Raw genomic sequence first — 115,343 nt, forward strand, 5'->3', positions numbered from 1 at the left:
GCGCACTCGTCCTCCGTCACGTCGTCAGATCGGGCTCGGTGGAACCGGTTCAGGGCGCACGTGACCCGAACGGGACGTCCCGGACCTTCTGCACATTTCCCTCACGCCATGAGTACCCCCGGGTGCGCCGGGTCGCCACCGCTGGGCCGTTGCCGACGTCCGGATCGACTGGGACCTTGGTCCCATACGGTGGTCTCCGCCCGCGCCGGGCGGGCCGCGGTGCGACGATGTCGCCATGTCGCACCCGATCACCCCTGCCGAGGCCTGGACCACGCTGCGCACCGGGAACGAGCGGTTCGTCCGCGGCGAGATGGCGCACCCCTCGCAGGGGTTCGAGCGACGCGACGAGGTCCGCGCCGCGCAGCACCCGTTCGCCGTGGTGTTCGGCTGCTCGGACAGCCGCGTAGCGGCCGAGATCATCTTCGACCAGGGCCTCGGCGACGTGTTCGTGGTGCGCACCGCCGGGCACGTGCTCGACACGACGGTGATCGGCTCGATCGAGTACGGCGTCGAGGTGCTCGGCGCCTCGCTCGTGGTGGTGCTCGGCCACGACTCCTGCGGGGCCGTCGCCGCCGCCACCGCCGCGCTGACCACCGGCGAGCTGCCGCGCGGCTTCGTGCGCGCCGTGGTGGACCGGGTGATCCCGAGCATCGTGTCGCTGGTGCACGCCCCGGACGGCGGCACCCAGGACCTCGCCAGCGTGGACCCCGCGCGGCTCGGCCACGAGCACGTCAAGCACACCGTCGACATGCTGCGCTCGTACTCGGTGACCCTGGCCGAGGCCATCGACGAGGGCCGGTGCGCGGTGGTCGGCGTCGAGTACGACCTGGCCGACGGCCGGGTCAACCTCACCACCGCCGTCGGCGAGGTCGGCGAGCAGCCCGTCGCCGTGGTCTGAGGCGCGCGAGGCCGCGTCGAGGTTGCACGAAAGCAGGCTTCAGCCGCCGCGAAGGGTGCGTTCGTGCACTCTCGGTGCGAGGCGCGCCGCACGCAGGGCACGCGTGCGGGCGCGATGGCAGGATGACCAGCCATGAGCCTGCACGCCGACGACGCCGTCCAGTACCGCACCGAGCACGACACGATGGGCGAGGTGCGCGTCCCGGTCGACGCCCTGTACCGCGCGCAGACGCAGCGCGCCGTGGAGAACTTCCCGATCAGCGGCACCGGGCTCGAGCGCGCGCACATCGCCGCGCTCGCCCGGGTCAAGAAGGCCGCGGCGCTGGCGAACGCCGAGCTGGGCATCCTGGACGCCGACGTGGCCGGTGCGATCGCCGACGCGGCGGACGAGGTGGCGGACGGCCGGCACGACGCGCACTTCCCGGTGGACGTCTACCAGACCGGATCGGGCACCTCCTCGAACATGAACATGAACGAGGTGCTGGCGACGCTCGCCACCCGGGCGCTCGGCCGGGACGTGCACCCGAACGACCACGTCAACGCCTCGCAGTCCTCGAACGACGTCTTCCCGACCTCGGTGCACGTGGCCGCGACGGCCGGGCTGGTGCAGGACGTCGTCCCCGCGCTGGACCACCTGGCGAGCAGCCTGGAGCGGCTGGCCGCGCGGCACACGGACGACGTGAAGGCCGGGCGCACGCACCTGATGGACGCCACGCCGGTGACCTTCGGGCAGGAGTTCGGCGGCTACGCGGCGGCGGTGCGGCGCGGGATCGAGCGGCTGGAGGCGGCGCTGCCCCGGGTCGCGGAGGTCCCGCTCGGCGGCACGGCGGTCGGCACCGGGATCAACACCCCGGCGGGCTTCCCGCAGCGGGTGATCGCCCTGCTCGCCGCCGAGACCGGGCTGCCGCTGACCGAGGCCCGCGACCACTTCGAGGCGCAGGGCGCGCGGGACGGGCTGGTCGAGCTGTCCGGGGCGCTGCGCACGATCGCGGTCAGCCTCACCAAGATCTGCAACGACCTGCGCTGGATGGGCTCCGGCCCGAACACCGGCCTGGGCGAGATCCGGATCCCCGACCTCCAGCCCGGGTCGTCGATCATGCCCGGCAAGGTCAACCCGGTGATCCCGGAGGCGGTGCTCATGGTCGCCGCGCGGGTGGTCGGCAACGACGCCACGGTGGCGTGGTCGGGGGCCAGCGGGTCCTTCGAGCTCAACGTGCAGATCCCGGTGATGGGCCAGGCGGTGCTGGAGTCCGAGCGCCTGCTGACCGCTGCGTGCCGGGTGCTGGCCGACCGGACGATCGACGGCATCGAGGTCGACGTGGAGCGCGGGCGCGCCGACGCCGGGTCCTCGCCGTCGATCGTCACCCCGTTGAACCGGGTGATCGGCTACGAGGCCGCCGCGAAGATCGCCAAGCACGCGGTCGCGCACCAGATCACCGTGCGCGAGGCCGTGGTCGACCTCGGCTACGTCGCGCGCGGCGAGATCACCGAGCAGCAGCTGGACGCCGCGCTGGACCTGCTGCGGATGACCCGCCCGGCGGTCTGACGCCCGGTCAGCGGGCGCTGAGCGTGAACTCCTCCGCGCCCCGGGCCAGCTCGGCGGCCACGTCGCCGAGGTCGACCACGGCCTGCCGCACCTCGGCGGCGCCGTCGAAGGCCTGACCGGCGGCCTGCGCGACGTCGGAGGCGCTGCCCGCGATGTCCGCCGAGGACGCCGCGGCCACCGTGAGGTTCCGCTCGATCTCGGAGGTGGTGGCGGCCTGCTCCTCGACCACCGCGGAGACGGCACCCTGCAGCTCGTCGACCGTGGTGACGGAGTCGGAGATCCGCGCGACGGAGGCCTGCACGTCGGCGGCGTCCTGGGTGACGGCCTCCAGCACCGGGGCGATGGTGCCCAGCGCAGCGGAGGTCTGCTGCGCGAGGTCCTTCACCTCGCCGGCCACCACCGCGAAGCCGGCGCCGGCGGAACCCGCGCGGGCGGCCTCGATGCTGGCGTTCAGCGCGAGCAGGTGGGTCTGCCCGGCGATGGCGGTCACGGTGTCGAGCACGGCGGCGATCTGCGACGAGGACGCGGCGAGCCGGTCGGCGGCGGCCGCGGCCTCCCGGGTGACGCCGACGGCCTGGCTGGCCTCGCCTGAGGCGCTGGTGACGTCGTGCGCCACCGACTCGATCGAGGCGCGCATCTCGGTCATGGCGGCGGTGACGGTCTGCACCTCGGTGCTCACCACCGCGGCGCTGCCGGCGGCCCCCTCGGCGCGGGACGCGGTCTGCCCGGCGGCGCGCTCCAGCGTGCCGGAGGACCCGTCCAGCCGCCCCGCGGTGCTGCGGACCGCCTCGGCGCCGGACTGCATCCTGGCCAGAGCGGTGCGCATCGCGTCGATCGCGGCGCCCAGCGCGGAGCCCATCCGGCCGATCTCGTCCTGCCCCTCGCCGGTGACCTCGACGGACAGGTCCCGCTCGGCCACCCGGCCGAGGGCGCGGGTCAGCCGGCCGACGCGCGCCACGATCCGTCCGGAGATCCACACCACCAGCGCGCCGGCGGCCAGGGCGACCACCAGGCCGACCACGAGCAGGGTGATCATCAGCGTGCGCGAGCCCGCCTCCAGGTCGTCGGAGACCGCACGCAGGTCGGCGTCGAAGCCCCAGGCCGCGACGGTCCAGCCCCAGGGCGCGTAGCGGCCGATCTGCACGGTGGCGGCGCCCGCCTCGCCCAGGTCGACCCGCTCGGCGACGGTCTCGCCCTCGGCGGCGTCGGCGGCGGCGTCGACCAGCACGGGCGCGTAGGCGGTGCCCTCGGCGTCCACCGACCCGGCGGAGTCGCCCGCCTCGACGCCCGGCGGCGGCACCACCCAGCGGCCGTCCGCGTCGGCGACAGTGAGGTAGCCGTGCTCGCCGACGGTCACGTCCGCGAGCGCCTCGCGCAGCGGCGCGTCCGCATCGGTCTGCGGCACGCCGACGAACAGCGCGCCGACCACCTGCCCGTCGATGACCAGCGGGGCGTAGGCGGTGACGTAGGGCTGCCCGACCACCTGCGCGGTGCCGTGGTACGGCTGCTGCGCGAGCAGGGCGGCGACCACCGCGTTCGGGGTGCCGTCGGCAGCGGTGGCGGCGACGGCGGTGCCGATCGCACGCTGCCCCTCGGCGGTCTGCACGCTGGTGGCGACGCGGAGCATGTCGCCGGCTTCGTTCACCCGCTGGAACACGGTGACGGAGGCGCCGAGCAGGCTGCTGATGTCGTCGACCACCGGGACGGGCGTGCCCGGGTCGGTGGTGTGCCCGAGCCAGGTGCCGCCGATCTGCATCCGCGGCAGGTCGATCTCGCTGGTGGTGCCGTTCTGGTCGGTGACCGACCAGTGCTCGGTGCCGTCGAAGGTGATCGCGCCGGACTGCGCGAAGGTCTGCTCGGCGACGCGCAGGTCGCCGGCCATCCGCTCCGTCACCGTGGCGACCTGGGTGGTGACCAGGGTGATCGCCTGCTGGGTGGTCTGCTCCATGGAGTCACGGGTCAGCCGGTCGACGTCGGACCCCGCGTCGGAGGCCAGGCCGGCCACCTGCCAGCCGCCGACGGCGGTGAGCAGGGCGGCGGTGACGGCGACGGCACCGGCTCCGGTGGCGACGAGCTGGGCACGCAAACTGGTGCGCAGGCGGGTCAGGGGCACGCAGGACTCCTCGGAGCGGGTGTGGCGACGTCGCCCCCTGGCGCCGACGATGACGCCCTCACCATCGGCGGGACCGTGGTCCGGTGAGGGCGCGGTGCCCGTTTCACCCGGTTCGTCGGACGATCAGCCCCGCTCGTCGTCCAGGTGGCCGAGCACCCGGGACAGCAGCCCGGCCAGCGTCTCCCGGTCGCCGGCGCCCAGCCCGTCCAGCGCCCGGGACTCGCGGGCGAGGTGCTCCGGCATCAGCCGGTCCACGGTGGCACGCCCGGCGTCGGTCAGCGCGAGCAGCACGCCGCGCCGGTCGCGGTGCGGCACCGTGCGCCGCACCAGTCCTGCGCGGTCGAGGGTGTCGGAGCGCTTGGTGATCGCGGCGCCGGAGGCCGTGGTGATCGTGGAGACCTCGCTGGCCCGCAGCGGGCGGTCGGCGCGGCGCAGCGCGCACAGCAGGTCGAACTCGCCCCGGGTCAGCCCGGCCTCGGCGAGGGCGGCGTCGGCCTCGGCGCCCACCAGCGCGGCGATCCGAGTGATCCGCCCGATGATCTCGATCGGCTCGACGTCCAGGTCGGGGGCCACCTCGGCCCACTGGGCGCGCAGCCGGTCGACGTGGTCCACACGGCCACCCTAGTGCGCGCACTGTATCCTTCACGCGTAAAACACTCGTGAAACGAAAGGTGTCGTGTGCACCGGCTGCGCCTGCTGCTCGACCTCGCCCGCCCCGCCCAGCTGCGCGCCGCCCTGCGCGTGAACCGAGTCAGCGGCACCCTCGGCGGGGCGCTGCGCTGCGGGGCGTCGGTCGCGCTGGCGCTCGCCGTCGTCGCCGCCGCGGGGCACCGGGACCTCGCCGGGTACGCCGCGCTCGGCGCGCTGGCCTCGCTCTACGCTCGCGACGCGGGGCTGCGCTGGCGGGCGACGCTGATGGGGCTCGCCGGGGCCTCGCTGACCGCGGCGGTGACGGTGACCTCCGCGGTGGTGCTGCTCGGCGCGCCGGTCGCCGCCGAGGTGGCGGCGCTCGCCCTGCTCGCCGGGGTCGCCACCGCCGCGACCGCGCTGCTGCGCACCGGGCCGCCCGGCGGCACGATCCTGGTGTTCGCGGCCGGGGCCGGGGCGGTCGGGGCGATGCCGGCCGGGGTCGGCACGGGGGCCGAGATCGGGATGCGCGCGGCGGCGACCGTGGTGGGCGCGCTGGTCGCGGTGGCGGTGTGCTGCGCGGGACCGGTGCTCGCGCGGCTCCGCGGCGGGCACCCCGCCGACCCCGTCGCCGGCGAACCGGGGCACGACGCGACGGACCGCCTCGCCACGACCGAGGCCGCTGCCCGTCCGGCACGACGGCCCGACCCGCGCGGCGTGCGCGACGCCCTGCGCGCCGCTCCCCCGCTGCCCTCCGTGCTGGCGAGCGCCACCATGGTCGCCGTGGCCGGGGCGCTCGCCGCCTCGGTCGCCACGCTGGTCGGCCGCGGGCACCCCGCGTGGGCGGTGATGGGGGCGACCGCCGCGCTCCAGGGCGCGCACGTGCACCACATGGGGGTGCGGGCGCTCCAGCGTGCCGCCGGGACCGCCTGCGGCGTCGCGGTGGCGTGGCCGCTGCTCGGCGCCGGGCTCGGCTTCGTCGCCACCGCCACCGTCGTGGTGGCGCTCCAGGTGCTGACCGAGCTGGTGGTGGCCCGGCACTACGGGCTGGCGATGCTGACGATCACACCGATGGCGCTGCTGATGACCTCGCTGGGCGGCAGCCCCGACCCGACGCCGCTGGTGCTGGACCGGGCCGTGGACACCGCCGTGGGCGCGCTGGTCGGGGTGCTGGTCGCGGTGGCGGCGGCCCGGCCGGACGGGACGCACGCGTCGGCGAGCGGGACCGCGGGACCCGCGCGGACGGCGACGGCCGGCGCCGTCACGGGGACGGTCGCCGGCCGCTGACGCGCGGGCTCGAGCCTCAGGGCTCAATGCCCGTGGCTCGCCTCAGGGCTCGATGCCCTCCAGCATCTCGGTCACCAGCGCCGCGACGGGCGAGCGCTCGGAGCGGGTCAGGGTGACGTGGGCGAACAGCGGGTGGCCCTTGAGCGCCTCGATCACCGCGGCCACGCCGTCGTGCCGACCCACCCGCAGGTTGTCCCGCTGCGCGACGTCGTGCGTGAGCACCACCCGTGAGGACTGCCCGATCCGGGACAGCACCGTCAGCAGCACGTTGCGCTCCAGCGACTGCGCCTCGTCGACGATCACGAAGGCGTCGTGCAGGGAGCGTCCGCGGATGTGGGTCAGCGGCAGAACCTCGAGGATGTCGCGGTCCATGATCTCCTCGACCACCTCGCGACTGACCAGCGCGCCCAGGGTGTCGAACACCGCCTGCGCCCAGGGGTTCATCTTCTCGGCCTCGCTGCCCGGCAGGTAGCCGAGCTCCTGGCCGCCGACGGCGTACAGCGGGCGGAACACCATCACCTTGCGGTGCTGCCGACGCTCCAGCACCGCCTCCAGCCCCGCGCAGAGCGCCAGCGCCGACTTGCCGGTCCCGGCGCGCCCGCCGAGGGACACGATGCCGATCTCCTGGTCGAGCAGCAGGTCGATCGCCACCCGCTGCTCCGCGCTGCGCCCGTGCAGCCCGAAGACGTCCTGGTCGCCCCGGACCAGCTGCACGTGCTTGTCGGCGGTGACCCGGCCCAGGGCCGAGCCGCGCGGGCTGTGCAGCACCAGGCCGGTGTGCACCGGCAGGTCGGGGGCCGCCTCGACATCGGCCAGGGCGACCGACTCGTGCTCCCACAGGTCGGCCATCTGCTGCTCGGCCAGGTCGAGCTCGTCCATGCCGGTCCACCCGGAGTCGACGGCGAGCTCGTGCCGGTACTCCTCCGCGCGCAGACCGATCGCCGAGGCCTTGATCCGCATCGGCAGGTCCTTGGAGACCACGGTGACGTCGTGGCCCTCGGCGGCCAGGTTCGCGGCCACGGACAGGATGCGGGTGTCGTTGTCGCCGAGCCGGAACCCGGCGGGCAGCACGGTCGGGTCGGTGTGGTTGAGCTCGACCCGCAGGGTGCCGCCCTGGTCGCCGATCGGCAGCGGGGCGTCGAGGCGGCCGTGCCGGATGCGCAGGTCGTCCAGCATGCGCAGAGCGGCCCGGGCGAAGTAGCCGAGCTCGGCGTGGTGACGCTTGCCCTCGAGCTCGGTGATCACGACCACCGGCAGGACCACGTCGTGCTCGGCGAAGCGGTAGACCGCCCGCGGGTCGGACAGGAGGACGGAGGTGTCCAGGACGTGCGTGCGGCGGCCCTGCTCCGTCCGGTCGGACGGCTCGTGCGAGGCGGATCCCAGCTGCTTGCTGACCACGGCAGGCTCCCTCCGGCGCTGCGTCTAGCGCCGAGTCGGGCACCTCGTGCCTGGTGGCCGCCCCACGAGGGACGGGCACGTGCGGCACGTGGCGACGGGACGAGGGTGGCCGACCCACGAGGGTCGGGTCCGACCCTCCCCCCGGAGCGGATGCTCCATGGGCTGGCCTCCCGAGGACGACGGATGTCGTCCGTTGCGCAGGAAGGTACGTCCGGCCCGGGGGCTGTCCACGCACGCGCGCGGCGTGTCGTGTCCTGCGTCACACACTGTTCACCCGGGGCACCCGCGGCGTCGGCGCTCCGGGCGGACGGCCGCCACCGGGTGGCCGCGGGGTGTCGTCCGCCTGACCTGCGGCAGCGCCTAGCGGCCGTGCCGGCGCTCGCGCGCGGCGTAGTCACGCATGGCGCGCAGGAAGTCCACCCGCCGGAAGTCCGGCCAGTACGCCTCGCAGAAGTAGTACTCGCTGTGCACGCTCTGCCAGAGCAGGAACCCGCCGATCCGCTGCTCGCCGGAGGTCCGGATCACCAGGTCGGGATCGGGCTGACCCTTGGTGTAGAGGTGGTCGGCGATGTGCTCGACGTCGAAGGTCTCGGCGATCTCGTCCAGGCTGGTGCCGTCCTCGGCGCGCTCGCGCAGGTAGGAGCGCACCGCGTCGGCGATCTCCTTGCGCCCGCCGTAACCGATCGCCACGTTCACGTGCAGGCCCTGGACCTCGGCGGTGGCGCGCTCGGCGTCGCGCAGCGCCTGCGCGGTGCCCTCCGGCAGCAGGTCCAGCGAGCCCACGGCCTGGAGCCGCCAGCGCCGGGTGGCGGCGAGGTCGCGCACGGCGTCCTCGATGATCTCCAGCAGCGGGCCCAGCTCGTCGGCGGAGCGGGTGAGGTTGTCGGTGGAGAGCATCCAGAGGGTGACGACCTCGACGCCGACCTCCTCGCTCCACGCCAGCAGGTTCGCGATGTGGTCCGCGCCGCGCTGGTGGCCTTGGGCGGTGGACTCCCCCGCCTGACGGGCCCACCGGCGGTTGCCGTCGAGGATCACGCCGATGTGCCGGGGGACGCGGTCGCGCGGCAGGGAGGCGGCGAGCCGCCGTTCGTACAACCCGTAGAGCGGGTGGGGCAGGCGCACCGGGGCGGCTCCGTTCGGACGAGTGCTTCGGGTGCTCACGCTACCGGCCCGCTCCCCGCGCATCCGGGCGCGCGCGTACCGTGGACGAGGAGGATTCGTGCAGGTACGCGCGCCTCTCCACCTACGCCTGCGTAACCTACGGTCTCGTAGGTTACGCTCGGCCCGTCCCACCGCAGCACCCCGAGAGGCAGGCACCGCCGTGAAGGTCGCCCCGAGCGTCGAGCAGGCCGCCGAGCAGGTCGCCGCCGCCGTGAAGCCCCGCCTGCGCGGCTGGATCCACGCCGGCATGTTCCCGCTGGTGACCGCCGCGTCGATCGTGCTGGTCGTGCTCGCGCCGACCACCGCCACCACCGTCGCCGCCGCCGTGTTCGGCGCCTCCGCGATGATGCTCTTCGGCACCAGCGCGGTCTACCACCGGGGCAACTGGTCGCCGAAGGTCACCGGTGTGCTGCGCCGGCTGGACCACACCAACATCTTCCTGGTGATCGCCGGCACGTACACCCCGCTCGCGGTCGCCCTGCTCGACCCTCCCACCGCGCGCACGCTGCTGATCATCGTGTGGGTCGGGGCGCTGGCCGGGCTGCTCGCGCGGGTGTTCTGGCTGTCCGCGCCGCGCTGGCTCTACGTGCCGATCTACGTCGCCCTCGGCTGGGTGGCCGTGTGGTTCCTGCCGACGTTCTGGCGCGCGGAGAACGGCGGTCCGGCGGTGGTGTGGCTGGTGATCTCCGGCGGGCTCGCCTACACCCTCGGCGCGGTGGTCTACGGGATCAAGAAGCCCAACCCGAGCCCTCGCTGGTTCGGCTTCCACGAGATCTTCCACTCGCTGACCGTGGTCGGCTACACCTGCCACTACATCGCCGCCGCCATGGCCATCCTCTGACCCAGCCCGCTCCCTCCTCTCGCTGCTCGAGCGGGTGCTGCACCTGCGCCACCGCGAGCAGCGCTGAGCCGCCGGGGCCGCGCGCCCCGGGTCCCGTTCCCGGCCCCTCAGCACGAGGTCGGTGGTTCGGGCGTGATCATCGGGTGCGCAACCACCGACCTGGTGCAGAACCACCGACCTCGTCGGGGGTGTGGGGGTGCGCTGGGGGGTCAGGCGGGGATGACTCGGTAGCGGCGGTGCGTCAGGGAGGGGTTGTGCTCGCGGACCTCGGCGAGCAGGGCGGGGTCGAGGTCGACGGTGCGGATCTCCGGCTCCTCGCCGAGCTCCAGGCCGACCGTGCCGTCCGGTCCGACGACCAGCGAGCGCCCGGTCACTCCCGGGCCCGCCTGACCGACGGCCACCACCACTGCGGTGTTCTCGATCGCCCGTGCGGTGGCCAGCGTGCGCCAGTGCATCGCCTTGAGCGGGCCCGCCGCCCACGCCGCCGGCACCACGAGCACCTGCGCGCCGGCGTCCACCAGTCGGCGCGCCGACTCCGGGAAGCGCAGGTCGTAGCAGGTCAGCACGCCGAGCCGCAGACCGGCCACGTCCACCACCACCGGCTCGGCGTCCGCGGGCCCGGGCTCCAGCCGGTCGGACTCGCGGTGGCCGAAGGCGTCGTACAGGTGCACCTTGCGGTACGTCCCTGCCAGCGTGCCCGCGCCGTCGACCACGACCACCGCGTTGACGGCGTGCTCGGGGTCGGACCCTGGCAGCGTCGTCCCGGCCACGACGGCGGTCCCGGTGCGGGCGGCCTCCTCGCGCAGCAGCGAGACGAACGGGCCGTCCAGCGGCTCCGCGTGCCGGGGGCCGGTGCCGCGCGGGTCGAAGCCGGAGGCGTACTCGGGCAGCACCAGCACGTCGGCGTGCGCGGTGGCGGCGGTGTCGATCGCCCGCCGCACCACCTCGCGGTTCGCGTCGTGGTCGTCGCTCACCCGCAGCTGGGCGACGGTCACCCGGACGGCAGGGCGCTCCGGGGGCTGCGGCCGGGCGGGGCTCACCGCTCGCCGTCCGCCGGGCGCTCGGTGGCGGGGTCGTCGGGGGTGGTCTCGGCGGCGGGCAGCACGCCCTCGTCGTCGGGGGCCAGCACGCCGGGCTCCTCCGCGGCGGGCGAGCCGGACTCGGCGGCGGCCAGGGCGGCGGCGGGATCGCCGGTCGGCGTCGGGTGGACGATCGGCGCGGCCGTACCGTCGACCGCGACCTCCGCGGACCCGGCACTCGCATCCCCGGCACCGTCCTGCTCCGCCTCGAGCCGGCGGGCGTTGTGCTCGGCCACCCGCAGGTGCCGCACCAGCGAGAACGCCAGCAGGATCACCACCACCGCCACCGCGAAGGTCACGATGAAGCCGAGGAAGCCGGGCGAGGTCTGGTCCTCCGCCGGGATCTCCAGCACGCTCGGCGACGGGGACGGCGAGGGCTCAGCGGCCCCCGCGAGCACCCCGGGCACCTGGAGCAGCGTGCCGTGCGCGACAGCCAGCGCGGCCACGGCGCTCATCCGAGGGCCTCGCGGACCCCGGCGAACAGGTCGGTCTCCGGCAGCGTGGTCGGCACCCGGGACTCGGCGAGCTCGTACTCCTCGGTGGTCCAGATCTCCCGCTCCAGCTCGCGCGGGATCGCGAAGAAGAACCCCTCGGGGTCGATCTGCGTGGCGTGGGCGCGCAGGGCGGCGTCGCGCTGGTCGAACCAGTCGGCGACCTCGATCGTCGTGGTGACCTCGCGCTCGGGGATCTCGCGTGCGGCGCGGGACTCCACCCACTCGCCGAACGGCGACTCGATCCCCCGCGCGACCAGCGCCTCGTGGGCGGCGCGGATCCGGGCCATCGAGAAGCCGTGGTTGTAGTACAGCTTGAGCGGGGTCCACGGCTCGCCGGCGTCGCGGTAGCGCTCGGGGTCGCCGGCGGCGGCGAAGGCCTCGGCGGCGACCCGGTGGCACATCACGTGGTCGGGGTGCGGGTAGCCACCGGTGGGGTCGTAGGTGGTGATCACGTGCGGCCGGAACTCGCGCACCAGCGCGACCAGCGGAGCGGACGCCTCCTCCAGCGGGACCAGGCCGAACGCGCCCTCGGGCAGCGGCGGCAGCGGGTCGCCCTCCGGCAGCCCCGAGTCGACGAAGCCGAGCCAGTGCTGCCGGACGCCGAGCGCCTGCGCGGCGGCGGCCATCTCGACGCGGCGCACGGCACGCATCTCCTCGATGCCGCCCTCGACCGGCGGGTGGTGCGGGTTGAGGACGTCGCCGCGCTCCCCACCGGTGCAGGAGACGATCAGCACGTCCACGCCCTCGGCGGCGTAGCGCGCGGTGGTCGCGGCCCCCTTGCTGGACTCGTCGTCCGGGTGGGCGTGCACGGCCATGAGGCGCAGCTGCTCGGCCACGACTCCCCTTTCGCTCGTCGCGTCGTCGGCGCCGGGGCACCCGACGCGAGACAATGATCGCTCACGCCGCCGACACCGGCGTGCACGCAGGTCCGCCCGGCGGTCCGCGCGCACCCGCCGGCCGGCCCGCACCGAACGACGGAGGACCCGTGACCGACGACGCCGCGCCCGCCCGGCCCGACGCCCCCACGACCCCGTCCCCGGCGCCGGGCGCACCGCCCGCCGACCGCTACGGCCGTCGGCCCTCGCCCGCCCGCCGTCGTGCCGCCCGGGTCGGTCTGGGCGTGCTCGCCGCCGCCGGCGTGGGCGTGGTGGTGTGGCTCGGCCTCGGCGCCGCGAGCACACCGGTGCGCTGGGACGAGGTCGGCTACCGGGTGGACGGGGCCACCGCCGTCGAGCTGACCTTCGACGTCACCAAGGACGAGGACGCCACGGCCGTCTGCCGGGTGCAGGCGCTGTCCGCCCGGCACGCGGAGGTCGGGGTGCAGACCGTGACGATCGGGCCCGCCGGCACCCGGACCCAGCGTGTGACCACCACGATCCCCACCGCCGAGGAGGCGGTGACCGCGGTGGTCCACTCCTGCGACCCGGCCTGACGCCCACCGCCCGCAGAGGCGTGTTCCCGCACCCCGTGGGCACCGGCGTTGCTATGATTGCCGATTCATACGCCGCCCCGGTCCGACGTGACCGCCGGTCGACGCGACCGCGAGGGGAACGGCGAGAACCCGTTCATGCACACCTCCGCGGGCGCGCACGTCCGAGAGGCGGAGGAGTTCTGCGCACGCCCGCCGGGTGTGCGAGACGCAGGGAAGGAGTGGACGTGACCGACACGACGCAGGCTGCCACCTGGCTGACCCAGGAGGCCTACGACCGGCTGAAGGCCGAGCTCACGCACCTCGAGACCGAGGGTCGTGCCGAGGTCACGGAGCGCATCGCCGCCGCCCGTGACGAGGGCGACCTCAAGGAGAACGGCGGCTACCACGCCGCGCGCGAGGAGCAGGCCAAGCAGGAGGCGCGCATCCGCGAGCTGAAGGCGAAGCTTGCCAACGTGCAGATCGGCACCCCGCCGGACGACGGCGTGGTCGAGCCGGGCATGGTGGTGACCGCGGTCGTCGCGGGCGACGAGATGACGTTCCTGCTGGGCTCGCGCGAGATCGCCGGCTCGGCCGACATCGAGGTCTTCTCCCCCACGTCCCCGCTCGGCGCCTCGATCAACGGGCACGCCGTCGGCGACTCGACGTCGTACACGGCGCCGAACGGCAAGGAGATCCCGGTGCAGATCACGGCCGCCAAGCCCTTCGAGGGCTGACCGCCGCACCACCGCGCACGCACGCAGGGCCCGTCTCCCCCTCGGGGTGGCGGGCCCTGCGTCGTGCCCGGGGGGATCGCCGGGGCTCAGTGCTCGGCGAGCCGGAAGCCGTCGTCGCGCAGCCGCTGGAGCAGCCGGTCGCAGTGCTCGGGGCCCTTGGTCTCGACCTGCACCTCGATCTCGACCTCGTCGATCTCCAGGTCGATCCCGGTGCGTACGTGCGAGACGTGCATGACGTTGCCGCCCGCGTCGGCCAGCTCGCGCAGCAGCGCGGCCAGCGCCCCGGGAGAGTCGGTCAGCCGGACCCGGAGCTGGAGGTAGCGGCCGGAGGACGCCAGGCCGTGCCGGACCACGCGCAGCAGCACCAGCGGGTCGATGTTGCCGCCGGAGAGCACCACGACCACCGGCCCGGTGAGCTCGCCCGGGGCGGCCATCACCGCGGCGACCCCGGCGGCGCCGGCCGGCTCCACCAGCAGCTTGGCGCGCTCGGCGACCAGCAGCAGCGCCCGGGACAGGTCCTCCTCGGTGACGGTGCGCACCTCGCAGCCGTTGTCCCGCAGCAGGTCGAAGGGCACCTGCCCCGGGGTGCCGACCGCGATCCCGTCGGCCATGGTGTGCAGCTCGGGGGCGGTCACCGGGTGCCCGGCGATCAGCGACGCGGGGTAGGCGGCGGCGCGGGAGGCCTGCACGCCGATCACCCGCACGTCCGGGCGCAGCTCCGCGACCACGGCCTGGATGCCCGCCGCGAGCCCGCCGCCGCCCACCGGCACCACGATCGTCGCCACGTCCGGCACCTGCTCGAGGATCTCCAGCGCGATCGTCCCCTGGCCCGCGACGATGTCGGTGTGGTCGAAGGGGTGGATCAGCACCGCGCCGGTGCGCTCGGCCTCGGCGCGGGCGGCGACCAGGGCCTCGTCCACGCTGCGACCGTGCAGCCGCACCTCGGCGCCGTACTCGCGGGTGGCGGCGATCTTCGGCAGCGCGGCGTCCAGCGGCATGTAGACCACCGCGTCGATGCCGAGCAGCCGGGAGGCGAGCGCGACGCCCTGGGCGTGGTTGCCGGCGCTGGCCGCGACCACGCCGCGGGCCTTCTCCTCCGCGGACAGGCGGGCCATCCGCACGTACGCGCCGCGCACCTTGAAGGAGCCGGCGCGCTGCAGGTTCTCGCACTTGAGCAGCACGTCCGTGCCGGCGATCTGGGACAGGGCCCGGGAGGACTCGACCGGGGTGCGGGTCGCCACGCCGTCGAGCAGGCGCGCGGCAGCCCGGACGTCATCGAGGAAGGTCACGGCCGCATCTTTCACCCGACGGTGGTGGCGCCGGACCCGGCGCGCCGGGTCCGCAGGGTGACGTGGTCGTCCGTGCCCAGGTGGGGGAACTTGTCGTGCCCGTGCAGGTACAGCACGACGGTGTTCAGCACCGCCGCGATCGGCACCGCGAACAGCGCCCCGACGATCCCGGCCGCCATCGAGCCCGCCGTCACCGCGAGCAGCACCGCCACCGGGTGCAGCGAGACCGCGTGACCCATGAGGAACGGCTGGAGCACGTGCCCCTCGAGCTGCTGCACCGCCAGCACCACGGCGAGCATCAGCAGCGCGACCACCGGCCCCTGCGCGACCAGCGCCACCAGCACCGCCACGGCGCCGGTGGTGATCGCCCCGACGATCGGGATGAACGACCCGACGAACACCAGCGTGCCCAGCGGCACGGCCAGCGGCACCTGGAGGATCGCGGCGCCGACGCCGATGCCGACCGCGTCGACCAGCGCCACCAGGATCTGCGTGCGGGTGTAGCCGCTCAGCGTGACCAGCCCGCGCCGACCCGCCTGGTGCACGCGCTCACGCACCCGCAGCGGCAGCAGCCCGACCAGCCAGGACCACACGGTCCGCCCGTCGAGCAGGAAGAAGAACGTGCAGAACAGCGCGATCAGCGCGCCGGCGCTGACGTGGCCGACCGTGGTGCCGACGGACAGCGCCCCGGACAGCAGCGTGCTGGCGTTGTCGCTGAGCGAGGAGGTGCCCTGGTCGACCCACTGGTCGATCTGGTCCGAGCTGATGTGCAGCGGGCCGGTCGAGAGCCAGTCCAGCGCCTCGTTGAAGCCCTGCACCGCCTGGTCGCGCAGGTCGCCGAAGCCGTTGACGATCGACCGCCCGGCCAGCACCACGAGTCCGGCGACCACGACCAGCAGCAGCAGGACCGCGGTGATCGACGCCAGCGCGCGGGGGAACCGGGCGACCCGGCGCAGCCAGGCGGCGACCGGGGTGAGCAGCACGGTCAGCAGCAGGGCGATCGCGACGGACACCACGATCACCTTGAAGAAGCCGATCAGCCAGAACAGCAGCGCGGCCGCGCCGGCGATCAGCAGGAACCGCCACGACCACGCGGCCGCGGCGCGCACGGCGGGCGTCACCGACTGCTCGGCGGTCCATCCGCGCGGGGTCGCGCCGGAGGTCAGGTCGCCCTCGTGCAGCACCGGCGGGGTCGGCGGCTCGGGCGCCCGCCGGAACCACCTCATGCCAGCGCCCGGGTGAGGTCGGTGATCAGGTCCGCCTCGTCCTCGATGCCGACCGACAGCCGCACCAGGTCGTCCGGGACCTCCAGCGCCGTGCCGACCACCGAGCCGTGGGTCATCCGCGCCGGCAGCTCGATCAGCGACTCGACACCGCCCAGCGACTCGGCGAGCGTGAAGACCCGGGTGCGGGCGCAGACCTCGGCGGCCCGCTCCGCGCTGCCGGCCCGGAACGACACCATGCCGCCGAAGCCGGACATCTGCCGGGCGGCGACCTCGTGGTCCGGGTGCGAGTCCAGGCCGGGGTAGATCACCGCGGGCACGTCGTCGCGGGCGTCGAGGAACGCGGCCACCGCGGCGGCGTTCCGGCTGTGCCGGTCCATCCGCACCGCCAGCGTCTTGAGCCCGCGCAGGGTCAGCCAGGAGTCGAAGGGCCCCGCGACCGCGCCGGAGGCGTTCTGGTGGAAGCCCACCGCGTCCGCGAGCGCCGTCCCCCCGGTCGGGCTCTCCAGCCCCACCGGCAGCTGCGCGCCGTCCGCCACCACCAGCGCACCGCCGACCACGTCCGAGTGCCCGCCGATGTACTTGGTGGTCGAGTGCACCACCACGTCCGCACCCAGCGCGATCGGCTGCTGGAGGTAGGGGGTGGCGAAGGTGTTGTCCACGACCAGCACCGCACCGGCGGCCCGGGCGTGCGCGGCCACCGCGGCGACGTCCGCGACGCCGAGCAGCGGGTTGGTCGGCGTCTCGACCCAGACGAGCTTGGTGCGACCGGGCTGGATCGCGGCGAGCACGGCGTCCGGGTCGGACAGGTCGACCGGCGTGTGCTCGATCCCCCACGGGCCGAACACCCGCGCGATCAGGCGGTAGGTGCCGCCGTAGGCGTCGTCCGGCACGACCACGTGGTCACCCGGTCGCAGCACCGCGCGCAGCAGCGTGTCCTCGGCGGCGAGCCCGGAGGCGAAGGCGAAGCCCGCACCGCCGCCCTCCGCCGCCCGCAGCGCCTCCTCCAGCGCCGCCCGGGTCGGGTTGCCGGAGCGCGAGTACTCGTAGCCGCCGCGCAGCCCGCCGACGCCGTCCTGCTTGTAGGTCGACACCTGGTAGATCGGCGTCACGACCGCGCCGGTGGCGCCGTCCGGCTCCTGCCCCGCGTGGATCGCGCGGGTCGCGAAGCCGGCGGAGGACCAGTCACCCTGGTCCAGGCCGTCGGCGGGGGTCTCGGGGGTGGCCGGCTGGGCCTGCTCGTCGCTCACCCCCACAGGCTAGGCGCTCACGCCGACATCCAGCCCGGGGAACATGCCGTGCGCTCCCTCGGTTGAGAGGGTCGACCCGAGGAAGGAGTCACCATGAGCTGGCTGTTCGGATCGGCCCTGTCGTCGACGATGGTCGCCCCGGAGCGCGCGCTGCGCGGCCGGGAGGGCTACCCCTACACCGTCCCCGAGACCCACACCGTGCTCGGCACCCCGCTGCGCGGCCCGTGGCCGGAGGGCACCCGCACGATCACGCTGGGCCTCGGCTGCTTCTGGGGCGCGGAGCGTGAGTTCTGGCAGCTGCCCGGCGTCGTGAGCACCGCCGTCGGCTACCAGGGCGGGTACACGCCGCACCCCACCTACGAGGAGGTGTGCACCGGCCAGACCGGGCACGCCGAGGTGGTGCAGGTCGCCTACGACCCGACCGTCCTGTCGGACGCCGACCTGCTGCGGGCGTTCTGGGAGGCGCACGACCCCACCCAGGGCTTCCGCCAGGGCAACGATCGCGGCACGCAGTACCGGTCGACGATCTACCCCACCACCCCGGAGCAGGCCCGGATCGCCGAGGAGACCCGCGCGACGTTCCAGGAGCGGCTGGCCCGCTCCGGCTACGGCGAGATCACCACCGAGATCCGCCCCGCCGAGGAGGCCGGGCCCTTCTACTACGCCGAGGACTACCACCAGCAGTACCTGGACAAGAACCCGGGCGGCTACTGCCCGGTGCACTCGACGGGGGTCGCCTGCCCCGTGCCGTCCGGGTCGTGAGCGCCGGGGTCAGCGAAAGGCTCCTGCTAGGCTGAGGAGAGCAGGAAAGGACAACCCCGCCGCGGACCTCGGCCCACGGCGGGGAGCCCTCACTGCATGAGCTCAGTCCACGAGCTCACGAATGAGGCGAAGTACTTCCACGACGACCGGCGCGAGCTGCTTGATGAGGGCTGTCACCCTCGCAGCTCGGCCGGTCGTTCGCTTGCCGGAAGGACTCGAAACGCCCCCGCGACCCTCGCCACCAGGCGTAACGTGCCGAGCGTGCCCCGACCGACCGCCGCCGACGCCCACCGCGAGGCCCTGCGCACCCTTCCCGCGGACGAGGCGTTCGCGTACCTGACTGCGGGGTCCGGACTGCCCGGCCCCCGGGGGAACCTCGAGCTGATGGGGGCCTTCGCGGACGTCGCCCCGGCGGCGCTGGTGCGGCAGGCCGCCGACGAGCCGGACGAGTACCTGCGCTGCTGCGGGACGGTCGGGCTGGGCCGTCTGCTGCTCGACGCCGAGCCCACGGCGACCGCCCCGGCGCCCGGGTCCGAGGCCGCCGGGTTGGAGGCGCTGCTGCACGCCCGCGCGGCCGACCGGTCCTGGCGGGTGCGGGAGGCGGCGGCGATGGCGCTGCAACGCGTCGGCGACCAGGACACCGCCCCGCTGCGCCGTCTGGTGGCGACCTGGGTGGCCGACGCCGACCCGCTGGTGCGTCGTGCGGCGGTGGCCGGGGTGTGCGAGCCGCGGCTGCTGCGCGACCCGGCGACCGCCCGCTCGGCGCTGGACGCCTGCGTGCGGGCGACCGCGTCGATCGAGGCGCTGCCCGCCGCCGCGCGACGCGACCCCGACGTGCGGACGCTGCGGCAGGCGCTCGGGTACTGCTGGTCGGTCGCGGTCGCGGGGGCGCCGGACGAGGGGCTGCCGCTGTTCCTGGCGCTCGGGACGTCGACCGATCCGGACGTGGCGTGGATCGACCGCAGCAACCGGGGCAAGGCCCGGCTGCGCCGCCTGCTCGACGTGCCGGCGACCGAGGCGTGAGGGCAGCGGTCCGCCCGCGCGGACGTGCTGCTGGACGGGCTGGAGACCAGCGGGGCGATCGAGATGTCCGCGGTGCCGTGACAGCCGCAAGGACGCGCGTCGCCGCGACACAGGCAGTGATGACCGGGACGGGAGGGGATCGCATGCCCAGGGGACCGCGCGCGACCGCGCTGCTGGCGACGACGATCGTGCTGCTGACGGCGGGGTGCGCGAGCGCACCGGCCGGCCCGACGGCGGAGGTGGCCGCGGACGGCCCGGACTGCCTCGCGGCGGACGTGCTGACCGACCTGGGCATGACGCCGCCCGCGGGCCACACGCGGACCGGCCCGGAGCCGGGCGGCGTGCCGGACGGGTTCACGCCGGTGTCGGTGGTGCGGTGCGGCGGCGCGTTCCTGCTGGGCGACGTCGCCCCGCCGATGCTGCTCACGCCCGCGCCGGAGACGGTCGAGGACCTCGAGGCCGGTGCGGTCGACGCGCTCGCGACCCCCGCAGCGCCCGCCGAGCCGACGCCGGAGCCCACTCCCGAGCCGATCACCGTGCAGGTCAGCGAGCTGCGCGGGGATCTCGGCCCGCTGCTCGACCAGCTCGGTCGCCCCTCGCAGGCGCCGCGCGAGGGCGAGGCGTGCATGGCGATGATGGAGTTCCGGCCGGTGATCTTCCTGGTGGACGCCGACGGGCGGGCGGTGCGGGCGCAGTGGCCGAGCACGTCCTGCGGGTTCCTGCTGGACGGTGCCACCGCCCCGCTGGACGCGCTGGAGGTCGTCAGCACCACGGAGCAGACGCTGGTCCTCGGCTGAACCTCTCCGGATGCGGCCCCGCCCGCGGCGTGCGACCGTCGAGCCCGACGGATCGACGGAGGTGTGACATGGGCTTCTTCGGATGGTTGTTGCTGGGCCTGATCGCGGGTGCGCTCGCGAAGGCGCTGCTGCCGGGACGCCAGGGCGGCGGGTGGTTCGCCACCCTGATCCTCGGCGTGATCGGCGCGCTCGTCGGCGGGTGGCTGGGCAGCGTGCTGTTCGACGCGCGGCTGGAGGAGTTCTTCTCCCTCCAGACCTGGCTGCTCGCGATCGGCGGCTCGGTGGTCGTGCTGCTGATCTACGGCGCGCTGACCGGGCGCAAGGGATCGCGCGCCTGACACGACCGACGGCCCGGCACCAGGGAAGATCCCCGGTGCCGGGCCGTCGTCGTGCGGCGACCTACTCGGCGGTCGCCAGGGCCGTCAGCGCGATCTGCACGGCGTGGTCGAACAGCTCCTCGCGCTGGGCGGCGGTGAGCTCGTCGGCCCGGAACGTCAGGTCGGAGATCGACATGATCGCCAGCGCCTTGCGCCGCTCGACGTCGGCCACCGCGTACAGCCCGGCGGCCTCCATCTCGACGGCGAGGGTGCCGTGCTCCACCAGCGCCTGAGTGACGTGCGGGCGGCTGGAGTAGAACGCGTCCGAGGTGAACACCGGGCCGGCGTGCACCCGGGCCCCCTCGGTGGCGCGCGCGGCGGTGACGGCTGCCGCCGCCAGGCCGAAGTCCGGGGCGTGCGAGTAGTGCACGCCCGGCAGGCGGCGCCGGCGCCACCCCTTGGCATCGCGCACCCGGTCGATCTATCATCGCCATCGAGCGATGACAGCATCGCTCATCGATCTATCGATGATCAGAACCGCTCTCACCCGACCGAGGAGGGGCCATGGGCCACGACCACGGCCATGCGCACGACGCGACCGACCACCGCGGACGGCTCGCCGTCGCCTTCGGGCTGACCTCGGTGGTGCTGGTCGCCCAGGCGGTCGGGGCGCTGGTCACCGGATCGCTGGCGCTGCTGGTCGACACCGCGCACATGCTGACCGACGCGGCCGGGCTGCTGATGGCCCTGCTCGCGGCGCAGCTCACCCGGCGTCCGGCGTCCTCCCGGCGCACCTGGGGCTTCCGCCGGGCGGAGGTGCTGGCCGCGCTGGCGCAGGCGGCGGTGCTGCTGGCGGTCGGCGTGTACGTGCTGGTCGAGGGCGTGCAGCGGCTGATGGACCCGCCCGAGGTGCCCGCGGCGGAGCTGGTGGTCTTCGGCGTGATCGGCCTGCTCGCCAACGTCGCGTCGCTGTGGGTGCTGTCCGGCGGGCGCGGGGCGAACCTCAACCTGCGCGCGGCGTTCCTCGAGGTGCTGAACGACGCGCTGGGCTCGGCGGGGGTGATCGTCGCGGCGGTGGTGATCGCCACGACCGGCTGGCAGCGGGCGGACGCGGTGGCCGGCCTGCTGATCGGCGCGCTGATCCTGCCCCGGGCGGTGCGCCTGCTGCGGGACGCCGCGGCGGTGCTGCTGGAGTCCACCCCGCCGGGGCTCGACCTGGACGCGGTGCGGGCGCACCTGCTCGTGGTGGAGCACGTGCGCGAGGTGCACGACCTACACGCCTCGCTGATCGCCACCGGCCTGCCGGTGATCACCGCGCACGTGGTGGTGGACGACGGCTGCTTCACCGACGGGCACTGCGCACGGATCCTGGACGAGCTGCAGGAGTGCGTCGGCACGCACTTCGACGTGCCGGTGGCGCACTCGACGTTCCAGATCGAGACCGCCACGCACCAGGGGCACGAGCACCCGCAGCACGCCTGAGCGGCTGGCGCCCCGGCGGGCGCACGGCGGCTCGCGTCAGGCGCCCTCCGCCACGCCGCACCGCGCCGCCAGCCACGGCCGCAGCTCGGCCACCGGCAGCGGGCGGGCGTGCAGGTAGCCCTGCGAGCGGTCGCAGCCGAGCCCGCGCAGCGCCTGCTCGGTGGCCGCGTCCTCGACGCCCTCGGCGGTGACCGTCAGGCCGAGCCGGTGCGCCAGGCCGATCGTGCCGGCGACGATCACCCGGGTGCGCTCGTCCTCCAGCAGCCGCGAGGTGAAGGCCCGGTCCAGCTTGAGCTCGTGCGCGGGCATCTGGTCCAGGTAGGCCAGCGAGGAGTACCCGGTGCCGTAGTCGTCGATGCTGATCCGCAGGCCCCGGCCGGCGGCGGCCACCACGGTCGCGACGGCCTGCGCGGGGTCCTGCATGATCGCGGTCTCGGTGACCTCGAGCACCAGCCGGTCGGTCGGCAGCCCGGCCCGGGCCAGCGCGGCGCCGACCTCCGGCAGCAGCTCGGCGCGGGCCAGGCTGCTCGCGGACAGGTTCACCGACACCGGCAGGTCCCAGCCGGCCGCGCGCCAGGCCGCGGCCTCGGCGGTGGCCTGCGCGAGCACCACCCGGGTCAGCAGCGGCATCAGCCGGTAGTCCTCGACCAGGTCGAGGAAGGCCGCCGGGCCGAGCAGCCCGTGCCGGGGGTGGTCCCAGCGCACCAGCGCCTCGACGCCGACCACCGCCCCGTCCGTGCACGACACCTGCGGCTGGTAGTGCAGCACCAGCGTGCCGACCGAGCCCGTGGGCCCGGCGGCACCCGCGCCGCCGCCGGCGTCCACCAGCAGCGTGCGCAGGTCGCTCAGCACGTCGCGCCGGCGCTCGGTCGCCGCGGCGGTCGCCTCGTCGTACACCTGCACGCCGCCGCCGGAGCGCTTGGCCGTGTACATGGCGGCATCCGCCCCGCGCAGCAGCGCGTGCAGCGTCGCGGCACCGAGCCGGGTGCTGGCCACACCGATGCTGGCGTCCACCCGCACCGCGTAGTCGTCGATCGTCACCGGGGCACGCACCGCTTCCAGCAGCCCCTCGGCCACCCGGCGGGCCTGCTCCGGGTCCGGGGAGTGCAGCGCGACGGCGAACTCGTCCCCGCCGAGCCGGGCGAGCAGGCCGGCGGCGCCGGTCTCCGCGGACAGCCGGGTCGCGATCACCCGGATCAGCTCGTCCCCGGCGGCGTGGCCCATGCCGTCGTTGATCCCCTTGAAGTCGTCCAGGTCGATCATCAGCAGCGCGGCCCGGTCGGTGCGGACCAGCATCTCCTCCAGGTGCTCCAGCAGCGCCCGCCGGTTCGGGATGCCGGTGAGGCCGTCGGTGCGCGCCTCGGTGCGTGCGGAGGCGAGCTCGGCCAGGTCGGTGGCGACGCGCAGCAGGCGCAGGCAGCCGATCAGCGTGCACGCCGCCGCGAGCACCGGCACCGCACGCTGACCGCTGGGGGCCAGCGCGTCGAGCACGATCAGGGCGCCGCCGCCGACCACGACGACCAGCGCGCCGACGGTGGACGCCCGGGACGACACGAAGGACGCGGTGTTCCGCACCCGGGGCGCCGCGCTGGCGACCCCGATCAGCAGCGCGAGCAGCACCCACACCAGCACCCCGGCCACGGTGAGCGCTCCCCCGGCGCGGTGACCGGTGGCCAGCAGCAGGTAGCGCGCGACGCCGAGCCCGGCGAGGGTGACGAGCAGGCCGACCAGGGTCCAGGACCGCCAGTCCGTCAGCAGGTGCGCGGTGAGCAGCATGACCATCGCGGTCAGCGCCATCACCACCAGTGCGGAGACCAGCAGGACCTCGACGGCCACCCGCCACGGCGGCCCGAGGTCCGGCGCCGCGGGCAGCAGCCGGTAGGTGAGGTAGACGGTGAGCGAGGTGGCGCCGACCAGCCCTGCGATCCCGGCCATCCACTCCCCCGGGTCCCAGTCCCCGACGCCGTAGCGGTTCCAGTACTGGGTGGCCTCGTAGAGCAGCACGCAGGCGGCGATCGTGCCGAGCGCGAGGCCGAGGCCGGTCAGCGGCAGGCGGGGGTGCAGCAGCTCGATCAGCGCTTCGACGGCGAACCCGACGGCGAGCACCCCGCCGACCGGGGTGAACCAGCGCCAGGCGCGCAGCTCGCGGAACGGGCGGGCGGCGACCCGGCGGCGCACCACGACCGCGGCGGCGCCGGTGGTCAGCCCGGCGAGCAGGGAGAACGCGGCGTTCGGCCCGACGATCAGGACCACCGCGAGCAGGACGAGCCACGCACTGCCGCCCACGGCGACGGTACGTCGGGTCCGTCCGTTCATGCACAGGACATCGGCGCGCGCGGCGCAGGCCTGAACGAGGGACCGAGCCGGATCGGGCGCAGATCCGGGTGAAATGGCGGTCCTGACCGGTATCGACGCAGGTCAGCGCGCTGCGAGCGCTCCGACGCCGACGACCCCGGCACGGAGGTCCGCGCCGGGGTCGTCGTGGTGGTGCAGCGAGCGGGGTCAGCCCTTGGCGACCTCGTCCACCGTCTGGTGCGTGGGGTGCGGGTGGCTGCGCTCCAGCGAGGCGCCTTCCACGTCCACGTCCGGCAGGATCTTGTCCAGCCACGCCGGGATCCACCAGGCCGACCTCCCGGCCAGGTGCATGATCGCGGGGATCAGCAGCATGCGGACCACGAAGGCGTCGGCCAGCACGCCGAACGCCAGGCCGAAGCCGAGCGGCCGGATGATCGTGGACTCCGAGAAGATGAACCCGGAGAACACCGCCGCCATGATGATCGCCGCGGCGGTGACCACGACCCGGCCCGCGTGCAGGCCGCGCCGGACCGCCACCCGGGCCTCGACGCCGTGGGCGTAGGCCTCGCGCATGCCGGACACCAGGAACAGCTGGTAGTCCATCGCCAGGCCGAACAGGATGCCGGTGACGATGATCGGCAGGAAGCTCAGCACCGGTGCGGGGTCGTGCACGCCGAAGACGTCGCCGAGCCAGCCCCACTGGTAGATCGCGGTGACGCCGCCGAGCGCGGCGAACAGCGACATGACGAACCCGAGGGTCGCGGTCACCGGCACCAGGATCGAGCGGAACACCACGATCAGGATGATCAGCGAGAGGCCGACCACGATCGCCAGGTAGCCGGGCAGGGCGTCGGCGAGCTTCTCGGAGACGTCGATCGCCGCGCTGGTCGAGCCGGCCACGCCGAGGCGGACATCGCCGTCGATCGGCGAGGAGTCGCGCAGGGTGTGCACCAGGGTCTCGGTGCTCTCGCTCTGCGGGCCCTCGGTCGGGATCACCTGGAACGCGAGCACGGTGCGGTCCTCGTTGGCGCCGATCGGCGCGACGGCGACCACGTCGTCCTGGTCGGCCAGGACACGGCCGATCCGGAGCTGCTCGCCGACCAGGTCGTCCTCGGCGACCGCCTCGGGAAGGTCGGCGACCACCAGCAGCGGGCCGTTCACGCCGGCGCCGAACTTCTCCGCGGTGATCGAGTACGACTGGTACTGCTCGGAGTCCTCCGCCTCGGAGGAGCCGTCCGGCAGGCCGAGCCGCATGGACATCGCCGGGATCGCGACGATCAGCAGCGCCACCACGCCGACCACCAGGGTCAGCCAGGCGCGGGAGGTGCGCATCGGGGTCGAGGGGACCGGCTCCGGCTCCTCGTGGCCGACGGTGGCCCGCTGCTTGCGCGGCAGCACCCGCAGACCGATCTTCGCCAGCATCGCCGGGGTGAGCGTGATCGCGATCAGCACCGCGATCAGGATGCACAGCGCGCCGACGGTGCCCATCAGGCCGAGGAAGGGGATGCCGGTGATGTTGAGCGCGAGCAGCGCGACCAGCACGGTCGACCCGGCGAAGACCACCGCGTTGCCGGCGGTGCCGTTGGCCAGCCCGATCGACTCGTGCAGCTCGACGCCGTCCCGCAGCTGCCGGCGGTGCCGGTTGAGGATGAACAGCGAGTAGTCGATGCCGACCGCGAGCCCGAGCATGATGCCGAGCACCGGGGTGACCGACATCATCTCGACCGAGCCGGACAGCGCCATGGCCGAGGCCGCGCCGACACCGACGCCGACCAGCGCGGAGAGGATCGGCAGCGCCGCGGCGACCAGCGTGCGCAGCATGACCATCAGCACGATCGCGGCCAGCAGCACGCCGACGACCTCGCCCGGGCCGAGCACGCTCGGGACGGTCTGGGTGATGTTGTTGGAGACCTCCGTGGCCACGCCCGGGATGTCGGCGTCGGCGAACGCGGCAACGACGGCGTCCTTGGTCTCGACCGGGACCTCGAACTGGGAGTCGTCGAAGCTGACGGTGGCGGTGGCCGCGGAGCCGTCCTCGGACACCAGGCGGATGCCGGAGGCGAGGTCGAGCAGACCCGCGCCCTGCTCGGCCTGGGTGCGCTGCGCGTCGAGCTCGGCCTGGCCGTCGGCGAGCTGCTGGGACTGCTCGTCGAGCTGCGCCTGGCTCGCGTCGATCTGCGCCTGCTGCGCGTCGAGCTGGGCGAGCGCCTCGGCGGGGGCGCCGGCGGCCTCGGCCTGCGCGCGGGCGGCGTCGAGCTGGGCCTGGCCCGCGTCGATCTGCGCCTGCGCGGCGGCGACCTGCTCGGTGCCCGCGTCGATCTGCGCCTGCGCGGTGGCGATCTGCTCGGTGCCCGCGGTGATCTGCGCCTGCTGGTCGGCGAGCTGGGCGGTGGTGGCGAAGGGGTCGGTGACCCCCGCGACGCCGTCGATGTCGGTGAGGCCGGCGAGCAGGTCGCTGATCGCGGTCTGCTGGTCGGCGGTGAAGGCCGCGCCGTCCTCGGTGTGGAAGAGCACCGAGCCGGAGCCACCGCTGGCGGCGGGGAACTCCTCCGCCAGGTGCTCGGTGACCTTCTCGGTCTCGGTGCCGGGGATGGTGACGGCTGAGGTGAGCGTGCCGCCGAACGCGAGGAAGGCGCCGACCGCGAGGCCGAGCACGAGGACCCAGGCCGTGACGACGGCCCAGGCGCGCCGGGCGGAGAAGCGCCCGATCCGGTAGAGGAGTCCTGCCATGTGCTGTGTCAGTTCCCTGTCTCGCAGTGGTGGGTGGGCGTGCGGGGCGTCACTGCTCCGGCATGAAACCGGCACGGACGCTGAGCAGCAGCCGATCGGTGAGGTGGTCCCAGGCCGCGACGGCGTCGGGGCCGGTGCGGTCGGTGGTGGCGATCCAGTGCTGGGCGATGACCCCGATCCCGTGCACCAGGGAGGTGACGAGCAGGTCGATGTCGACCCGGTCCACGCCGGGCCGGCGACGGGCGATCTCCTCGCTCAGGTGGGCGGCCACCCGGTCGAAGGTCTGCACGACGAGCTGCTTGCGGCGCGGGTCCTCCTGAGCGCCGCAGGCCGGGTCGCCGAGCACGCGGTACAACGAGGCGATCGTGCTGGGCAGGTCGACGATCCGCAACATCTCGCCGAGCTCGTCGAAGAGGTCGTCCCGGCTGCCGGCCCCGGTGGCGGTAGCGGCGTAGCGGGCGAAGAACTGGTCGATCACCTGCTCCAGCGACTCGCTGGCGATCGTCAGGACGATGTCGTCCAGGCTCGCGAAGTAGTTGAAGACGGTGCGCCGGGAGACGTCGGCCCGGGCCGCGAGCTCGTCCACGCCGAGGTCCGGCACCCCGCGCTCGGCGACCAGCGCGGCGGCGGCGTCGAGGATCGCCCGGCGGTGGCGCTCCTTGTGCGCCGCGCGGCGGTCGATCGGCTGCTCCGTCATGGGATGACCGTAGGCATGCCCGTGCACCGAGTGCAAGTCTGCACTCGGTGCACGTGCGTTTCTCACCCGGGCGGTCACGCCCGGGGGGCGGTGCTCAGCCGCGGCGGGTGCGGCGGCTCCCCCGGGCCCGGAGCAGCAGCGCGCCCAGGCCCAGCGCGGCCAGCGCCAGCCCCGCGAGCGCGGCGGCCTCGGTGCCGGTCACCGCGAGCACGTCGCTCACCGCCGAGACCTCCGAGCGGGTCACCGTCACCCCCAGCACCTCCTCGCGCGGCCCGGGCGGCGTGGTCCCGCCCGGGTCGGCGACGGGCTGCACGAACACGCCTGCCCGGTCGGGCTCCAGCGTCTCGTGCACCAGGCCGGCGGCGGCGACGCTCGCGGTGTGCACGACCATCGTGTTCCACGCCGGGGCGGTGGAGCCGGTGGCGTCACCCGCCGCCGGCGTCACCGAGCGGGTCCGGAACGCGACGGTGACCGTCTCGCCGGGCTGGAGGTTCGCCGCCGCCAGGTCGACGTCCACCCGCACGCCGCGCACCGTGGACAGGTCGGTCACCTGGTCGGCCGGGGTCCACACGTCCGCCGCGCAGCCCGTGCCGTAGGGGTCGGCCGAGCGCGGGTCGCCGGAGAACCGGCAGGTCTGCCCGTCCAGCAGGTAGGAGACCGTGGTCTTCCCGCCGGTCGGCACGCCCTGCACCGTCAGGTCGCCGAGGAACTCCGGCGCCCAGGCGGAGCCGCGCGAGCTGCTGCTCTGCGAGCGCGAGGTGCCGGTGTCGCCGTCGTGCGGCAGCACGTCGACCAGGCTGATCGCGGCGGTCGGCAGATTGTCGGTGTTGGCCACCCGCAGCCGCCAGGTCTCCGTGCCGCCGGGGGCGGTCCCCACCAGGCACGGGTTCCGGTAGAAGCCGTCCGCAGCCACGCAGTCGCCGCCGACCGTGCTGACCACCCCGGTCGGGGTGCCACCCGGGGCGACGTCCTCTGCCACGTCCTTGACCCGCAGGTAGGTCGCCATCGCCACCACGTCCACCGTGGCGGTGGCCTCCCGCACCATGTCGTCGGCGGCGGTGAGCACGAACCGGTTGGTCAGCACCGCGCCGGCCGGGGTGCCCGGGCGCACGGCCAGCGGCACGGTGACGACGACGCGCTCACCGGGCAGCAGGCGGGTGCCCGCCGGGAAGGTCACCCGGATCCGGTCGCCGTCGACGGCCACGGTCGGGTCGACCTGGGCGGCCTGGGCCGAGCTGGGCGTCACCTGCACCGCGGCCTCGCCGTAGGCGTCGGGGTCGTAGACCAGCAGCGCGCCGTCCGCGTCGGCGGGCAGCGCGCCCTGCACGTCCCGGCCGCTCACCGTCACCTGCGCGGAGCCGGTGCGCTGGCCCTGCACCGAGACGCCGTCCGCGACGATCTCGAAGGGCTCCGGGATCGAGTCGGCCATCACGGCGTCGACGCACATGGTCACGATCGACTCGCAGGTGACGTCGATCGTCCAGGTGACCCGGTCGCCGGGCTGCGCGGACGTCGCGGAGACCGACTTGAGCACGCTCAGCACGGCGCGCGGCTCGTCGGCACCCTGCGCGACGCCGGGGGCGCCCGCGAGCACCGCCACCAGCGCCAGGGTCGCGGCGACCAGCGCCGCCCAGCCCCGGCTCCACCGAGTCGTCCACGCCGTCGTGACGGCTCCTGATCCTCGCCTGCTGTCCACGTCGCCCCTCGTCGCTCTCTCGGGTCGGCGGGGCCCGGATCGGCTCCCACCGACACGCACGACCGAGGACGGAGCGGGTCATGACGCGGAAAGCGCTGCCCGATCTGCCGGATTCCTCCCTTCGGGTGAAGGTCGCGGCCAGATGGGCGTTTCCTGACGAGTTGTCTGCTTACGATCCCAGCGCGTCGGCGAGTCCCCGGCGCGATCCCAGGGAGGCGATCCACGTCGTGCTGCCCACGCCGACGACCTGGTGGCCGAGGCCTTCGCTCGGATCCTCGAGGCGCTCCGGGCGGGGCGCGGGCCCGACGGACCGTTCCGGCCGTACCTGTACACGACCCTCCAGCGGCTCGCGGCGACCTGGGGCACCCGTACCGCCCCCCACCGTGCCGATCGACGACGCCGACCACCCCGTCGAGCAGACCGACCACACCGCACGCCTCACCGAGGGCTCGCTGGTCGGCCGCGCCTACGCCTCGCTGCCGACCGCCTGGGCCGAGGTGCTCTGGTACACCGAGCTCGAGGAGCTCAGCCCCGCCGAGGTCGCGCCGATCCTCGGCCTGGCGCCCAACTCCGCCGCTGCCCTCGCCTACCGCGCGCGCGAGGGGCTGCGCCGGGCCTGGTTGCAGGCGCACGTGGCCCACCTGCCGGAGAAGCCCGCCTGCCGCTGGGTGGCCGAGCGGGTCGGCGACTACCACCGGGGCGCCCTGCCGGCCCGGGCGCTGCGCCGGTTCGAGGCGCACGTGGACGAGTGCGAGGACTGCCCGGTGCTGGTGGCCGAGGTCGGCGACGAGGCGGACATCCTGCTGCGCGCCCGGCTCGCCGGGGTGCTGTGGCCTGCGGTGCTCGGCGCGGGGCGCTGCTGCCGAGGGTGCTCGGGACACCCGGCGCCGCTGGGGCTGCGGGGACGTCCGGGGCTGCCGGGGCGGCGGGGCGCGGGCGGGTCGTCCGGCGGGTGCGTCGGGGCAGCGGGGCGGCGGCGGTCGCTGCGGTGATCGTCGCGGTGGTGGCGCTGGCCGCCGTCGCCGGGGTCACCGCCTGGGTGCGCTCCACGGATGCGGCCACGCCGACCGCGGTGAGCAGCGCGGAGGCGCAGGCCGAGAGCGCAGATCAGGCCGATCGGGCCGATCGCGGGGACGACGGCAGAGCGGGCGAAGGCACCGACGACAGGGCGGACGATCCCGCGGCGGCCGTCGAGGCGGGCACCCTCGCGGCACCGCCCGCGCCCGCGGCAGAGGACGCCCGCGGGCAGGCGCGCGCCGACCGCTCTGCCTCTGCCCGCAATGCCGCCGCCACCGACACCGCCGACGTGGTCGAGGTCGTGCCCGCGGTGCCGTCGCCGCCGGTGCTGCCGGTCGACCCCGGTCCGGTCGACCCCGTGGACCCGGTCGATCCCGTCGATCCCGTGGACCCGGTCGACCCGGTCGCCGCGCCCACGATCGTCTCGGTGGTGGACGACCCGCACTACCTGCCCCTGCTGGTCGGCCGCGCCGAGCCCGGCGCCGACGTCACCGTCCGCACCCCCGAGGGCACCGTCGCCGGCACCGTGCGCGCCGGGGCCGACGGGAACTGGCAGATCGCCGCCGACCTGCCCGCGCTCGCCGGGCAGGCGTTCACGCTGGTGGTGGAGCAGCAGGTCAACGGGGTCACCTCCCCCGCCTCCGACCCGCTCGGCCCGTTCACGCTCACCGCGCCCGAGGTCGTCTCCCCCACCGAGGGCGGCACGGTCACGCTCACCGACCAGGACGGCGACGGCCTGGCCGACGACCTGGAGGTGCGCTTCACCGGCACCGCCGGGCTGTCCGTGCATGCCGCCGTGGACGGCGTCACCACCGGCCGCACGCACGTGCTGGAGGCCCAGCCGCTGGTCCGCGTCGTCTACGACCTGGCGCCCGGCACGCACACCTTCGGCGTCCGCTACGCCGACCCGGCCCGCGGGCTGCTCGGCATCTGGAGCACCGTCACCTTCGTGGTGCCCTAGCCGCCCGCCGCAGCCCGGGCGTGCCGGCGCAGCAGCGCGGTCTTGTCGCCCAGCAGCAGGTGCGTGTCGACCCGGGTGCACACCCGGGCCCCGTCGACCTCCTCCCAGTCGCCGTGCTCGGCGCCCAGCGCGGTCCCGATCAGCGGCACCGAGTCGCCGAGCGACCAGACGGCGTCCACCTCGAGCCACTCGGGCAGCGGCAGCGTGACGAACCGGTCCCACAGCCAGGCGCCGAGGGTGCCGCAGGCGCGCAGGGTCTCCTCGATCTGTGCCACCGTCCAGGCGCAGGAGCGGTAGGTCTCCAGCGGGTACTCCCAGCGCGCGAGCCCGGGCGTGGAGCGCACGGCCTCGGCGGCGGCGGCATCGGTGTCGCGGTTGTACTCGGGCTGCCCGGTGCGCGAGCCGCCGACCCAGGCCAGGGTCAACCGTCCGGCGATCGACGGGTCCGCGCGCAGCGCCTCGGCGACGTTGGTCAGCGGTCCCCCGCACACGACGACCAGCGGCAACGGGTCCACGCGGTGCGCCTCGCGCACGATCGCGGCGGCGGCGTCGGACAGCCCGTCCCGCGCGACGTCGAACGGCAGGTCACCACCGGCGTGGACGGTCGGCCGGTGCTCCCCGCCGACCAGCGCGACCAGCTCCGCGGCCAGGTCGGCCCCGTGGGCGGCGCGCCCCTCCGGGGGACCGAACGTCGGCGGGATCAGCGAGCTCGTCACCGCGTCCACCCGGTGCCCGGGCGACAGCAGGTGGTGCGCGAGCGCCACGAGCCCGTCCGGGTCTCCGGCCCAGTCGTTGTCGACGACGACGCGGCAGCGCCGCGCGATCCGCAGCGTCGGTGCCACGGTGATCTCCTGTCTGCTCAGCGGGTCGATCAAAAACATGTTCGCCGACACATTTTCGATCGACCCGGGCCCCCTACGCTGGCCCCGTGCACGCCGAACCGGGCCCGGGGGTCCTGATCGCCCTCCTCGTCCTCGTCGCGCTCGCGGTCACCGCCTCGCTGGTCACCGGCCTGCGGCAGCACCGGACGATCCTGGTCGCCGCCGCCCGCGCCGTGGTCCAGCTCGCCGCCGTCGCGCTGATCCTCACCGCGGTGCTGCGCTCGCTCTGGCTGTCCGCCGCGTTCACGCTGGTCATGTTCACGATCGCCGTGCTCACCACCGCCCGCCGCGTCGGCGCCCCGCGTGCCTGGCTGTGGGCCGGTGCCGCGATGGCCGCCGGCGTGCTGCCGGTGCTCGCGATCATCTTCGGCGCCCGCGCCGTGCCGCTGAACGGCGCCTCGCTGGTCCCCTTCGCCGGCATCGTGATCGGCGGCACCATGACCGCGCACTCCCTGGCCGGCCGGCGGGTGTTCGCCGCCCTGCGCGAGCACCACGACCTGCTGGAGGCCGGGCTCGCGCTCGGCATGCGCCCCCGGCAGGCCGTCGACGTCGTCGCCCGGCACCTGCTGCCCGAGGCGCTGGTCCCCGGGCTGGACCAGACCCGCACCGTCGGCCTGGTCACCCTGCCCGGCGCGTTCGTCGGGGTGATCCTCGGTGGCGGCAGCCCGGTGCAGGCCGGCGTCGCGCAGGTGCTCGTGCTGGTGGGGCTGGTCGCGGCGCAGACCGTCACCGTGGCGGTCGGCTACCACCTGATCCGCAGCGGGCGACTGGTGCCGGACGACCTGGCGCACGCGGTGCGGGACCGCGGGGCGCACGCGGCGGCACCGGGGTAGCGGCGGGCGGTGCCCCCGGCGGGGGTCGAACCCGCACTCGACCGGGTTTAAGCCGGTTGCCTCTGCCGGTTGGGCTACGGGGGCGCGGGGCCATCCTGCCACCGCATCGCCCCGGACCGTGGGCACCCGGGCACGACGACGCCCGCCGACCCGGCGGTGCGGGTGGGCGGGCGTCGTGGTGCGTGGCTCAGGCCGTGGTGGCCGGGCGCGCGGTCTCGCTCGGCACGGCGGCGTGCTCCTCCGGCGTCGCCTCGACGCGCGGCTTCGGCGGCTCCGAGGCGGCGCGGAACTCCGCACGGGGGTCGTGCAGCGAGCCGAGCGGCACGACCTCACGACGCCACAGCAGGTTGCCGGTCCAGCCCGCCATGATGCGGATCTTGCGGTTCAGGGTCGGCATCGCGAACACGTGGTACGTGCGGTGCAGCACCCAGGCGAAGAAGCCGCGGACCTTGATGGTGCCGAACATCTGCGCGACGCCCTTGTACATGCCGAGGGACGCGACCGCACCGACGTTCTTGTGCTTGTAGTCGGTCGGCTCCGCCGAGCGCAGCACCTTGGCGAGGTTGTCGGCGAGGTGCTTGGCCTGGCGCAGCGCGTGCTGGGCGTTCGGCGGGCAGAACGCGCCGGGGTTGTACAGGTCCGGCACCGCGGCGCAGTCGCCGGCGGCGTAGGCGTCCGGGACGACGTTCCCCTCGGCGTCGACGATCTGGAGCGTCGGCAGGGTGGTGACGCGGCCGATCTTGTCCAGCGGCAGGTCGGAGTCCTGGAGCACCGGGTTGGCCTTGACGCCCGCGGTCCACACGATCGTCTCCGAGCCGAACTCGGTGCCGTCGGACAGCACGACGTCGCCGTTCACGCAGGAGTTGAGGAAGGTCGACAGGTAGACCTCGATGCCGCGCTTGCGCAGCTGCTCCAGGGTGTAGCCGCCGAGCTCCTCGGAGACCTCGGGCAGGATGCGCCGCGATCCCTCGACCAGCACGAACCGCAGGTCGGAGGCCTCGATCGTCTTGTACTGCTTGACCGCGTCACGGGCCATGTCCTCGACCTCGCCGATCGCCTCGACGCCGGCGAAGCCGCCGCCGACGAAGGTGAAGGTGAGCATCCGCCTGCGCAGGTCCTGGTCCCAGGTGGACGACGCCAGGTCGATCCGGCCGAGCACGTGGTTGCGGACGGCGATGGCCTCCTCGACGTTCTTGAAGCCGATCGCCTCCTCCGCCAGCCCGGGGATCGGCAGCGTACGCGCGACCGCGCCGAGGCCCACGACGAGGTGGTCGTAGGTGATCCAGTACGCCTCGCCCTCCTCGGGCGTGATCTGCACCGTGCGGTCGGCGTGCTTGATCGCGGAGACCTTGCCCTGGAGCACGTCGACGCCCTTGAGGGCCTTGCGGTGCGGGGCGACCACGTGGCGCGCGTCGATCGAGCCCGCCGCCGCCTCCGGGAGGAACGGCTGGTAGGTCATGTACGGGCGCGGATCCACCACGACGATGGCGGCCTCGCGGTTGCCGAGCCGGCGGCGCAGCCGCTGCGCGGAGTACAGCCCCACGGTGCCACCGCCGAGGATGACGATGCGGGGCACCTTGCGCGGCTTGGCCACAGGGGTCGGAGTCGAGTCAGGCATAGGAAATACGGTACGGCCACGTGACGTTTTTCAGCGACCCCGGGCCACGTGATTCTGGGCACAAAGTCCTAGATCATGCGTCAGGACGCGGGTGTCGCGCCCGGCTCGGTGGCCGTCGTCGCGTCGGGCGAGGGACCTTCGTCCCCGCTCGTCGCGGGCTCGTCCGCGGTGTCGGCGGTCGCCTCCGGCTGCGCCACCTCGACCAGCGAGGGCGCCTTCGCGAACGGGCGCGGCGGCAGCTTGGCCTCGACACCGTCCTTGAGCGGGGGGCTCAGCAGATCGGACTCGGTGGAGTTCCAGTCGAAGTCCTCGGACGGCGCGCCGCGCAGCGGGTAGACGTTCCACCGCCGCCGGCCGTCCTCGTCCGTCGCCGGCACGAAGTTCCACAGGTCGGGCACCCCGGGCAGCTCCCAGCTCTGCCAGCCGTCGCCGCCCGTGGTCCGCACGGCGCGCCCGCGGTCGTCGTAGATCTGCACGTCCTGGAGCGGATTGCCCTCGGCGTCGTAGACGAACAGGTTGCTCACCTGCATCCCGTCGACGTAGACGCCGTCCTGGGGCTGGGGAGTCGCCTGCACCGTGCCGGAGTCGCCGTAGACGTACTCGGTGCGCCAGCGGATCGCGTCGTTGTGCGCGGTGATCACCACCGGCAGCGCGAGGACGACCGCGGCCACGCTCACCGCGCCGGGGACCCAGCCGATCGCCCGGGGACGCCAGCGCCCACGCCCCCACTGGACGCTGATCAGCGCGAGCACCACGAACAGCACCAGGCGCCCGCCGTCGGTCGGCACCCAGCCCGTGCCGCCCGTCGTGAACACCAGCACCACCTGGTAGGCCACCCAGGCGCGGGCCAGCCACCAGATCGGCCGGCAGGCGAGCAGGAAGTCGCGGACCGTCGGCCACCACGCCTGCGTGCCGAGCCACGCGAGCACCCGCACCCGGGCGCGCCCCGCGGTCGACCGCAGCACCGCCACCGGACCGCGCCGCCGGCGAGGCGCGGAGACCGGCTCGGGCAGGCCGGCGGCCACCCGCAGCTCACGGGCGTAGTCGGCGGGCTCGCCGAACCGGGCGACCAGGTCCGGCGCGTCGTCGCCCGCACCGGGCGCGTCGGCCAGCGCGTCGGCGAGGTCGGCCTCCAGGCCGTCGGTCAGGTCGTCGACCTGGTCCGCGTCCATGCCGACGAGGTGCGCGCGCACCTGCGCGGCGTAGGCCGCGACATCCGTGACGCCCGTCGATCCCGCGGGCGTCGGAGCCGTGCCGTTCACGCTGCCCCCTCCAGGTCCAGCAGGCGCGACATCGTCGCGGCGAACTCGCGCCAGTCCGTGCGCTGGCTGGCGAGCATCGCCCGGCCCTGCGCGTTGATCCCGTAGTACTTGCGGTGCGGACCCTCGTCGCTCGGCACCACGTAGGAGGTCAGCGCCCCCGACGAGTACAGCCGCCGCAGCGTGCCGTACACCGACGCGTCGCCGACCTCGGTGAGCCCCGCCGCGCGGAGCCGGCGCACGACGTCGTAGCCGTAGCCGTCCTCCTCCGCGACGACGGCGAGCACCGCGACGTCGAGCACGCCCTTCAAGAGCTGGGTCGTGTCCACCGGACCTCCTGCACCAGCCGGCCGCGCGGGCCGGGCACCGACGGTGGCGCGGCGGGCCCCTCCGGACCGCCGCGCCACCGCTGCGTGGTGCGGGATGCCGACCCTCCTCGGCTCCCGCAGGACACACGGTAGTACAGATTGCGCAGTACCTGGCACAACTCGGTACCGGACGTCACGCGTGTCGCGCGGGGTCAGGCGGGGTGGCGCTCCGCGGCGCTCCAGGCGATGCCGTCGAGGATGTCGTGCTCGGAGGTGACGACCTCGGTCAGCGATCCCCCGGACGCCGCCACCTCGGCCTGCACGCGACGCACCACGGCGCGCCACACCAGGGCGCCGGCACCGATCACGTCCACCCGCCCCGGGTGCATGAAGCCGAGGCCAGCCCGTGCGTCACGGTCCCGGACCAGCAGGTCGTCGCAGGCGGCCACCACGGTCTCGACCGGCAGCACCGCCCCGTCGATCGCACGCGGGTCGTACGCCGGCAGCCGCAGGGCGTGCGCGGTCACCGTGGTCACCGACCCGGCGAGCCCCACCAGCGTGGCGGTCCGGCCCAGCGGCACGACGCCGGCGGCGACGTCCAGCGCGGCGGCCACGTCGGCCTCGGCGGCGGCGATCTCGTCCGCCGTCGGCGGGTCGGTGCGCAGGTGCCGCTCGGTGATCCGCACGCAGCCCACGTCCATCGAGTAGGCCGCCTCCGGCGCCGTCGTGCCCAGCACCACCTCCGTGGAGCCGCCGCCGAGGTCGACCACCAGGAACGGCCCCGGACGCGAGGTCCCCAGCACGCCGGTGGCCCCGCGGAACGACAGCGTGGCCTCCTCGACGCCCCCAATCACCTCGGGCACCACGCCCAGCGCGGCACGCACGCCGTCGACGAACTCGTCCCGGTTCTCGGCGTCGCGCGAGGCGCTGGTCGCCACGAACCGGATCGTCTCGACCCCGAGGTCCTCGCAGACCTGCGCGTACCGGCGGGCGGCGTCCAGCGTGCGCGCCATCGCCTCCGGCGCGATCCGGCCCGTGCGGTCCACGCCCTGACCGAGCCGGACGACCTCCATGCGCCGGTCCAGGTCGCGCAGCGTCCCCGTCGCCGGGTCGGCGTCGGCCACCAGGAGCCGGATCGAGTTGGTCCCGCAGTCGATGGCAGCCACACGCGTCACGCCGGACATCCTCCCATCCCGCACCCACCGCGCGCGCCGCGCGGGGTCCAGCCGGAGGTCAGCAGGTGCAGCGGTCCGGGCGCCAGGTGTCGCGCAGCATCAGCAGCACCAGGTCGCCCACCGGGTTCACCCCGGGCCCCGCGGCCAGCGCGTGACCGACGACCACGTGCAGGCACTTCACCCGGGTCGGCATCCCGCCCGCCGAGATCCCGGCGATCTCCGGCACCTCGCCGAGCTCCGCGCGGTCCGCCAGGTACGCCTCGTGCGCGCGCCGGTAGCCCGCCGCCAGGTCGGCGTCCTCGCCCAGGCGAGCCGTCAGCTCCTTCATCAGCCCGGTGGCCTCGAGGGTGCTCACCGCCGAGGTCGCCGGCGGGCAGGTCAGGTAGTACGTGGTCGGGAACGGCGTGCCGTCGTCCAGGCGCGGGACCGTGCGCACCACCAGCGGTCGGCCGCAGGCGCAGCGGGCGGCGACACCGGCCACCCCGCGCGCGGGACGGCCCAGCTGCTCGCGCAGCACCGCGAGATCGGCCTCGGTGACCTCCGGGGCGTCGTGGCGGGCGCGCGGCACCTCGGCGGTGTCGACGGGGCTCGGCGGCAGGTCGGTCATGCGGTCCTCGATCGGTCGTGCGGGCTGTCGTGCGGGCGGCCCTGGTGCGGACGGGTCGGGCGCGCCGCCGGACCGGCTCCGTACGGGCACGGGCCGAGGGCGACAGCACCGGCCGAGCCCGCGCAGGGCCGCTCAGGGCGTCGGCGCGACGGACCCGTCCGACGTGGGCGTCGTGCCATTGTCCCCCGTGCCGGCCGGGTCCTGGTCCGCCGAGGTCCCGGTGCCCGCCGCACCCGCGATCTGCACCGAGTCCCAGATCTGCGCGTACCAGGGCCGCGAGGGGTCGGCGGTGACCGCGGGGCCGGCGGTCGGCTCGTCGGTGGTCGTCGTGTCCGGCACGACCTCGGGGTCGGACACCCGCAGCGCCCGCTCCCCCGGCATCACGAACGCCAGCCGCTCCCGGGCCTGCGCCTCGACGTAGGCCGGGTCGGCCCAGCGGTCCAGCTCGGCCTGGAGCTCGTCGTTCTGCGCCTCCGCCGCGTCCACCTGCGCCTGGAGCTGGTCGAGCTGCACCTTCTGGTCCAGGTACTGCCGCAGCGTCGGGAACACCAGCACGAACGCGATCGACAGCACGATCAGCATCACCATCGCGCGCACGGTGAACAGCCGCGGCACCCGCTGCTGCACCTGCTCCGCGCGCCCGTGGCCACCACGACCGCCACCGCCGGACCCGCGACCGCCCGCGTCGGGGCGGCTGGTCGGCCGGGAAGACGCCCCCCGGGGCGCCGCCGAGGGGGCCGAGCGCACCCGCGGGGCCACCGGACGCGGCACCGACGGCGTGCTCGTGCGCGGGGTGGCGGTGCGCGCGGGCTCCGGCGAGCGCGGGGCTGGGGGCTGCGCCGCGGATCGCGGGGCGGGAGACTGCGGGGTGCGCGGGGCCGGCGGCTGCGCGGCACGCGGCGCGGGGGTGCCCGACGGACGTGCGGCACCGGCGCCGGGGACGCGCGGGGTCGGCGCGGTGGGCCGGCGTGGGGAGCCCAAGGTCGGACGCGCGGTCTGCGGGGCGTCGGGGCGGGCCTGCCGCACCACCCGTCGCTGCTCCGCCCGATCCCCCGTACCGCGCTCGCCGCTGCGGTCGGTCGCACGCTCGTCCGCAGCCCGCTCGCCGGCCGGGCGCGGCACGCCCGAGGGCGCGGCGGGACGGCGTGCGGCGGGCATGGCTCCGATTGTGCCCCGCCCGCGAGCCCCTGCCCCGCAGGCACCGTGCCCGTGTCCCGTGATCTGCACAGCACCTCCGCGCGCCCACGCTTCACCGAGTTGTCATCTCTTGTCGCTTCAGCGCGCCCGGAAGCGACAAGGGATGACAACTCGGCGAGATCGACGCACGGGCGCGGGTGCGTGCACGAGCCCCGGACACGCCGGAGGCCGGCGACCCCGTCAGGGTCACCGGCCTCCGGTTCGAGCGTGCGAGGCTCAGGCCTTCCAGCGCGGGAAGGCCGACGCGCCGGCGTAACGGCCGGCGTCGTCCAGCTCCTCCTCGATGCGGAGCAGCTGGTTGTACTTGTTGATGCGCTCGCCGCGGGCCGGAGCACCGGTCTTGATCTGGCCGGCGTTGGTCGCGACGGACAGGTCGGCGATGGTGACGTCCTCGGTCTCGCCGGAGCGGTGCGAGGTCATCGTGGTGAAGCCGTTGCGCTGGGCCAGGGTGACGGCGTCCAGCGTCTCGGTCAGGGTGCCGATCTGGTTCAGCTTGACCAGCAGGGCGTTGGCGGCCTTGAGCTCGATGCCCTTGGCCAGACGCTCCGGGTTGGTCACGAACAGGTCGTCACCGACGATCTGCACCTTGTCGCCGACCTTGCCGACGAGCTCGGTCCAGGTGCCCCACTCGTCCTCGGACAGCGGGTCCTCGATGGAGACCAGCGGGTAGTCCGCGACGAGCTGCTCGTAGAAGGCGACCATGTCGGCGGGCGAGGTGGCCTTGCCCTCGAACTGGTAGGCGCCGTCCTTGAAGAACTCGGTGGCGGCCACGTCGAGCGCGAGCGCGACGTCCTTGCCCGGCACGAAGCCGGCCTTCTCGATCGCGACGAGGATCAGGTCCAGCGCGGCGCGGTTCGACTCGAGGTTCGGCGCGAAGCCGCCCTCGTCGCCGAGACCGGTCGACAGGCCCTTGCTCTTCAGCACGGACTTGAGGGAGTGGTAGACCTCGGCGCCGGTGCGCAGGGCCTCACGGAAGGTCGTGGCGCCGATCGGGGCGACCATGAACTCCTGGATGTCCACGTTGGAGTCCGCGTGCGAACCGCCGTTGAGGATGTTCATCATCGGGACGGGCAGCACGTGGGCGTTCGGGCCGCCCACGTAGCGGAACAGCGGCAGGTCGGCCGAGTCGGCCGCGGCCTTGGCGACGGCCAGGGACACGCCCAGGATCGCGTTGGCGCCGAGCTTGCCCTTGTTCGGGGTGCCGTCGAGGTCGATCAGGGCCTGGTCGACCAGGCGCTGCTCGGTGGCCTCGAAGCCGATGATCTCGGGGGCGATCTCGTCGATCACCGCGTTCACGGCGTCCTGCACACCCTTGCCCAGGTAGCGGGACTTGTCGCCGTCACGGCGCTCGACGGCCTCGAACGCACCGGTGGAGGCGCCCGAGGGCACACCCGCGCGGGCGATCGTGCCGTCTTCGAGGGCGACCTCGACCTCGACGGTGGGGTTGCCGCGCGAGTCGAGGATCTCGCGGGCGCCGACGGCCTCGATGCTGGCCATGGTGCTCCTTCGTACAGACAACGATGGGTTTGCGACCTCAGCCTAGTGCCGGTTCGCCAGAACGACGGTGGGACCTTGGTCGAGCGCCCGGTGAACCCTCGGTGGCGAGGCCGGGTGCGGGGGTGCTCAGACGCTCAGAGCGCCTGGACGATCTTCTCCACCTGGTCCTTGGCGTCGCCGAACAGCATCGCCGTGTTCTCGCGGAAGAACAGCGGGTTCTGCACGCCGGCGTAACCCGTCGCCATGGACCGCTTGAACACGATGACCTGCTTGGCGTGCCAGACCTCGAGCACCGGCATGCCGGCGATCGGCGAGCCCGGGTCCTCCAGGGCGGCGGGGTTCACGGTGTCGTTCGCACCGATCACCAGCACGACGTCGGTGGAGGCCAGGTCGTCGTTGATCTCGTCCATCTCGAGGACGATGTCGTAGGGCACCTTGGCCTCGGCGAGCAGCACGTTCATGTGCCCGGGCAGGCGGCCGGCGACCGGGTGCACGCCGAACTTCACGTCCACGCCGGAGGCGCGCAGGCGGGCGACGAGGTCGGCCACCGGGTACTGCGCCTTGGCGACGGCCATGCCGTAGCCGGGGGTGATCACGACGCTGCTCGCGTTCTTGAGCATCTCGGCGACCTCCGCGGCCTGCACCTCGCGGTGCTCGCCGTAGTCGGTGTCGCCGGAGGACGCCACGGTGCCGCCCTCGGCGCCGAAGCCGCCGAGGATCACGCTGACGAACGAGCGGTTCATCGCCTTGCACATGATGTACGAGAGGATCGCACCGGAGGAGCCGACCAGGGCGCCGGTGATGATCAGCAGGTTGTTGCTGAGCATGAAGCCGGCCGCGGCCGCCGCCCACCCGGAGTACGAGTTGAGCATCGACACGACGACGGGCATGTCGCCGCCGCCGATCGAGGCGACCAGGTGCCAGCCGAGGCCGAGCGCGACCACGGTCATCAGCAGCAGCGGCAGCAGCGACGGGCTGGCGAGGAACCAGACCATCAGGCCGGCGGAGGCGACCAGCGCGCCGAGGTTGATCAGGTTGCGGCCGGGCAGCATCAGCGGCGCAGACTTGATGCGCGCGGAGAGCTTGAGGTAGGCCACGATCGAGCCGGTGAAGGTGACCGCACCGATCAGCACGCCGAGGAACACCTCGACCAGGTGCACCGCGTCGGCGTGGGTCTCGGTCAGGTAGGAGTTGATGCCGACCAGCACCGCGGCGAGGCCGACGAAGCTGTGCAGGACGGCGATCATCTCGGGCATCTGGGTCATCTCGACCCGACGGGCCTGCCAGGTGCCGACGCCGGCGCCGATCACCAGCACCAGGGCGATCAGCAGACCGGTGACCAGCACCTGCCGCTCGCTCTGGTCGAGGCTGAGCATGATCGTGGCGGCGAGCGCGAGGCCCATGCCGACCATGCCGAGGGCGTTGCCGCGCCGGGCGGTGGACTGCTTGCTCAGGCCCGCGAGGCTGAGCACGAACAGGACGGCCGCGACCACGTACACGCCCTGGGCCAGGGAGGTGAGCGTCATCTCAGACCTCCTCCTTCCGGAACATGCCGATCATGCGGAACGCGACGAGGAACCCGCCGAAGATGTTGATGCTGGCCACGGCGGCGGCCACGAACGCCAGGGCGGAGACCCACCAGGAGTCGCTGCCGATCTGGAGCAGCGCGCCGACCAGGATGATCCCGGAGATCGCGTTGGTCTGGGCCATCAGCGGCGTGTGCAGCGAGTGGCTGACGTTGGAGATCACGTAGTAGCCGACGAACACCGCGAGCACGAACACCGTGAAGTAGCCGGTGAACGCGGCGGGCGAGAAGGTGATCGCCAGCGCGAGCAGCACCGCGGCCAGGCCGTAGCCGACCAGCTGCCGACGGCCCTTGGCCTGCGCGGCCTCGCGGTCGAGGCGGGCCTTCTCGGCGGGGTCGACCGCGGGCACCACCTCGGCGGGGGCGGCGGCCGGCGCGGCGGACACCTGCACCGGCGGCGGGGGCCAGAGGATCTCCCCCGCCTTGGTCACGGTCATGCCGCGCTGCACCACGTCGTCCAGGTCGAGGACGAGCGCACCGTCCTTGCCCGGGGTGAGCAGCTTCATCAGGTTGACCACGTTGGTGCCGAAGAGCTGCGAGGTGTGCCGCGCCATCCGGCTGGTGAGGTCGGTGTAGCCGAGGATCGTCACGCCGTTCTCGGTGACGACCTTCTCGCCGGGGACGGTGAGCTCGCAGTTGCCGCCGCCGGAGGCCGCGAGGTCGACGATCACGCTGCCGGGCCGCATGGCGGCGACCATCTCGGCGGTGATCGTGCGCGGCGCGGTGCCGCGGACCAGGGCGGTGGTGATGACGATGTCGGCCTTGGCGGACTCCGCCGCGTACATCTCGGCGGTGAGGCGCTCCTGCTCGGCGGTCAGCGCGCTGGCGTAGCCGTCGGAGGAGACCTCCTGCTGCGCGACCTCGGCCTGCACGAAGGACGCGCCCATGGACTCGATCTGCTCGCCGACCTCGGGGCGGACGTCGAACGCCCGCACCTGCGCACCGAGGCTGCCGGCGGCACCGATCGCGGCGAGGCCGGCCACGCCGGCGCCGATCACGAACACGGTGGCGGGGGCGGTCTTGCCGGCGGCGGTCACCTGACCGGTGAACATGCCGCCGTACTCCTCGGCGGCCTCGATCACCGCGCGGTAGCCGGCGACGTTCGACATGGTGCTGAGCACGTCCAGCGCCTGGGCGCGGGAGATGCGCGGCACGGCGTCCAGGGCCAGCGCCGTGACACCGCGCTCGGACAGCGCGGTGACCAGCTCGGGGTGCCCGGCGGGCGCCATCATCGCGATGACGGTCGCGCCCGGCGTGAGCGCGGCGATCTCCGCGTCGGTCGGTGCGTTCACGACCGTCACGACGTCGCTCGCCCACACCTCGTCGGCGTCGGCCACCGCGGCCCCGGCGGCGGTGAACGCCGCGTCGGGGAAGCTCGCGTGCGCGCCGGCGCCGTGCTCGACCACGACCTCGTAGCCCAGCGCGACGAGCTGGCCCACGGTCGTGGGCGTCGCGGCGACCAGGCGCTCACCCGCCTTGGTCTCCTTCGGGACGCCGATCCTCATCGACCCCTCCTCCTTCGGGTACGTGTGCGCCCGGAGGCGCGAACGGGCCGCGCGCTGCGGCGCGGCCGGGTCCATCCTGCCCAGAGCGGGCCGGGGACGTGCCGGACCTTGGGCCCGGGACCTGCCGGCTACCTGACCAGCACGACGATCATCCCCGACCCGCACGTCCACCTGCCGAGACGCGCGCGGGATGCCGACCCGCACGGCGCACCGAGATTGCACGAAAGCGGGCTTCCGAGCCCGGGAAGGGTGCTTTCGTGCACTCTCGGCGAGCGCGGGCAGCGCGAGGACGGGTCAGCGAGCGCGCTCGGTGGCGCGCAGGCCGTCCTCCCAGGTGCGGGCGGTGCCGCGCAGGGCGCCCTCGGCGTCGACGCCCGCCGCCTCGGCCTCCAGCACCAGGGCCAGCAGGCGCTCCCCGATCGACGCGTCCGCGGGCGCCGTGCCCGGCGCACCGGCCGACGCGTCCAGCAGCCCGGCACGGCCGGCGCGGGAGCCGATCTTCTGGGCGCGGGCCAGCGCGCCGAGGCCGCGGGGCACGCCGTCGAGGGCGGACTCGCGCTGCTTCTCGGTCTTCTTGATCTGCTCCCACTGCCGGTGCACACCGTCGGCGTCCGCCACCTCGGCGTCCGCGAACACGTGCGGGTGCCGGCGGACCAGCTTGGCGACCAGGCCGTCGGCGATCTCGTCGACGCCGAAGGGCTCCGTGGGGTGCTCCTGGGCGATCCGGGCGTGGAACACCACCTGGAGCAGCAGGTCGCCGAGCTCCTCGCGCAGGTTGTCGCGGTCGTCGTTCTCGACGGCCTCGGCGACCTCGTGCGCCTCCTCGATGGCGTAGGGCACCAGCGAGGCGTGGGTCTGCTCGGCGTCCCAGGGGCAGCCGCCCGGCGAGCGGAGCCGGTCCATCACGGCGACCAGGCGCCGCAGCGGGTCGACGGTGCCGGACGGGTCGGTCGGTGCCGGGGCGGCCGTCGGCTCGGTCACGGCTGGGTGGTCGCCTCGGCGGCGTCGGCCTCGGAGACGACCGGCACGAGCCAGTCGTAGGTGGTCGCGCCGACGCTGCCGTCCGCGGCGACCGTGCCGTAGCGCGGGCTCAGGTCGATCTTCATGTCCGCGACGGCCGTGGTCAGCGCCTCGTTGGCGGAGGTGGCGTCGGTCAGCTGGCTGAGCGCGTTGCGGGCGAGCACGAACTGCGCGACGCGACGCGAGGGCTCGCTGAACGTGCGGTCGGCGTCCAGGCCGACCTGGTCGATCGCGGTGGTGAAGAACTCGTCGACCTGGCTGGAGGAGACGCCGACGCCCTCGTCCGCGGCGACCTGCATCAGCACCGGCTCCTGCACGAGCACCTGGGTGATCGCGTCGGGCGTGACGCCCTGGAGCACGTCGGCCAGCTCACGGGTGGCGGTGTCGACGTCGGAGGTGCTGATCACCCGCGTGCTGTCGCCGGTGTGCACGACCGCCGCCGCGCCGGGCTGCCCGCCGCTGCACGCGGTCAGCGCGCCGACCAGCAGCAGCGCACCCGCGACCGCACCGACCCGGATCCTGCTCTTGCTCACATCGACCCCTCGTCCACGCGTGGTGGCGACGCCGTCCTCGTCGTCGCGTCCTCCGTCCGGCCCATCGTAGGGCCCGAACCTGCGCCGATCAGCGCGCGGCGCCCGCCGTCCCCCGCGCCGCCGCCGCGGCGACGTCTCCGAGCACCACGGCGTCGATCAGCTCGCGCGCCCAGGTGAGCACCGCCTCGCCGTGCAGCGGCTTGCCGCCGATCCGCGCGGTGGTGGGGAACGGCACCAGGATCGTGCGCAGCGCCGGCTTGAGCACGGAGCCCGGGTAGAGCCGCTTGAGCCGCAGCTGGGCGGACTCGGGCAGCTCGACGGGGGCGAGCCGGACGAACTTGCCCTGGGCGGTGATGTCGGTCAGGCCGGCCGTGCGGGCGTGCAGCCGGAACCGCGCGACGGCGAACAGGTTGGTCACCGGCTGCGGGATCGCGCCGTACCGGTCGACCAGCTCGGCGGAGATCTCGGTGAGCGTGGCCTCGTCGGCGGCGGCGGCGAGCTTGCGGTAGGCCTCCAGGCGCAGCCGCTCGTGCGCGATGTAGTCGTGCGGGATGTGCGCGTCCACCGGCAGCTCGATCGTGACGTCGGGCAGCTCCTCCGGCTGGTCGCCGCGGTAGGACGCGACGGCCTCGCCGACCATGCGGATGTAGAGGTCGAAGCCGACGCCCTCGATGTGCCCGGACTGCTCGCCGCCGAGCATGTTGCCGGCGCCGCGGATCTCGAGGTCCTTCATGGCGACGGCCATGCCCGCGCCGAGGTCGGTGTGCGCGGCGATCGTCTGCAACCGGTCGTGGGCGGTCTCGGTGAGCGGCTTCTCCGGCGGGTAGAGGAAGTAGGCGTAGGCCCGCTCTCGCCCGCGGCCGACGCGCCCGCGCAGCTGGTGCAGCTGGGACAGGCCGAGCCGGTCGGCGCGCTCCAGGATCAGGGTGTTGGCGTTGGAGATGTCCAGGCCGGTCTCCACGATCGTGGTGCAGACCAGCACGTCGAACCGCTTCTCCCAGAAGTCGACGATCACCTGCTCGAGCTGGTGCTCGTTCATCTTGCCGTGGGCCACCGCGATCCGGGCCTCGGGCACCAGCTCGTTGAGCCGGGCCGCGGTGCGCTCGATCGACTCGACCTTGTTGTGCACGTAGAACACCTGGCCCTCGCGCAGCAGCTCGCGGCGGATCGCGGCGGAGATCTGCTTCTCCTCCCAGGCGCCGACGAAGGTCAGCACCGGGTGCCGCTCCTCCGGCGGGGTGGCCAGGGTGGACATCTCACGGATGCCGGTGACGGCCATCTCCAGGGTGCGCGGGATCGGCGTGGCGCTCATCGCGAGCACGTCGACGTTGGTGCGCAGGGCCTTGAGGGTCTCCTTGTGCTCGACGCCGAAGCGCTGCTCCTCGTCGATGATCACCAGGCCGAGGTCCTTGAACCGGATCTCGCCGGTGATCAGGCGGTGCGTGCCGATCACGACGTCGATCGAGCCCTCGCGCAGCCCGTCGACGACGGCCTCGGACTCGGCCTTGGTCTGGAAGCGCGACAGCGCCTTGACCGTCACGGGGAAGCCCGCGTAGCGCTCGGTGAAGGTGTCGAGGTGCTGCTGGACGAGCAGGGTGGTCGGCACGAGGACCGCGACCTGCTTGCCGTCCTGCACGGCCTTGAACGCGGCGCGCACGGCGATCTCGGTCTTGCCGTAGCCGACGTCGCCGCAGATCAGCCGGTCCATCGGCACGGACTTCTCCATGTCGGCCTTGACCTCGTCGATGGTGGCGAGCTGGTCGGGGGTCTCCACGTAGGCGAAGGCGTCCTCGAGCTCGCGCTGCCACGGGGTGTCCGGGCCGAAGGCGTGGCCGGGGGTGGCCATGCGGGCGCTGTAGAGCCGGATGAGCTCGCCGGCGATCTCCTTGACCGCCTTGCGGGCGCGGCCCTTGGTCTTGGCCCAGTCGGTGCCGCCCATCTTGTTCAGGCTGGGCGCCTCGCCGCCGACGTACTTGGTCACCTGGTCGAGCTGGTCGGTGGGCACGAACAGCCGGTCGCCGGGCTGCCCCCGCTTGGAGGAGGCGTACTCGATCACCATGTACTCGCGGGTGGTCGCGGACGCGCCGGAACCGATGGTGCGCGAGACGAGCTCGACGAACCGGCCGACGCCGTGCTGCTCGTGCACCACGAAGTCACCGGGACGCAGCTGCAACGGGTCGACCACGTTGCGCCGCCGGCTGGGCATCTTGCGCATGTCGCGGGTGGAGGACCCGGCGCGGCCGGTGAGGTCGGACTCGGAGAACACCGCGAGGCGCAGGTCCTCGGCGACGAAGCCGGGGCCGACCTGCGCCGGGGTGACCAGCACGACGCCGCCCTCGGGCTCCTCGCCCAGGGCCGGCACCAGCCGCGCGGGCACGTCGGCGGCGCGCAGCTGCTCGGTCATCCGCTGGGCGGGGCCGTGGCCCTCGGTGGCGAGCACCAGCCGCCAGCCGTCCTGCTGGAGGCGTCGCACGTCGTCGATCGCGCGGGCGACCTCGCCGCGGTAGCGCTCGACCTCGCGGGCGCCGACGACCAGGGTGGTGGCGTCCTCGCCCCGCACCTGCTCGGCGTCGGGGTCCACCGCGTCGGCGTCCAGGGTGAACGGGCTGAGCGTCCACCAGCCCAGGCCGCGCACGGCGGCCAGCGCCCGCACCTCCGCGAAGGAGGCGAAGGAGGCGGCGGACAGGTCGAGCGGGGTGGCCGCACCGGCGGCGGCGGAGGTCCACGCGGCGGCCAGGAACTCCTGCGTGGTGGCGACCAGGTCGTGCGCGCGGCGGCGCACCCGCTCCGGGTCGGCGAGCACGAGCAGCGCGTCGTCCGGCACCAGGTCGAGCACCGGGACCATCCGGTCGACCAGCGCGGGCGCCAGGGACTCCATGCCCTCGACGGCGATCCCCTGGGCGAGCTTGTCGAGCATGTCGGTGGCGCCGGGCAGCCGCTCGATCAGGGCGGCGGCACGCTCCCGCACGGCGTCGGTGAGCAGGATCTCCCGGCACGGCGGGGCCCACACGCCGTGGGTGGCGACCTCGAGGCTGCGCTGGTCGGCGACGGAGAACCAGCGGATCTCCTCGACGTCCTCGCCCCAGAACTCGATGCGCAGCGGGTGGTCCTCGGTGGGCGGGAAGACGTCGAGGATGCCGCCACGGACCGCGAACTCGCCGCGGCGCTCGACCATGTCGACCCGGGTGTAGGCGGCGGCGACCAGCCGCTCGGCGACCTCGGACAGGTCGGCGCGGTCGCCGGTGGCGAGCTCGACCGGCTCCAGCTCGCCGAGCCCCTCGACGACGGGCTGGAGCAGGGCGCGCACCGGCATGACCAGCACCCGGATCGGCCCGGTGTGCCCGGCGGGGCCGGGGTGGGCGAGGCGGCGGAACACGGCGAGCCGGCGGGCGACGGTGTCGGAGCGCGGGGAGAGCCGCTCGTGCGGCAGCGTCTCCCAGGACGGCAGCACGGCGACGTCGTCCTCGGGCAGGTAGCAGCGCAGGGCGGCGGCGGTCTCGTCGGCGTCGCGGCCGGTGGCGGTGACGACCACCAGCGGGCGGCCGGAGCGGCGGGCGTCCCTGGCGGCGTCGGGCGCAGCGGCGGGGGCGCCCACGGACCCGGGTGCGGCGCCCTCGGGCGTGGTGGCGCCCGCGCGGGCACCGGCCAGGGCGGCGAGCAGCGGCGGGCGGATGCCGGCGGGGCCGACGACGTCGAGCTCCCCGCGGGCGACGACCTGCTCGACGGCGCGCGCGACGGCAGGGTCGGCCAGGACGACGGGCAGCAGGCCGGAGACGTTCATCAGGTTCCTCTCACCGCGCGCGGTGGGCGCATGCACGGACAGCACGAGAACCCCGGATCCATGGGACCCGGGGTCGTCCAGAAGTCTACGAGCCGCCTCCGACACGGGCCCGGGCGAAGCGTGCGACGGTGCGGTCAGACCCCCGACGTGCGGCGCAGCGCCGTGCGGCCCTCGACCGGGAACGCGCTGACCCGCCGCAGCCGGTCCCGCTTCCAGAACTCGGCGACCGCCCCGCGCGAGGTCCCGCGGGTGGCGGCCTCGACGGCCTGCGCGGCGAGGTCGGCCTCGGCGTCGGCCAGCGGGGGCAGCACGGTCGGGGCGACCTCGGCGCGGGAGACCAGCGGCACGGCGGGCGCGACTGCGCGCAGGGCGGCGGTGACGGTGGGCAGGTCACGGGCGGCGCCGCGCGGGCGGACCCGGGCGGGCTCGGAGCGCAGGTGCAGCATCTCGCGGTGGTACGCGACCGCGGTGCGGGTGCGCAGCACGCGGATCCGGGGGCGGCCCGGGACGGCGGCGTGCAGGGCGAGCTCGACGGTGCGCGTGGCCAGCCGCACCAGGCCGGGCAGCAGCTCGCGCCGGGTGCCGCGCAGGTGGCGGTCGACGTAGGCGGCGCACCGGCCGTGGGCGCGCGCCCGGGCGGCCAGCGCCCGCGGGGTGACCTCGGCGGGGTCGGCCCAGCGTTCGACGACGGCGTCGGCGACGGCGTGCTCGCGGTACCCGGCGGCGATCACGTCCCGGCGGAAGACGATGTCGTCGGCCCCGGGGTAGCGGCCCCGGCCGAGCGCCTCGTCGAAGCCGACGGACTCCAGCACGGCGCGGCTGGCGCCCATGCTGGTCCCGGCGAACTCCCGTCCGACGGCGGGCGGGTCGGGCACGACGTCGAGGTAGGCGGCGGAGACCTCCGGGGTGGTCCACGGGCGCTCCAGGTGCGGGGCGAGCCGCACGGCCCCGGCGACCAGGTCGGCGTGCCCGGCGCGCAGCGGGGCGACCATGGCCCAGGCCCAGTGCTCGGGCACCCGGACGTCGGCGTCGGTGAACAGCAGGTAGCGCCCGGTCGCGGCGGCGACGCCGAGGTTGCGACCGCGTCCCCGGCCGGCACCCTGCGCCCGGACCACCCGCACGCGCGGGTCGGTGCAGCCGCCCAGCAGCCCGGTGGCGGCGTCCTCGGAGACGTCGGCGACCAGCACGATCTCGCCGCGCAGCCGCTCGCCGCGCAGCCAGGCGTGGCGGGCGCCGGCCGACCGCGCCTCCTCGGCGTGCCCGCGCTCGGCGTGGTCGAGGGCGGCGAGCAGACCGGCGAGCATCGGCCCGGGGCGCGCGTCCTCGGGCACCCAGACGACGACGGAGACGTCGGCGCGCGCGGGGAGCGGATCGAGCACGGACACCTCCTCAGGCGCGGCATGCCCGCGAGGATCGGCGGGCTGTGCGCCGCCTGAGCCGCACGGGTCGGGTCCATATCATCACAAATCGGACAGCGCGGGTCGAGCCGGCTCACCCGCTCCGCTGGGCCGCACGGGTGCACGGACGGCCGCACCCCACCCGGACGGCGGTGCGCCGCACGCTCGGCACGGATCCGGAGCGACCACCGAGCACCACCCGGACGGGTGATCGCCGAGCGCCACACCCTCGCCGCCACCGGCCACGACAGCACCGCCGGGAGAGTCGGGACCTCCGGCCCCGCCCGCGCACCGATCACCCCGCCGCGCACCTGTCCGGACGCCCGGAGCCCCGGAGGGCGCTTGACAAGCCCGGGCACCCTGAGCAGGCTGATCCCGCACAACGGAATAGCGTCCCGAATATAGGGATCGCCGGACAGGGAACCGCTCACAGAGCAGTGAGACGAGGTGGGATCGGATGGCCGCAGGTCGGTACGAGGTGCACGTCAGCCCGCAGGGGTCGCCGATGGGTGACGGCAGCCGGGACTACCCGACGCGCACGCTGCCGGGTGCGCTGGACCTGGTGCGCGCCGGACGCGAGCCCGGGCAGCGGGCGGTGCTGTGGCTGCACGCCGGCGCCCACCTGCTCACCGAGACGCTGCACCTCGGGCCCGCCGACTCGCACCTGACGGTCGCGGCGTGGCCGGGTGAGGACGTCACGATCGAGGGCGGCGTCACCGTCACCGGCTGGGCCGAGGACGTGGTCGACGGCGTGACCGTGTGGTCGGCGCCGGCCCCCGCGCACGCCGGGCGCTCGCTGTACGTGGCCGGTGAGCGCCGCGAGCGGCCGCGCCACCCGCAGCAGGGCTGGCTGCGGATCGCCGGCCAGGACGGGCTGGACCTCGACGCGGACCTGAACGCGACGCTGTTCCAGGGCGCCGATCGCTTCACCGCCGCCGAGGGCGACCTGCCGGAGGTCACCTGCTGGGAGGGCGTCGAGGCGGTGGTCCCGCACTACTGGATCCAGGAGCGGCTGCCGGTCGTCGCGGTGGACCCGGCCTCCCGCACGGTGGTCAGCGACCGGCGCTCGGTGCTCTCCCTGCGCGACGGCGACCGGCCCGGGTTCGCCCGCTACGCCTTCGAGGGCGTGCGCGAGCGGCTGGGCGAGGTGCCCGGTCAGTGGTGCGGCGACGGCGACGGGCGCCTGCTCTACACCCCCCGCCCCGGCGAGGACCGTGCGTCCTTCGCCCCGGTGGTGCCGGTGGTCGGCCGGCTGCTCGTGATCGCGGGCACGGCGGACGCCCCGGTGCGCGACGTGCGGATCGAGGGCGTCACGCTGCGGTACGCCGACTGGGACCGCCCGCCGGTGGCGCGGGCGCCGTTCCAGATGCGCGAGGACCGGTTCCTGGCCGGGGTCGACCTGGCGAGCGACCCGCAGGCGGCCTGCTCGGTGCCCGCGGCGGTGGAGCTCACCGGCACCCGGGACGTCGCCCTGGTGGACTGCACGGTGGCGCACGTCGGCGGCTACGGCCTCGGCCTCGGGCCGGACGTCCGCGGCACCCTCGTCAGCGGCTGCACGATCGAGGACACCGGCGCCGGCGGGATCACCTGCGGCGGCGGCACCGATCCTCAGGCCGCGACCGCCGACAACGAGATCTCCGACTGCGTGGTCCGGGCCGGCGGGCGGACCTACCCGCACGCGGTGGCGGTGCTGGTGCGGCACGCGTCGCGCACGCTGATCGCGCACAACCACGTGCACGACCACTTCTCCACCGCCGTCGCGATCGGCTGGCGCTGGGACTACGGGAGCAGCCCCGCGGTGGACAACCGGGTCGAGGGCAACCACCTGCACGACCTGGGGCAGGGGCGGCTGGACTGGTTCGGCGCGGTCTACACCCTGGGCGTCTCCCCCGGCACGGTCATCCGGCGCAACCGGGTGCACGACGTGCGCGCCGCACGGTTCGGCGGCTGGGGGCTGCTGATCGACCCCGCGACCAGCCACGTGCTGGTGGAGCAGAACGTGGTGCACGACGTCTCCTCGGAGTGCCTGCACGTGAAGACCGGCCGGGAGAACACGGTCCGGGACAACGTGCTGGCGCGCGGCGGCACCGGGATCGTGTCGCTGGCGGTGGCCGAGCCGCACCGCGCCGCCACGCTGACCGGCAACGTGCTGGTCGCGAGCGGCACGCCGGTGGTCAGCGGGGCACCGGGATCGCTGCCGGTGGCCGCGCTGGTGGCCGATGCCCCGGGTGCCCGCACCGGGCTCATGGGCGACCTCAACCTGATCTGGGACGAGCGCGACGGCGCCGAGGTGGTGCTCGCCGGGGACGGCGAGGTCGACGCCGACGGCTCCTGGCGCACCACCCGCCGCGCCGACGAGGAGTGGCGCGCCGCCGGACGGGACGGCGCCAGCACGATCGCCGACCCCGGGCTGGTCCGCAGCCCCGACGGCCGGCTCACGCTCACCGACCCCGCGCTGCGCGCCGCCCTCGGCCCCGTCGCCGACGGCCTGCCCGACGCCGGCCCCCGACCGCTCGACGCCCGCCGGCACCCCGCCCGGCACCGCACCACCCCCTACCCCGAGGACGCCGCACTGTGAAGATCACCGGATACCGCACGCTCACCACCGTGCAGGAGTGGGGCCGCCCGGTCGGCGACGTGAACGGCACCGTGCCGGACGGCGTGACCGAGGTGCCGATCCTGCTGGTGGAGACCGACGCGGGGATCACCGGCATCGGCCTGGGCCCGCACCCGGGGATCGAGCGGGTGTTCCCGGCGGTCGAGGGCGAGGACCCCCGCGCGGTGACCGCGCTGTACGACCGGATGCTGGCCCACCTGTTCAAGACCGGCCACGCGGGCGCGCACTTCGGTGCGGTCGGCGTGCTGGACATGGCGCTGTGGGACCTCAAGGCGAAGGCCGCCGAGGAGCCGCTGTGGCGCACCCTCGGCGCCCGCGAGCGCTTCGTGCCCGCCTACGCGAGCTGCCTGGAGCCGGCGGTGCCGACCGCCGACCTGCCGGACCTGTGGGCGCCGTGGGTGGAGCGCGGCTTCACCGCCGTCAAGGTCAAGGGCGGGCTGGACCTGGACCACGACCTCGAGCGGCTGCTGCTGGCGCGGGACACCTTCGGCGCCCGGTGCCGCCGGCCCGCCGTGATGCTCGACGTGAACGAGTCGTGGACCCGCTCGCAGGCGGTGCGCCAGGTCGGCGAGATCGAGCAGCACCTGGACCTCACTTGGATCGAGGAGCCGGTGCGGCGCTGGGACGCCGAAGGGCTGGCCGCGGTCGGCCGGGGCGTGCGCGCCGGGGTGGCCAGCGGCGAGAACCTGACCGGGCTGGAGCAGCTGCGCCCGCTGCTGGCCGCCGGAGCGCTGGACGTGGTGCAGACCGGCTCGTGCTGGGGCATCACGCACTTCCTGCGGGTGGCCACGCTGGCGCACGCGATGGACCTGCCGGTCAGCCCGGTCGGCTACAACGCGGACCCGCTGGCCCCGGCCGCCGCCGCGGTGCCGAACCACCTGACGCTCGAGGTGCAGGACCTGCACCCTCCGGTGGGCGTGCGGGTGGACACCGAGATCGTGGACGGCGGCGTGCGGCTCGGCGACGCGCCGGGCAACGGCTACGCGATCGACGAGCAGGCGATCGAGCGCACCCGCGCCGCGGGGCGCTGGGCCGCCCCCGCCGGACCCCACGTGCGGCCTTCTGACGCCGGGCGGCGACTCACCGCGGCCCCGCCCGAGCGCGCCTGAGCAGCACACCCAGACCGGGGCGGACCGGTCGACCGGCTTGTCACCGGTCCGCCCCATGACACGACACACACGCACGACGAGCGAAGGAGCATGCACGTGCAGACCCGACCCCTCGGACGGACCGGCATCGACGCCCCCGTCCTCAGCCTGGGCGCCGCCCCGTTCGGCGACGTCTACGGCACCATCACGCAGGCGGACGCCGATGCGACGATCCAGGCGGCCTTCGAGGCCGGCATGACGCTGGTCGACACCTCTCCCTGGTACGGCCAGACCCGCTCGGAGATCGTGCTCGGCAAGGCACTGCGCGGGATCGACCGCGACTCCTACGTGGTCACCACCAAGTGCGGGCGGTACGTGCCCGGCGCCTGGGACTTCTCCGCGGAGCGGATCCGCCGATCGATCCCGGAGAGCCTGGAGCGGCTGGGGCTGGACCGGATCGACGTGGTGCAGTGCCACGACATCGAGTGGGGCGACCTGCGGCAGGTGCGCGACGAGGCGCTGCCGGTGCTGCGCGAGTACCAGGCGCAGGGGCTGGTCGGCCACGTCGGGATCACCGGCTACACGCTGGACCTGCTGGAGGACGTCGCGATCAGCGAGCAGGTCGCCACCGTGATGACCTACTGCACGTACAACCTGCAGGACCGGCGGCTGGCCGCCACCGCCGAGCGGCTGGCCGCGCACGGGATCGGCGTCTTCAACGCCTCGCCGCTGCACATGGGCGCGCTCACCACCGCCGGCCCGCCGGAGTGGCACCCCGCCCACCCCGAGGTGGTCGAGGCGACGCGTCGCGCGGCCCGGCTGTGCGAGGAGGCCGGCACCCGGATCGAGACGCTGGCGATGCAGTTCGCGCTGGACCTGCCGGACGACAGCCCGATCAGCACCACGGTCGTCGGCACCGCCAACCCGAAGAACATCGCCCGCAACGTCGCCACCCTGGGCCAGCGCCCGGACCCGGCCCTGCTGGCCGCGGTGCAGGACGTGTTCGGTGCCTGGACGAACGTCGGCTGGGACGTGCCGAAGCCGACCGAGACGCCGGTGGCCTGACGTGCTGGTCGACGCGCACGTCCACCTCTGGGACACCGACCGGCTGCCCTACCCGTGGCTGGACGAGTTCACCCGCCTGCGCCGGCCGTATCTGCCGGAGCACCTGGCCGCCGATCTCGGCGCGGTCCGCCTGGACGGGCTGGTGCACGTGCAGGCGGACTGCGCCCCGGAGCGCGCGCTGGACGAGGTCGACCTGGTGGCCGGGCTGACGTCCGCGGTGCCGGTGCTCGGGATCGTCGGCCACGCGCCGCTGGAGCGCGGGGCGGCGGTGGCCGAGCACCTGGCCGCGCTGACCGCCCGCCCGCTGGTGCGCGGCGTGCGGCGGTCGACCCAGAACGAGCCGCTGCTGCTGGCCGAGGCCGCCTACGCGGACGGGCTGGTCGAGGTGGCCCGCGCCGGGCTCGCCGCCGACCTGTGCGTGCGCGCCGAGCACCTGCCGCAGGCCGTGCGGACGCTGCGCGCCGTCGCCGACCGCGCCCCCGACCTGCGGGTGGTGCTCGACCACGCCGGCAAGCCGCCGGTCGGCGGGGACCTCACCGCCTGGGCCGCCGACCTGGCGCGGCTCGCCGCCCTGCCCGGGGTGACGTGCAAGGTGTCCGGCCTGGTCACCGAGGGCGACTGGGACACCTGGACCGAGGAGCAGGTGCTGCCGGTGATCCGCACGGTGCTGGAGGTCTTCGGCCCGGAGCGCGTGATGGTCGGCGGCGACTGGCCGGTGCTGACCCTGGCGTCCGACTACCCCCGCTGGCACCGGCTGGTCGAGCAGGCGCTCGCCGACCTGACCGCGGAGCAGGCCGAGCAGGTCCGCTCCGGCACCGCGGTGCGCACGTACCGCCTCTGACCCGTGGGCCGCCGACCGGCGTCCCGCACCCACGAGAAACAAGGAGCACTCCCCGTGATCGACTTCACCGACCGCGCCCAGGTCGCGAAGGCCATCCAGTTCACGAACGTCAACGCGAACCTCACCCGTGCGCAGGTCACCGCGCACCTGGAGACCTGCGCGTCCTACGGCTTCCACGCCGCGATGATCGCGCCGGTCTGGTGCGCCCTCGGCACGGAGGTCCTGGCCGGCACCGGCGTGCGCGTCGCGTCCACGCTGAACTTCCCGCAGGCCAACGACACCCTCGGCATGAAGATCGCCGCGCTGCGCGAGCTGGCCCGCACCGGCGCCGACGAGTTCGACTTCCCGCCGAACCCCGGCCTGCTGGTCGGCGGCGAGATCGAGGCGTACACCCACGAGATGAACGAGGTCGTGCGGGTGGCGCACGAGGAGGGCCTGGTCGTGAAGGCCATGCTCGAGTTCGGCTTCCTGGACGACGCGCAGAAGGACCTCGCCTCGAAGATCGCCGCGGACTCCGGGATCGACTGGATCAAGAACTCCTCCGGCTGGGGCGTCGGCGGCTGCGCGGCAACCGTGCCGGACGTGCAGATCCTCGCCGCGCACGCCACCGCGACCACCCGGGTCAAGGTGTCCGGCAAGGTCAACTCGCTGGAGAAGATGCGCGAGCTGTTCGAGGCCGGCGCGGAGCTGGTCGGCACGTCCTCGGCGACGCAGATCGTCGACGGCCTGGTGGGCGACGCGGATGCCTACTGAGTCGGGCGCGGCCCGGGTCGGGATTCTCGGCTCGTACGCCCGGGCGCTGGTGCTGACTGCCGACCGGATCCCGCAGCCCGGCGAGACGCTGGTCGGCACCGACTACCGGGAGACGTGGGGCGGCAAGGGCTCCGACATGGCGGTGCAGGCCGCCCGGCTCGGCGCCGAGGTCACCTACGTCGGCGTGGTCGGCGACGACGCCTTCGGGCGCGGCTTCCGCGAGCTGATGGACGTCGAGGGCGTGGGCACCACCCACCTGCGGGTCACCGCGGAGCGGCCCACCGGCGTCGGCATGATCATCAAGGACGCCGCCGCCCGGAACGTGATCGTGGTGGACATGGGGGCGAACGAGCTGTTCTCCCCCGCCGACGTGGACGCCGCGCTGCCCGACCTGACGCAGGTCGACGTGGTGCTCGCCCCGCTGGAGATCCCGCTGGCCACCGCCCTGCACGGGCTGGCCGCCGCGCACGCCGCCGGGGTGACCACCGTGCTCAACCCGGCCCCGGCCGTGGACCTGCGCGCGGTGGACCTGTCCGCGGTCGACGTGCTGACCCCGAACGAGACCGAGGCGAAGGTCGCGCTGGGCCTGGCGCCCGACGCGGACGTGCCGGCCCGCGAGGTCGCCGAGCGGCTGCTCGCCCGGGGCACCCGCGCCGTGGTGATGACCCTCGGCGAGCAGGGGGCCCTGGTGGTCACCGCCGCGGGGGCCGTCGCGGTCCCCGCGCTGCCGATCGAGGTCGTCGACTCCAACGGCGCCGGCGACTCCTTCAACGCGGGGCTGTGCGTCGCGCTCGCCGAGGGCCGCCCGCTGGTAGAGGCCGCCCGGTTCGCCGGGGCCGTCGCGGGCCTGGCCTGCCAGGAGTGGGAGACCGTCCCGTCCTACCGCACCCGTGCCGAGGTGGAGGCATTCCTCGCCGCCGCCGGGGCGCTGGTCTGAGACCGAGGAGAGAGCAGTGCAACCCGATCGCATCCTGCACCCCGACCTCGCGCAGGCCCTGGCCGAGCTCGGCCACGGCGACGTCGTGCTGGTCACCGACGCCGGCTTCCCGATCCCCCGCGACGCGCGGGTGGTCAACCTGGGGCTGACCGCCGGCACCGTCGACGCGCTGACCATCCTGCGCACCCTGCGCCCGCACCTGTTCGTCGAGGAGGTGCGGTTCGCCCCGGAGGTCCGCAGCCACTACCCCTCGCTGTACGCGGACCTCCAGGAGATCTACACCGGCTCCGGCGCCGACTTCCTGCCCGCCCCGCACGAGGAGCTGATCGAGACCTGGGCCCCGCGCGCCAAGGTCGTGATCCGCTCCGGGTCGCTCACCGCCTGGGCCAACGTCGCGCTCACGGCCGCCACCGACCCGTTCGCGTGGTTCACCGCCGCGGAGCACGTGCAGGTCCTGCCCACCTATGTCGAGCGTCGTCGTCGGATCACCGACGGCGTCGTCCCGGCCCTGCCCTGAGGAGCATCCCCATGACCACCGCACTCGCCCGCACCTGGGCCGAGGGCCGCGCCGCCGTCGGGCTCTGGTGCGCCCTCGGCGACGCCGCCGTGCTCGAGCTGGCCGCGCGGGCCGGCTTCGACTACGTGACCGTCGACCTCCAGCACGGCCTCAACACCTGGCACTCGCTGCCGCAGACCCTGCGCGTGCTGCGCGGCACCGGCACCACCGTGCTGGTCCGCGTGCAGACCGCCGACCCGGTGCAGGTCACCCGGGCGCTGGACCTCGGCGCCGACGGCGTCGTGGTGCCGATGGTGGAGGACGCCGCGACGGCCGCCGCCGTGGTCGCCGCCTGCCGCTACCCGAGCACCCGGGAGGGCGCACCGCACGGCGAGCGCTCCTACGGGCCGGTGTGGGCCGACCACGACGGCCCCGGCGTGCCCGAGGAGGCCTCCGACTCGGCGGTCTGCGTGCTCCAGCTGGAGACCGCGACGGCGGTGGCGAACCTGGCCGAGATCGTCGCGGTCCCGGGTGTGCACGCCGCCTACGTCGGCCCCTACGACCTGGCGCTGTCGCACGGCCGCGGCGGCGAGACCTACCGGGACTCGCCGACGATGGCCGCGCTGATCGAGCAGGTGATCACCGCCGCCGACGCCGCCGGGATCGTCGGCGGGATGCACTGCGACGGGCCGGAGATGGTCGCGCACTGGCGCGCCCGCGGGGCCCGGATGCTCACCGCCGCGCTCGACACCACCGTCGTGCGCACCGCCTACCAGGGCCTCGCCCAGGACGCCGCGAAGGCTGCGCTGCTCTGACGCACCACCCGCGGCCGGGCACCGACGCCCGGCCGCGGCCTCCGGCCGGTCACCCCCGGCCCGACCCCCTGAGAAGGACCGTCATGTCGATCGACACCACCGAGGCTGTCACCACCGATCAGCTCGGCCGTCCCGTCTACCGCCTGTCCACCGGCCTGTACCGCCGGCTCGTGTGGACCCTGTCCGGCAACTTCCTGTTCCTGCTCGCGCTGTACAACGCCGTGATCTCGGTGTTCCTGCCCAACACGGTGCAGAAGATCACCGACGCCTCCCCTGGCGGCGGCGACAAGGTCGTGGCGCTGGCCACGATCATGACCATCTCGTCGTTCCTGACGATCTTCGCCCAGCCGCTCGCCGGGGCGTTCAGCGACCGGTGCCGCTCGCGGTTCGGCCTGCGCGCGCCGTTCATCCTGGTCGGCTCGTTCATCGGCGGCGCCGCGATCGTGATGCTCGCGCCGCAGACCTCGATGATCGGCATCGGGATCTTCTGGGTGATCGCCTCGATCACGCTGAACATCATGAACGGCCCGCTGGCCACCGTGCTCGCGGACCGCGTCGAGACCCAGCGCCGCGGCATGGCGTCGGGGTTCATCGGCGCCGCGCAGACCGGCGGCGGCACCCTCGGCATCATCTTCGGCGGGTGGATCGCCAACCGGAACCTGCCGCTGGGCTACGTGATCTTCGGCGTCGGCATCTTCCTGGTCTGCCTGGTGTTCGTGCTGCTCAACCCGGAGCCGTCCACCAAGAACATGCAGGTCGAGCCGTTCTCCTGGCGGACGTTCTTCACGCAGTTCTGGGTCTCGCCGCGCAAGCACCCCGACTTCGGCTGGGCGTTCGGCGGCCGGTTCCTGATGTACCTCGGCTACCAGGGCGTCGTCGCGTACCAGCTCTACATCCTGCGCGACTACATCGGGCAGTCCGAGTCGGCCTCCAACGTGACGATCGGCGTGATGTCGACCATCCAGCTCGTCACGCTGATCCTGTCCTCGGTGGTCTCCGGCTACCTCTCCGACAGGTTCCAGGCCCGCAAGCCCTTCGTGTTCTTCGCGACCATCGTCATGGCGGTGTCGTACCTGGTGCCGCTGTTCTGGCGCACCGAGTCCGGCATGCTCGTGATGGCCGCGGTGCTCGGCCTCGGCTACGGCGCGTACATGTCGATCGACATGGCGCTGATGACGCAGGTGCTGCCGAACGACGGCGAGAACGCCGGCAAGGACATGGGCGTGCTCACGATCGCGACCAACCTGCCGCAGATGCTCACCCAGCCGATCGTGGCGGTGCTGCTGACGATCTCCTCCGGCAGCTACGTGATCCTGTTCGTCTGGGCGATCGTGCTGGTGTTCGTGTCGTCGCTGCTGGTGCTGCCGATCAAGTCGGTGAAGTGACCTCTGCTTCTCCTGACCCCGGCCCGGCTGCTCCATCCGTGGGGCGGCCGGGCCGTGGGCGTGCCGGCGGACATAATGGCGCCATGCCGGAGGCGACAGAGGGTGCGCGCACGCTGGACCGTGGGCTCGCGGTCCTGGAGGCCGTGGTCGGCGGGGCCGCCCGCCTGGAGGACGTCGCCGAGCGCACCGGCCTGAGCCGCTCCGCGGTGCACCGCCTGCTCACCACGCTCACCCAGCGCGGGTACCTCCAGCAGGTCGCCGGCGAGGGGTGGCGCGCCGGTTTCGGGCTGATCGAGCTCGCCGGGCAGGCCGAGCAGCACCTCGACCCCGCCCGCGTGCTCCAGGAGGCGATCGAGGACATCGCCGTGCAGGTGCAGGACTCGGTGCACGTCGGTGTGCTCCAGGGCAGCCAGGTCGTCTACGTCGCGAAGGCGCAGGGCGCCCGCACCCTGCAGCTCATCTCGCACGTCGGCCTGCGGCTGCCCGCGCAGAACACCGCCCTCGGGCGGGCGCTCCACGCGTTCGACGTCGAGGCGGCGACGGCGACCTTCGACCCGACGCTGACGCAGACCCCGCGCTCGGTCCGCACCGTCGAGGAGTTCGCCCGGCTGCTGACCGAGACCCGCGAGCGCGGCTACGGCATCGACGACGAGGAGAGCACGCTCGGGCTGACCTGCGTGGCCGTCGCGCTGCCCGCCCCCGACGGCGCGCGCCCGGTCGCGGCGGTGTCCGTCTCCACGCCGACGGTGTACATGGACGACCAGCGCCTCACCGACCTGGTCGACCTGCTCACCCGCTCCGCCCCGGCGATCGGCCGCCGCTTCGCCGCCGCCCGCCGCGCGGGGCTGACGATCTGACGTCTGCGGCCCCGCGCACTCCCTGTCCCGCGCCCGCACGCGCCCGAGGTTCGCCGAGTTGTCAACTTGTGTCGCTTCAGCACGTCCGGAAGCGACAAGAGATGACAACTCGACGCAGCGGAGCGTGCCCGGGTCAATCGACGACCGGGCCGGGGTAGGGGGCAGGGTCGGGGAGGCCGCCGAGGGCGTAGCCGATGCCGAAGCCGGTGGACCAGGACAGCGCCGCGACGTCGCCGCGGGAGCGGACGCGCAGCACCTCGCCCGCGACGATCGACGTGCGGCGGGCGATCCGCCAGGGCCAGGAGCGGGTCAGCCGGTGGCCCACGTCCGCGCGGGTCGCCACGGCCACGCGGGCGGCCCGGGCGGACGCCGTCGACCGGGCCGCCGCGCGCGACCGGTGCGCGGCGGCCACGGCCCCGTAGCGCGCGGCGAGCCACCGCTCGCCCATGCCGGTGCCCCTCCCCTGCCGCCACGCGCCGCGCAGGGAGGCCCGCAGGCGCATGTGCACGACGGCGTCCGGCACGTAGGCGAGGTCGGCGCCGGCGAGCTGGGCGCGCCAGCACAGGTCGGTGTCCTGGAGGAAGCGCACCGCGGGGTCGAAGCCGCCGAGCCGCCGGAACAGCGACGTGCGGATGCCGAGGTTGCTGGAGGAGGCGTGCGGCAGCCAGGGCAGCGGCTCGGTGTGCTGGAGGCCGTCCACCTGCGGGAGCGCGCGGGACCGCTGCGCGGCCTCGTCGTTGAGCACGGCCCACTCCAGGCGTCCGGCGGTGACGGCGTGGTCGGCGAGGGCCCCGCGCATCTGCTCCAGCCAGCCGGTGTCCACCACGTCGTCGGCGTCGCAGAACAGCAGCACCTCGCCGCGGGCGACCGAGGCGGCGGCGTTGCGGGCGGGCCCGGCGCCGATCTGCGCGGAGGCGTCGAGCACGCGCAGGTCGGGCAGGGCGTCGGCGTGGGAGCGGGCGACCTCCGGGGTGCCGTCCTGCGAGCCGTTGTCGGCGACCAGCACCTCCCACCGGCAGTCGGTCTGCTGGGCGGCGAGGGCGTCGAGCTGGCGGGGCAGGGTGCCGGCGGCGTCGCGGGCGGCGATCACCACGGAGACGTCGAGCGGTGCGGCGGCAGTCATGGGTCCCCCTGACAGTTGTTCCGGACAATCCGGACAATTCACCCGTTCAGGGGATCATGGCTGCGCGCGACGCGCATCTCGGAGGCTCAGTACCGCTCGGGGCCGTAGTCGATCCGGTAGTGCTGCTCCCGCGAGCGCTCGCCGATCCTCCGCGCGGGCACCCCGCCGACGACGGTCCACGGCGGCACGTCCTGGGTGACCACCGCGCCGGCGGCCACCACGGCCCCCTCGCCGATCGTCACCCCGCGCACCACCGTCGACCGGCTGGCCAGCCACGCGCGGTCCCCGATCGTGATCGGGCCCAGCCGACCGGCGAAGCCGGGGTCCTGCATGTCGTGGTCGGCGGTCACCAGCAGCACGTGCGAGGCGATCACCACGTCGTGCCCGATGTCGATGCCGCCGCGCGCGTCCACCTGGCAGAACCGCCCGACGTGGCAGCGTCCCGCGATCCGCAGGTTGCCCGGCTCCAGCACCTCGGAGCCGCCGAACAGGTAGACGTGCTCACCCAGGTCCGCACCCAGCCGGCGCAGCGCGCGGATGCGCAGGGCGTTGCTCGGCACGTGGGTCAGCACCCGGTTGAACAGCAGCTCGCCGCGTCGTCCCATGTCAGGCTTCCTTTCGCGCGGTCGAGCCGGCGGGCTCGAGATCAGCAGGGCCCGCGGCGCGCGGTGCCGGGGCGTCGTCCAGCAGGGCGGCGATGGCGTCCGGGCTCAGCCGACGCAGCGCGAGCGCTCGACCGGCGGCCCCGCGCCGGGCCAGCTCGACGGGATCGGCGATCAGGGCGTCCACCGCCTCCACCAGCTCGGCGGCACCGACCGTCCCCTCGCCCACGGTGCGCACCTCGGCCTCGCCGAACAGGTGCACCGCCCCGCGGGTGTCGTCGGTGACCACCGCGCAGCCGTGCGCCATCGCGGCGATCAGCGGCCCGCTCACGGCGTACCGGGCGGTCGGCGACCCGCCGGCGCCCCAGCCGTCGTGCCGCCAGCGCACCACCACGGCGGCCCGGGCGAACGCGGCGCGCACCCCGGCCTCGTCGGTGAAGCCCAGCAGCCGCACCCGGTCGTCGTCACCCGCCGCCGCGCGGATCTCGGCCTCGGTCCCCGCCGAGCACGCACCGACCGCCAGCGTCCAGCCCGCTGGCCAACCGGCGGCGGCGCGGACCAGGGGCAGCACGTCGGCGGCCTCGGCCACGTAGCCGGGCACCAGCACCTCGCGGCGGTCCGTGACCGGGGTGCGCACGTCCGCCGGGGCGGCCACGTGCGGCACGTCCTGCACGGTGCGGTCCAGCCGGTGCACCCGCTCCAGCGCCCGCGCGCCCTCCGGCGACAGGCACAGCACCTTCTCCGCCCGGCGCAGCAGGTCGCGCTCGGCGGCCCGACCCAGCGAGGCGGACAGCGCGGCGGCGAGGCGGCGGCCGCCCCGACGGTCCAGCGCCCGGGTGAAGAACGCCCCGCCGGACAGCTCGGGCACGTCGTGCACCATCAGCCAGACCCGGCGCCCGCGGCGGGCCAGCCACCAGGCCGCCCAGAACTCGGCGAGCCCCCGCCCGGCCTGCTCGACCAGCACCACCTCGGAGGCGGGACGGCGCAGCAGCCGGCGGGTCAGCCGCACGGCCAGCGCGGCGGACTGCGAGGCGGCGGGATCGGCGGGCAGCCGCTCGACGTCCACCCGGTCCGGCGCGGTCAGCGCGGCGAGCACCGCGCCGAAGGCGTCCGCGTAGGCGGCCACCCCGCTCGGGCTCGGCGGCAGGCGCGTCACGTGCACCACCCGCTCCACGGTCATCGACGACCGACCAGGCGGCGCACGCCGTCCCGGGCGGAGACCACCGCGCGCTGCGCCCCCTCGACCGCACCCAGCAGGCGGGTGCTGCGCCGGGGCAGGTCCTGGGCGAGGGTGCCGGTGCGCTCGGCCGTGACCAGCGAGCCGCTGAGCTGGCCGAAGGTGTGCAGGGCCGCGACGGCGAACCCGGCACGACCGTCCCGCCATGCTCCGCTGAACACGGTGGTGCGCGCGAGCTCGCGCAGCAGGGCCACCGGGTCGTCGATCCGGGCGAAGCGATCGGGGTTGTTGGCCGCGTAGCGCAGGATCTTCTCCGTGGTCTGGTCGATCGTGCGGAAGTTCAGGTGCGCGATCGGCGGCACCTGCTCCGGGGCGTCGATCCCCCGGCCGTCCAGCACCGGCGGCACGTGGGCGAGGGCGGGCTCGGCGTAGCGCACCCGGCCCCGGCGCAGCAGGGCGAACTTGGCGCTGCCCTGCAACGAGTGCGCGAGCATCCGGCCGAAGGCGGCGTTGTCGTAGCGCAGCCGCACCGCCACCACGTCGTCGGGGCCGCCGTCGGCGGGCGCGTCCAGCACCGGGCGCAGGGTGCCCAGGTAGCCGGCGGGCAGGTGCTCGTCGGCGTCGACGAACAGCACCCAGTCGCTGGTGGCGGCGTCCAGCCCGCGCTGCCGGACCTCCTCGACCACCGGCGCGTCCGGCACGGGCACCACGCGGGCGCCGTGGGCCTGCGCGACGGCGGCGGTGTCGTCGGTGGACGCCATGTCGCACACCACGACCTCGTCGAAGCCGGCCAGCAGCGGCAGGCAGTCGCGCAGCAGATCGGCCTCGTCACGGGAGTAGACGACGGCGGTCACCGTGCTCGGGGGGGTCATGCTGCCGAGGGTAGATCGGCCGTCCGGGGCATCGGCACCGCTCACAGGGTGAATTGGGACGAATCCACCCATATGACGCATCTCGGACGGCTAGCCTCGCAGGCACGCCCGGGACCGCCCGGACCCGCCGGAGAGGACCGTCAGATGAGCCACGTCGTCGTCGTGGGGACCGGGATCGTCGGGCTCGCCGTCGCCGCGCGGCTGGCCGCCCGGGGCAACCAGGTGACCGTCCTGGACAAGGAGGACGGCCTGGCCCGGCACCAGACCGGCCGCAACTCCGGCGTGATGCACTCCGGCCTGTACTACGCCCCCGGCAGCCTCAAGGCGACCATGGCCACCGCCGGCGCCCGCTCGATGACCGCCTACGCCCGCGAGCGCGGGGTGGCCGTCGAGACCTGCGGCAAGCTGGTCGTCGCCACCGACCCCGAGGAGATCCCCGGGCTGGAGAAGCTGGCCGAGCGCGCCGTCGCCAACGGGGTGCCGGTGCACCGGCTGGACGCCGCCGGCGCCCGCGAGCACGAGCCCCACGTCCGCGCCCTCGCCGCCCTGCGCGTCGAGACCACCGGCATCGTCGACTACCCCGGCGTCTGCCGGGCGCTCGCCGAGGACATCCGTGCCGCCGGCGGGCAGATCCTGCTCGGCGAGGAGCTGGTCGCCGCCCGCACCGTGGCCGACGCCCCGGGCACCCGCGGACGGGTCGAGATCCGCACCACCCGCGCGGACCGCGAGGCCGACGCCCTGGTGGTCTGCGCCGGCCTGCACGCCGACCGGGTCGCCCGTGCGTGCGGGCTGGAGCCCGAGGCGCGGATCGTGCCGTTCCGCGGCGAGTACTTCGAGCTCACCCCCGAGGCGGGCGCGCTGGTCAATGGCCTGATCTACCCGGTGCCGGACCCCCGCTTCCCGTTCCTCGGCGTGCACCTGACCCGCGGCGTGGAGGGCCACGTGCACGCCGGCCCGAACGCAGTGCTGGCGCTGGCCCGCGAGGGCTACACCTGGCACGACGTCTCCCCGCGCGACCTCGCCGACAGCCTGGCCTGGCCCGGGCTCTGGCGGCTGGCCGCGCGCAACTGGGCGCCGGGCGCCGCCGAGGTCGGACGCTCGATGTCCCGGCACGCCTTCGCCCGCAGCCTGGCGCGACTGGTGCCGGGGATCACCGCCGGCGACCTGGTGCCCGCCCCCGCCGGGGTGCGCGCGCAGGCGCTGCGCCGCGACGGCGGGCTGGTGGACGACTTCCTGGTGCAGGCCGCGGGGCGGCAGGTGCACGTGCTCAACGCCCCCTCGCCGGCGGCCACCGCCTCGCTGGAGATCGCGAAGCACATCGTGGAGCGGCTGGACGCGGCGGTGCCGGTCGCGGCGTGAGACGCGCGGAGAGGCATCGCGGCGTGAGCGCCGCGCGGTGGGGCGCGGCGGCGTGAGTGACGGGCCCGGGGCACGTGCCGACCAGACTCCGGACGCGCACCAGGGGCATTGGTCCCGGGATCACCCGATCGGCGCTGCCACGATCGGGTGACCGCCGCACGTCCCGCACGATCCCGCTGGTCACGTCGTCGTGACCGACAGCCAAGGAGTCCTCGATGCGCGTCCACGCCCTGCTCGCCACCCTCGGCCTCGTCGCCGCCACCGCCGCCGTCACCGTCGGGTCGGCCCCGACGACCGCCTCGGCCGACACCGCCTGCTCGAGCTCGCTCATCACGATCAACGCCGGCCCGGGCGCGGAGCCGCCGACGACCGCGTCGGGCCACCGGCACAACACCGGGAACCACTACGTCAGCGGGATCGCCGGCGGGCGCTGGTTCTGGAACGCGGACAACAACGGCGGGTGGGACGGCGACACCGCCGACACCTACTTCGGCTCGCGCCGCTGCTCGTGAGGTGTCCCCGCACGCTGTCGGCGATGGCGGTCGGCGCTCTGCTCGTGGGCTGTGCCCCGCAGGTGCCGGCGGCCTCGCCGATCGGGGTGTCCGACCCGGACCAGATCACCCTGGTGGCGATCGGTGAGGTCGCCGTCGGCGACTGCCTCGCGAGCACCGTGACCTCCGACGACCGGGCGGCCACGGCCCCGTGCGACGAGCCCGGCGCGATCCCCGTGCACACGGTCTCGACGGTCGGGCAGGACGCCCCGGCGCAGCGCCCGGCGGAGCCGGTGGTGAACGGGTACGCGCTCGCCGCCTGCTCCCCGACGACCGAGGCATTCGCCGCTGAGCACCAGCGCCCGACCACGGGCCTGCTCGAGATCGCGGTCGTGCCGGACGTCACCTGGGCAGGACCGGACACCCCCGTGCTCTGCTCGGTGCTGGAGAACGGGTGACCGTCGCCCGGTTCGACGAGGTGACCGTCGCACGGCACGGGCGCACGATCGTCGACCGCGCCACCTTCGAGGTGCAGCCCGGCACCGTGCACGCGCTGCTCGGGCACAACGGGGCGGGCAAGACGACCCTGCTGCGCGCACTGTGCGGCATGGTTCCGCTCGCCGGTGGACGGATCGTCGCCGACAGGACCCCGGCGGTCTTGTTCGCGCACACCCGACTCCCCGGCGACCTCGCTGTGGCCGACCTGCTCGAGCACCGGAGCCGGCAGTGCGGGCGGACTCGCCTGGAGGCCGCCGACATCGCGGCACGCACCGGGGTGGCCCGGTTCGCCGAAGTGCGCGCGGCGCGGCTGTCCACAGGCATGGCCCAGCGGGCCGGACTCGCGCTCGCCCTGCTCGCCGGCAGCGACCTGCTGGTGCTGGACGAACCGACCACCGGGCTGGACCCGCAGGGCGTCACCTCGCTGCTGGACCTGATCAGGTCGCTGCGCGATGAAGGACGCACCGTGATGATCTGCTCGCACGACCTGTCGCGACTGGAACTCGTCTGCGACGACATCACCTGCCTGCGCGGCGGCCGAGTGACCGCGACCGGCAGCATCGCGGCCCTGAGCGACGGCTTGCCGGCTTCCGGCCAGCTGCTGCGCACCAGCGACGACGGGCGGGCCGCGCGACTGCTCGTGGCGGACGGCGTCGCGGCCCGGCGCACTCCGCGCGGTGTCCGCGTCCCCGCGGGGACCGATCTCTCGAGGGCGATCGCCACGATCGGGCCGGTGCACGAGGTCACAGCCGAGGCGGGCCTGTTCGACCGTGTCTACGACCGGTATGCCGGAGCACCCGAGGCCGAGCGGTCCAGACGCCCCACGAGACGACGCAGCGAACGGAGACGCGCAGCAGCACTCCGGGACGTCCGGTCGTGAGGGGCACGACGATCGACCTGACCGCGCGACGCCGCGTCTTCCTGGCGGTGCTGGTGCTGGCCTTGCTGGTGGCGGTGGCCCTCCCGACGGCGCGGGCGCTCACCTCGTCCACCGACGTGGCCGGTGCAGTGGCCGCAGCCGAGACAGACGCCGCGATGATCACCGCCTCCGGGATGCCCGCGACGACGGCGCAGCTGTACGCGGAGCCGCGCTATCTGATCGCCTCGCAGGGCCCGCTCGACCTGGCGGGTGCTTCCATCGCCCTGGCGCTGCTCGCACTGGTGGGGGGCGCCGCCCTGACCGGCGGAGACTGGCGCACCGGCGCGGTCACCTCGCTGGTCCCGGACTGGCGACGGCGCGCCCGGCCCCTGGTCTCCTCGGTGCTGGCCTGGGTGGCGCTGGCCTCTGCACTGGCGGTGACGGTGCTGGCCACGACGGCGTGCGGCCTGCTGCTCGCCGCACACCTGCGCGGGTCGATCACGGGCCTCGACATGGCGACGCTGGCACTGGTGGCGGGACGAGGCACTCTCGTCGCCGGGGTCGCGGCGTCCGTCGGTGCGGGCCTGGGCACCGCCTTGAGGACCGATGTGCTCGTCGTCGTCGCGGTGCTGGTCGAGGTGCTCGCCGCCGAGCTGCTGGCACCCTCCCTCGCTCCGGGGTGGCAGACGCCGGGCGCGCGGCTGGTCGCCTTCCTCCTCTCACCGACCGGAGAGGGCCGGCTCCCGGAGTGCGACACCCCTGTCTGCGCCGCCCCGATCGTCTCCGGCGCGGGCTCGCCGGCCGGGTTCGCCGTGCTGATCGGGGTCGCGGTCACCGCGATCGCCCTGGCGGGCTGGGCCGCACGACGACCGGTCTGGCGATGACCGCCTGCGCGGCGCTCCCGGCCGCTCAGGCCGCCAGACCGCGCAGCACCACCGGTCGCACGACGACCGGCGCCGGGGCCTCCACCCGCCCGAAGGCGTAGCCGAGCCCCCAGGCGAGGTCCCAGCACCAGGCGGCGAGCTCGCCCCGGGACCGCACCCGGAGCAGCGCGGCCCCGCTGGTGAGCGCGCGGTGCACGGCCCGGCCGGCACCGAGGTGGTGGTGCTCGACGCCACCTGAGGCCGCCGCGCCGTCGTCGGCCCCGTCGGGCACCCCGGCCGTCGTCAGCCCGGCCACCGCCGCCAGACCCGCCTGCTGGTCGCGGTACCGCAGCGCGAGCCAGCGCTCGCCGGTGCCATAGTCGTAGCCCTGCCGGGCAGAGGCGCGCAGGCCGCCGCGCAGCCGCACGTGCACCACGGCGGCGGGCAGATGCACCAGCGGGACGCCGGCGAGCTGCACCCGCCAGCACAGGTCGGTGTCCTCCAGGTAGAGCGCGCCGGGGTCGAAGCCGCCGACGGCACGGAACACCTCGGTGCGCAGGCCCATGTTGCCGGCGCCCGCGTGCCGCAGGCCGGGCAGGTGCGCGGACTCCTGGAGCCCGTCCTGCTGCGGCAGCACCCGGGAGCGCAGCGCGGCGTCGTCGTTGAGGCGCCGGCCCTCGAAGGCCCCGGCGACGAAGGCGTGCTCGCGCAGGGCGTCGTGCATCGCGGCGAGCCAGCCCTCGGCCACCACGTCGTCGGCGTCGCAGAACGCGACGGCGGGGGCGCGGGCCACGGTGACGCCGACGTTGCGTGCCGCACCGGCACCACGCCGGGCGGAGGCGTCGACCACCCGCACGGGCAGCCGTTCGGCGTAGGAACGGGCGAGCGCCACGGTGCCGTCGGTGGAGCCGTTGTCCGCGACGACGACCTCCCACCGGAACGGCACCCGCTGGGCGGCGAGGGCGTCGAGCTGCTGGCCCAGGGTGGCCTCGGCCTGGTAGGCGGCGATGACGACGCTGAGCTCGACCGGCTCGGGGGCGACGGTGACCAGCACGTCGTGCAGGTTGGTCATGACATCAGCTCCCGGATCAGCGCGCGCACCCGCGGGCGGGTGGCGATCAGGTCGCCGGTGGTGGTGAAGCTCCAGCCCTCGGCGGCCAGGCCGTCGATCAGCCGGGCCGAGACGGCGGCGCGGTCGAAGCGCGGCAGGCTCTCACCGGGGCCGAGGGTCTCGGGGTCGGCGCGGGTGTCGTGCAGCAGCAGGATCCCGCCGGGGTGCACCACGTGCCGGGCGCGGTCGGCCACCACCTCGGCGGGGTCGTCCACCCAGTCGTGCGCCCAGCCGGACCAGATCACCACGTCGAGCCCGAGCCGGCGCCAGCCGCGCAGCGCGCCGACAGTGTGCGCGCCGTAGGGCGGGCGGAACAGCCGGACCGGCACCCCGGCGGCGGCCTCGACCCGGCGGCGCGCGTCGGCGACCACCGCCACCGCCTCGGCGTCGGGCAGGGTGGTGAGCCGGGTGTGGTCGGCGCCGTGCAGGGCGATCTCGTGCCCCTCGGCGACGATCCGGCGGACCAGCTCGGGGTGGGCGTCGGCGGCGTCGGCCAGCACGAAGAAGGTGGCGCGCACGCCGCGGTCGGCCAGCAGGTCGAGCAGCCCGGGCGTGTGCGCGGGGTCGGGGCCGTCGTCGTAGGTGAGCGAGAGCACCCGGTCCGGGGTGTCCGCGCAGAAGGTGACGGTGAGCGGGCGGAGCAGCGGCCCGGCGAGGGTGAGCGCGGTGCGGCGGCGCAGCGGGCGCGGGGCCGGGTCGCCGAAGTCGCCGAGGTCGCGCCGCAGCACGACCACCTCTCGCGGGGTCCTGCTGGTCACGCTGGTCCTCGTCCCGTGCTCGATCATCGTTCGCGGCTGCATCGGCTCCCCCTGCCCGCACCGAGGGACGCCCGACGGCCCTCGCCGCGGTCAGTGTGCCCGCTCCACCCCGTCCGAAGTGTCCGATTTGCGGCTTTTCACCCACGCATCACCCGGTGACTCGTCCGGTCGGGTGACAGGCAGCCCTCACATCAGGCCCAGCGCCACCAGCACCGAGTCCGCCACCCGGGCCGCGAGCGCCACCAGCGTGAGCGTCGGGTTCGCGAAGCCGCCGGTCGGGAAGGTCGAGGTGGAGGCCACGTAGAGGTTCTCCAGCCCGTGCACCCGGCACTCCGGGTCGACCACGCCGAGGGCCGGCGCCTCGCTCATCCGGGTGGTGCCGAGGTAGTGGTTGGTCGACGAGCCGAGCACCACGGGATCGATCGAGCCGCCCGCCGTCGCCGGCAGCAGCACGCCCAGACCGGCCCGCCGCACGGCCTGCGCGGTCAGCGCGTGCGCCCGGGCGGCACCGGCGGCGTCGGCCGCGCTCCACTCCCAGTCGATCGCCAGCCGGGGCATGCCGAAGGCGTCGGTCTGGCCGGCGAGCCGCACCCGGTTGCCGTCGTGCGGCAGCTGCTCGGCCTGGTGCAGCACGCGCAGGTGGTCGAAGTGCAGCGAGGGCCGCCGATAGGTGGACCAGCCGCCGTGCCCGACATAGGTGGAGCGCCGGCCGCCGGAGTGCCAGGCGCGGGCGAGCACCGCGTCCGCGCGGGACACCGCGCCCCACACGTCGCCGAGGCTCGGCACCCGGTGGCAGCGCAGCGCGTCGCGCACCGCCACCGCAGCCCGTCGGGCCTCCTGCGCGCGCCGGTCGGCCGGGTCGTCCTCGCGCTGGCTGCGGTGCCGAGGGAAGAACATCGTCGACAGCTGGGGCACCGGCTCGGCGCGCAGGGTGTCGTCGGACAGCCGCAGGTGGCCCATCACCGGCACGTCGTCCACCCGGCGCAGGTCGTAGAGCGCCATCGCGTCCAGCACGGCCGGGTCCTCGGGCACCAGCACGCCGCCGTCCAGCAGCGGGTGGTCCATGAAGTGACCGCCCAGATGCTCCTCCGCACGCCCGCCGGAGGCCCGGTCCAGCCCGCGCGCCACCCCGGGCGAGGCGAGCAGCAGCTGGGTCGTGGCGAGCCCGCCGCCGGCGACGACCACCACCGGCGCCCGGAACAGCACCTCGCGACCGGGCACCGAGGCGGCGCGCACCTCGGTCACGCGGCGGGAGCCGGGATCGGTGCGCAGCTCGAGCGCGTAGGCGTGGTGGTAGAGCGTGCAGCCCGGGTCGGCGGCGACCTCGGCCACGTGCTGCTCGGAGAAGGTCGTGCGGTCGGCGAACTGGAACACGTCGGTGCGCAGCACGTCGTCCACCGGCAGCCGCGACGCACCGGGCCGCTCCCAGAGCGCGCCGTCGTAGCCGGTCTCGGGCAGGCCGAACTCCCGCTGCGCCCGGCGGTAGGCGGGCGCGAGGTCGGCGGCGGTCAGCGGCCAGCCGGTGCCGGGCAGCCCGGCGCGCGGCTCCAGGTCGGAGTCGGCCAACGGCACCAGGCGCAGCCCGCGCCGGCCGTCGCCGATCTGCACGCTCCACAGGTTCGCGTTGCCGCCGACCTGCCGGGTGCCGCTGAGGTGCGCGACGGTGCCGAACCGCAGGCCGTCCGTCGCGGCGGCCATCGCACCGTCCGCCTCCGCGTCGGCCCCGATCCCGCCGCTCTCGATCAGCGCCACGTCCAGACCGGCGGCCAGCAGACCGCGGGCCACCGTGAGCCCGGCGGGCCCCGAGCCGATGACCACCGCGTCGGCGGTGCGCACCGCGTCGGGCGGGAGCGTCCGGGAGTCGATCAGCACGGCACCCTCCCGACACGTCACCGCGGGGCGACCCGCCCCACAGCGGGTCAGTGTGCACCCGGGACGTCACGATCGAGTGTCCGGTTTGCCCTGGTTCACCCGTGTGGCCGCAGCCGCTCTCACCCTCCGCCATCTGGGCGATATGTCCGACTTTCACCCCTTCATGCCTGTTTGGTCCGATTCGTCCGGGTTAGCCTCGGGACTGGCCGCGAGGACGACCGGCCGCCACACCCCACATCCCGCACCCGTGCCAGGAGGAGCCATGACCACCACAGCACCGGCCGACATCCCGGTGGTGATCCTGTGCGGCGGCATGGGGACCCGGCTGCGCGAGGCGAGCGAGAAGCTGCCCAAGCCGCTGGTCGACATCGGCGGCCGCCCGATCCTCTGGCACATCATGAAGACGTACTCCGAGCACGGCTTCCGGCGCTTCGTGCTGGCCCTCGGGTACAAGAGCGACCTGATCAAGCAGTACTTCCTCGACTACCGACACCTGACCTCGGACTTCACGCTGCACCTCGGCGGGACGGGTGACGACGCCGAGCCGGTGTTCCACAACGCGGCCGGCGGCGAGGACTGGGAGATCACCTTCGTCGAGACCGGGCTGACCACCGCCACCGCCGCGCGCATCCGCCGGGTGGCAGACCACCTGGACGCCCCGCGCTTCGCGCTCACCTACGGCGACGGCATCGGCGACGTGGACATCACCGGCGCGCTGCGCCACCACGAGGAGCACGGCCTGCTCGGCACGCTGACCGGCGTGCACCCGTCCAGCCGCTACGGCGAGATGCGGGTCGAGGGCGACTCCGTCGTCGAGTTCAACGAGAAGCCCACGCTGGCCGACGGCTGGGTCAACGGCGGGTTCTTCATGTTCGAGCGGGAGTTCGTGGAGAAGTACCTGGACGACGACCCCGCGGTGATGCTGGAGAGCACCCCGCTGCAACAGCTCGCCCGCGACCGCCAGCTGTCCGTCTTCGAGCACGAGGGCTTCTGGATGGGCATGGACACGTTCCGCGACTGGACCGAGCTCAACGGACTGTGGGACGCCGGACGCGCCCCGTGGAAGATCTGGGAGGACTGAACCCGTGCGCATCCTGGTCACCGGCACCGAGGGCTACCTCGGCAGCCTGCTCGCCCCCACCCTGCTGGGGCGCGGCGACGACGTCGTCGGGCTCGACACCGGCTACTACAAGAACGGCTGGCTCTACAACGGCGTGCACGAGACGCCGCGCACCCTGGTCAAGGACATCCGGCACGTCACCCCGGACGACCTGGCCGGCTTCGACGCCGTGGTGCACATGGCCGAGCTGTCCAACGACCCGATCGGCGACCGGATCGGCGACGTCACCTACGAGATCAACCACCACGGATCGGTGCACCTGGCGGACGCCGCCAAGCGTGCCGGGGTGAGCCGGTTCGTCTACATGTCCTCGTGCAGCGTCTACGGCGTGGCCGAGGGCACCGTCGACGAGACCAGCCCCACGGATCCGCAGACCGCCTACGCGCGGTGCAAGGCGCTGGTGGAGCGGGACGTCACGGCGCTGGCCGACGACGAGTTCAGCCCGACCTTCCTGCGCAACGCCACCGCCTTCGGCGCCTCCCCGCGCCAGCGCTTCGACATCGTGCTGAACAACCTGGCCGGCCTGGCGTGGACCACGCACCGGATCGCGATGACCTCCGACGGCACCCCGTGGCGGCCGCTGGTGCACGGGCTGGACATCGCCAAGGCGATCCGCGCGGTGCTGGACGCCCCGCGCGAGGCCGTGCACGCCCAGGTGCTCAACGTCGGCGCGGACTCGAACAACTACACGGTCCGGGAGATCGCCGAGACCGTGGGCGCCGAGTTCCCCGGCTGCGAGGTGTCCTTCGGCGAGCCGAGCGCGGACAACCGCTCCTACCGGGTGTCCTTCGCCAAGATCCGCGAGGTGCTGCCTGGCTTCGACACCGACTGGGACGCCGCCGCCGGCGCCGCCCAGCTGCACCGGGTGTTCGAGCAGATCGCGATGGACACCGAGACGTTCACCGGGCGCGGCCACACCCGCCTGGCGCAGATCGAGCACCTGCTCAAGACCGGTCAGGTGGACCCGCAGCTGTTCTGGACGGTGAACCCGTGAAGTACACCCCCACCGCCGTGGACGGCGTGATGATCGTGGACCTGGAGCCGCGCGGCGACGACCGCGGGTTCTTCTCCCGGACCTTCGACGTCGCCGAGTTCGAGGCGCACGGACTGGACACCGCCGTCGTGCAGTGCAACCTGTCGTTCAACCACCGCGCCGGCACCCTGCGCGGGCTGCACCGCCAGGTGCCGCCCTACGCCGAGGGCAAGCTGGTGCGCTGCACCGCCGGGGCGATCGTGGACGTGGCCGTGGACGTGCGCCCCGACTCGCCCACCTACGGCGAGCACGTGATGGTCGAGCTGTCCGCGGCCAACCGGCGCGCGCTGTTCATCCCGCCCTACGTCGCGCACGGCTACCAGACGCTCACCGACGACGCCGAGGTGACCTACCAGGTCAGCGGCCCCTACGCCCCTCAGGGCGAGCAGGGCTTCCGCTACGACGACGCCGCCTTCGGGATCGTCTGGCCGGTGCCGGTCACGGCGATCTCCGAGAAGGACGCCTCCTGGCCGCTGGTCTCCGCGTCCGCCGAGGTGACCCGATGATCGTCGTCGACTCGCTGCTCAAGGCGCGGCAGGCCGACGGCAAGCCGATCCGGGTGGCCCTGGTCGGCTCCGGGTTCATGGGCCGCGGGCTGGTCAACCAGATCGTCAACTCCGTTCCCGGCATGGAGGTGGTCGCGATCGTCGCCCGCCGCCCCGAGCAGGCCGTCCGCGCGTACACCGAGGCCGGTCTGTCCGGCGTGATCGAGGTCGGCTCCCCCGCCGCGCTGTCCCGCGCCGCCGCCTCCGGCACCCCGGCGATCACCTCCGACCATCGGGTCGCCGTCGCCAGCGACGCCGTGGACGTGGTGGTCGACGTGACCGGCGCGGTCGAGTACGGCGCCCGCGTCGCCCTGGACTGCTTCGAGCACGGCAAGCACCTGGTGCTGATGAACGCCGAGGTCGACGCCACCGTCGGCGCCGAGCTGGCGCGCCTGGCCGACAAGGCCGGCGTCGTCTACACCGGCTGCGACGGCGACCAGCCCGGCGTGCAGATGAACCTGTTCCGCTTCGTCACCGGCCTCGGGCTGACGCCGCTGGTCGCCGGCAACATCAAGGGCCTCCAGGACGAGTACCGCACCCCCACCACGCAGAAGGCCTTCGCCGAGCGCTGGGGGCAGGACCCGCACATGGTCACCTCCTTCGCCGACGGCACCAAGGTCAGCGTCGAGCAGGCGCTGGTCGCCAACGCCACCGGCATGTCCGTGCACCGGCGCGGCATGCTCGGCCGCGACCACGACGGCCACGTGGACGAGCTCACCGAGCGCTACGACGTCGACGAGCTGCGCGCCCTCGGCGGTGCGGTGGACTACGTCGTCGGCGCCCGCCCCGGCCCCGGCGTCTACGTGCTCGCCACCCACGACGACCCCAAGCAGCGGCACTACCTCGAGCTCTACAAGCTCGGCACCGGGCCGCTCTACTCGTTCTACCAGCCGTACCACCTGTGCCACTTCGAGGTGCCGACCACGATCGCCCGCGCCGCCCTGCTCGGCGACGCCACGATCCGCCCGCTCGGCGGCCCCACCGTCGAGGTGGTCACCACCGCCAAGACCGACCTGCCCGCCGGCACCGTGCTCGACGCGCTGGGCGGCTACCACTACTACGGGCAGGCCGAGAAGGCGTCGGTCACCCGCACCGAGCGGCTGCTGCCGGTCGGCGTCGCCGAGGGCTGCACCCTGGTCCGCGACGTGCCGAAGGACACCACCCTCACCTACGACGACGTGCTGCTCCCGCCGGGGCGGCTGGTCGACGAGCTGCGCGAGCGGCAGGCAGCGCTGTAACCAGCAGGACGGCGGGCGGCAGGCCCGCCGGCACACGCCCTGCGGGGCCGGGCAGCAGGGAGGCCACCGTGCCCGGACCCGACGCGCGCGCCATCGCGTTCTACCTGCCGCAGTTCCACCCCGTCCCGGAGAACGACACGTGGTGGGGCCCCGGCTTCACCGAGTGGCGCAACGTCGCCCGCGCCGGCCGCTGTTCCGCGGGCACGTGCAGCCGCACCTGCCCGGCGCCCTCGGCTTCTCCGACCTGCGGCTCCCCGAGGTCCGGCACAACGCCTCCTCCACCCGGTCGGCGGTCCCGTCGGCGTCGGCGTCGGCCCAGGTGCGCCGGTCCACCAGACCGGTTCCGGTGAACGCCACCGGGACGCTCGGCACCGCGACCGTCGAGCGGCCCGTCGCCAGCGTCGCCAGCACGTGCGCAGCAGCGGGCGGGGCGTCGGTCCGGCCGGCTCCCGCACCCGCGGCCAGCGCCGCGCCGGCGAGCACCAGCGCGACACCGACGACCAGCGTCGTCCTCGCGATGCGCGTCCGAGGCGCGGCCGCGCGCGTCCGGGGCGGCACCGCTCGCGGTCGTGACACCGCCACCGACGATCGATCCCTCACCGATGTCTCCACAGATGCATCCCCCTGCTCCGGCTCGGCCCGGATCGACCTCGCGGGGCCGCGTCGACACGCCCGCGCCCCTGACCAGGGGAGATGCCGACGCTAGCCAGGCGGGGCCCGCCGCGGGCGGCCGCGTAGGGGAAAACACTGGCGCGAGCCGAAACTCGCAGGGTCATCCCTCGACGGGACCGGTGTGCCGCGCCGACCCCGGGCCCGCGACCCCGCGCAGCATCACCCGTTCGCCCGCCCTCTTCACCCGGCCCTGCCGGACAAACCGGACATATCCCCACATAGACTCCATCGCAGGAACGGGCCTGGGGACCACGACGACCTGTCCCCCGGGGTCCACGACGACACGACGTGAAGGGGGCCGCAGGTGAGCGAGCTCGGAGCACGCGCGGTGAGCTTCTACCTCCCGCAGTTCCACCCGGTGCCGGAGAACGACGCCTGGTGGGGTCCCGGCTTCACCGAGTGGACCAACACCGCCAAGGCCCGGCCGCTGTTCCGCGGGCACGTGCAGCCGCACCTGCCGGCCGATCTCGGCTTCTACGACCTGCGGCTGCCGGAGGCGCGCGAGGCGCAGAGCGACCTGGCCCAGCGCTACGGCGTCGAGGCGTTCGTGTACTGGCACTACTGGTTCGGCGGCGGCCGACGGATCCTCGAGCGGCCGTTCGCGGAGGTGCTGGCCTCGGGCGCGCCCTCGGTGAAGTTCTGCCTGGCGTGGGCCAACCAGACCTGGAGCGGGATCTGGCACGGCGCCAGCGACAAGGTGCTGATGGAGCAGACCTACCCGGGCCTCGAGGACGAGATCGCGCACTTCGAGCACCTGCTGCCGGCGTTCCGGGACGAGCGCTACCTGCGGGTGGACGACAAGCCGGTGTTCTACGTGTTCCGCCCGGAGGAGCTGCCGGACGCCGCCGCCTTCGTCGACCGCTGGCAGGCCATGGCCCGCGCCGCCGGACTGCCCGGGCTCTACCTGGTGGCGGAGGTCTCCGACCTGCTCGGCGCCGGCCCGCGCTACGTGGACGTGGACGCGGCCGGCTTCGACGCGGGCGTCTACATGCGGATCCCGGCCCGGCGCACCCAGGCCGACATCCTGCGGATGCGGTTCGGCCGCAAGGTGCTGCACCGGCCCGAGGTGTACCCGCACGCGACGGACTTCGTGCCGGCGCCCGCCGGGATCTCCGAGCGGTTGCAGCCCTGCGTCTACCCGAACTGGGACAACACGCCGCGCTCCGGCCGGCGCGGGCTCGCGGTGACCGGGTCGACCCCGGAGCTGTTCCGGCGGCACGTGACCCAGGCGGTCGCGACGCTGACGGACCGGCCCGCCGCCGAGCGGCTGCTGTGGGTCAAGTCGTGGAACGAGTGGGCCGAGGGCAACCACCTGGAGCCCGACCTGGAGCACGGCCACGGCTGGTTGCAGGCGCTGCACGACGGCCTGACCGCGTCGAGCACGCTCGCGACCGAGCCCGCCCGGGTGCTGACCGGGGCGCTCGGCACGCCGGTCGCCGCGGCCGCCACCACCCCGACGGGCGCGGCCCGTGGGTGAGGCACGCGCCCCGCAGGTCGTGGCGCGCCCCACCGACGCCGGACGGCCCACCCGTCCGCTGCGGATCGCGATGCTGTCCTACTACCTGCCCTCGGGCTCGAAGATCGGCGTCGGCTTCCAGGCGCACGAGCTGGCGACCGAGCTGGCCCGGCGCGGCCACCACGTCGACATGTTCAGCGACTGCCCGCCGGTCGAGGGCGCCCTCTACGGGCACCGCGACGTGCACATGACCGGATCGCTGCGCACCTTCCGCTTCGCCTCCGCGCTGCGCCGGCAGGACTACTCCGGCTACGACGTGGTGCACGCGCACGGCGACGACTACTGGCTGTGGCGCCGCCGTGCGCCGCTGCACGTGCGCACCGTGCACGGCTCCTGCTTCGAGGAGGCCCGGCACATCCGCGGGCTCAAGGAGCGCACGCGCATGCTGCTGCTGGGCATGACCGAGGTGCTGGCCAGCGTGGTCGCCGACAAGGTCGTGGTGGTCTCGCCGCAGACCCGCCGCTGGGTGCCGCGCTCGCACGCCGTGATCCCGAACGGCGTGGACACCACGCGGTTCCGCCCCGCTGAGGGCGACGCGCGCGCCGACCACCCGGTGATCCTGTTCGTCGGCACCTGGCACGGCCGCAAGCGCGGGCACGCCCTGGCCGCCGCCTTCGTGGAGCACGTGCGCCCCCGGGTGCCGGACGCCGAGCTGTGGATGGTCACCCGCGACGCCCCCGCCGACCCCGGCCCCGGGATCCGCGTGCTCGGCCGACTCTCCGACGAGGACCTGGCCGCCACCTACCGGCAGGCGTGGGCGTTCTGCCTGCCGTCCTCCTACGAGGGCTTCGGCATCCCCTACGCGGAGGCGATGGCCTCCGGGGTGCCGGTGGTGGCGACGCCGAACGTCGGTGCCCGCTACGTGAGCGACGAGGGGCGGGCCGCCGTGCTCGCCGAGCTCGACGACCTGGGCCCCGCCCTGGCCGACCTGCTGCTCGACGCCCCGCGCCGCGAGCGCCTGACCGCCGCCGGCCTGGACCGTGCGCGCACCTTCTCCCTGACCGCCGTGGCCGACGCCTACGAGCGGCTGTACACCCGACCGACGACCTCCGAGGACCCCTCATGACCGACTCCGTCGCCATCCGTGCGCGAGGGGTGAGCAAGCACTACAAGATCGCCACCTCCGACGACCAGCCGTCCACCGCCGCCGAGGCGGTGATGCGCCGGCTGCGCCACCCGCTGGAGCGCCAGCAGTTCGAGGAGTTCCGCGCGCTCGACGACGTGGACTTCGAGGTGCCCTGGGGCGAGGCGATCGGCATCCTCGGCCGCAACGGCGCCGGCAAGAGCACCCTGCTCAAGCTGCTCACCCGCGTCGCCGCGCCGTCCAAGGGCCGGATCGAGCTCGGCGGTCGCGTCGGCTCGCTGCTGGAGGTCGGCACCGGCTTCCACCCCGAGCTGACCGGGCGGGAGAACGTGTTCCTCAACGGGACGCTGCTCGGCATGCGCAAGTCGGAGATCAAGGCGCGCTTCGACGAGATCGTGGACTTCTCCGGCGTGGAGAAGTTCCTCGACACCCCGGTCAAGCGGTACTCCTCGGGCATGTACGTGCGGCTGGCCTTCGCGGTCGCGGCGCACCTGGACACCGAGATCCTCGCGATCGACGAGGTGCTGGCGGTCGGCGACGCCGAGTTCCAGGCCAAGTGCATCGAGCGGATGCGCACCGTCGCCCAGCAGGGCCGCACCGTGCTCTACGTCAGCCACCAGATCCAGACCGTCAAGGCGCTGTGCACCTCGGCGCTGTTCCTCGAGCACGGCAAGCTGGTCATGCACGGGGACGTGGACGAGGCGATCCACCTGTACCAGACCAGCCGCGACCGGGCCCAGATGTCGGCCACCGACATCGAGCGACGCCCCGGCACCGGCGAGCTGCGGATCACCCAGGCCGACATCAGCAGCCCGCTGTACAAGACCACCGACACCAAGACGATCGAGTTCGTGGTCAACGCCAACCCGGACTACATCGGCAAGTACTTCGTGTCCTGCCACGTGAACGACCGGCACGGCACCACGATCCTCCAGTGCGACTCCCGGGTGACCGGGCTGTGGCTCGACCCCGCCGAGGAGCAGAAGATCGCGCTGCGGATCGACGGCCCCTGGCTCAAGCCGGGCGAGTACAGCGTGGACCTGTTCGTCTGCTCCTCCGGGGTGCTGGACGCCTTCGAGGGCGCCGCACGCTTCGAGATCCACCCCGTGCTCCCCTACCCCGCCGCCGTGTCCGACGAGGGCCTGGACGCCGGGCTCGTGCTGGCCGACTTCGACTACGAGAGGCGGTGAGGGGCGTGGCTGCTCGCCCGATCGTCATCACCCCGCCCGGACGCCTGCCGCTGCCGGGCTGGCGCGAGCTGTGGGAGGCCCGCGAGGTCTTCACCCGGTTCGGCGCCCGCGACCTCAAGCTGCGCTACCGCCAGACCGCGCTCGGCGTGGTGTGGGTGGTCATCCAGCCGCTGCTCAGCGCCGGCATCTTCTCGATCGTGTTCGGGCAGATCGCCGACCTCGGCTCCGACGGGGTGCCCTACTTCGTCTTCTCCTTCGCCGGCATGCTGGCGTGGACGCTGTTCAACGGGATCGTCTCCCGCGCGGCGCCCTCGCTGGTGAACAACCAGGCGCTGGTGTCCAAGGTGTTCTTCCCCCGCATGCTGGTGCCGCTGTCCTCCGTGCTGTCGGTGCTGGTGGACTTCCTGGTGGCCGGGGCGCTGATGGTGGTGCTGCTGGTCTGGTACGGCATCCAGCCCGGGCTGCCGCTGCTGGCGCTGCCGGCGTGGATCCTGCTGGTGATCCTGATGGCGTCCGGCCTCGGCCTGCTCACCTCGGCGCTGATGGTGAAGTTCCGCGACGTCGCCTACGTGGTGCCCTTCGCGCTGCAGACCCTGCTCTACGCCAGCCCGCTCGCGTACTCGCTGTCCGAGGTGGGCAGCAGCATCCGCTGGCTGTTCGACATCAACCCGCTCACCTGGATCCTCGAGGGCTTCCGCTGGTCGCTGCTCGGCCTGGCGCAGCCCCCGCTGTGGCAGATGGGTGCGGCGGTGGGCGTGAGCCTGCTGGTGTTCGTCGGCGGGGCGCTGGTGTTCTCGAAGATGGAACGCGGCTTCGCGGACGTGATCTGACATGACCGCGCCCCGCCCGCCCCGCCTCTCCCGCGCCCGCCGCTCGCTCGCGGTGGGGCTGTCCGCCGTGCTGGTCGCCACCCTCGGGGTCACGGCCTGGCAGGTGGCCGCCCAGCGGGACGGCAGCGGCGAGGGCGCGGCGGCGGCCACTCCGGCACCGGCGGCGGGTGCGCCCGAGGCCCGGCTGTGCGGGGTGGCGGACACCGACAGGTACGCGGCGCTGGCCGCGGACTCCCCGGTGGCGACGGTCGACGCGCTGGTCCCCGACCTGCCCGGCGACGGCGTGCCCGGGGCGCTGGCGGCGGTGGACGGCGCGGTGGCGGCGCTCCAGCAGGACGGGGCGACCACCACGATCACCCGGTGGACCGCGGAGGGCGCGACCGACCGGACGGTGACGATCACCGCCGCGAGCGCGGACCTGGCGCCGAGCACCTTCGCGCTGACGCCGGACGGCGGCGTGGTGGCGGCGACCGGTGCCCGCGGCGGCACGGACGTCGGCCTGTGGACCTCGGGCGACGACCCGGCGACCGTCTGGGACCTGTCCGGGCAGGACGGCGGTCGGGTGGCGGCGGTGCTCGGCTGGACCGCCGGCGACGCGAAGGCCGTGGCCTCCGTGGTGCTGTCCGGGTCGCACACCCTGGTGCTGCTGCACGCGGACGGCTCGGTGGTCGCCGGTCCCACGCTGGACTGGCAGGAGTACCCGCGGTTCTACCCGCAGGACGACGGCACGCTGGTGGTGATGAGCGACGCCGACGCGCAGTCCTCGTCGATCTCGCTGGTGCAGTACGCCGCGGACGGCACCGCCGGCCTGACGATCACCGGGGCGTTGGAGGGCGGGTCGACCAACGGCCGCGCCTCCACGCTGGACCACCCCACCGGCGTCGCCACCGCCGCCGACGGCGGGCTGCTGCTCGCCGGGCCCACCTGGCGGCTGGTCGAGGTCGGCCCCGACGGGGTGTGGCGGCGCATGGCGCTGTCCGGCGAGGGCCAGCACTCGACCTTCCGCTTCGCCGATCTGACGCCCTTCGTGCGGCATGGCGACGCGGTGTACTTCGTCTCCCCCGCCGAGGAGGGCGACGGGCTCCAGCTGTCCCGGGTGCGGGACGCCGACCTGGACCTGCTGCTGGACGCCCCGATCACCTGGGACCTCAACCACGCCTCCACGCTGGACCGGCTCGGCTACGGCGCGGGCCTGGAGACCGACGCGGTGGACGACTACTTCGGCCCCGACGACACCCCGGCGGTCTCCGCGACCTTCGACCCGGAGTGGGGGCACCTGTCCGGCACCTACGAGCTGCGGTACCAGGTGACCGGCGACCCGTGGCTGGACCCGCCGGTCGAGGCGACCTCGGGCACCGTGACGATCCCGGCCGAGGGCGGCAGCGTGCCGCTGGACCTGCCTGCCGCCCGGCCCGGGCCCTACGAGGTGCACGCCGAGCTGGTCGAGACCGCCACCGGCACCGTGCGCACCGCCACCTGCCTGCGGTACGCGGTCGGCGCTCCCGGCACCACCTTCGACCCGGCGACGCTCGCGGACGGGGCCGACTGGGGCGGCGCCGGTCCGCTGCGCGGCGTGCAGCTCGCCGACGAGCTCGGCATCGGCAGCCACCGGGTGCAGCTCGACGTGAGCCGGCTGGTGCCGGACGTCACCGCCACCCCCTCGATCGCCGCGCTCGACCTGTCCGCGCTGCCCGGCGCCGAGGACGGCGACCCCTTCGCCGGCCTGGACGCCGCCGCCACGCTCGCCGCGGAGACCGACGTGCAGCTCTACGTGCAGGTCGGCCAGGGCGGCGAGGCCGAGCACCAGATGGTCGAGAACGGCACCTGGGGTGCCTGGACCGGCGTCATCGCGTCGGCCCTGCACGCGGGGGCGCCGGACCTGCACCTGTGGGCGCCGTGGAACGAGCCGAACAACACCGGCTTCGGCGACGGCGGCGACTACGCCCGCCGCGTGCAGGAGCCCTTCGCCACCGCGGTCCGTGCCGCCGACCCGCAGGCGAGGATCATCGGCGGCAACGCGCTCAACGTGGTCGTCGGCTGGTACCAGCAGCTGGTGGACGCCGGCGGCTGCACCTCGATGGACGTGGTCGGGATCCACCCGTACACCGGCTTCAACCGCTCCTGGGACGAGGAGGGCGACGACGGGCCGATCGGGCAGATCACCGCGGTCACGGCCCTGCTCGCCGCCTGCGGCACGGAGGCACCCGCGATCTGGGACACCGAGTCCGGCTGGTGGTCGGACGGCCCGGCGAACCACTGGGCGCAGGCCTACGACGTCGCCCGCACCCTGCTCTGGAACGCCGAGCTCGGCGTGGACGAGTGGATGTACTTCTTCAGCGAGGGCGGCTGGGGCGAGGGCGGCTTCTCCTGGTCGCTGGTGCAGCTCGGCTCCTTCGTGAAGCCGGGGGCGCTGGCGATGTCCACCGTCTCCGGGCTGCTCGACGGGCGCGCGGCGCCGGAGGTGCTGGACCTCGGGGACGAGACGCTGCACGCGATGCGGTTCGGCGCGGCGGAGGCGGACGGCAGCGCGGGTGCGGGTGGGGCGACGGGCTCGCCGTCCGCGAGCACTGCGCCGTCCGCGAGCACTGCGCCGTCCGCGAGCGCCACGGCCGGCCCGACCGGCACCGCCGCCGTGCGCGACCAGGACCTGCTCGCCGTCTGGAGCCAGGACGCGGTCACCTCCGTGCAGGTCACCGCGGCCACCGACGTCACCGTCACGGTCACCGACGTCTACGGCGGCACCCGCACGATCGACCTCGCCGCCGGCACCCCGGTCGCGCTGCCGGTCACCGGGTCGCCGGAGTTCCTGTCCACCCCGGTCGGCACCGACCTGACCGTGGCCCCCGCGACCCTCGCCGTGCCGGAGACCGGCGACCTGCTGGCCGGCGGCACCGTCACCACCTCCTCCAGCACCGACGGCACCGATCCGGCGCTGCTGGTCGAGCCGGACGGCGCGGGGGCGAACCCGTGGCGCGCCGGGGCGACGACCTCCGGCGGCGCGCCGGACAGCAGCCCGTGGGTGCAGGTCACGCTCGCCGCCCCGGCGACGGTCAGCAGCGTCACCGTGGAGAGCGCCGGCATCCGCTGCTGCACCGCCGGGGTGCGCGCCTACACCGTGAGCGTGCAGGGCGCCGACGGCGCCTGGCACGAGGTCGGCCGGCAGGACGGGCTGTTCCTGTCCCGCACCTCCACCGTCACCTTCGACCCGGTCGAGGCCAGCGCGGTCCGCGTGCAGATCCCCAGCACCACCACCCGGGGGATCACCGTGCCGGACGTCAACTACTCCGGGCAGTCCGGCGGGCTGCTGCCGGCCTGGGAACCCGTGCAGGCCGAGCCCACCTGGCCGGTGTCGCTGGTCCGGCTCGCCGCCACCGGCCCGTCCTGATCCCCTGATCCCCTCCCCCGAGACGAGGTCCACCCGATGACTGCCAGGGCGACCGTGGGCATCCCGGTCTACAACGGCGAGCGGTACCTGACCGCCGCGCTGGACTCGGTGCGCGCCCAGGACGAGCCGGACCTGGAGATCCTGATCTCCGACAACGCCTCCACCGACGGCACCGAGGAGATCTGCCGCGCCGCCGCCCGCGAGGACGACCGCATCCGGTACCACCGGCAGGAGGTCAACCAGGGCGGCGCGTGGAACTTCAACCACCTGGTCGACCTGGCCACCACGCCGTACTTCACCTGGGCGGCGGCCGACGACGTGCGCGAGCCGGCGTTCGTGCGGCGCTGCCTGGAGGTCTTCGCGGACAGCGATCCCGCCACCGTGCTGGTGTACCCGCGCACCCGGATCATCGACGCCACCGGTGCGATCACCGAGGACCTCAACGACGCCGACCTCGGCTGCGACGAGCCCACCCCGCACCAGCGGATGTCGCACTTCCTGCGCGCGCAGGCCGCGCACATCTTCTACGGGCTGCACCGCACCGAGGCGCTGCGCGCGACCCGGGGCATCCGGCGCGTGGTCGGCAACGACCTGGTGATCCTCGCCGAGCTGGCCTGCCAGGGACCGTTCGCGCTGGTGCCCGAGCAGCTGTTCCTCCAGCGCCGGCACGCCGAGCAGTTCTCCGCCCAGGGGCAGGCGCAGGTGGCCTGGCACGCACCGAGCGCATCGGTCCGTTTCGCCTTCCCGCACACCAAGGTGAGCATCGAGCTGGTCCGGGGCGTGCTCGCCTCCGGCGCCCCGGCGCTGGAGAAGGCCCGTGCGGTGGCGACGGTGCCGGTGGCGTGGACGATCCCGCGCTGGCGCGGCCCGGCGGCGGACGTGTGGGCCGCGCTCGGCCGGCAGCCGCGCAGCCAGACGCGGGCGGCCGGCCCGGCCGGGGCGACGGCGGGGTCAGCACCGTGAGCGTCGCGGACGACGCGCGGGCGGCCACGGGACGCGCGGGCACGGGGCGGACGCCGGACCGGCCCGCCCCGGTCGACGTCCCGCCCGAGGTGCACCTGCTCACCCCCGGCGACCACTTCTCCCCGCGCACCGGCTCCGCGATCCCGACCGTGGTCGACGGCCTGTGCGCCGCCGTCACCGACCCGGACCGCCCGCGGCCCCGGGTGCTGGTGGCCGACGGCACCTACCCCGACCGCTACCCGAGCGCGGAGGTCGTCGGCTACCCGCTCGCCGCCGGCCGCCCGGCGGACCGCTACCTCGACGCCCTGGCCGGACGGCTCGCGCTGCCCCGCCCCGGGGTCCGCCGCACCCTGCGCCCCGCGCTGGCCGCGCAGGACGGCTGGCCCGCCGGGGTGGTGATCGCGCACAACGCCCCGCAGGCCGTTCCCCTGGTGCACGACCGGCACGCCGTGGTGCTGCACGCCCACAACCTGCTGCTGCGCACGTACACCCCGCGCGAGGCCGCCCGGGTGCTCGGCGGGGTCGGCGCCGTCGCCTGCGTCAGCGGGGCGCTCGCCGAGCAGACCGCCCCCTTCCTGCCGCCGAGCCTGCGCGACCGGCTGCGCGTGGTGCCCAACGGCGTCGACACCACCCGGTTCTCGCCCCGCGCCGACCCCGCCCGCGCCGAGCGGCTGCGCGTCGTCTTCGTCGGCCGGATGATCCGCGACAAGGGCGCCGACGTGCTGCTCGACGCGGTGGCCCGGCTGGACCGCGACGACGTCGAGCTGACCATCGTCGGCAGCCAGAACTTCGACGCCGCCGCCGCGCTGTCACCCTTCGAGCAGGAGGTGCACGCCCGCGCCGCCCGGCTCGGCGACCGGGTACGCCTGCTCCCGTTCACCCCGCGCGCCGAGGTCGCCGAGGTGTACCGGCAGGCCGACGTCGTCGTGGTGCCCTCCCGCTGGGCGGAGCCCTTCGCGCTCACCGTGCTCGAGGGCATGGCCTGCGGCGTCCCCGTGGTCGCCAGCGCGATCGGCGGCATCCCCGAGGTGATGGGCGACGCCGGCGTCCCCGTGCGCCCGGACGACCCCGCCGACCTCGCCGCCGCGATCGAGGCCCTGGCCGACGACGAGACCATGCGCCGCGGCATCGGCGCCCGGTGCCGCCGGTGGGCCGTCGCGCACGACTGGGTGGCGGCGCGGGCGCGGCTGGACGCGGTGCTGGCGGAGGTCGGCTGAGGCGGTCGGGCTCAGCGCGGCTCCTCGCCCCGGGCCTGGGCGAGGGTGTAGCCCCGCAGATCAGCCACACCCGGGTCGGTGCGCTCCACGAGCACGCCCCAGCCGTCCGGCGCGTAGAAGTCCGCGTCGAACGGGAACAGACCGAGACGCTCGCACGCCAGACGCAGGTGATCGTGCGTGAACCGGTCCTGCGTGCGCGGGGCGTCCTCGTCCCAGACGATGCCCACCGGACCGGGGATCCCGTCGTCGAAGGCGTCACCCCGCGAGCACATCCGCTCGAACACCCATCGACGGTTCTCCTCGGTCCGCACGCCCGCGCTGTAGGTCACACCGTGCTCACGTTCTCCTCGATAGTTGACCCACGGTTCCGTCGGCATGCTCACGGAAACCTCTCGGTATCCCACCGGGGCACTCCACCCCCGCGGACGTCGGGTCAACGGCGCGTCGAAGACGTGCACCGCCCACGCCCCCCGCTCCGCCATCGGCCAACCCAACGCCGCGGTCAGCCCTTGCCATCGGTTCGAGAACACAGCGGTCCACTCGGGGTGACGTGTCGGCACGAAGAGGTGCTTGTCCTCCTCAGCCGGTCGCATGGGCAACAGCGCGTGCAGCAACGCCTCCAGACCTTCGCCCTGCACCACCCGGCGTTCGGGCATCTGCCCGAACCTCCGCAGGTAGTTCGCCCCGTAGTGGTCGAGCAGCAGGTCGACGCATCGGTCCGGGGCTGCCCGGATGAACCCGATCTCTTGCGTCACCGGCAGCCATCGACCGCCGAGCAGCAGGCGCGACTCGTACACCGCCAGTTCCTTGGCCCTCATCGCATCACCTCCACTCCGCCCTGCCGGTCGCTGTCATTCGCATGCACCGCCCAGCACGATCAGTACGACATGGGTCGCGAACGTGATGTCCGGATCATTGTTGAGGATCCGTTGACCGTGCTCGTCTCCGCGCAGACTGGTCGTCGGGTCCGCGCACCGCGGCTTGTCCCACTCCACGTAGTACCGCTCGCCATTCAGGGTGTACTGCAGATCGGGGCGGTTGCGTCCGACCAGCTTTCCCGCCTGGTCCACTTGCCACTGGTCGATGCGAACGTCCGAGACGTTCCTCCCAGAGCGCGCCATGATCTGCAGTTCGGTGAGGTAGTCCGTCAAAGCCTCAGCCTGCTGCGCGTCTCGACTGATCCGCCACGTCACGCCATTCGTGAGGTCGAGCGTCCCGATATCCGCGATGCGTGGCTTCGGCGCGTCCCTCCCCGCCGCCTTGATCGCCTTGTCGAGCAGCGTCTGGCTCCCCGGCAGCTTCGCGACGAGCTGCCGCACCCCGTCCATCTGCTTCCCGTCGAGGAACACCTTCCCCACCGAGATCGCGGCCTGCCCCGCACGGGTGGACCGCGCCGCGAACACGACGGTCTCCTGCGCGACGCGCACGGCGTCCCCGGCGCCGGGGATGAACGCGACCGCCGCCCATGCCGCGCTGCCCCATGCGCCGGTGCCGATCCCGTGCACCAGGTCCCGCAGGTCGCCGAGCACGATCAGCCCGGAGCCGACCTGCCCGAGCAGGTACCACTCGCGGGAGGCGACGTCGACGGTGACACCGGCGGCCTTCGCGGCCCAGGACTCCCAGGCGTCACCGAAGAAGAAGCCGGCCAGCGCGGCGTGCACCGAGCCGGCGAGGTCGGTGTCGGCGGCGAAGGGGTCGGAGCCGTCGGCGTGCTCCTGCGCGTCGAGCCGCCCGTCGCCGTCGGCGTCGAACTCCAGGGGGTCGAACTCGGCGGAGATCTCGGTGAGGTCGTCCAGCCGGTCGCCGTCGGTGTCGGTCAGGCGCGGGTGGGTCTCGGTGTCCCACTCCTGGGCGTCACCGATCCCGTCGCCGTCGGTGTCCGGCCGGGTGGGGTCGGCGAAGCCCCGGTAGTACTGGCCCGAGCCGAAGGCGCCTCCGGTGGCGAAGCCGCCGGCCTCCTCGCCGTCGGTCAGGCCGTCGCCGTCGGTGTCGGCGTTCGCCGGGTCGGTGACGAAGGTGCGGCCGGCACCGTCCCGCCAGCCGTTCGTCTCGGCGCTGTCGGCCAGGCCGTCGCCGTCGGTGTCCGGCTCGCCGAGGTCCTCGGTGATCCGGTCGAAGGCACCGGCGATCTGGTCGGCGTTCTCGAGCAGGAAGAACTCGCCGCCGGTGGCGGTGGCGATCTCGTCCAGCAGCGCCTGGTCGGTGCCGGAGCCGAGCCCGACGGTGTAGACGGTGATGTCGCTGCGCACCGCGCGGTCGGTCAGCGCCGGGTCGTACTCACCCTGCCCGTCGGTGAGCAGCACCACCGTGCGTCCGTGCTCCGGCAGCCCACGCGCGTCGAGCTCGTCCAGGGAGGCGGCCATCGCCGCGGTGATCGACGTGAGCCCGGACGCGCCGACGCGGCCGATCGCTGCGGTGACGGCTGCCCGGTCGGTGGTGAGGGACTGGAGCAGGCTGGCCTGATCGGTGAACGACACCACCCCGGCCTGGTCGCCGTCGATCAACGCGTCCACGAAGGACACCGCGGCGGTCTTGCGCTGCCCGCGGGGATCGTTCGACCGCATCGACCCGGAGGCGTCCAGGGCGAGGACGGCGTCGATGTTCGCCCCACCGGTGCCGGGCTCGCGCGGCTGGGTGATCCGCTCGGCCCAGATGCGCTCCATCTCGGTGACGTCGGCGACCACGAACGGCGAGAAGTCGTCCGTGGTGACCGACGCGGTCCCGGTCATCAGGTCGACGTGCTGCTCGGCCGGGCGGTCGAAGGTGCCGGTCTCGACGTCGAGGTGCAGCACCGCAGCCTCGTGCCCGGCCGGCAGCGCGGCGGGGTCGAAGGCGAAGGTCAGCGTCCCGGTTCCGACCTGCTCCGGGACCTGGGCGAGCACGGTGCCGGACAGCAGCCCGGGCGCTCCCGCCAGCAGCGTGTCCTCGGCGGCACGCACCGAGGCGGCCAGCACCGCGGACGCCCCGCCGGTGACGGTCAGCGTCGCGCCGTCCCCGGTGGTCACGCGGGTGTAGGTCGCGTCCCCGTCGAGGATCCCGTCGCCGTCCGCGTCCGCGACCGCGGGGTCCGCGCCGAGGGCGATCTCGTCGCCGTCGGCCAGGCCGTCGCCGTCGGGGTCCGGCACCAGCGGGTCGGTGCCGAGCGCCTTCTCCTGCCCGTCGTCCAGCCCGTCGTCGTCCGAGTCGGCGCGGAACGGCCAGGTGCCGTCGGCCAGCTCGTGGGCGTCGGTGACGCCGTCCCCGTCGAGGTCGCCCGCGCCGTCGGGCACGCCGGGATCGGACTGCGGGTCGGTGGGATCGAGCCCGGCGGTGATCTCGGCGAGGTCGTCCAGGCCGTCGGCGTCGGAGTCCGCGGCCTGCGGATCGGTGCCCGCGGCGATCTCCTGGGCGTCGGTCAGCCCGTCCCCGTCGCTGTCGGCCGCCGGGTCGACCGGGGTGCTCGGGTCGCCGCCCGGGGTCGGCGGCTGCGTGGGCTGCGCGGTGGGCGAGGTGCTGGGCGTCGGCGCCGGTCCTGCTCCACCGTCGTCGGGCCGGCACCCGCCGACCAGCCCCAGCAGCAGGGCCAGCGCGACCGCCCCCGCCGTCGTCCGGCCCGCGGGCCATGTCCTGCGCATCACGCTCTCCCCTGCTGTCGACGGGCAGCCCCGGATCGGGGAGCCGGTCCCGACCATGCCGCACCGCGAGGTGCCTCCCGTGGCCACCTGTGCGTTTTCGCACGGCCGACGCCGCGCAGCAGATTCACCCCCACCGGTCGGGTGAACCTTTTGTCCTAGTTGTCCGAATTGTCAGGTCAACCGGCACCATGGACCCATGCGCGTCCTCCGGATCTCCCACAGCGCCGTCGTCACCGCCTGGCGCGGCCGCGAGCGCGCGCTGCGGGCCGGCGGCGCCACGGTCCGGCTGCTCAGCGCGCGGCGCTGGGCCGAGGGCGGGCGGGACGTCGACCTGGAGCCGGAGCCCGGCGAGGACGTCGTCGGGGTCCGCACGATCGGCAGCCACCCCAACGTCTTCCTCTACGACCCGCGACCGATCTGGCGCGCGCTGGGCGAGCGGTGGGACGTGATCGACCTGCACGAGGAGCCGTGCGCCCTCGCCACCGCCGAGATCCTGCTGCTGCGGCGGCTGCGCCGGGTGCGCACCCCGTACGTGCTCTACAGCGCGCAGAACCTCGACAAGCGCTACCCGCCGCCGTTCCGCTGGTGGGAGCGCTCGGCGCTGCGCGGGGCCGCCGCGGTCAGCGTGTGCAACGCCGAGGCCGGGCGCATCCTGCACGCCAAGGGGCTCACCGCCCCCGCCCACGTGATCGGCCTGGGGGTCGAGCTCGCCGAGCAGCCCTCCACCGCGCAGCCCCCCACCGCGGAGCCCGGCTCCGCCCCCGAACCCGGCGTAGCCGGTGCGGCAGCCCCCGCCCGCACCGGCTACGTCGGCCGCCTGATCGCCCCGCACAAGGGGCTGGACGTGCTGCTCGACGCCGCCGAGACCGACCCGCGGATCCACCTGGAGATCGCCGGCGCCGGACCGCTGGAGCAGCACCTGCGCGAGCGTGCGGCCTCCCCCGCGCTCGCCGGGCGGGTGACGTTCCACGGGCACCTGGCCGGGGACGCGCTGACCGCGTTCTACCGCTCGCTCGACGTGCTGGCGGTGCCCTCGGTGGCCGCCCCGGGGTGGCTGGAGCAGTTCGGCCGGGTCGCCGTCGAGGCGATGGCCCTCGGCGTGCCGGTGGTGGCCTCGGACTCCGGCGCGCTGCGTGACGTGGTCGGCGGGGCCGGGACGCTGGTGCCGCCCGGCGACGCCGCCGCGCTGGCCCGTGCGCTGGCCGAGGTGCGCGACGACCCGGAGCACGCCGCGCGGCTGCGCGCCGCCGGCCTGGAGCGCGCCCGGCAGTACACGTGGGACGCGGTGGGCGCCGCGTACCGGGCGATGTACGACGAGATCCTCGGGCAGGGCGATCGTCCCGGCGACGCAGACGCCACCGACCGGACCGCGCCGGCGGCGACCTCGGCCTCAGCCCCCGAGGTCGAGGTCGCCGTCGTCGCCTACGGCTCGCCCGACCTGCTCACCGCCGCGCTGGCCCCGGTCGCCCCGCACCTGCCGGTGACGGTGGTCGACAACTCCGGCGACCCGGAGGTCCGCGCGGTCGCGCTCGCCGCCGGCGCCCGCTACGTCGACCCCGGGGCCAACCTCGGCTTCGGCGCGGCGGTGGACGTGGTGCTGCGGATGCGCGTGCGCCCGGGCGCCGACCTGCTGCTGCTCAACCCGGACGCCCGGATCGACCTGGCCGGTGTGACCGCCCTGCACACGGCCCTGCGCGCGGAGCCCGGGATCGCGGCGGTCGGGCCGGAGCAGACCGATGACGACGGCATCCCCGCCCGGGTGCTCTGGCCGTTCCCCGGCCCGGGGCGCGTGTGGCGGCAGGAGGCCGGGCTCGGCGTGCCGGAGACCGACGAGGGCTTCGTGATCGGCTCGGTGCTGCTGCTGCGCGCGGAGGCGCTGGCCGACGTCGGCGGCTTCGACGAGGACTTCTTCCTCTACAGCGAGGAGACCGACTGGCAGCGGCGCGCGCACCTGCGCGGCTGGCGGTCGGCGGTGGCCACCGGGGTGCACGCGCACCACGTCGGCGGCGGCACCAGCAGCGATCCCACCCGGCGCGAGACGCACTTCCACGCCTCCCAGGAGCGCTACCTGCGCAAGCACCACGGCGCGCTCGGCTGGGCGTCGGCCCGCACAGCGGTGCTGCTCGGCAGCGTGCCCCGATCGGTGCTGCCCGGTGATCGCGGACGTGCGGCACGCCTGCGGCTGCGGCTCTACCTGCGCGGGCCGCTGCGCGCCGAGCGGGCGCTGGGCGACCCGCGCGCGCCCCGTCCGACCACCCCGGCCGCTCCGACCGCCACCGGTGCCCCGGAGCGCCGCAGCAGCCGGGTGCCGGTCGCCGCCTCGTGGACCACCGCTCCCCCGACCGGCACGGAGACCGCATGAGCACCTCGACCGCGACCCGTCCCGCCGGGTCACCGGCCCCGACGGTGCCCGTCGTGCCGCCCGAGCGCGTCCCCCGGGCGTCGGTCCCCACCCGCGCCCTGATCGGCGGCGGCCTGCTCGCGCTCGCCCTGGTGCTCGCGGTGCTCACCTCGGTCGACCCGTACCTCACGCTCGCGCTCGGCGGCGGGCTGCTGGTGATCGGCCTGACCCTGCGCCAGCCGCTCGCGCTGCCGATCCTCGGCATGCCCGCTCTGCTGCTGGTCAACCGGGTCGGCGGCGCGCTCTCGGTCTCGGACTTCGTGCTGTTCGCGGCGTTCTGGCCCGCGCTGCTGTTCTGCCGACGCCCGCTGTCCCGACCGATGCGGCACGTGCTGTGGGCCTCGGCGATCTACCAGGCGTCGGTGCTGTTCACCGTGATCGCCAACCCGTACCTGGCCAACCTGGTCGAGTGGTTCCACTCCTGGCTGCTGGTCGCGGGCGCGCTGATCGTCGGCTGGGCGATCGGCGCGGCGGGGCAGGCGCGGCTCGCGCTCGGCCTCTACCTCGGCGGGTCGGTGGCGGTCGCCCTGGTCGCGCTGGGCCAGTTCGTGATCAACCTCAGCCACGGCGACACCGGCCCGGTGTACCTCGGCGAGCCGTTCCTCATGCACAAGAACTTCATCGGCTGCGTGCTCGCCTTCGCCGCCGTGATCGTCTACACCCGGCCGCGCTGGCTGCGCTGGAACGACATCGCCTGCCTGGCGCTGTTCGTGCTGTTCCTCGCCGGGATCCTGGTCGCGCAGTCCCGCCAGGCGCTGATCGGGCTCGCGCTGGCGGTGGCCGTGGTCGCGCTGCGGCCCGACCCGCACCGGCACCGCTCCAAGGTCGTGCTGCTCGCGGTGGCCGCGGGCGCGCTGGTGGTCGGCACGCTGGTGCAGGACCAGCTCGAGTCCGGCGACCAGTACAACTCCGCGTACCAGCGGCTGGTCTGGTTCCAGCAGTCGCTGAACATCTGGGAGGAGTACCCCTGGTTCGGCGCCGGCCTGCGCTGGTGGTACACCGACCGGTTCGCGGAGAAGTTCCAGCCGCCCAACGCCGAGTTCGAGATGCTGTCCTCCGGCGGCCTGGTCGGGCTGGTCGGCTTCCTGCTGATGTTCCTGATCATCCTGGTCGTGCTGTGGCGGCTCGACTCCCGGTTCGGCACCCTCGCGTTCGTCATGGTGATGATGCGGTTCGTGCAGGGCCAGTTCGACCTGTTCTGGGTGGCCGCGCAGGTGTCGATCCCGTTCGTGATCGCCGGGATCTGCCTGGGCGCGCAGGCACATGCCGCCCGCACCGAGGAGGAACGGCGCGCGCTGGCCGCCGCCTCCGGGGGGCCCGAACCCGTCCCGTCCCGCCGCGAGCTGCGCCGGCTGCGTCTGCCGCGCGGCGGCCGGGGCGCCCGCCTGCCGCTGCCCGTCGGCCACAAGGAGCACCCGTGACCGCTGCACCCGATGTCGTGCACGTCGTCTGCACCGACGCCTTCGCCGGTGTCGAGCGCTACGTGACCACCCTGGCCCGCACCCAGGACGCCCGCGGCCTGCGGGTGCAGGTGCTCGGCGGCGCCGCCGACCGCATGCCGGCCGAGCTGGCCGGCAGCGGCGTGCGCTGGGCGCCGGCGCCGACCCCGCTGCGGGCCGCCTCCGCGCTCCGCTCGCTGCGCGGCGCGCAGGGCCGCCCCGGCCTGGTGCACGCGCACATGACCGCCGCCGAGCTGGCCGCGGTCTCCGCCGCCGACGCCCCGGTCGTCGCCACCCGGCACTTCGCCGCCACCCGGGGCAGCGGTCGCGTGGGGCGCACCGTGGGCCGGTACGTGACGCCCCGGCTGGCCGCGCAGGTCGCGATCAGCGACTACGTGGCCGAGCGGGTCGAGGGCCCGTCCACCGTCGTGCACCCCGGCGTGCCGTCCTTCCTGCGCGAGGCGGAGCCCGATCCCGGCGCCGAGCGGCGTCCCGTGGTGCTGATGGCCCAGCGGCTCGAGGCCGAGAAGCGCACCGACCTCGGGCTGCGGATGTGGGCGGCCTCCGGGCTCGCCGCCGACGGCTGGGAGCTGCTGGTCGCGGGCACCGGTGCGCTGCGGGCCGACCTGGAGGCGCTGGCGCGGGACCTCGGGGTGGACGCCTCGGTGCGGTTCCTCGGCGCGCGCTCGGACATGGACGTGCTGCTCGCGACCTCGGCCGTGTTCCTCGCCCCGCGGCCCGACGAGCCCTACGGGCTGTCCGTGGTGGAGGCGATGGCCCACGGCACCCCCGTGGTCGCCGCTGCCGGCGGAGGCCACGACGAGACCGTGGGTGCGGCCGACGGCGCGGTGCTGGTGCCCGCGGACGACGTCGAGGCCGCCGGGGGCCGGCTGGCCCGGCTCGCCCGCGACCCCGCGCGTCGTGCCGCCTACGGCGAGGAGCTGCGCGCGGTGCAGCAGCACCGCTTCGGCCTGGAGGCGCACGCCGACGGCATCGAGGCCGTGTACCGGACGGTGCGCCGGTGACCGCCGTCGACGCCCGCACCGCCGGTCCCGTGCCCGCCGCCGACGGCAGCCGCGACCTGGTCGTCGTCTCGCTGGAGCCCTGGGACGAGGTGTGGCGGCGCAACCAGCACCTGGTGGCCGGGCTGCTCGCCGCCGACCCCGGCCTGCGTGTGCTGTTCGTCGAGCCGCCGGTGGACCACCTGCACGACCTGCGGCGGGGCGCTGCGCCCACGCTCGGCAGACGGCTGCGCCGCCTCACCGCGCACGACGGGGCCGCCGACGGTCGCACCTGGGCGTACCGGCCGACCAAGTGGCTGCCCCGCCGGCTCGCACCGGGTGCCGACCGGCGGCGTGCCCGCGGGATCGCCCGGGTCGCCCGGCACCTCGGCATGACCGACCCGGTGCTCTGGGTGAACGACCCCGACGGCGCCGTGCTGCTGGAGACGACCGGCTGGCGCGCGCTGTACGACGTCACCGACGACTGGCTGCGCGCGGTCCGCGAACCCACCGAGCTCGCCCGCACCGCCGCCCACGAGGCCGTGCTGCTCGCCGGCTGCGCGGAGGTCGTCGTCTGCTCCCCCGCGCTCGCCCGCGCCAAGGGCGCCGACCGGGCGGTCACGCTGGTGACCAACGCGGTCGACGTCGACGCGTACCGCACCCCGCAGGCCCGCCCCGCCGACCTGCCCGCCGGCGACTACGCCGTCTACGTCGGCACCCTGCACCCGGACCGCCTGGACGTCGACGCCTGCCTGCGCCTGGCCACCCACCTGCGCACGGTCGACGCGCACCTGGTCCTGGTCGGCCCCCCGCTGCTCGACCCGCTGGACGTCACCCGGCTCGAGGCCGCCGGCGCGCTGCTGCTCGGACCCCGTCCCGCCGCGCTGGTCCCCGGCTACCTCCAGCACGCCGCCGCGCTCGTCGTCCCGCACGTCGTCGACGACTTCACCGACTCGCTGGACCCGATCAAGCTCTACGAGTACCTGGCCGTCGGACGCCCGATCGTGAGCACTCCGGTCGCGGGGTTCCGCGACCAGCCGGCGTCCCTGGTGACGACGGCGTCCCCGCAGCACCTGCCGGAGGCCGTCGTGCGCGTGCTCGCCGAGGCGCGGCGCGGCGCGGGCGCGAGCGCGGGCACGGGCGCGGGCGCGGGCGCGAGCGTGGGCGCGGGCGCAGGCCTCACGTCGGACGCGGTCCCCCGCTGGTCCGACCGCGTGCGCGAGATGCAGCAGGTCCTCGCCCGCGTCCGCACCTCCCGCTGACCGGGCGCGCTGCGCGCCACCCGCTCGCACCCGCAGCCCTCTCCCCGCGTCGCCCCCCCGCGCGCCGAGTTGTCATCACTTGTCGCTTCACGCGCACGGGAAGCGACAAGTGTTGACAACTCGGCGGTCTGGGGGCGCGCGCGGGTGCGCGGTCAGGCGCGGGCGAGAGCGGGAAGAACTCGGGCGCGCGAGCGCGGGGTCAGGCGCGGGCGCGGGGCGCGGACGCGACGCGGGTCCAGACGTCGGTCAACCGGGTGGCGGTCTCGGTGATCGCATACTCGCGCCGGACGTCCGTCCACGCGCGCTGGGCACGCTCGCGCGCCTCGTCGGGGTGGTCGAGCACGCGGGCGACGGCGGCGGCCAGCGCGGGAACGTCGCCCGGCGGCACGAGCAGGCAGCGGTGGGTGCCGTCCGCGGCCGCCGTGATCTCGTCCACGCCCCCGCCGGCGGTGGCGACCACGGGCACGCCCCGGGCCATGCCCTCGACGACGACCTGCCCGAACGGCTCGGGCACCGGCGAGGCGTGCACCAGCACGCTCAGCGCGTCGATCGCGGCGACCGGGTCGGCCTGGAAGCCGGTGAGCTCGACGCGGTCGGCCAGGCCGAGCCGGCACACCAGGTCGCGGATCTCGTCCTCGTAGCCCTGCTCGGCGAACAGCGCCGCGCCGACGATCCGGAACCGCGCGCGCGGGTAGCGGGTGGCCAGGCGGGCGCAGGCCTGGACGAACTCCCGCTGGCCCTTGGTGGGGCTGATCCGCCCGACCAGCCCGATCACCGGCGCCGCCGGGTCGACGGGACGCGCCCACGGGTCCGCGGCGATCTGCTCGGGGGCCAGGCCGGGGTGCGCGAGGGTCCAGCCGCGCGGCAGCGGGAGCAGGGTCTGCGCGGTGGCCCGGGAGTTGACCACGACGTGCTGCGGTCCGCGACGGGCCGCCAGCCGCAGCAGCCGGGCGACCGGTGCGGGCAGGTAGTCCTCGGCGATCCGGTCGTGCACGTGCCACACCAGCGGCCGCCGGGCCAGCCGCGCCGCCGGGATCGCGAGCACGTCGGCCTTGAGCGAGGTGCTGTGCACGACGTCCGGGTCGATCTCGCGCAGCAGGCGGGCCAGCCGGCCGACGAACGGCAGGGTGCTCGCGGCGGACCGCGCGGCCCCGACCACCGAGCGCCCGGCCTCATGCCGGTCGGTGGCGGCCACCCGGGCATCGAGCGGCAGCACCCGCACCTCGACGCCGGTCGCGCGCAGCCGGTCGACCAGCGGGCCGTCGGCGAACAGCACCACGACCACCCGCACCCGCGCCGGGTCCAGCGCCGCGCAGGTGCGCAGCAGCGCGAGCTCGGCCCCGCCCAGGGCGGCCGTGTGGTCGAGCACGGCCACCCGCACCGGGCGGTCCACAGGCGCAGCGCGGTCCACGGGCCCAGGCCTGTGGACCGGCACGGGCGGCACGGCGGCGGCGGGGCGGGCGGTGGTGGTCACCGCAGGTCGGCGGGCACCGTCGTGCGGGCGGAGCCGCTGGTGGTCTCGGGCTCGGCCGGTGCGTCACCGGCGCGAGGGCCGGGCACCGGCACCTCGGTGGTGACGACCTCGGCGTCGGGCGCGTCGTCGGCGGAGGCGACGGCGACACCCTCGGGCTCCTGCTCGGCGTCCGTGGCCTCGCCCTCGCTCGCGGCGGGGTCGGTGGCCGGCCCCTCGGCGGGGACGGCGTCCTCGGCCGGTCCGGCGGAGTCCTCGGCACCGGCAGCGACCGGCTCGGCGTCCGCAGCGCCGTCCACCGCCGCCTTCTCGGCCTCGGCCGTCGCGCCGTCCTCGGCCGCACCCGCCTGCTCGGCACCCGCGAAGGCGTAGGTCGCCTCGTAGGCCACCTGCCGGCGCTCGACCGCGCCGTCCAGCGAGAGGCCGAGCAGCCGCGCGTTGGCGGCCCGCAGCCGCTCGGCGGACTCCTCGACCGCACCCATCGGCGTGTGGCCGAGCGTGACCGCGAGCAGCACGCCGTCGGCGTAGGCGCCGAGGATCGTCGCGTCGGCGGCGACCAGCATCGGCGGGGCGTCGATGATCACCACGTCGGCGGTCCGGCGCAGCTGGTCGATCAGGCCGCGGACCTCGTCGCTCGCCAGGTAGTCGGCGGGGTCGAGCTCGGTGCGCAGCGCGGGGTGCACGGACAGGTGCGGGATCGCGGTGGGCACGGCGGCGGTGCGGGAGCGGCCGGTGGTGCGCGACCCCCGGCCCGGCGCCTGCGAGGCGGCCGGCAGCAGCGAGTTGAGGCGGGGCTGGCGCAGGTCGCCGGAGAGCACCACCACCGAGCGGCCGGACAGCGCCCAGGACGCCGCGAGGTTCGCCGCCACGAAGGACCGCGGGGTCTCCAGGTCGGCGGCGGTCACCACGATCACGGCGCTGCCGGAGTCGTTCTCCACCGCGGCCTGGAGCGCGGTGCGCAGCTCGCGGACCGAGCGGGTGTAGGCGGTCGCCTCGCGCCGGGCCACCGGCAGCTCGCCCTCGCCCTCGAAGGTGCGCAGGGCGACGGCGGTGCCGGACAGCCGCGCGAGCACCGGGGCACCGGCGCTGCGCCGGGCGGACCCGGCGGTGCGGACCTTGGTGTCGAGACCGCGGCGCAGCACGGCCAGCGCGATGCCGACCAGCAGACCGGCGAGCACGGCCACCGCGTAGATCAGCATCGGCGGGACGCTCACCAGCTCGGCGGAGACCGCGTTCTGCAGGATCGCCGCCGGGGTGGCGAGCACCTGCGCCTGCGCGAGCTGGCCGGCGAGGGTCTGGTACTGCTCGGTGCTGGCGGAGTACTGCGCCTCGAGCAGGCCGTCGACGGTGTCCACGGTGCCGTTGGGGTTGGCCGCGGCCTGCGCGACGCGGGAGGCGGTGATCGCCTGCTGCTGCTGGTCGATCGTGCTGGCCAGCGCGTCCAGCCGGGACTGCATGCCGGCCAGGTCGTCGTCGAACTGCTGCTGGAGGGCGGCGTCGTAGGCGTCGGCGAGCGCGTTCGCGGCGTCGACGGCGGCCTCGGGGTCGGTGCCGGTGGTGGTGATCGCGATCGTGCTCGGGCTGTCCGCCACGTACTCGCCGGTGGACGAGCCGGCCAGGGCGTTCGCCAGCGAGGGGTCGCCGAGCGCCTGGGCGGCGGCCTGGGTCACCGCGTCGCTGGTCACCAGGCTCGGGTCGCTCTCCAGGCGCACGCCGGCGCCCGCGAGGGTCTCCGCGTCGATGATCTGCACCGTCGCCTGGGCCGCGTACTGCGGCTCCTGCTGCGAGGCGTAGAGCCACGCGCCCGCGCCGGCCGCCACCAGCGACACCAGCACCAACCACCTGCCGAACCACACGGTCCGGAGCATGTCCTGCAGAGTCATCGGGATCGCCTTTCGGTCGTGACGGTCTCGGGCCGGGGCGTGCCTGCGGCGGCCTCGCGCTCCTCCTGCACGATCGCGTGCAGGCGGGCGACGAAGCGCGCCGCTCCGAAGTCGTCGGCGTGCGCGCGCAGGGTGGCGGGTTGCCACGTCCGGCTCAGCGCACTGTCGGCGGCCTGGGCCACCAGGTCGGGATCGGGGGCGTCGAAGAAGACGCCGGTGACGCCGTCACGGACGGTGTCGAGGTAGCCGCCGTCCCGCAGGACGACGGACGGACGACCGAAGGCCGCGGCCTCCAGCGGTGACAGGCCGTAGTCCTCGTAGGACGCGGCGACCAGGGCGGCGCAGTGCCGGTAGAGCCAGCGCAGCCGGGCGTCGTCCACCCGGCCGGCGAGGACGACGCGCGGCAGGTCGGCCACCCGCTGCTCCAGCGCGGCGCGCTCGGGGCCGTCGCCGACGACCACGAGCCGCACGCCAGGGCTGCGGCGGACCGCCTCGACCACGACGTCCACGTTCTTGTACGGCAGCAGCCGGGCCACGCAGAGCAGGAAGCCGGGCTCGACGCCGTCCAGCGGCGTCTCCTCGCCGCCGGGCAGCATGGCGGGCGGCGGCGGGAGGATCTCCGCCTCGATCCCGTAGGCCTCGCGGATCGCCCGCGCGGTGACCGTGGAGTTCGCCAGGTACCGGTGCGCGGTCGCGGCGGCGCGCCGGTCCCACACCCGCAGGGCGGGGGCGAGCAGGCCGAGGGCCAGCGCGGCGACCTGACGCTGCGCCCCGCCGGGGGCGTGGCCGGAGCCGCTGCCCCGCGCGGGGCCGAGGTAGCGGTCGCCCTGGTAGAGCCAGCGCGCGGGGGCGTGGCAGTAGACGATCTTGCGGCCGCGGGTCGGGAAGCCGTGCGCCCAGCCGGTCGAGGAGGCGAGCACCACGTCGGCGTCGATCCGCGTGCCGGAGACCGCCGGGGCGAGCAGCGGCAGGGCGAGGCGGTGGTGCCGGCGCAGCGGGCCGACCCGGTCCAGCACCGTGGTGCGGACGTCCAGGGCGGCGAACTCGGGGAAGGTCCCCTCCGGGTGGTAGAGCGTCGTGTAGAGCGGGGCGGCCGGGAACGCCTGCGCCATCATCAGGGCGACGCGCTCGGCGCCTCCCCGCTGCGTGGCGTAGTCGTGCGCCAGCGCGACCCCGTCAGCGCCCGCCATGCCCGCTCATGACCACGTGCACGGTGCGCCACAGGATCATCAGGTCGAAGGCGATCGACCAGTTCTCCACGTAGCGCAGGTCGAGCTTGACCGCCTCCTCCCACGCCAGGTCGGCACGGCCGCTGATCTGCCACAGACCGGTCAGCCCGGGCTTGACCAGCAGACGGCGGCGGGCGGACTCGCGGTACTGGGCCACCTCGTAGGGCAGCGGCGGGCGCGGGCCGACCAGGGCCATCTCGCCGCGCACCACGTTGATCAGCTGCGGCAGCTCGTCCAGCGAGTGCTTGCGCAGGAAGTGCCCGACCCGGGTGATCCGGGGGTCGCGGTCCAGCTTGAACAGCGGGCCGTCGGCCTGGTTGGCGGCGCGCAGGTCGGCCAGGCGGGCCTCGGCGTCCACGACCATGCTGCGGAACTTCAGCATGGAGAACTCCTGGCCCTCCTTGCCGACGCGGGTCTGCCGGAACAGCACCGGGCCGGGGCTGGTGATCTTCACCGCCAGCGCGATCACGGCCATCAGCGGGGCCAGCACGAGCAGCCCGCCGACGGCGGCGGAGGTGTCGAACACCCGCTTGGCGACGATCCGGGAGCGACGCGACTCGGCGGCGTTCACGTGGATCAGCGACAGCCCGGCGGTCGGCTCCAGCGTGACGCGCGGGCCGAAGACCTCGACGATCCCCGGGGCCACGACGAGCTCGGTGGAGGTGCGCTGGAGCGCCCAGGACAGCCGGCGCAGCGCCTGCCCGCTCAGCTCGGAGCCGGTGACGATCACCACGTCGAACTTGCCGTCGACGGCCACCTGCACCACGTCGGACACGGTGCCGAGCACCGGCAAGCCGAGCGGCGGCAGCGGACCGTCGTAGGAGGGCACGCACACCCCGGAGATCCCGTAGCCGTGCTGGGGCAGCCCGCGCAGGTCGTCCACCACGTGCGTGATCGAGGCGGCGTCGCCGACCACCAGCGTGCGGCGCAGCGACTCCCCGGCGGCCCGGCGCTTGTGGAGCGCGCGGCGGGCGACGTGCCGGGCGATGATCAGCACCAGCACCACCAGTGGCAGCGCGAGGAAGACGATGGTGCGCGGCACCTCGACGTCGGCGCCGACCGCGAGCAGGGCCAGCCCGGCCGCGGTGAGCACGCCGCCGCGGATCACCGCCTCGAACTCCAGGTGCCCGTCGCCGATCACCTGGCGGTCGTAGCCGCGCTCGACGGCGACCATCGCGATGAACAGCAGACCGATCATCAGGCCCCAGGACAGCTGGAGCAGCGAGACGCCGTGCATGAGGAACAGCAGCAGCGTCGGGATGCAGGTGGCGAGCACGGTGTCGCGGGCCAGCGTCTCGATCTGGTAGCTCGCGTGCTGGCTGCGCCAGCCGGAGGGGGTGGACTCCGTCAGCGGCTCGTGGAACGGCCGGTCGGAGGCCCAGGACAGGCGCTCCCCACGGGTCGAGCGACGGCGCTCGGAGGCGCTCTCGTGCTCGGTGGACGCGGGCGCGGCGGCCGCGACGACGCGCTCGGTGGAGCGCGACACGTCGTGATCGTCGAGCAGGCTCATGACGTCCCCCAGGAGGCCTCGGTGTCGGTGCGACTTGAGGCTATATCAGTGGGTTTGTCCTAGTCCGCCCGATCTGTCCGTTTTCACCCCTTTCACACCCATATGGGCGTATGCTCGCCCGTCGCCCGCTCCTGACCAGCCTCCTCGCCCCTCACCTGCACGGATGCACCGAGAGACCCCGGCTCAGGACGTGCGGGTGTGGAAGCGCAGCTGGGCGCGCTCCAGGCCCTCGGTCACCAGCAGCTCGACGGCGTCCGCCGCGGCGTCCAGCAGCCAGGGCAGGTCCTTGGCCTCCGGCTTGGCGAAGTCCTTCAGCACGAAGTCGGCCGGGTCCTGCCGGCCCGGCGGACGGCCCACGCCGACGCGCACCCGCAGGTAGTCCTTGGTGCCCAGCGCCTTGGAGGTGTCGCGCAGGCCGTTGTGCCCGCCCTCGCCGCCGCCGATCTTCAGCTTGATCTCGCCGAACGGGATGTCCATCTCGTCGTGCACCATGACCACCCGCTCGGCCGGCACGTCGTAGTACCGGGCCAGCGCGGCCACCGGGCCGCCCGAGGTGTTCATGAACGTCGTCGGCTTCGCGAGCACCGCGCGCGGGCCGGGGGCACCGCCGGGCAGCGTGCCGATCCGCACCTCGGCGGTCGCGGCCTGCGGGCGCCGGGACAGCACCCCGCCCTTCGCCGAGAACGTGGTGCCCGCCCGCCGTGCGAGCTCGTCGAGCACCATCTGCCCGACGTTGTGCCGGTTCCCGGCGTACTGCGGCCCCGGGTTCCCCAGGCCGACCACCAGCCAGCGCCCCTCGCTCATCGCGACGGCTCTCCTCTCCTCCCCCGCGACCGGGGGCCCACATGCCGGACGCCCGGCACCGTGGGCACGGTACCGGGCGTCCTGCGTCGTCATCGGCGCGGCACGCGCGCCGTCGGGATCACTCCGCGGCGGCGGCCTCGGCGGCCTCGTCGGCCGCCAGGTCCTCGGCGGAGACGGTCGGGACGGTCACGGTGACCACGACGATCTCGGCGTCGGTGACCAGGGTCGCGCCCTTCGGCAGGGTGACCTCGCCGGCGGTGATCGCGGTGCCGCCCTCGAGGCCCTCGATGGAGACCTCGACGTGCTCCGGCAGGTGCGTCGCCTCGGCCTCGAGGGACAGCGCCTGGGTCTCGACGATGTGGATGGTGCCGGGGGCGGACTCGCCGACGACGGTCACCGGGACCTCGACGGAGACCTTCTCGCCCTTCTTCACGATGAGCAGGTCGATGTGCTCGATGACGTTCTTCACGACGTCGCGCTGGACGTCCTTGACGATCGCGAGCTGCGGCTTGCCGTCGACCGAGATCTCGAACAGCGCGTTGGAGTGCTTCACCGCGAGCATGGTCTCGTGACCCGGCAGGGCGACGTGGACCGGCTCGGTGCCGTGCCCGTACAGGACGGCGGGGATCTGGTGCGCGCGGCGCAGACGGCGGGCGGCGCCCTTGCCGAACTCGGTGCGGGTGGTGGCGGCGAGCTTGATCTCAGACACGGGTACTCCCTGAAGACGTGGTGCGGGGCGATGGCGACGATGTGTGGTGGCCTCGACGCGGGGCGCTGGACGGGCACGCGGAGGCGTTCCACCCTGTCGATCACGGAGCGGAGGGCCTGTGCTGGCCGTCCGACGTCCCTCGCCGAGGCAACCCTCCGATCTTACCCGTGCCGGGCGCGTGGGCGAAACCAGCCCGGGAACGGCCGCAGAACGCCGACGAGGTCGGTGGTTCACGCCCGATCATCAGGCGCGGAACCACCGACCTCGTGCGGGACCACCGACCTCGTCCGGGTGTGCGGACGGGGTCCGGGGGTCAGGACTGGCCGTCGAAGAGAGACGTGACCGAGCCGTCGTCGAAGACCTCGCGGATGGCGCGGGCGATCAGCGGGGCGATCGACAGGACGGTCAGGCCGGGGAAGCGGTGCTCCTCCGGGATCGGCAGGGTGTCGGTGACGACGACCTCGCGCGCACCGCACTGCTGGAGGCGGTCCGCGGCCGGGTCGGACAGCACGCCGTGGGTCGCGGCGACGATGACGTCCTTCGCCCCGGCCTCCAGCAGCACCCGCACGGCGCCGGTGATCGTGCCGGCGGTGTCGATCAGGTCGTCGACCAGCACGGCGGTGCGGCCCTCGACGTCACCGACCACGCGGTTCGCCACGGTCTTGTTCGGGCGCGTGGTGTCGCGGGTCTTGTGCACGAAGGCCAGCGGGCCGCCACCGAGCTTGGCCGCCCACAGCTCGGCGACCCGGATGCGACCGGCGTCCGGGGACACGACGGTGACGTTCTGCACGTCCACCCGGGTCCGCACGTACTCGGTGAGGATCGGCATGGCCCACAGGTGGTCCACCGGACCGTCGAAGAAGCCCTGGATCTGCGCGGCGTGCAGGTCGACGCTCATCAGGCGGTCGGCGCCGGCGGTCCGGAACAGGTCGGCCATCAGACGGGCCGAGATCGGCTCGCGACCGCGGTGCTTCTTGTCCTGACGGGCGTAGCCGTAGAACGGGGCGATCACGGTGATCGTCTTGGCCGAGGCGCGCTTGAGGGCGTCCACCATCAGCAGGTGCTCCATGACCCACTGGTTGATCGACGCGGCGTGGCTCTGGAGCACGAAGACGTCCGCGCCACGCACCGACTCGGCGAACCGCACGTAGATCTCGCCGTTGGCGAAGTCGTAGGCCGTGGTCGGCAGCAGGTCGATGTCGAGGCTCTTGGCCACGGCGGCGGCCAGCTCGGGGTGCGCGCGTCCGGAGACGAGGACGAGTCGCTTCTCGCCGTCCTGCGAGACGATCCCGGTCATCGTGCGGTGTCCTCCGTGCTGGTTCGGTCGTCATGCAGCCGGACCGGGTGGTCCGGCAGGGTCGGGGGCGGCGTCGAGTAGACACCGCTGTCCGCGCCGGCGCGCTCGCGCTCGGCACGGGCCTGCGGGGAGAGGTCGGCGTGGTCGCCCTGCGCGCGGGCGGCGGCCTCGGCGGCGGGGGTGCCCGCACGCGAGCGCTGCACCCAGCCCTCGATGTTCCGCTGCGCACCGGCGCTGACCGCCAGCGCGCCGGAGGGCACGTCGTGGCGGATCACGCTGCCGGCACCGGTGTAGGCGCCGTCGCCGACCGTCACCGGGGCGACGAACATGTTGTCCGAGCCGGTGCGGGCGTAGGAGCCGATGGTCGTGCGGTGCTTGTGCACGCCGTCGTAGTTGACGAAGACGCTGGCCGCGCCGATGTTCGTCTCGACGCCGATGGTGGCGTCGCCGACGTAGGACAGGTGCGGCACCTTGGAGCCCGCGCCGATCTCGGCGTTCTTCGTCTCGACGAAGGTGCCGATCTTGCCGCGCTCGCCGAGCACGGTGCCGGGGCGCAGGTAGGCGAACGGGCCGACGGTGGCGCCCGCGCCGATCACCGCGAGCGACCCGTGGGTCCGCACGACCGTGGCGCCCTCGTGGATCTCCACGTCGGTCAGCGTGGTGTCCGGGCCGATCGTGGCGCCGGTGGCGACGCTGGTGGCGCCGTGCAGCTGCGTGCCGGGCAGCAGCGTCACGTCCTGCGCGAGCTCGACGTCGACGTCCACCCAGGTGGTCGCCGGGTCGACGATCGTCACGCCCGCGCGCATCCAGCCGTCGAGCACCCGCCGGTTGAGCTCGGCGCGCAGCACCGCGAGCTGGGCCCGGTCGTTCACGCCCTCGACCAGCACCGGGTCGTCGGTGCGCAGCGCGCGCACCCGGCCGCCGTCGCCGCGGGCGATGGCCAGCACGTCGGTCAGGTAGACCTCGCCCTGCGCATTGTCCCGGCCGAGCCGGCCGAAGGCCCCGCGCAGCACGGCGGCGTCGAAGACGTAGACGGAGGAGTTGATCTCGCGCACGGCCCGCTGGGCGGCGTCGGCGTCCTTCTCCTCCACGATGCCGGTGACGTCGCCGGCGTCCGGCCCCTCGGTGACGCGCAGCACCCGGCCGTAGCCGGTGGGGTCGTCGACCTCGGTGGTGAGCACGGTGACCGCGTTGCCGTCCGCGACGTGCGCGTCGAGCAGCTCGGCCAGGGTCTCGCCGTCCAGCAGCGGGATGTCGCCGGCCAGCACGACCACCGGTCCCTCGACCAGCACGCCGGAGGCGGAGCCGGGGACGCCGGGGCCGTCACCGGCGGAGGCGGCGTCGGCCTGCGCGGCGGCGTCCAGCACGGACAGCGCGCACTGCACGGCGCGGCCGGTGCCCGGGACGTCGTCCTGGTCCGCGACCAGCACCGGCGGGTGGACCTCGCGGGCGTGGGCGGCGACCTTGTCGCGCTCGTGCCGGACGACCACCGCGGTGCGGCGGGGCTCGAGCGCCTGGGCGGCGGCGAGCGCGTGCCCGAGCATGGTGCGGCCTGCGAGGGTGTGCAGGACCTTGGGTGTGGCCGATCGCATCCGCGTGCCCTCACCAGCGGCGAGGACGATGACCGCGGCTGGGCGGGGTGGGCGAGGGGTGCTCACCTGTGGGTGCTCCCGTCGATGGTCTGCCCGGGACACGGGGGTGCTCGGGCGGGGACGTCGTGCGCACACGCACTCTACCGCCGCGGGAGGGCCCGGCCGTCCGGGTCGCTGGTCGGAGGTGGTGCTCTCGCGGGCTCCGGACGCCGGGTGGACCATGGCGGCATGGCCGATGACGTGATCGTCCCGATCGTCCGGCAGACCGTGCTGGACACCACCGACGCCCGGGCGCTGGCGGAGTTCTACCGCGAGCTCCTGGGCCTGCGGTACCGCGCCGGCGACGAGCCGCCGCCGCCCGGCGAGCCCGACCCGGCAGGGCAGGACTGGCTGGTGCTGGTGGGCACCCCGGGGTCGGGCGCGCACTCGCTGGCGTTCCAGCAGGTGGGCGCGCTCGCCCGCAGCACGTGGCCGGAGCCGGCCGTGCCGCAGCAGCTGCACCTGGACATGACCGTGCCGGACGCCGACGCGCTGGATCAGGTGCACGCGCGGGCGCTCGACCTGGGCGCCCGGGTGCTGCACGACCGCTCCGACGACCCGCAGGAGCCGCTGCGGGTGTACGCCGACCCGGACGGGCACCCGTTCTGCGTCTTCGTGGGGTGAAACCGGGCGAGATGCGCCGCGGGGCGCCCTGCGGATCGCGCAGGACGCCCCGGGACGTGCGGGCCGTCGCCCGCTGCGGACAGCAGCCCGCTGCCCGCTCAGAGCAGCGAGCGGTACAGCGCCTCGATCTCGGCGACGTCGGCCACGCGCGGGTTGCCGCCGGCGCAGACGTCCTCGGACGCCGCCTTGGCCAGCGCCGCGACATCCGCCTCGGTGGCGCCGACCGCGGTGATCGACGTGGGGTTGCCGAGGTCGCGGGTGAGCGCGGCCACGGCCTCGACGGCGGCCGCACGGGCCTCCTCGATCGGCATGGTCGCCGCGCCCTCGACACCGAAGGCGGCCGCGACGTCGCGCAGCTTCTCCCCCGTGCTGGCGGCGTTGAACGCCATCACCGGTGCGAGCAGGATGCCGTTCGCGACGCCGTGCGGGGCGGAGTAGAACGCGCCGAGCGGGTGGGCCATCGCGTGCACCAGGCCGAGGCCGACGTTCGAGTAGCCCATGCCGGCGACGTACTGCGCGAGGGCCATCCGCTCCATCGCGTCGGCGTCCCCGTCGGCGGCGGCGCGCAGCGAGGTCGCGATCGTCTGGATCGCCTTGAGGTGGAAGAGGTCGGACAGCTCCCACGCACCGGCGGTGGTGTAGCCCTCGATCGCGTGGGTCAGCGCGTCCAGGCCGGTGGCGACCTTGAGCGCGCGCGGCGCCGTCGCCATCATCTCCGGGTCGACGACGGCCATCACCGGGATGTCGTGCGGGTCGACGCAGACGAACTTGCGCTGCCGCTCGGTGTCGGTGATGACGTAGTTGATCGTCGTCTCCGAGGCGGTGCCCGCGGTGGTGGGGACCGCGATGATCGGCACGGAGGGCTTGGTGGTCGGGGCGACGCCCTCCAGGGAGCGCACGTCCTCGAACTCGGGGTTGGCGACGATGATGCCGATCGCCTTGCAGGTGTCCTGCGGGGAGCCGCCGCCGACCGCGATCAGCACGTCGGCGCCGGACGCCCGGAACGCGGCGACGCCGCGCTGCACGTTCTCGATCGGCGGGTTCGGCAGCACGTCGCTGTAGACCTCGAAGGGCACCCCTGCGCCGTCCAGCAGGGCGGTGACCTTGCCGGTCACACCGGTCTCCACCAGCACGCCGTCCGAGACGACGAACGCCTTGGTGAAGCCCCGTCGGGCCAGCTCGTCCGGGATCACCTCGATGCATCCGGCCCCGAAGTACGCGGTCTGGTTCCAGATCATCCGCTGCGCCACTGTTCCTCCTCGATCGGTGGGTCGATCTCTCGATCGAACCGCCTGACCGGGCGGATCGCGCGGGTCGAACGTCCCGATTATCGGCACATCGTCCCGATATTCGGGTCAGGATCCCGCTCCCCGGATGCCGGTGCACCCGGGGAGCGGGGCAGCCTCAGGCCCAGGGGGACGAGATGCCGAACTCGCTCGCGACGGAGGTGATCTCGGCGCGGGTCAGGCCCTCGGCCTGCCGACCGGCGGCCAGGTCCATGTACTCGTACTTCGCGCCGGTCTCCGCGTACTCCACGCGGTCGACCGCACGCAGCACGGACAGGTCGGAGCGCGACATCGTTCCGTGCTTGGACCAGAGGGTGATCTCGGCCTCGCGCAGCCCGGCGACGTTGGCCGCCTGCATCCCGTCGGAGCCCGGGATCATGAAGTCGAGCACCTCGATCCCCTGGGACAGCGACACGATCGACTCCGGCTCCCAGCGCAGGATCGCCGCGTTCATGGCCTTCGTGTCCCGGTAGGCCGGGATGTGCGACAGGTAGGTGAGGTGCGGCGGCTGCGCGTGCACGACGGCCTGGAAGTCGATCCCCCGGCGCGCGACCTGGTCCTGGTGCACGGCGAGGTGCGAGTTGAACTCGGAGGTCAGCCGCGCGAAGCGCCGACGGGGCGAGGTGTGCAGGGTGGCGGTCAGCCCGCCCTCGTGCACCCGGACGACACCCACGGCGGCCTCCGGGTCGGCGGCGATCTGGCGCAGCCGGCGGCCGGAACCGGTGGCGAGCACCACGTGACCGGCCAGGGCCGGGGCGGGCAGCGGCAGGGTGATCTCCTCGGCGACCGGGAAGCGCGCAGCGATCGTGGCGTCGTCGACCTCCCAGCCGAGGTAGACCGAGATGTTGCCGGCACCGGCCTCGGCGGCGTCGATCTCGCAGATCCGTGCGCCGGCCTCGCCCATGTCGGCGAGCAGGTCGTCCAGGGTGGGACGGGTGGGTGCAGTCATCGTGCTCATCCTTCTCATCGGGGCGCGGGCACGAGGTCCCGCAGACGGTCTTCGGCCTGCTGCCAGGCGCTCTCGGGTCCGGTGGGGTCCCAGCGGACCAGCTCGGTGGATCGGCGCACGACCTCCCGGACCGCGGGCAGGCCGCCGTCCAGCACGCCGGTGGCGAGCGCCTGGGTCAGGAGGTTGCCGATCGCGGTGCCCTCGGCCGGTCCGGCGATCACCGGCAGCCCGGTCGCGTCCGCGGTGAGCCGGCACAGCAGCGCGTTGCGCGAGCCGCCGCCGACCACGTGCACCACCTCGACCGGCCGGCCGGACAGCGCGGCGGCCTGCCGCACCGCCCGGCGGTAGGCCAGCGCCAGGGAGTCGAGCAGGCAGCGCAGCAGCGCGGCCTCGTCCTCGGGCACCGGCTGACCGGTGCGCGCGGCCATCTCCCGGACGCGGGCAGGCATGTCCCCGGGCGGGGCGAGCACGGGGTCGTCCACGTCGACCACGGTGCGCAGCCCGGGGACCTGCGCGGCCGCGGCCAGCAGCCTCACGAGGTCCTGCGGCTTCCCCTGCTCCGCCCAGGTCCGCATCGACTCCTGCACCAGCCAGAGCCCGGCGACGTTCTTCAGGTACCGGACGGTGCCCGCGACGCCGAGCTCGTTGGTGAAGTTCGCCGCCCGGCTCTCCTCGGTCAGCACCGGGGCGTCGGTCTCGACGCCGACCAGCGACCAGGTGCCCGAGGAGATGTACGCGGCGGGGGCGTCCCCCATCGGGACGGCCACCACCGCCGAGGCGGTGTCGTGCGAGCCGACCGCCACCAGGTGCGCCCCGGCGACCCCGAGCCCCGCGTGCGCCCGCAGCACCGGCCCGAGCACCGTGCCGGGCTCGACCAGCGGGGCCAGCAGGTGCCGCACGTCCGCACCCGCGCGAGCGAGGGCGTCCAGCACGGGCGCGCTCCAGGTGCGGGTGCGCGGATCGATCATGCCGGTGGTCGAGGCGTTGCTGACCTCGGTGACCTCGGCGCCGGCGATCCAGTGGCCGAGCAGGTCCGGCACCAGCAGCATCCGCGCGGCGGGGCCCAGGGTGCCGGCACGGGCCGCGGCGAGCAGCTGGTAGACGGTGTTGAACGGCTGCACCTGCGCCCCGGTGCTCGCGTACTGGTCCTCCGGCGCGAGCACGGCGGCCAGCGCGGGCACCATGCCGGCGGTCCGCCCGTCCCGGTAGTGCACCGGCTCACCGAGCAGCGCGCCGCCCGCGTCGAGCAGCCCGTGGTCCACGCCCCAGGTGTCGACGCCGATCGAGGCGACCGGCCCGTGGTCCCGCGCGGCGGCGCGCAGCCCCTCCTGCACGCCCGCCCACAGCGCGAGCAGGTCCCAGTGCAGCCGGGGCACCCCGCGCACCGGCACGGTCACCGGCCCGTTGGCGAAGCGTGCGGTCTCGTGGACGTGCAGCCGCCCGTCGGTGATCCGGCCCGCGATCACCCGGCCGCTGGAGGCCCCGAGGTCGACGGCGGCCATCGTGGGTGTGACGGCCATGAGGTCAGGCGCCCCATCCGGCCTGCTGCCCGCCGACCCGCTCCGCGGCGATCCGTCCCGCGTACCCGGAGGCGGCGTAGGCGGCGATCGGGTCGCGCGGCAGCCCGCGCTCCTCGCGCCAGTCGGCCAGCATCGGGCGCACGTCGGTGTAGAACGCGTCCATGTAGATCGCGTTCGCCGCCAGCACGTCGCCGGAGTCCTGCGCGGCGCGCAGCGCGCTCTGGTCGATCAGCAGCGCCCGCGCGGTCATCTCCTGGACGTTGAGCACCGAGCGGATCTGCCCGGGGATCTTCTCCTCGATGTTGTGGCACTGGTCGAGCATGAACGCCACCGGCGAGCCCGCCTCCAGGCCGCCGCCGCGCACGACCTCCGCGATGATCCGGAACAGCTGGAACGGGTCGGCGGCCCCGACGATCAGGTCGTCGTCGGCGTAGAACCGCGAGTTGAAGTCGAAGGACCCCAGCCGCCCCAGCCGCAGCAGCTGCGCGACGATGAACTCGATGTTGGTCGACGGCGCGTGGTGGCCGGTGTCCAGGCAGACCATCGCCCGCTCCCCCAGCGCGGTGACGTGCGCGTAGGAGGTGCCCCAGTCCGGCACGTCCATCGTGTAGAAGTACGGCTCGAAGATCTTGTACTCCAGCACCAGCCGCTGCTGCGGGCCCAGGCGGTCGTAGATCGCGCGCAGCGACTCGGCGAGGCGGTCCTGCCGGCCCCGGATGTCGCCCTGACCGGGGTAGTTGGTGCCGTCCGGCAGCCAGATCTTCAGGTCCTGCGAGCCGGTGGCGTCCATGACGTCGATGCAGGCGTAGTGGTGGTCGATCGCCTTCTGGCGGATGGCCGGGTCCACGTGCGTCAGCGAGCCCAGCTTGTAGTCGTCGTCCTGGAAGGTGTTGGAGTTCACCGTGCCCAGCCGCACGCCGAGGACGCGGGCGTCGGTGGCCAGCGCGGCGTAGTCGTCCACCAGGTCCCACGGGATGTGCAGCGCCACGCTCGGGGCCAGCCCGGTCAGCGCGTGCACCTGCGCCGCGTCGGCCAGCTTCTCCTGGATCGTGCGCGGGGTGCCGGGGGTGCTGAACACCTTGAACCGGGTGCCGGCGTTGCCGAACGCCCAGGACGGGAGCTCGATCGCCTGGCGCTCCAGGACGGCGGCGACGGCGGGGGTGAACGACATGGTGTCTCCTTCGACGTGGTGAATGAATCGTTTCATATTGCGTCGCCGGGTGGCAAGTCCCGCACCCGCGCCGTCGGGGTGCCAGGATCGGGCGGTGCCCAGATCCACCCGCCGCGCCTCGGTGCTCGACGTCGCCCGCCACGCCGGGGTCTCGGTCGGCACCGTGTCGAACGTGCTGAACTACCCGGACAAGGTCGCCGACGCCACCCGCGAGCGCGTGCACGCCGCGATGCAGGAGCTCGACTTCGTGCGCAACGGCGCCGCCCGTCAGCTGCGCGCCGGCGAGACCACCACCGTCGGCACGCTGCTGCTCGACATCCGCAACCCGTTCTTCACCGACCTGGCGCGCGGCATGGAGGACCGGCTGGCCGAGGCCGACCACATGCTGATGCTGGCCGACTCCGACGGGGACGCCGAGCGCGAGGCCAAGTACCTGCGGCTGTTCGAGGAGCACGGCGTCGCCGGGGTGCTCGCCGTCCCCTCCGCCGCCGACCTGACCCCCTACCTGGAGATGCAGCGGCGCGGCGTGCGGGTGGTGCTGGTCGACGCGCCCTCCCCCTCCGCCGAGCTGTCCTCGGTGGCGGTGGACGACGCCGCGGGCGGGGCGCTCGCCGCCGGGCACCTGCTGGAGCGCGGGCACCGGCGGATCACCTTCCTCAACGGCCCGGCCTCCGTCCGGCAGGCCGCGGCCCGACGCGCCGGTGCGGACCGGGCGGTGCGGGACGCCGGCCTGGACCCCGCCGAGGTGATCGACGAGGTCACGCTCGCCACGCTGGACGCCGCCGGCGGGGACGCCGCGCTGGTCGCCACCGCGGAACGGCGGGACCGGGCGCCCGAGGCGATCATGTGCGTGAACGACCTGGTGGCGATCGGCGTGCAGCGCGCGCTGCGCCGGCTCGGCGGCACCGACCTGCTCACCGCCGTGGACGTGGTCGGCTACGACGACATCGAGATCGCCGGGGAGCTCGCGCTGCCGCTGACCTCCGTGCGCCAGCCGTCCTACGCGATGGGCCGGCGCGGCGCCGAGATCCTGCTGGCCGCCGACGCCCCGGTCGAGCACGTGGTGCTCCAGCCGGAGCTGGTGGTGCGGGCCTCCACCCAGGGCTGAGCCCGGCGGGTCCGCGCCGAGGGTGGGCGGCGACGGCGGACTAGGCTGCTGACCATGCCGAACGCCGCCGTCGGGACCTCGCTCGCCCAGACGACGCTCGCCTACCTGCAGGGCAAGATCGCCTCCGGCGAGTGGCCGGTGAACTCCCGCATCCCCACCGAGCCGGAGCTCATGGAGCTGATCGGCGTCGGCCGCACCACCGTCCGCGAGGCGGTCCGCTCGCTGGCCAACCTCGGCATGCTGGAGACCCTGGTCTCCCGCGGCACCTTCGTGCGCTCCCGGATGCCGGTCTCCTCGGTGCTCGCCGACTTCATCGCGCACCACGCGCTCGCCGACCTGCTCGGCACCCGCCGCGCGCTGGAGGTCGAGGGCGCCCGCCTCGCCGCCCTGCACGCCACCCCGGCGCTGCGCGACGCCCTGGTCGCCGCGCACGGCGCCGACCTGCCGGGGCGCGCGGCGTGCACGGGTTCCGGTTCTGGTCCCGGTTCCGAGCGGGGGCGGACGCCGGGGCAGTTCCACTCCGTGCTGCTGGAGGCCTCCGGCAACACCCTGCTCGCCGAGCTCTACGCCGGGGTCCTGGTCGGCGTGCGCGCCGCCACCGACCGCGGTGACCTGGTTCACGGCGCCACCGCCGAGGAGCGGCGGGCCGACCACGGCGCGGTGCTGGACGCGGTGCTGCGCGGGGACGCCGACGGGGCGGCGGCGGCGATGGCCACGCACGCCGACCGCGACCTGGTGCCGGCCGTGCGGACCAAGGCCTGAGCGCCGCCCACGCGCTACCTGCGGCCCGCGGCCCGCGGCCTGCGCCCGCGCTCGCGCCCACCATTCTCGCCGAGTTGTCAGAACTTGTCGCTTCCGGGCGTGCTGAAGCGACAAGAG

At 74.6% G+C, this 115,343-nt stretch carries 99 protein-coding genes and 1 tRNA gene (1 of these 100 running past the window's edge); 48 read left to right on the forward strand and 52 right to left on the reverse strand.

Annotation, left to right across the window (positions count from 1 at the left end; translation table 11 throughout):
• Positions 1-6, reverse strand: the start of a protein-coding gene (locus ACZ5HG_RS14755; RefSeq protein ID WP_464177612.1) for a sugar ABC transporter substrate-binding protein. The gene continues 1,302 nt to the left of window position 1, outside the view; 6 of the gene's 1,308 nt are visible here — the first part of the coding sequence; its start codon is at positions 4-6; its stop codon lies beyond the left edge, outside the window.
• Positions 7-235: 229 nt separating this feature from the next.
• Between ACZ5HG_RS14755 and ACZ5HG_RS14760 the strand changes: the two genes are divergently transcribed.
• Together ACZ5HG_RS14760 and ACZ5HG_RS14765 are read left to right on the forward strand one after the other, a co-directional pair.
• Positions 236-898: a carbonic anhydrase gene (locus ACZ5HG_RS14760; RefSeq protein ID WP_464177614.1), complete on the forward strand. Its 663-nt coding sequence runs from the start codon at positions 236-238 to the stop codon at positions 896-898.
• 132 nt (positions 899-1,030) lie between these two features.
• A complete protein-coding gene (locus ACZ5HG_RS14765) occupies positions 1,031-2,443 on the forward strand; it encodes a class II fumarate hydratase (protein ID WP_464177616.1) in 1,413 nt (470 codons plus the stop codon).
• Positions 2,444-2,450: 7 nt separating this feature from the next.
• Here the strand turns inward: ACZ5HG_RS14765 and ACZ5HG_RS14770 are convergent, their stop codons facing one another.
• Entirely contained in the window at positions 2,451-4,556 is a 2,106-nt protein-coding gene (locus ACZ5HG_RS14770) for a methyl-accepting chemotaxis protein (RefSeq protein WP_464177618.1), read from the reverse strand.
• Positions 4,557-4,679: 123 nt separating this feature from the next.
• Entirely contained in the window at positions 4,680-5,168 is a 489-nt protein-coding gene (locus ACZ5HG_RS14775; protein WP_464177620.1) for a MarR family winged helix-turn-helix transcriptional regulator, read from the reverse strand.
• A 66-nt stretch (positions 5,169-5,234) separates the two neighbouring features.
• On the opposite strand from ACZ5HG_RS14775, the gene ACZ5HG_RS14780 reads away from it, so the two are divergent.
• Positions 5,235-6,470 carry an FUSC family protein gene (locus tag ACZ5HG_RS14780; protein WP_464177622.1) on the forward strand — a complete coding sequence of 412 codons (1,236 nt, stop codon included), beginning with the start codon at positions 5,235-5,237 and terminating at the stop codon, positions 6,468-6,470.
• 42 nt (positions 6,471-6,512) lie between these two features.
• On the opposite strand, the gene ACZ5HG_RS14785 is transcribed toward ACZ5HG_RS14780, so the two are convergent.
• The gene (locus tag ACZ5HG_RS14785; RefSeq protein ID WP_464182175.1) at positions 6,513-7,853 is read right to left on the reverse strand and encodes a PhoH family protein; all 1,341 of its coding nucleotides are present in this window, start codon (positions 7,851-7,853) and stop codon (positions 6,513-6,515) included.
• Positions 7,854-8,228: 375 nt separating this feature from the next.
• On the reverse strand, positions 8,229-8,990 hold the full coding sequence (locus ACZ5HG_RS14790) for an isoprenyl transferase (RefSeq protein ID WP_464177624.1): 762 nt from the start codon (positions 8,988-8,990) through the stop codon (positions 8,229-8,231).
• Between the two features lie 199 nt (positions 8,991-9,189).
• On the opposite strand from ACZ5HG_RS14790, the gene trhA reads away from it, so the two are divergent.
• The gene (gene trhA, locus ACZ5HG_RS14795; protein ID WP_464177626.1) at positions 9,190-9,870 is read left to right on the forward strand and encodes a PAQR family membrane homeostasis protein TrhA; all 681 of its coding nucleotides are present in this window, start codon (positions 9,190-9,192) and stop codon (positions 9,868-9,870) included.
• Positions 9,871-10,079: 209 nt separating this feature from the next.
• Here trhA and ACZ5HG_RS14800 read toward each other — a convergent pair whose 3' ends face one another.
• The 3 genes from ACZ5HG_RS14800 to mca are packed head-to-tail and all read right to left on the reverse strand — an operon-like array spanning position 10,080 to position 12,258.
• Positions 10,080-10,910 (reverse strand): carbon-nitrogen hydrolase family protein, encoded by an 831-nt coding sequence (locus tag ACZ5HG_RS14800; protein WP_464177628.1) that lies wholly within the window; start codon positions 10,908-10,910, stop codon positions 10,080-10,082.
• Entirely contained in the window at positions 10,907-11,404 is a 498-nt protein-coding gene (locus ACZ5HG_RS14805; protein WP_464177630.1) for a hypothetical protein, read from the reverse strand. Before ACZ5HG_RS14805 ends, ACZ5HG_RS14800 begins: the two co-directional genes overlap by 4 nt.
• The gene (gene mca / locus ACZ5HG_RS14810) at positions 11,401-12,258 is read right to left on the reverse strand and encodes a mycothiol conjugate amidase Mca (RefSeq protein ID WP_464182177.1); all 858 of its coding nucleotides are present in this window, start codon (positions 12,256-12,258) and stop codon (positions 11,401-11,403) included. Before mca ends, ACZ5HG_RS14805 begins: the two co-directional genes overlap by 4 nt.
• Positions 12,259-12,428: 170 nt before the next feature.
• Between mca and ACZ5HG_RS14815 the strand changes: the two genes are divergently transcribed.
• Both ACZ5HG_RS14815 and greA read left to right on the forward strand, forming a co-directional pair.
• Entirely contained in the window at positions 12,429-12,875 is a 447-nt protein-coding gene (locus tag ACZ5HG_RS14815; RefSeq protein ID WP_464177632.1) for a DUF4307 domain-containing protein, read from the forward strand.
• A gap of 224 nt (positions 12,876-13,099) precedes the next feature.
• Positions 13,100-13,588 carry a transcription elongation factor GreA gene (gene greA / locus ACZ5HG_RS14820; protein WP_464177634.1) on the forward strand — a complete coding sequence of 163 codons (489 nt, stop codon included), beginning with the start codon at positions 13,100-13,102 and terminating at the stop codon, positions 13,586-13,588.
• 86 nt (positions 13,589-13,674) lie between these two features.
• Here greA and ilvA read toward each other — a convergent pair whose 3' ends face one another.
• From ilvA to ACZ5HG_RS14835, 3 genes are read right to left on the reverse strand one after another with little or no spacing between them, the layout of a single operon-like run.
• On the reverse strand, positions 13,675-14,877 hold the full coding sequence (ilvA, locus tag ACZ5HG_RS14825; RefSeq protein WP_464177636.1) for a threonine ammonia-lyase: 1,203 nt from the start codon (positions 14,875-14,877) through the stop codon (positions 13,675-13,677).
• 11 nt (positions 14,878-14,888) lie between these two features.
• Positions 14,889-16,103, reverse strand: a complete 1,215-nt coding sequence (locus ACZ5HG_RS14830; RefSeq protein WP_464177638.1) for an AI-2E family transporter — start codon at positions 16,101-16,103, stop codon at positions 14,889-14,891.
• Entirely contained in the window at positions 16,100-17,299 is a 1,200-nt protein-coding gene (locus ACZ5HG_RS14835; protein ID WP_464182179.1) for a cystathionine gamma-synthase, read from the reverse strand. The genes ACZ5HG_RS14830 and ACZ5HG_RS14835 overlap by 4 nt, the downstream gene beginning before the upstream one ends.
• Positions 17,300-17,443: 144 nt before the next feature.
• Between ACZ5HG_RS14835 and msrA the strand changes: the two genes are divergently transcribed.
• From msrA to ACZ5HG_RS14855, 4 genes are all read left to right on the forward strand, one after another.
• Complete coding sequence (gene msrA, locus ACZ5HG_RS14840) at positions 17,444-18,112, forward strand: peptide-methionine (S)-S-oxide reductase MsrA (RefSeq protein ID WP_464177640.1); 669 nt, start codon at positions 17,444-17,446, stop codon at positions 18,110-18,112.
• 261 nt (positions 18,113-18,373) lie between these two features.
• On the forward strand, positions 18,374-19,135 hold the full coding sequence (locus tag ACZ5HG_RS14845) for a HEAT repeat domain-containing protein (protein ID WP_464177642.1): 762 nt from the start codon (positions 18,374-18,376) through the stop codon (positions 19,133-19,135).
• Positions 19,136-19,278: 143 nt separating this feature from the next.
• Entirely contained in the window at positions 19,279-19,932 is a 654-nt protein-coding gene (locus ACZ5HG_RS14850) for a hypothetical protein (RefSeq protein ID WP_464177644.1), read from the forward strand.
• 68 nt (positions 19,933-20,000) lie between these two features.
• The gene (locus ACZ5HG_RS14855; RefSeq protein WP_464177646.1) at positions 20,001-20,270 is read left to right on the forward strand and encodes a GlsB/YeaQ/YmgE family stress response membrane protein; all 270 of its coding nucleotides are present in this window, start codon (positions 20,001-20,003) and stop codon (positions 20,268-20,270) included.
• A gap of 61 nt (positions 20,271-20,331) precedes the next feature.
• Here ACZ5HG_RS14855 and ACZ5HG_RS14860 read toward each other — a convergent pair whose 3' ends face one another.
• On the reverse strand, positions 20,332-20,721 hold the full coding sequence (locus ACZ5HG_RS14860) for a phosphorylase family protein (protein WP_464177648.1): 390 nt from the start codon (positions 20,719-20,721) through the stop codon (positions 20,332-20,334).
• Between the two features lie 92 nt (positions 20,722-20,813).
• Between ACZ5HG_RS14860 and ACZ5HG_RS14865 the strand changes: the two genes are divergently transcribed.
• On the forward strand, positions 20,814-21,731 hold the full coding sequence (locus ACZ5HG_RS14865) for a cation diffusion facilitator family transporter (RefSeq protein ID WP_464177650.1): 918 nt from the start codon (positions 20,814-20,816) through the stop codon (positions 21,729-21,731).
• Between the two features lie 36 nt (positions 21,732-21,767).
• Here the strand turns inward: ACZ5HG_RS14865 and ACZ5HG_RS14870 are convergent, their stop codons facing one another.
• The 4 genes from ACZ5HG_RS14870 to ACZ5HG_RS14885 form a co-directional block, all read right to left on the reverse strand.
• Positions 21,768-24,017: a putative bifunctional diguanylate cyclase/phosphodiesterase gene (locus ACZ5HG_RS14870; RefSeq protein WP_464177652.1), complete on the reverse strand. Its 2,250-nt coding sequence runs from the start codon at positions 24,015-24,017 to the stop codon at positions 21,768-21,770.
• A gap of 216 nt (positions 24,018-24,233) precedes the next feature.
• The gene (locus ACZ5HG_RS14875; RefSeq protein ID WP_464177654.1) at positions 24,234-26,756 is read right to left on the reverse strand and encodes an MMPL family transporter; all 2,523 of its coding nucleotides are present in this window, start codon (positions 26,754-26,756) and stop codon (positions 24,234-24,236) included.
• A gap of 49 nt (positions 26,757-26,805) precedes the next feature.
• Entirely contained in the window at positions 26,806-27,453 is a 648-nt protein-coding gene (locus ACZ5HG_RS14880) for a TetR/AcrR family transcriptional regulator (protein ID WP_464177656.1), read from the reverse strand.
• 94 nt (positions 27,454-27,547) lie between these two features.
• Positions 27,548-29,149 carry a hypothetical protein gene (locus ACZ5HG_RS14885; RefSeq protein ID WP_464177658.1) on the reverse strand — a complete coding sequence of 534 codons (1,602 nt, stop codon included), beginning with the start codon at positions 29,147-29,149 and terminating at the stop codon, positions 27,548-27,550.
• A gap of 383 nt (positions 29,150-29,532) precedes the next feature.
• On the opposite strand from ACZ5HG_RS14885, the gene ACZ5HG_RS14890 reads away from it, so the two are divergent.
• Both ACZ5HG_RS14890 and ACZ5HG_RS14895 read left to right on the forward strand, forming a co-directional pair.
• Positions 29,533-30,141: a zf-HC2 domain-containing protein gene (locus ACZ5HG_RS14890; protein ID WP_464177660.1), complete on the forward strand. Its 609-nt coding sequence runs from the start codon at positions 29,533-29,535 to the stop codon at positions 30,139-30,141.
• Positions 30,138-31,127 carry an Ig-like domain-containing protein gene (locus ACZ5HG_RS14895; protein WP_464177662.1) on the forward strand — a complete coding sequence of 330 codons (990 nt, stop codon included), beginning with the start codon at positions 30,138-30,140 and terminating at the stop codon, positions 31,125-31,127. Before ACZ5HG_RS14890 ends, ACZ5HG_RS14895 begins: the two co-directional genes overlap by 4 nt.
• Here ACZ5HG_RS14895 and ACZ5HG_RS14900 read toward each other — a convergent pair.
• A complete protein-coding gene (locus ACZ5HG_RS14900; RefSeq protein WP_464177664.1) occupies positions 31,124-31,969 on the reverse strand; it encodes a nucleoside hydrolase in 846 nt (281 codons plus the stop codon). The two genes, ACZ5HG_RS14895 and ACZ5HG_RS14900, sit on opposite strands and share 4 nt — an antisense overlap.
• Before the next feature lie 86 nt (positions 31,970-32,055).
• On the opposite strand from ACZ5HG_RS14900, the gene ACZ5HG_RS14905 reads away from it, so the two are divergent.
• A complete protein-coding gene (locus ACZ5HG_RS14905) occupies positions 32,056-32,841 on the forward strand; it encodes an ABC transporter permease (protein ID WP_464177666.1) in 786 nt (261 codons plus the stop codon).
• Positions 32,842-32,851: 10 nt separating this feature from the next.
• Here the strand turns inward: ACZ5HG_RS14905 and ACZ5HG_RS14910 are convergent.
• From ACZ5HG_RS14910 to ACZ5HG_RS14975, 14 genes are all read right to left on the reverse strand, one after another.
• Positions 32,852-32,925: transfer RNA gene (locus ACZ5HG_RS14910), tRNA-Leu, on the reverse strand.
• A 103-nt stretch (positions 32,926-33,028) separates the two neighbouring features.
• A complete protein-coding gene (locus tag ACZ5HG_RS14915; RefSeq protein WP_464177668.1) occupies positions 33,029-34,459 on the reverse strand; it encodes an NAD(P)/FAD-dependent oxidoreductase in 1,431 nt (476 codons plus the stop codon).
• An 80-nt stretch (positions 34,460-34,539) separates the two neighbouring features.
• Complete coding sequence (locus tag ACZ5HG_RS14920; RefSeq protein ID WP_464177670.1) at positions 34,540-35,721, reverse strand: HAAS signaling domain-containing protein; 1,182 nt, start codon at positions 35,719-35,721, stop codon at positions 34,540-34,542.
• Positions 35,718-36,047: a PadR family transcriptional regulator gene (locus ACZ5HG_RS14925; RefSeq protein WP_464177672.1), complete on the reverse strand. Its 330-nt coding sequence runs from the start codon at positions 36,045-36,047 to the stop codon at positions 35,718-35,720. Before ACZ5HG_RS14925 ends, ACZ5HG_RS14920 begins: the two co-directional genes overlap by 4 nt.
• A 191-nt stretch (positions 36,048-36,238) precedes the next feature.
• Complete coding sequence (locus ACZ5HG_RS14930) at positions 36,239-37,201, reverse strand: Ppx/GppA phosphatase family protein (protein WP_464177674.1); 963 nt, start codon at positions 37,199-37,201, stop codon at positions 36,239-36,241.
• A 58-nt stretch (positions 37,202-37,259) separates the two neighbouring features.
• Positions 37,260-37,808 carry a DUF501 domain-containing protein gene (locus ACZ5HG_RS14935; RefSeq protein WP_464177677.1) on the reverse strand — a complete coding sequence of 183 codons (549 nt, stop codon included), beginning with the start codon at positions 37,806-37,808 and terminating at the stop codon, positions 37,260-37,262.
• Between the two features lie 132 nt (positions 37,809-37,940).
• Positions 37,941-38,966, reverse strand: a complete 1,026-nt coding sequence (locus ACZ5HG_RS14940) for an FtsB family cell division protein (RefSeq protein WP_464177679.1) — start codon at positions 38,964-38,966, stop codon at positions 37,941-37,943.
• Between the two features lie 255 nt (positions 38,967-39,221).
• Positions 39,222-40,502, reverse strand: a complete 1,281-nt coding sequence (gene eno, locus ACZ5HG_RS14945; protein WP_464177681.1) for a phosphopyruvate hydratase — start codon at positions 40,500-40,502, stop codon at positions 39,222-39,224.
• Positions 40,503-40,636: 134 nt separating this feature from the next.
• The gene (gene pntB / locus ACZ5HG_RS14950; protein WP_464177683.1) at positions 40,637-42,028 is read right to left on the reverse strand and encodes a Re/Si-specific NAD(P)(+) transhydrogenase subunit beta; all 1,392 of its coding nucleotides are present in this window, start codon (positions 42,026-42,028) and stop codon (positions 40,637-40,639) included.
• A 1-nt stretch (position 42,029) separates the two neighbouring features.
• On the reverse strand, positions 42,030-43,592 hold the full coding sequence (locus tag ACZ5HG_RS14955; RefSeq protein ID WP_464177685.1) for a Re/Si-specific NAD(P)(+) transhydrogenase subunit alpha: 1,563 nt from the start codon (positions 43,590-43,592) through the stop codon (positions 42,030-42,032).
• Positions 43,593-43,886: 294 nt separating this feature from the next.
• Complete coding sequence (mazG, locus tag ACZ5HG_RS14960) at positions 43,887-44,573, reverse strand: nucleoside triphosphate pyrophosphohydrolase (RefSeq protein ID WP_464177687.1); 687 nt, start codon at positions 44,571-44,573, stop codon at positions 43,887-43,889.
• Positions 44,570-45,145 (reverse strand): SurA N-terminal domain-containing protein, encoded by a 576-nt coding sequence (locus ACZ5HG_RS14965; protein WP_464177689.1) that lies wholly within the window; start codon positions 45,143-45,145, stop codon positions 44,570-44,572. The genes mazG and ACZ5HG_RS14965 overlap by 4 nt, the downstream gene beginning before the upstream one ends.
• Before the next feature lie 88 nt (positions 45,146-45,233).
• Positions 45,234-48,926, reverse strand: a complete 3,693-nt coding sequence (mfd, locus tag ACZ5HG_RS14970; protein WP_464177691.1) for a transcription-repair coupling factor — start codon at positions 48,924-48,926, stop codon at positions 45,234-45,236.
• 134 nt (positions 48,927-49,060) lie between these two features.
• Positions 49,061-50,305 (reverse strand): glycosyltransferase family 2 protein, encoded by a 1,245-nt coding sequence (locus ACZ5HG_RS14975; protein WP_464177693.1) that lies wholly within the window; start codon positions 50,303-50,305, stop codon positions 49,061-49,063.
• Positions 50,306-50,780: 475 nt separating this feature from the next.
• Between ACZ5HG_RS14975 and ACZ5HG_RS14980 the strand changes: the two genes are divergently transcribed.
• The 10 genes from ACZ5HG_RS14980 (at position 50,781) to ACZ5HG_RS15025 (ending at position 61,177) form a co-directional block, all read left to right on the forward strand.
• Positions 50,781-52,901 carry a right-handed parallel beta-helix repeat-containing protein gene (locus ACZ5HG_RS14980; RefSeq protein ID WP_464177695.1) on the forward strand — a complete coding sequence of 707 codons (2,121 nt, stop codon included), beginning with the start codon at positions 50,781-50,783 and terminating at the stop codon, positions 52,899-52,901.
• The gene (locus ACZ5HG_RS14985; RefSeq protein ID WP_464177697.1) at positions 52,898-54,049 is read left to right on the forward strand and encodes a mandelate racemase/muconate lactonizing enzyme family protein; all 1,152 of its coding nucleotides are present in this window, start codon (positions 52,898-52,900) and stop codon (positions 54,047-54,049) included. Before ACZ5HG_RS14980 ends, ACZ5HG_RS14985 begins: the two co-directional genes overlap by 4 nt.
• A 96-nt stretch (positions 54,050-54,145) precedes the next feature.
• Positions 54,146-55,093, forward strand: a complete 948-nt coding sequence (locus tag ACZ5HG_RS14990; protein ID WP_464177699.1) for an aldo/keto reductase — start codon at positions 54,146-54,148, stop codon at positions 55,091-55,093.
• A 1-nt stretch (position 55,094) separates the two neighbouring features.
• On the forward strand, positions 55,095-55,934 hold the full coding sequence (locus ACZ5HG_RS14995) for an amidohydrolase family protein (protein ID WP_464177701.1): 840 nt from the start codon (positions 55,095-55,097) through the stop codon (positions 55,932-55,934).
• Between the two features lie 54 nt (positions 55,935-55,988).
• Positions 55,989-56,687 (forward strand): deoxyribose-phosphate aldolase, encoded by a 699-nt coding sequence (gene deoC / locus ACZ5HG_RS15000; RefSeq protein WP_464177703.1) that lies wholly within the window; start codon positions 55,989-55,991, stop codon positions 56,685-56,687.
• A complete protein-coding gene (locus ACZ5HG_RS15005) occupies positions 56,677-57,624 on the forward strand; it encodes a ribokinase (protein ID WP_464177705.1) in 948 nt (315 codons plus the stop codon). The genes deoC and ACZ5HG_RS15005 overlap by 11 nt, the downstream gene beginning before the upstream one ends.
• A gap of 16 nt (positions 57,625-57,640) precedes the next feature.
• The gene (locus ACZ5HG_RS15010; protein WP_464177707.1) at positions 57,641-58,141 is read left to right on the forward strand and encodes an RbsD/FucU domain-containing protein; all 501 of its coding nucleotides are present in this window, start codon (positions 57,641-57,643) and stop codon (positions 58,139-58,141) included.
• An 11-nt stretch (positions 58,142-58,152) separates the two neighbouring features.
• Complete coding sequence (locus ACZ5HG_RS15015; protein ID WP_464177709.1) at positions 58,153-58,935, forward strand: HpcH/HpaI aldolase family protein; 783 nt, start codon at positions 58,153-58,155, stop codon at positions 58,933-58,935.
• 83 nt (positions 58,936-59,018) lie between these two features.
• Complete coding sequence (locus ACZ5HG_RS15020) at positions 59,019-60,320, forward strand: MFS transporter (protein WP_464177711.1); 1,302 nt, start codon at positions 59,019-59,021, stop codon at positions 60,318-60,320.
• An 83-nt stretch (positions 60,321-60,403) separates the two neighbouring features.
• Positions 60,404-61,177, forward strand: coding sequence for an IclR family transcriptional regulator (locus ACZ5HG_RS15025; RefSeq protein WP_464177713.1), 774 nt, complete (start codon positions 60,404-60,406; stop codon positions 61,175-61,177).
• Between the two features lie 133 nt (positions 61,178-61,310).
• Here the strand turns inward: ACZ5HG_RS15025 and ACZ5HG_RS15030 are convergent, their stop codons facing one another.
• The 4 genes from ACZ5HG_RS15030 to ACZ5HG_RS15045 form a co-directional block, all read right to left on the reverse strand.
• On the reverse strand, positions 61,311-62,300 hold the full coding sequence (locus tag ACZ5HG_RS15030) for a glycosyltransferase family 2 protein (RefSeq protein ID WP_464177717.1): 990 nt from the start codon (positions 62,298-62,300) through the stop codon (positions 61,311-61,313).
• 86 nt (positions 62,301-62,386) lie between these two features.
• Complete coding sequence (locus ACZ5HG_RS15035) at positions 62,387-62,905, reverse strand: acyltransferase (protein WP_464177719.1); 519 nt, start codon at positions 62,903-62,905, stop codon at positions 62,387-62,389.
• A 1-nt stretch (position 62,906) separates the two neighbouring features.
• On the reverse strand, positions 62,907-64,067 hold the full coding sequence (locus tag ACZ5HG_RS15040) for a glycosyltransferase family protein (protein ID WP_464177721.1): 1,161 nt from the start codon (positions 64,065-64,067) through the stop codon (positions 62,907-62,909).
• Positions 64,068-64,078: 11 nt separating this feature from the next.
• On the reverse strand, positions 64,079-64,951 hold the full coding sequence (locus tag ACZ5HG_RS15045) for a glycosyltransferase (protein ID WP_464177723.1): 873 nt from the start codon (positions 64,949-64,951) through the stop codon (positions 64,079-64,081).
• A gap of 144 nt (positions 64,952-65,095) precedes the next feature.
• Between ACZ5HG_RS15045 and lhgO the strand changes: the two genes are divergently transcribed.
• The 5 genes from lhgO to ACZ5HG_RS15070 all read left to right on the forward strand — a co-directional run bounded on the left by lhgO (position 65,096) and on the right by ACZ5HG_RS15070 (position 69,042).
• The gene (gene lhgO / locus ACZ5HG_RS15050; RefSeq protein WP_464177726.1) at positions 65,096-66,310 is read left to right on the forward strand and encodes an L-2-hydroxyglutarate oxidase; all 1,215 of its coding nucleotides are present in this window, start codon (positions 65,096-65,098) and stop codon (positions 66,308-66,310) included.
• Positions 66,311-66,525: 215 nt separating this feature from the next.
• On the forward strand, positions 66,526-66,822 hold the full coding sequence (locus ACZ5HG_RS15055; protein ID WP_464177728.1) for a hypothetical protein: 297 nt from the start codon (positions 66,526-66,528) through the stop codon (positions 66,820-66,822).
• Positions 66,823-66,845: 23 nt separating this feature from the next.
• Positions 66,846-67,259, forward strand: coding sequence for a hypothetical protein (locus ACZ5HG_RS15060; RefSeq protein WP_464177730.1), 414 nt, complete (start codon positions 66,846-66,848; stop codon positions 67,257-67,259).
• A gap of 20 nt (positions 67,260-67,279) precedes the next feature.
• On the forward strand, positions 67,280-68,179 hold the full coding sequence (locus tag ACZ5HG_RS15065) for an ATP-binding cassette domain-containing protein (RefSeq protein WP_464182180.1): 900 nt from the start codon (positions 67,280-67,282) through the stop codon (positions 68,177-68,179).
• Positions 68,176-69,042, forward strand: coding sequence for a hypothetical protein (locus tag ACZ5HG_RS15070; protein ID WP_464177732.1), 867 nt, complete (start codon positions 68,176-68,178; stop codon positions 69,040-69,042). Before ACZ5HG_RS15065 ends, ACZ5HG_RS15070 begins: the two co-directional genes overlap by 4 nt.
• Before the next feature lie 25 nt (positions 69,043-69,067).
• On the opposite strand, the gene ACZ5HG_RS15075 is transcribed toward ACZ5HG_RS15070, so the two are convergent.
• The 3 genes from ACZ5HG_RS15075 to ACZ5HG_RS15085 all read right to left on the reverse strand — a co-directional run bounded on the left by ACZ5HG_RS15075 (position 69,068) and on the right by ACZ5HG_RS15085 (position 72,762).
• On the reverse strand, positions 69,068-70,093 hold the full coding sequence (locus ACZ5HG_RS15075) for a glycosyltransferase family 2 protein (protein WP_464177734.1): 1,026 nt from the start codon (positions 70,091-70,093) through the stop codon (positions 69,068-69,070).
• Positions 70,090-70,890: a polysaccharide deacetylase family protein gene (locus ACZ5HG_RS15080; RefSeq protein ID WP_464177736.1), complete on the reverse strand. Its 801-nt coding sequence runs from the start codon at positions 70,888-70,890 to the stop codon at positions 70,090-70,092. The genes ACZ5HG_RS15075 and ACZ5HG_RS15080 overlap by 4 nt, the downstream gene beginning before the upstream one ends.
• A gap of 186 nt (positions 70,891-71,076) precedes the next feature.
• On the reverse strand, positions 71,077-72,762 hold the full coding sequence (locus ACZ5HG_RS15085; protein WP_464177738.1) for an FAD-dependent oxidoreductase: 1,686 nt from the start codon (positions 72,760-72,762) through the stop codon (positions 71,077-71,079).
• Between the two features lie 262 nt (positions 72,763-73,024).
• Between ACZ5HG_RS15085 and ACZ5HG_RS15090 the strand changes: the two genes are divergently transcribed.
• The 12 genes from ACZ5HG_RS15090 to ACZ5HG_RS15145 all read left to right on the forward strand — a co-directional run bounded on the left by ACZ5HG_RS15090 (position 73,025) and on the right by ACZ5HG_RS15145 (position 87,555).
• A complete protein-coding gene (locus ACZ5HG_RS15090; protein ID WP_464177740.1) occupies positions 73,025-73,843 on the forward strand; it encodes a glucose-1-phosphate cytidylyltransferase in 819 nt (272 codons plus the stop codon).
• Positions 73,844-73,847: 4 nt separating this feature from the next.
• Entirely contained in the window at positions 73,848-74,876 is a 1,029-nt protein-coding gene (locus ACZ5HG_RS15095) for an NAD-dependent epimerase/dehydratase family protein (protein ID WP_464177741.1), read from the forward strand.
• Entirely contained in the window at positions 74,873-75,421 is a 549-nt protein-coding gene (rfbC, locus tag ACZ5HG_RS15100) for a dTDP-4-dehydrorhamnose 3,5-epimerase (RefSeq protein WP_464177743.1), read from the forward strand. Before ACZ5HG_RS15095 ends, rfbC begins: the two co-directional genes overlap by 4 nt.
• Positions 75,418-76,698: an NAD(P)H-dependent oxidoreductase gene (locus ACZ5HG_RS15105; RefSeq protein ID WP_464177745.1), complete on the forward strand. Its 1,281-nt coding sequence runs from the start codon at positions 75,418-75,420 to the stop codon at positions 76,696-76,698. Before rfbC ends, ACZ5HG_RS15105 begins: the two co-directional genes overlap by 4 nt.
• 68 nt (positions 76,699-76,766) lie before the next feature.
• Positions 76,767-77,048 (forward strand): glycoside hydrolase family 99-like domain-containing protein, encoded by a 282-nt coding sequence (locus tag ACZ5HG_RS15110; protein WP_464177747.1) that lies wholly within the window; start codon positions 76,767-76,769, stop codon positions 77,046-77,048.
• A 626-nt stretch (positions 77,049-77,674) separates the two neighbouring features.
• Complete coding sequence (locus ACZ5HG_RS15115; protein WP_464177749.1) at positions 77,675-78,847, forward strand: glycosyltransferase WbsX family protein; 1,173 nt, start codon at positions 77,675-77,677, stop codon at positions 78,845-78,847.
• Complete coding sequence (locus ACZ5HG_RS15120) at positions 78,840-79,952, forward strand: glycosyltransferase family 4 protein (RefSeq protein WP_464177751.1); 1,113 nt, start codon at positions 78,840-78,842, stop codon at positions 79,950-79,952. Before ACZ5HG_RS15115 ends, ACZ5HG_RS15120 begins: the two co-directional genes overlap by 8 nt.
• Entirely contained in the window at positions 79,949-81,160 is a 1,212-nt protein-coding gene (locus ACZ5HG_RS15125) for an ABC transporter ATP-binding protein (protein ID WP_464177753.1), read from the forward strand. Before ACZ5HG_RS15120 ends, ACZ5HG_RS15125 begins: the two co-directional genes overlap by 4 nt.
• A 5-nt stretch (positions 81,161-81,165) precedes the next feature.
• Positions 81,166-81,990 carry an ABC transporter permease gene (locus tag ACZ5HG_RS15130; protein WP_464177755.1) on the forward strand — a complete coding sequence of 275 codons (825 nt, stop codon included), beginning with the start codon at positions 81,166-81,168 and terminating at the stop codon, positions 81,988-81,990.
• 1 nt (position 81,991) lies between these two features.
• Positions 81,992-85,375, forward strand: a complete 3,384-nt coding sequence (locus ACZ5HG_RS15135; protein WP_464177757.1) for a discoidin domain-containing protein — start codon at positions 81,992-81,994, stop codon at positions 85,373-85,375.
• A 36-nt stretch (positions 85,376-85,411) separates the two neighbouring features.
• The gene (locus tag ACZ5HG_RS15140) at positions 85,412-86,338 is read left to right on the forward strand and encodes a glycosyltransferase family 2 protein (RefSeq protein WP_464177759.1); all 927 of its coding nucleotides are present in this window, start codon (positions 85,412-85,414) and stop codon (positions 86,336-86,338) included.
• Positions 86,335-87,555 carry a glycosyltransferase family 4 protein gene (locus ACZ5HG_RS15145; RefSeq protein ID WP_464177761.1) on the forward strand — a complete coding sequence of 407 codons (1,221 nt, stop codon included), beginning with the start codon at positions 86,335-86,337 and terminating at the stop codon, positions 87,553-87,555. Before ACZ5HG_RS15140 ends, ACZ5HG_RS15145 begins: the two co-directional genes overlap by 4 nt.
• Before the next feature lie 11 nt (positions 87,556-87,566).
• Here the strand turns inward: ACZ5HG_RS15145 and ACZ5HG_RS15150 are convergent, their stop codons facing one another.
• A complete protein-coding gene (locus tag ACZ5HG_RS15150) occupies positions 87,567-88,373 on the reverse strand; it encodes a hypothetical protein (RefSeq protein ID WP_464177764.1) in 807 nt (268 codons plus the stop codon).
• A 33-nt stretch (positions 88,374-88,406) separates the two neighbouring features.
• A complete protein-coding gene (locus ACZ5HG_RS15155) occupies positions 88,407-91,169 on the reverse strand; it encodes a VWA domain-containing protein (protein ID WP_464177766.1) in 2,763 nt (920 codons plus the stop codon).
• A gap of 196 nt (positions 91,170-91,365) precedes the next feature.
• Here ACZ5HG_RS15155 and ACZ5HG_RS15160 point away from each other — a divergent pair, with 196 nt between their 5' ends.
• Genes ACZ5HG_RS15160 through ACZ5HG_RS15175 form a run of 4 tightly spaced genes read left to right on the forward strand, consistent with a single transcriptional unit; the run spans position 91,366 to position 97,272 of the window.
• Positions 91,366-93,531 carry a glycosyltransferase gene (locus tag ACZ5HG_RS15160; protein ID WP_464177768.1) on the forward strand — a complete coding sequence of 722 codons (2,166 nt, stop codon included), beginning with the start codon at positions 91,366-91,368 and terminating at the stop codon, positions 93,529-93,531.
• Positions 93,528-94,991, forward strand: coding sequence for an O-antigen ligase family protein (locus tag ACZ5HG_RS15165; protein WP_464177770.1), 1,464 nt, complete (start codon positions 93,528-93,530; stop codon positions 94,989-94,991). Before ACZ5HG_RS15160 ends, ACZ5HG_RS15165 begins: the two co-directional genes overlap by 4 nt.
• The gene (locus ACZ5HG_RS15170) at positions 94,988-96,034 is read left to right on the forward strand and encodes a glycosyltransferase family 4 protein (protein ID WP_464177772.1); all 1,047 of its coding nucleotides are present in this window, start codon (positions 94,988-94,990) and stop codon (positions 96,032-96,034) included. Before ACZ5HG_RS15165 ends, ACZ5HG_RS15170 begins: the two co-directional genes overlap by 4 nt.
• Complete coding sequence (locus ACZ5HG_RS15175; protein WP_464177774.1) at positions 96,031-97,272, forward strand: glycosyltransferase; 1,242 nt, start codon at positions 96,031-96,033, stop codon at positions 97,270-97,272. Before ACZ5HG_RS15170 ends, ACZ5HG_RS15175 begins: the two co-directional genes overlap by 4 nt.
• Before the next feature lie 199 nt (positions 97,273-97,471).
• Here ACZ5HG_RS15175 and ACZ5HG_RS15180 read toward each other — a convergent pair whose 3' ends face one another.
• The 8 genes from ACZ5HG_RS15180 to glmU form a co-directional block, all read right to left on the reverse strand.
• Positions 97,472-98,665, reverse strand: coding sequence for a glycosyltransferase (locus tag ACZ5HG_RS15180; RefSeq protein ID WP_464177776.1), 1,194 nt, complete (start codon positions 98,663-98,665; stop codon positions 97,472-97,474).
• A gap of 77 nt (positions 98,666-98,742) precedes the next feature.
• Entirely contained in the window at positions 98,743-100,626 is a 1,884-nt protein-coding gene (locus tag ACZ5HG_RS15185) for a Wzz/FepE/Etk N-terminal domain-containing protein (RefSeq protein WP_464177778.1), read from the reverse strand.
• Entirely contained in the window at positions 100,623-101,816 is a 1,194-nt protein-coding gene (locus ACZ5HG_RS15190; RefSeq protein ID WP_464177780.1) for a glycosyltransferase, read from the reverse strand. Before ACZ5HG_RS15190 ends, ACZ5HG_RS15185 begins: the two co-directional genes overlap by 4 nt.
• On the reverse strand, positions 101,803-103,365 hold the full coding sequence (locus ACZ5HG_RS15195; protein WP_464177782.1) for a sugar transferase: 1,563 nt from the start codon (positions 103,363-103,365) through the stop codon (positions 101,803-101,805). Before ACZ5HG_RS15195 ends, ACZ5HG_RS15190 begins: the two co-directional genes overlap by 14 nt.
• Before the next feature lie 183 nt (positions 103,366-103,548).
• Entirely contained in the window at positions 103,549-104,169 is a 621-nt protein-coding gene (gene pth, locus ACZ5HG_RS15200; protein ID WP_464177784.1) for an aminoacyl-tRNA hydrolase, read from the reverse strand.
• Between the two features lie 118 nt (positions 104,170-104,287).
• On the reverse strand, positions 104,288-104,878 hold the full coding sequence (locus ACZ5HG_RS15205) for a 50S ribosomal protein L25/general stress protein Ctc (RefSeq protein ID WP_464177786.1): 591 nt from the start codon (positions 104,876-104,878) through the stop codon (positions 104,288-104,290).
• A gap of 313 nt (positions 104,879-105,191) precedes the next feature.
• Positions 105,192-106,175, reverse strand: a complete 984-nt coding sequence (locus ACZ5HG_RS15210) for a ribose-phosphate diphosphokinase (protein WP_464177788.1) — start codon at positions 106,173-106,175, stop codon at positions 105,192-105,194.
• The gene (glmU, locus tag ACZ5HG_RS15215) at positions 106,172-107,833 is read right to left on the reverse strand and encodes a bifunctional UDP-N-acetylglucosamine diphosphorylase/glucosamine-1-phosphate N-acetyltransferase GlmU (RefSeq protein WP_464177790.1); all 1,662 of its coding nucleotides are present in this window, start codon (positions 107,831-107,833) and stop codon (positions 106,172-106,174) included. The genes ACZ5HG_RS15210 and glmU overlap by 4 nt, the downstream gene beginning before the upstream one ends.
• 162 nt (positions 107,834-107,995) lie before the next feature.
• Here glmU and ACZ5HG_RS15220 point away from each other — a divergent pair, with 162 nt between their 5' ends.
• The gene (locus ACZ5HG_RS15220; protein ID WP_464177792.1) at positions 107,996-108,430 is read left to right on the forward strand and encodes a VOC family protein; all 435 of its coding nucleotides are present in this window, start codon (positions 107,996-107,998) and stop codon (positions 108,428-108,430) included.
• Between the two features lie 98 nt (positions 108,431-108,528).
• Here ACZ5HG_RS15220 and fucO read toward each other — a convergent pair whose 3' ends face one another.
• From fucO to rhaI, 4 genes are all read right to left on the reverse strand, one after another.
• A complete protein-coding gene (fucO, locus tag ACZ5HG_RS15225; protein ID WP_464177794.1) occupies positions 108,529-109,680 on the reverse strand; it encodes a lactaldehyde reductase in 1,152 nt (383 codons plus the stop codon).
• Positions 109,681-109,834: 154 nt separating this feature from the next.
• Positions 109,835-110,665 (reverse strand): class II aldolase/adducin family protein, encoded by an 831-nt coding sequence (locus ACZ5HG_RS15230; protein ID WP_464177797.1) that lies wholly within the window; start codon positions 110,663-110,665, stop codon positions 109,835-109,837.
• A gap of 14 nt (positions 110,666-110,679) precedes the next feature.
• Positions 110,680-112,185 (reverse strand): rhamnulokinase, encoded by a 1,506-nt coding sequence (locus ACZ5HG_RS15235; protein WP_464177799.1) that lies wholly within the window; start codon positions 112,183-112,185, stop codon positions 110,680-110,682.
• Positions 112,186-112,189: 4 nt separating this feature from the next.
• Positions 112,190-113,356 (reverse strand): L-rhamnose isomerase, encoded by a 1,167-nt coding sequence (rhaI, locus tag ACZ5HG_RS15240; protein ID WP_464177802.1) that lies wholly within the window; start codon positions 113,354-113,356, stop codon positions 112,190-112,192.
• A 94-nt stretch (positions 113,357-113,450) separates the two neighbouring features.
• On the opposite strand from rhaI, the gene ACZ5HG_RS15245 reads away from it, so the two are divergent.
• Both ACZ5HG_RS15245 and ACZ5HG_RS15250 read left to right on the forward strand, forming a co-directional pair.
• A complete protein-coding gene (locus tag ACZ5HG_RS15245) occupies positions 113,451-114,464 on the forward strand; it encodes a LacI family DNA-binding transcriptional regulator (protein WP_464177804.1) in 1,014 nt (337 codons plus the stop codon).
• Positions 114,465-114,518: 54 nt separating this feature from the next.
• Positions 114,519-115,226, forward strand: coding sequence for a FadR/GntR family transcriptional regulator (locus tag ACZ5HG_RS15250; RefSeq protein WP_464177806.1), 708 nt, complete (start codon positions 114,519-114,521; stop codon positions 115,224-115,226).
• Positions 115,227-115,343 lie beyond the last annotated feature (117 nt).

The sequence above is a fragment of the Cellulomonas sp. GTC20042 genome (assembly GCF_055389595.1).

Excerpts from the sequence above, each read along its gene's own strand:
- ACZ5HG_RS14760 (WP_464177614.1), top strand. The coding sequence starts at position 236 with ATGTCGCACCCGATCACCCCTGCCGAGGCCTGGACCACGCTGCGCACC.
- ACZ5HG_RS14765 (WP_464177616.1), top strand. The coding sequence starts at position 1,031 with ATGAGCCTGCACGCCGACGACGCCGTCCAGTACCGCACCGAGCACGAC.
- ACZ5HG_RS14805 (WP_464177630.1), bottom strand. The coding sequence starts at position 11,404 with ATGAGCGCCGTGGCCGCGCTGGCTGTCGCGCACGGCACGCTGCTCCAG.
- mca (WP_464182177.1), bottom strand. The coding sequence starts at position 12,258 with ATGGCCGTGCACGCCCACCCGGACGACGAGTCCAGCAAGGGGGCCGCG.
- ACZ5HG_RS14830 (WP_464177638.1), bottom strand. The coding sequence starts at position 16,103 with ATGAGGTGGTTCCGGCGGGCGCCCGAGCCGCCGACCCCGCCGGTGCTG.
- msrA (WP_464177640.1), top strand. The coding sequence starts at position 17,444 with ATGAGCTGGCTGTTCGGATCGGCCCTGTCGTCGACGATGGTCGCCCCG.
- ACZ5HG_RS14850 (WP_464177644.1), top strand. The coding sequence starts at position 19,279 with ATGCCCAGGGGACCGCGCGCGACCGCGCTGCTGGCGACGACGATCGTG.
- ACZ5HG_RS14855 (WP_464177646.1), top strand. The coding sequence starts at position 20,001 with ATGGGCTTCTTCGGATGGTTGTTGCTGGGCCTGATCGCGGGTGCGCTC.
- ACZ5HG_RS14865 (WP_464177650.1), top strand. The coding sequence starts at position 20,814 with ATGGGCCACGACCACGGCCATGCGCACGACGCGACCGACCACCGCGGA.
- ACZ5HG_RS14875 (WP_464177654.1), bottom strand. The coding sequence starts at position 26,756 with ATGGCAGGACTCCTCTACCGGATCGGGCGCTTCTCCGCCCGGCGCGCC.
- ACZ5HG_RS14880 (WP_464177656.1), bottom strand. The coding sequence starts at position 27,453 with ATGACGGAGCAGCCGATCGACCGCCGCGCGGCGCACAAGGAGCGCCAC.
- ACZ5HG_RS14915 (WP_464177668.1), bottom strand. The coding sequence starts at position 34,459 with ATGCCTGACTCGACTCCGACCCCTGTGGCCAAGCCGCGCAAGGTGCCC.
- ACZ5HG_RS14935 (WP_464177677.1), bottom strand. The coding sequence starts at position 37,808 with ATGACCGACCTGCCGCCGAGCCCCGTCGACACCGCCGAGGTGCCGCGC.
- ACZ5HG_RS14940 (WP_464177679.1), bottom strand. The coding sequence starts at position 38,966 with ATGCCCGCCGCACGCCGTCCCGCCGCGCCCTCGGGCGTGCCGCGCCCG.
- eno (WP_464177681.1), bottom strand. The coding sequence starts at position 40,502 with ATGGCCAGCATCGAGGCCGTCGGCGCCCGCGAGATCCTCGACTCGCGC.
- pntB (WP_464177683.1), bottom strand. The coding sequence starts at position 42,028 with ATGACGCTCACCTCCCTGGCCCAGGGCGTGTACGTGGTCGCGGCCGTC.
- ACZ5HG_RS14955 (WP_464177685.1), bottom strand. The coding sequence starts at position 43,592 with ATGAGGATCGGCGTCCCGAAGGAGACCAAGGCGGGTGAGCGCCTGGTC.
- mfd (WP_464177691.1), bottom strand. The coding sequence starts at position 48,926 with ATGAACGTCTCCGGCCTGCTGCCCGTCGTCCTGGCCGACCCTGCCGTC.
- ACZ5HG_RS14980 (WP_464177695.1), top strand. The coding sequence starts at position 50,781 with ATGGCCGCAGGTCGGTACGAGGTGCACGTCAGCCCGCAGGGGTCGCCG.
- ACZ5HG_RS15005 (WP_464177705.1), top strand. The coding sequence starts at position 56,677 with ATGCCTACTGAGTCGGGCGCGGCCCGGGTCGGGATTCTCGGCTCGTAC.
- ACZ5HG_RS15015 (WP_464177709.1), top strand. The coding sequence starts at position 58,153 with ATGACCACCGCACTCGCCCGCACCTGGGCCGAGGGCCGCGCCGCCGTC.
- ACZ5HG_RS15020 (WP_464177711.1), top strand. The coding sequence starts at position 59,019 with ATGTCGATCGACACCACCGAGGCTGTCACCACCGATCAGCTCGGCCGT.
- ACZ5HG_RS15025 (WP_464177713.1), top strand. The coding sequence starts at position 60,404 with ATGCCGGAGGCGACAGAGGGTGCGCGCACGCTGGACCGTGGGCTCGCG.
- ACZ5HG_RS15030 (WP_464177717.1), bottom strand. The coding sequence starts at position 62,300 with ATGACTGCCGCCGCACCGCTCGACGTCTCCGTGGTGATCGCCGCCCGC.
- ACZ5HG_RS15035 (WP_464177719.1), bottom strand. The coding sequence starts at position 62,905 with ATGGGACGACGCGGCGAGCTGCTGTTCAACCGGGTGCTGACCCACGTG.
- ACZ5HG_RS15045 (WP_464177723.1), bottom strand. The coding sequence starts at position 64,951 with ATGACCCCCCCGAGCACGGTGACCGCCGTCGTCTACTCCCGTGACGAG.
- lhgO (WP_464177726.1), top strand. The coding sequence starts at position 65,096 with ATGAGCCACGTCGTCGTCGTGGGGACCGGGATCGTCGGGCTCGCCGTC.
- ACZ5HG_RS15055 (WP_464177728.1), top strand. The coding sequence starts at position 66,526 with ATGCGCGTCCACGCCCTGCTCGCCACCCTCGGCCTCGTCGCCGCCACC.
- ACZ5HG_RS15060 (WP_464177730.1), top strand. The coding sequence starts at position 66,846 with ATGGCGGTCGGCGCTCTGCTCGTGGGCTGTGCCCCGCAGGTGCCGGCG.
- ACZ5HG_RS15075 (WP_464177734.1), bottom strand. The coding sequence starts at position 70,093 with ATGACCAACCTGCACGACGTGCTGGTCACCGTCGCCCCCGAGCCGGTC.
- ACZ5HG_RS15090 (WP_464177740.1), top strand. The coding sequence starts at position 73,025 with ATGACCACCACAGCACCGGCCGACATCCCGGTGGTGATCCTGTGCGGC.
- ACZ5HG_RS15105 (WP_464177745.1), top strand. The coding sequence starts at position 75,418 with ATGATCGTCGTCGACTCGCTGCTCAAGGCGCGGCAGGCCGACGGCAAG.
- ACZ5HG_RS15125 (WP_464177753.1), top strand. The coding sequence starts at position 79,949 with ATGACCGACTCCGTCGCCATCCGTGCGCGAGGGGTGAGCAAGCACTAC.
- ACZ5HG_RS15135 (WP_464177757.1), top strand. The coding sequence starts at position 81,992 with ATGACCGCGCCCCGCCCGCCCCGCCTCTCCCGCGCCCGCCGCTCGCTC.
- ACZ5HG_RS15140 (WP_464177759.1), top strand. The coding sequence starts at position 85,412 with ATGACTGCCAGGGCGACCGTGGGCATCCCGGTCTACAACGGCGAGCGG.
- ACZ5HG_RS15150 (WP_464177764.1), bottom strand. The coding sequence starts at position 88,373 with ATGAGGGCCAAGGAACTGGCGGTGTACGAGTCGCGCCTGCTGCTCGGC.
- ACZ5HG_RS15155 (WP_464177766.1), bottom strand. The coding sequence starts at position 91,169 with ATGCGCAGGACATGGCCCGCGGGCCGGACGACGGCGGGGGCGGTCGCG.
- ACZ5HG_RS15160 (WP_464177768.1), top strand. The coding sequence starts at position 91,366 with ATGCGCGTCCTCCGGATCTCCCACAGCGCCGTCGTCACCGCCTGGCGC.
- ACZ5HG_RS15165 (WP_464177770.1), top strand. The coding sequence starts at position 93,528 with ATGAGCACCTCGACCGCGACCCGTCCCGCCGGGTCACCGGCCCCGACG.
- ACZ5HG_RS15185 (WP_464177778.1), bottom strand. The coding sequence starts at position 100,626 with ATGACTCTGCAGGACATGCTCCGGACCGTGTGGTTCGGCAGGTGGTTG.
- ACZ5HG_RS15190 (WP_464177780.1), bottom strand. The coding sequence starts at position 101,816 with ATGGCGGGCGCTGACGGGGTCGCGCTGGCGCACGACTACGCCACGCAG.
- ACZ5HG_RS15195 (WP_464177782.1), bottom strand. The coding sequence starts at position 103,365 with ATGAGCCTGCTCGACGATCACGACGTGTCGCGCTCCACCGAGCGCGTC.
- pth (WP_464177784.1), bottom strand. The coding sequence starts at position 104,169 with ATGAGCGAGGGGCGCTGGCTGGTGGTCGGCCTGGGGAACCCGGGGCCG.
- ACZ5HG_RS15210 (WP_464177788.1), bottom strand. The coding sequence starts at position 106,175 with ATGACCGGGATCGTCTCGCAGGACGGCGAGAAGCGACTCGTCCTCGTC.
- ACZ5HG_RS15220 (WP_464177792.1), top strand. The coding sequence starts at position 107,996 with ATGGCCGATGACGTGATCGTCCCGATCGTCCGGCAGACCGTGCTGGAC.
- ACZ5HG_RS15230 (WP_464177797.1), bottom strand. The coding sequence starts at position 110,665 with ATGACTGCACCCACCCGTCCCACCCTGGACGACCTGCTCGCCGACATG.
- ACZ5HG_RS15235 (WP_464177799.1), bottom strand. The coding sequence starts at position 112,185 with ATGGCCGTCACACCCACGATGGCCGCCGTCGACCTCGGGGCCTCCAGC.
- rhaI (WP_464177802.1), bottom strand. The coding sequence starts at position 113,356 with ATGTCGTTCACCCCCGCCGTCGCCGCCGTCCTGGAGCGCCAGGCGATC.
- ACZ5HG_RS15250 (WP_464177806.1), top strand. The coding sequence starts at position 114,519 with ATGCCGAACGCCGCCGTCGGGACCTCGCTCGCCCAGACGACGCTCGCC.